The following is a 113747-nucleotide window of genomic DNA, read 5'->3' as shown; positions in this document are numbered from 1 at the left end:
CGTGCGGCACCCCGTGCAGCAGCTTCGCGACGTGGCCGGCGAGGTTGGCGTACCAGGTGTGGCTGTGCACCAGGTCGGTGCCGGCACAGCCGGCGGCCATCGCCAGGTCGACGCCCATGGTCCGCAGGGCGGCGTTGCTGCCGGCCAACTCCGCCGGTTCCGGGTACGCGGTCACCCCCGGCGGGTCGTCCGGCCCGGTACGGGGCGCCCCGAAGCAGTGCACCCGCAGGTCCGCGAGGGGCCGCAGGTCCCGGGCGAGGTACTCGACGTGCACCCCGGCCCCGCCGTACACCTCCGGTGGGTATTCGCGCGTCAGCAGGTCGATCCGGAGTTGCCGGTCGTCCGGTGCGGTTTCAGCCACGTTCCGCACACTAGTCGAGCATGTTGCCCGGTACGACTGGTGCGAACGGCCGGGTGTGGTTAGCGTCGGTGCATGTCGCCCAAGGTCCTCGCCATCGTCCTGGCCGGCGGCGAGGGCAAGCGCCTGATGCCGCTCACCACGGACCGCGCCAAACCGGCCGTGCCGTTCGGCGGCATGTACCGCATGATCGACTTCGTCCTGTCGAACCTGGCCAACGGCGGCTACCTCAAGATCGTCGTATTGACCCAGTACAAGTCACACTCGCTGGACCGGCACGTGACCAAGACCTGGCGGATGTCGAACCTGCTCGGCAACTACGTCGCCCCGGTCCCCGCCCAGCAGCGCCGGGGCCCGTGGTGGTTCGCCGGCTCGGCCGACGCGATCTACCAGAGCTTCAACCTGATCAACGACGAGAAGCCGGACCACGTGATCGTGTTCGGCGCCGACCACATCTACCGGATGGACCCCCGGCAGATGGTCGAGGACCACATCGCCTCCGGTGCCGGCGTCACCGTCGCCGGGATCCGCCAGCCACTGAGCCAGGCGGACCAGTTCGGGGTGATCGAGGTGGCCGCCGACGGGCGCCGGATCCAGGCGTTCCGGGAGAAGCCCACCGACGCGCGCGGGCTGCCCGACGCGCCGGGCGAGATCTACGCCTCGATGGGCAACTACGTCTTCACCACCGACGCGCTCTGCGAGGCGGTCGAGCGCGACGCGGCCGACAAGGCCAGCCGGCACGACATGGGCGGCAGCATCATCCCGATGCTGGTCGAGCGGGGCGAGGCGAACGTCTACGACTTCCGCGACAACGAGGTGCCCGGCAGCACCGAACGCGACCAGGGCTACTGGCGCGACGTCGGGACGCTGGACTCGTTCTACGAGGCGCACATGGACCTGATCGCCATCCACCCGGTGTTCAACCTCTACAACTCGGCCTGGCCGATCTACACCGACCACCCGCCGTGGCCGCCGGCCAAGTTCGTGCACGGCTGGCAGGAGCGGGTCGGCCGGGCGATCGGCTCGATGATCTCGCCCGGCGTGATCGTCTCCGGTGCGCTGGTGGAGAACTCGGTGGTGTCGCCGAACGTGCGGGTCAACTCCTGGGCGCACGTCGAGGGCTCGGTGCTGATGGAGGGCGTCGACATCGGCCGGCACGCGGTGGTCCGCAACGCGATCCTGGACAAGAACGTGGTGGTGCCGGAGGGGGCCGAGATCGGCGTCGACCTGGAACTCGACCGGACCCGCTACACCGTTTCCGACGCCGGGATCGTCGTCATCGGCAAGGGCCAACGGGTCGAGCCGTAAGGTCAGCCTGTACGTACAGCCCGTGCCACATCCAGGAGGAGAATCGCCGATGTCGGTCCACGCCCGTGCCGGCCAGCCCGCCGACCCCGCCGACCTGATCGACGTAGCGCACCTCGTCACCGCGTACTACGCCGAGCATCCCGACCCGGCCGATCCCGGCCAGCAGGTCGCGTTCGGCACCTCCGGGCACCGCGGGTCGAGCCTGAACACCGCCTTCAACGACGACCACATCGCCGCGATCACGCAGGCGACCTGCGAGTACCGCCGGGACCAGGGCGTCGACGGTCCGCTGTTCCTGGCCCGGGACACGCACGCGCTCTCCGAGCCGGCGCTGGTCACCGCGCTGGAGGTGCTGGCCGCCAACGAGGTCACCGTGCTGATCGACAGCCGGGACGGCTACACCCCGACCCCGGCGCTGTCGCACGCCATCCTCACCCACAACCGGGGGCGCGGCAGCGGCCTGGCCGACGGCATCGTGGTCACCCCGTCGCACAACCCGCCGTCGGACGGCGGGTTCAAGTACAACCCCACCAACGGCGGGCCGGCCGACACCGACGCCACGAAGTGGATCCAGGACCGGGCCAACCAACTGCTGGCAGACGGGCTCGCCGGGGTCCGGCGGATCCCGTACGCGCGGGCCCGGGCGGCGGGCACCACCGACCGGTACGACTTCCTCGGCGCGTACGTCGACGACCTGCCCTCGGTGGTCGACCTGGCGGCGGTACGCGACGCCGGCGTGCGCATCGGCGCGGACCCGCTGGGCGGGGCGAGCGTCGGCTACTGGGGCGAGATCGCCGACCGGCACGGGTTGGACCTGACCGTGGTGAACCCGGCCGTCGACCCGACCTGGCGGTTCATGACCCTGGACTGGGACGGCAAGATCCGGATGGACTGCTCGTCGCCGTACGCGATGGCGTCCTTGATCGCCGCCCGCGCCGACTACCAGGTCGCCACCGGCAACGACGCCGACGCCGACCGGCACGGCATCGTCACGCCGGACGGCGGCCTGATGAACCCGAACCACTACCTGACGGTGGCGATCGCGCACCTGTTCCGGACCCGGACCGACTGGTCGGCGCGGGCGGCGATCGGCAAGACGCTGGTCTCGTCCTCGATGATCGACCGGGTCGCCGCCGACCTCGGCCGTACGTTGGTCGAGGTGCCGGTGGGCTTCAAGTGGTTCGTGCCGGGGCTGCTGGACGGCTCGGTCGGCTTCGGCGGCGAGGAGAGCGCGGGCGCCTCCTTCCTGCGCCGGGACGGTTCGGTCTGGACCACCGACAAGGACGGCATCGTGCTCTGCTTGCTCGCCGCCGAGATCCAGGCGAGCACGGGCAGGTCGCCGAGCCAGCACTACGCCGACCTGGTCGCCCGGTTCGGTGACCCGGCGTACGCCCGGATCGACGCGCCGGCCAGCCGGGCGGAGAAGGCGGCGCTGGGCAAGCTCTCGCCGGAGCAGGTGACCGCGACCGAGTTGGCCGGTGAGCCGATCACCGCGACGCTGACCAACGCGCCGGGCAACGGGGCGGCGATCGGCGGGTTGAAGGTGACCACCGAGTCGGGCTGGTTCGCCGCCCGCCCGTCCGGCACCGAGGACGTCTACAAGATCTACGCGGAGTCGTTCCGGGGGCCGGAGCACCTGACCCGGATCCAGGAGGAGGCCCGCGCCCTGGTCACCGAGGTGCTGGCCAAGGCGTGACCCGGCTCACTCCGGTGGCCCGAACGTGATCTTTCCTTTTGTGATCTTCGTACCGCTGGTGGGTAAACCCGCCCAGTTGATCCGAGATCGCCCGACCGGTACGTGAAGCACGCGTACCGGTCGGAGGGGAAGGAAAAGTGGCAGGATGAGATTCACCCGTTGGGGCACCGCACTGGGGGCGGTGACCCTGCTCGCGCTCACCTTCGCGCAACCCGGGTACGCGCACGCCGCCGCCGCGGACACCTGGACCGGCACCTGGGCCGCGTCCCCGCAGAGCGGCGGCACCAGCTTCAACCAGCAGACGATCCGGCAGATCGTCCGCACCAGCATCGGCGGAACCGCCGCCCGGATCCAGCTGTCGAACGCCTTCGGTGACCGGCCGCTGGTGGTCGGCGAGGTGCACGTCGCCCGGCGTACCTCGGGCTCCTCGGTCGACACCGGCACCGACCGGCGGGTCACCTTCGGCGGCCAGCAGAGCGTGACCGTCCCGGTCGGCGGCCTGGTCGCCAGCGACGCGGTGGCGTTCACCGTGCCGGCCGGCGCCGACGTGGTGGTCAGCCTCTACCTGCCCCAGCCGACCGGGCCGGCGACCTACCACCAGAGCGGGTTGCAGAACAACTACGTCACCGCCGGCAACCAGAGCGGCAACGCCACCCTGACCGGCGCGCAGACCAACGGCAGTTACTACTTCCTGGCCAACCTCGACGTGCAGAACCCGGCCGCCGAGGGGGCGGTGGTGACGCTCGGCGCCTCGATCACCGACGGGATCGGCTCCAACTTCGACGCCAACCGCCGCTGGCCGAACCACCTGGCCCGCAACCTGGCCTCGACCGGGCGCACGATCGGCGTACTCAACCAGGGGATCAGCGGCAACAAGCTGCTCCAGGACGGGGCCGGGCAGAGCGCGCTGAAGCGGTTCGACCGGGACGTGCTCAACCAGCCGGGCGTCCGTTGGGTGATCTTCGCCGACGACCCGATCAACGACCTCGGCGCGGGCAGCGGCCGGCCGGGCGCCGACCAGCTCATCGCCGGACTCCGGCAGCTCATCGACCGGGCGCACCAGCGCGGGGTGAAGTTCCTCTGCTCGACCCTGACCCCGTTCCAGGGCTCCGGCGGCTGGTCCGCCGAGGGCGAGCAGTCCCGGGCGGCGATCAACGCCTTCGTCCGCAGCACCGCCAGTGGTTGCGACGGCCTCGTCGACCAGGACAACGCCACCCACGACCCGGCCCGACCGACGTGGTTCCTGCCCGCGTACGACACCGGTGACCACCTGCACCCGAACGAGGCCGGGCTCCAGGCGATCGCCACCGCGGTCAACCCGAACCTGTTCACCGCTGGCGGCACCCCGCCGATCGGCGCCCCCACCGCCTGCGGCCGGCTGTTGCCCGGTCAGGGGCTGACCAGCGGCCAGACCCTCACCTCGTGCGACGGGCGGTTCCAACTGCGGCTCCAGGGTGACGGCAACCTGGTGCTCCAGCAGGGCGCCACCGCCCTCTGGTCGACCGGCACGGCCGGCCGCCCGGTCACCCAGGCCGCGCTGCGGACCGACGGCGACCTCACCCTGACCGGTTCCGGCGGCGAGACGATCTGGCGTACGGCCACCGCCGGCCAACCGGACACCGTGTTCTACGTCCAGGGCGACGGCAATATGGTGATCTATTCTGCGGGTCGACCAGTGTGGAGTTCCGGCACCGTCGTTCGCTGATACCGCGCGTCGGAGCGCTGCCCGGTGACGCGCCCCGGATCAGCGCAGGAAGTCCGCCACCAGGCGGGTGAAGGTGTCGGCGTCGTCCAGCCACGGGTAGTGCGCGGCCCCCGGCTGGACGACGCTCTCACCCTTGGGGAAGAGGGCGGCTCCTTCCCGGGCCGTCGTCGGCCTCGGGCCGGTGTCCAGTTCTCCGGCGAGGATCAGCACCGGGGCGCCGAGCGCGGTGATGGCCGTCCGGGTGCCGACCGGGTCGGCCGCCTCCACCGCGTAGTAACGGTCGGCCGCCTCGGGGTTGCGCTGCCCGGCACCGGCCGCGGCGTGCGCCTGTGCGGCGGCGTCCCACCGGCCGTAGGTGAACGGGATGATCCCCCGCCAGTCCTCGTCGGTCGGGTTGCCGGCGGCGATGTTGCCGAACGCGGCCGCCGCGTCCGCGAACCACGGCTCGGCCGCGCGCAGGGCGACCCCCTCCTGCCGTAGTTCGGCGGTGAAGTCGATGCCGAGCGTGAAGAGGGCCGGTGTGATCAGCAGCAGCCGGCTGATCCGGTCCGGATGGCTGGCCGCGTACAGGGTGGCGAGGTCGCCGCCGGCCGAGTGGGCGAGCAGGTCGAACCGGTGCAGGCCCAGGTGCTCGCGGAGCGCCTCCACGTCGGCCACCTGCCGGTCGCAGCGGTACGTCGCCGGGTCGGCCGGGGTGCCGGAGTCGCCGGTGCCGCGCAGGTCCAGCCGGTAGAGGGTCCGGTACGCCCCGAGCCCGCCCAGGTCACCGAGGTACGCCGAGGTCCGCATCGGCCCGCCGGGCAGGACGAGCAGCGGCTCACCGGTTCCGGTGACGTGGTAGGCGAGGGTGGTCCCGTCGACGCTGGTGAAGGTTGGCATGGGCCGATTCTTCCCCATGCCGTCGACGGCACCGCGATGGGTTTGTCCGCGGAACGGGGCGGCCGGCTCGCGCCGACCGCCCCGCCGTGCTGCGTTGGTGCCGTTACGACAGCGGCTTCTTGGCGCCACTGCCGAGCAGGTGCGTGAGCGACTTGGCGACCAGGTCGTCACGGGCGGCCGGGGCGAGCCCCTCCAGACCGAAGCCGAGGTAGACGGTGTCCGGGGTGGTCACCACGGAACCCTCCTCGAAGGCGGTCCGGCTGCGTGCCCAGTCGTTCGAACCGGGGGGAGAACCGGCCGGCGCGCCGGCCACCGTCCAGCCACCCAGGTCGGACTCGAACGAGGTCTCCGCGACGGTGACGCCGTCCCTGATGACCTTGGTGTCGTCGACGAAGACACCGAGGCCCTGGGTGGCCCAGTCGGACGCGTACGTGATGGAGAGCTCGACCTGCTTGCCGGCGTACGCCGACAGGTCGACCGACCACTCCTGCCAGCCGCCGGACGGGCCGGTGGAGGCGTTCCACGTACCGGTGGTGCCGGTCGGCGAGCAGTCCTCGCCGATGTAGTGGGCGAGCTGCGGGTGCAGCGTCTCCGCCCAGCCGGACGCGCAGCTCTCGCCGGTGCCGGTGGCGGTGTGCCCGTTGGCGTCCGGCAGCGTCGTCCAGTTGTCGGTGCCCACCTCGTGCGCCTCGACGAACACGTAGTCCCAGTCCGCCTCCACCTCCTGCGAGATGAAGAAGTTCAGCGAACCGCTGGTCGCCCCGGTCAGGTCGACGGTCCGGGTCAGCCGCTTGTACGTGGAGTCCGCCTGGCTGCTGAACAGGTACCAGTCACCGGTGCGCGGGTCGAACGGTGCTCCGCCCGGCCGGCCCCAGCCGACCGGTGCCGTGCTGGTGAACTGCGGGAACTGGTCCGGCGGCAGGAAGCTCGACGTGGTCAGGAACGACGCCGTGTGGTCCTGGTTGTCCGCCGAGCCCGGCGCGTTGAGCACCCCGTTGAAGCCGGCGAACACACCGTCGTTGCCGACCACCGGGTACGGGTTCTCGTCGCCGTCCTGGCCGCCACCACTGACGTACGTGTGCGCGCCCAGGTAGTACTGCTGGAAGTCGTTCAGGATCGGCAGGCAGGCGCCGCCCGGTGCCGGACACTCCGGCGGTGCGCCCGGCGAGTAGTAGTACCCGCCGTCCGCCGACTGCGCCAGCAGCGCGTTCTTGCCGCTGACCAGGAGCTTGCCGCCCTCGTTGAGATAGTCCCGGACCGCGAACTCGGTTTCGATCGCGGCCTTGGCCGTGGTGCCGGGCACCTGGCCGGGCGCCCGCAGGATGGTGTCGTCGCCGGTCTCCCAGACCACCGCGTCGTAGTGCGAGAGCACGCCGAGCGGGTGCGGCGCCTTGCGACCACGGGTGTCGAAGTCGTAGACGTCACTGGTCTTGCCGGCAGCGGTCAGCGCGGCGGCCACCTCGTCGGCGTACTTGGCGCTGGTGCCGGTCTGGGTCGGGCTGAGCCCGGTCACGTCCTCGACGGCCAGCACCAGGACGTCGCCACCGATGTCGGTGCTGACCTGGTACGTGAAGTGCTCACTGGCGGTGGGTCCGCCGCCCTGGGGTTTGGTGCCGGTGAACCAGACCTCCACCCGGTCACCGGCCTTGGCGCCGGTCACCGTGCCGCGTACCTCGGCGTAGTAGTCGTCGTGGGTGTCGCCGTACCGTTCGCCGCCGCGCCATTCCTTGACCGCGACGGACTTCGGCTTGCCGCCGTTGATGACGTAGTGCATCTGGACGTTCTTCAGCGAACGCCGGGCGATGGTCGCGACCGGCTGGCGGGTGCCGTACGAGGTCTCGAACTTGTCGACCTCGAAGTCCGGGGTGGTCCGGCCGAGCACCGACACCGGGTTGTCCGGGGTGGCGGCGGACTTGGCCACGGAGAGCGCGAACGGAATGTTCTTCGCCACCTCGGCGGCGATCAACTCCTCGTCGTCCGGGAAGTTGAAGCCGCTGGCGCAGTCCTCGACCAGCCACTCGTCGTTGGGGTCGGCGGCCGACACGGTCTCGCAGGTGGTCATCTCGGGGGTGAAGCCGAGCGTGCCGTAGCGGACGGTGGCGTGGGTGTCGGTGTCACCGTTGGTGGTGTACAACTCGGCCGAGATGTCCGGGTCGTAGCCCGGGATGGCCGGGTGGGCGTCGTCACCGGCCAACGCCTCGTAGATCACGTCGTCCGGGGTCCGGGTGTCCACCTGCCATCCGACGCCGTAGAGCAGCAGCTCGGCGGCGGAGTGGTAGTTGATGTAGTACTCGAACCCGACCCGCCGGAACAGGCCGTCCAGCGCCCTGGTCTCCGGCTCGGAGTTCGGGTCGGGGCCGCGGTAGGTCTCGCTCGACGGGTCCGCGGACGAGCCCTCGTTGTCGTAGCCCCACTTGTAGGAGAAGTTCCGGTTCAGGTCGACGCCGTCACCGCTGGTGATCTGACCGTCGCCGTTGTTGTCGCGCAGGTTCTTGCGCCACAGCCGGTTGCCCTCGGTGAAGGTGAAGTCGTACCCGTCCGGGTTCGACACCGGCAGGAACCACAGTTCGGTGGTGTCGACCAGCCGGGTGATCTCCGGGTCGGTGCCGTAGTTGTCGAGTACGTGGTGCAGCAGCCGCCGGGTCATCTCCGGGGTGATCCACTCACGGGCGTGCTGGGCGGCGCCGTAGAGCACGGCCGGGCGCTTGCCGTCCTCGATCGACTTCGCGTTCTTGGTGACCTTGACCGCCAGGATCGGCTTGCCCTGGTGGGTCCGGCCGAGCGTCTCGACCTTGGTCAGCTTCGGGAACCGGGCCGCGGTCGAGGTGATCTCGTCCCGGATACCGCCGGGCTCGCTGTACGACCGGAACGCCGACCATCCGTTGGCGGACTGCTCGCGCAGCGCCCGGGAGGCATCCTTGCCGCGTACCTTCTTGACCGACAGCTTGACGCCCTTGGTGGCGACGCGGGCGGCCTGCTCCTTGGTCAACACGACCTGGATCGCGGAGTTGCCGGCCTTGTCGGCGCCGCCGACCGCGTGTCCCACGTCGACACCGCTATCTCGGAGTACGTCGAGCTGTTTGGCATCGGCTGAGCCGACGTACACCTCAAGATTGCTGTTGTTGCCGTTCGGTGTGGTCGGTGGCTTCGCACTGACCGGTGTGGTCAGCACCATGACGCCGACCATCGTGAACACGCCGGCGATCGCCAGCCGTGTTTTGCGCATTGCGCCCCCTCGTTCGAAAGATCTCTACGGGGGAGCATTCTGTGCCAGCTCAGACGTGTCAATGATTCGATCGGTTGCTCTGGGGCGCTCGGTGACCAGGTGATGACCCACTGCTCTGCCGTGTCCCGGCGGCCTCCGGTCGGGGTACCGTGTCGCAGCCCTGATGTCGCCGTCTGTTGTGGAGGCTCCCGTGCCGGCCGACCTCGACGAAGCGCTGGCCACCGACCAGCGGACCGGCATCGTGCCGCACCTGGTGCCGCTGGTCGAGGGGGAGTGGGCGCTCTGGCGGTCGGTCTGCCTGCGCGGCACCGGCTTCGCGTTCGACCTGCTCGACGAGCTGGCCGACCCCGCTCTCGCCGCCGCCGCCGACCGGTTGGTCGCCGGGGGCGGGCCGGACGCCCCGGAGGCGGTCGAGGCGGTCGAGGCGTACCGGGAACGGTTCCGGCTGGCCGGTCGCCGGCTGGCGGCGGCGTTGCACCGGGTGGCGGCCGAGCCGCGCTTCCGGGAGGCGGTCACCTGGCAGAACCCGCACGCCGTACGGACCGGTCTGGACACCCTGTTGCGCCGCGACCCGGACACCGTCGTACGGACCGGCCGGCACCGCCGGTACGAGGCGCTGGTCACCAACTACCTGCACCGGTACTGCGCCAAGAACGACACGATCGGCTTCTTCGGCCCGGTCGGCTGGGCCGCGATCGTCCCGGACCAGGTCACGCCGTTGCGGCACGCCCGAACGCCGGATCCGGTCGACGCCCGGACGATCTACTTCGAGCACTGGGCGGTGGCGGCGGTCGCGGCGGTCCACGCCCCGGCCCTGCGCCGCTGGCTGGCACCCCGCCGGATGCCGCTGGTCGACGTGGTCGACGGTCGGCTGCGGGTGCCGCTGGCCGACCCGATCCGGTTGGACCCGTGCGCGGCGGCCGTTCTGCGCGCCTGTGACGGCGTACGGCTGCCGGCGGCGATCGTGGCCGAGGTGCTGGCCGACCCGACCGCCGGCACCACCGACCCGGCCGAGGTGTTCGCCGCGCTCGGCCGCCTGCACGCCGCCAAATGGATCACCTGGGAGTGGGAGGCCCCGGCCGACGACCTCCGGTCGGAGATCACCCTGCGCCGGCTCCTGGACCGGGTGGACGACCCGGCGGCCCGCGCCCCGGCGGTCGCCGCGCTGACCGAGCTGACCTCGGCCCGCGACGCGGTCGCGGCGGCGGCCGGCGACGCGGGGTTGCTGCTGCCGGCCCTCGACCGGCTCGACGCCACCTTCACCCGGCTCACCGACCGGGCCGCCCAGCGCGAGGGCGGTCAGACGTACGCGGGCCGGACGGTGCTGTTCGAGGAGTGCCGGCGGGCCGACGAGGTGACCCTGGGCCCGGCGCTGCTGGATCCGCTCCGGACCCCGCTCGGGCTGGTGCTGCACAGCGCCCGCTGGTACACCTCGGCCGGCGCGGCCCTCTACCGCCGGGCGTTCCGCGACCTCTACCGCCAACTCGCCGGTCCGGGTGCCGGCCCGGTGCCGCTGGCCGACTTCTGGCTGCTCGCCCACGACCTGCTGGTCCAACAGGTGGATACGCTGGTCCGGCCGCTGACCCGAGCCCTACAGGCCCGCTGGGCGCAGCTTCTGGCGCTACCCGGCGCCGACGCCGACGGTGCCCCGCGCCGGGTGCACCGGGACGGCGCGGCACTGCGGGCAGCGGTCCGGGCCGCTTTCCCGGCCAACCGGCCCGGCTGGGTCGGGGCGGTGCAGCACAGCCCGGACCTGATGCTCGCCGCCGCCGACCCGGCCGCCGTCGAGGCCGGCGACTTCCGGTGGGTCCTCGGCGAACTGCACCCCGGTGCGAACACCATGCGGTACGCGAGCTGGTTCGCCTACCACCCGGATCCGGAGCAGATGCGGGCGGCGATGGCCGCCGACCTGGCGCCGGGGGTGGTGCTGATGGGGGCGACCGGGGCACAGGGCGGCACCCCGGTCCGGATCGCCCCGGAACTGGCCGGGCCGGCCGACGTACGGCTGGTCTTCGCCCCGGACACCTGCGGTTACGACCCGGACCGGGACCTGCTGGTCGGCGCCTGCGAGCTGTTCGAGGCCGATGGTCGACTGGTCGTCCGTCGTCGTTCCGGCGGCCCGGAGTACGAGCTGCTGGAGGTCGTCGCCGAGTTGGTCGCGGGCAGCCTGTTGCAGCAGTTCCGGCTGCTGCCGCCGGCCCCGCACACGCCCAGGGTGCAGCTCGACCGGCTGGTGGTGCAGCGCGAGTCGTGGACCTTCGGGCTCGGCGACCTGGCCCTGCTCGCCGAGCCGGACGAGGCCGACCGTTTCCTGGCCGTACGCCGCTGGGTCGCCCGGCACCACCTGCCCCGGTACGTCTTCGTCCGGGTCACCGGGGAGCGCAAGCCAATCCACCTGGACCTGACGAGTCTCGCCTCGGTGGACGTGCTGGCGCGGGCGGTCCGCCGGGCCACCCGGCTCGATTCGGCCGGCGGCCGGGTGACCGTGACCGAGATGCTGCCCGGCCCGGACCAGCTCTGGCTCGCCGACACCGCCGGCCGCCGCTACTGCGCCGAGTTCCGGTTCGTCGCCGTGGACCGGTGCGTCGCGTCGCCGCCCGACTGACCCGGCGGAAGCCCCGGCGTGCCGACCGGGTGGTTCGGTGGCACCTGTGTCACGTCGGGTCGTACGGTGCCGATCACGTACACCAGGTGCATGGTGTAGGTCTCCCACTCCGACAGGTGCGTGGTCGAGATGCCGAACAGCGCCATCGCCTTCTGCTCCGGCAGCGGCAGGACCACCTGCATCTGGTGGACACCGTCCCAGTGGTGGCCGATGGCCAGCAACCGCCCGAAACGGCTGTCGAGGTCGTGTACCTCGGCGTGCGGGCGCCACGCGTCGGCGAGCGGGGTCAACGCGTCGGCGATGTCGACGCGGTGCAGGCTGACCGTGAACAGACCGGTCGTGGGCACGGCCGGCTCCAGGACCGTCGCGGCGTACCGCACACCGTTGGACCGTAACCCTTCGATCAGCAGTTCCTGCCCCGCGGTGATCGCGTCCCGCTGTTCCTCGGTGCTGTCCGGCCACACCTCCGATATTCGCCGGGTGGTCCGTTCGATCCGGTCCTCCCGCGTCGCGGTCAGGTCCAGCGGGGTGAACTGCGCGGGCACGTCGAACCGGAACGGCAGCCTCATCGCAGAATCCGCAGTGTTTCCAGGGCCGGCTCCGGTACGAGCTTCGCGCCGTTGATCGCGACCTTGGCCCAGCTCGCCTCGTCCTTGGCGGCCTGCGCGTCGATGTCACCCGGATGCATCCAGGTCATGACGGTCGGCACCTGTGAGGCGGCCGTGGCGACGACCTGCAACGCCACCCCGCCCTCGAACCTGCTCACCGGGTTGGTCGTCGCGAGACCGGCAAGGTCCCCGAAGACCCGCGCGGGGCTGGACGGGGTGCTGCTGCCCTTCAGCAGTCCGGCGAGGTTGTCCGCGTTCTGCGCCGCCTTCACCAGGTTGCCGCCGAAGCCGAGCAGATCGCTGGTGAGGGTCACACTGGTGCTGGAGGCCTGGTCGCCGTTGATCGCCATGTCCAGACCGTGGGCGCCGAGCGCCACGGCGTTGCCGACCAACGCCAGCGGTACGGCCACGGCGGTGGCGCCGGGAATGAACGCGGCCAGGCTCGCCACGGACGAGAACACCGAGGCGGCGTCCCCGATCGTGCCCAGCACCGTGGGTTCCTTCGGCAGCGGCGGTGGCGCGAACGGCGGCGGCGTCGGCCCCTGCCCGGCCAGGGAGTCGAGCATCTCCTGGATCCAGGCGGCGATGTCGGTGACGAACCGTTCCTGCGCCGCGGCCGAGACCGCCGGGTCGAGTTGCAGGGTCAGCGCGAACGCCGGCAGGTTGCGCACGATGGTGTCGACGATCGCCTGCTTGGCGGCCACGACGGTGTCGGCGAACGAGGTGGTCAACGCCTCCAGGTCCCGCATCCCCGTACCGACGCTCTGGGTCGCGGTGAAGAGGCCGAACATGCTGCGACGGAAGGCGTCACCGGCCTGGTCGGACCAGCCGACGAGATCGGCCATGTCGAGCTGGCGCAGGGTGTCCGCGTGCCCGGCGGCCTCGCCCCAGGAGGCGGCGAGCGCCCGTACCCGGTCCTCGTCGGTGTCGGGCCACTCGACCAGGGCGTTCACCCGTGGCCACAGTCCCAGGTCGGTCGGCGGTGGTGCGATCGGCATGGTGTCGTCCCGTCCCCTCAGCCGCCGGCGCCACGGGTGGAGAGGTCCCCGGTGAGACCGAACCCGGTCGCCCCGATCCGGTCCGCGGCCAGGTAGTCCTCGACCGACTGCCGCCCGACGGTGGCCCGGCCCAGGAAGGCGTCGGACAGCTCGTCGGCGGTGCTGATCACCGGACCCGGCTGGTACCTGGGCAGGAACGCCCGAGCCAGCTGCCCGGAGCCGATGCCGGCCTCGTCGGCGGCGATCCGGCCCTTGAGACCGCTCCACGCGTCGCCGAAGGCCCGCCCGGCCGCCTCGATCCCGTCCATCGCGGCTGCGGTGGACGCGGTCTCCATCTGGACGAAGGTCACCGCCTGGCCCTCGCCATCCGGTCGAGGTCGGCCAGCAGCGGATCGAAGCTCGGATCGGTCGCCTCCGGCGGCATCAGGTGTCGGGTCAGGGCGACCACCTCGGCGCGGGCGAGGTCGGCCGCCTCCCTGACGGTGTCGAGGATGCGCCGGCTGAGCGCCCGCGCGTCGTGCTCCCGGTAGATGCGCGGATCGAGTGCCAACTCCAGGAGCTCGCCACGGCCGCCGACGGTGACGGTGATCAGGCCGTCCGATGATTCGGCGCCCGCCCGTACCTCGGCCATTCCCCGCTGTACGGCGCGGAGGTCCTCGGCGAAGCGTCCGTACGCTGCTGCGTCCATGCCCCCAGTGTCGGCGGGCGCGGCCGGTCCCCGGTCCCGCTGACCGGTTCCGGCCACGTCGGCACCCGGTCAGCGGGACCGGGCGAAGACCGCTCAGCGGAGCAGGTAGCCGACGCCGCGCAGGGTGTGCAGGACCGGCGGGGTGCCGAGCTTGCGCCGCAGCCCCGCGACGAGAACGTCCAGCACGTTCGAGTTCGGCGCGACCAGCTCGTCCCAGGCGACCGCGATCAGCTCGCTGCGGCGGACCGGCTCGCCCCGGGCGGTCACCAGCCGTTCCAGCACCACGAACTCCTTGGCGGTCAACGAGAGCGGCCTCCCACCGCGACGGGCCGTGTACCTACCGGTGTCCAGCTCCAGGTCACCATGGCGCAGCACCGGGGCCGGCCCGGTGTCACCGCGCCGGCAGAGGCTGCGGACCCGGACGACCAGTTCGGGAACCGCGAACGGTTTGCCCAGGTAGTCGTCACCCCAGGCCAGTCCCTCGACCCGGTCGTCCGGCGTGTTCCGCCCGGTCAGGAAGAGCACCGGTACCGGCCAGCCGGTACGGCGCCGGTCCGCCACGTACCGCAGCGCGTCGCCGCCCGGCAGGATCCGGTCGAACACGGCGCAGTCGTAGACGTTGACGCTCAGCGCCTCGTCCGCCTGCGGCAGGTCGACCGCGGTGTCCACGGCGAACCCCGCACCCCGCAGGGACGCGTCGACGGCCACCCGGAGATCCTCGTCGTCCTCGGTGACCAGTACCCGCACGACACATACGGTAGCCGGCGCGGCAGCGTTGTGCGATCAGGGCGGGCGTCGACCGCTACCCCAGCCAACCACGGTCGGCGGCCTTCAATCCGGCCTGGAACCGGCTGCGCGCGCCGAGGCGGTTCATGATGGCGGACATCATCCGGCGTACGGTCCGCACCGAGATGCCCAGGCGGGCCGCCGCGGACTCGTCGGTGCAGCCCGCCGAGAGCAGTGCGAGCAGTTCTCGCTCGCGTTCGCCGAGCCCGGTGCCCTCCGTCACGTCGGCGGCGGTGAGCGGCACCGCGGCCGGCCAGAGCCGTTCGAACAGTTCGGTGACCGCGTTAACCACGCTCGGCAGCCGGAACATCGCCACGTCGCCCGGCCGGCCGTCCCGGCGGTCGCTGGGAAGCATCGCCAGGGCCTCGTCGACCACCGTCGCGTCGGCCGCCACGCTCGGCAGCGTGCGTATCTCGGCCCCGGCCGGGCCGAGCCCGCCGAGTCGCATGGCCAGTACCGGAACGTCCCGGACGTGGTCCGGCAGGAGCACCCGGTAGCGCACCCCGCGCCGCAGGTTCTCCTGGTCGGCGCGGCGCAGCGGGTCGACCGGTTCGCCCGGGTGCGCGCGCAGCGTACGGATGACGAGCACCTCGCGGGTCGCGGTGGCCAGGGTGGCGTCGATGCCGGCGTGGGTGGACAGCACTGTCGGGTGCACGATCCGTGGGCTCGGCACCGGGTGCCACGTGGGACGTACCGGGGCCTGTCGGTCCCGCGCGGCGGGCAGGGATTGGACGGTCATCAGAGCGTTCCTCCGATCGGCAGTGAGGCCGTGACGGCCGGTCCGTGCAGACCGTCCAGTCGTTCCAGGTGGACACCGAGGTCCGGGCCGAGCGAGGTGAGCATCCCGGCTGCGGCCTGCGCCGCCTGCGGTGTCGCGGCGGCGATCCGCAGTACGCCGCTCAGCTCCGGGTCCCCGACGACCACCGCGACGGTGACCGCGACGTCCCGTACGCCGCCGAGCAACTGTTCCAGCACCTCGGACGACCCGGGTGCCGGTGACCCGACGATGGCCAGGCGCATCCCGATCTGGGTGATCGGGCCGGCCCGCCAGTGGTGCCAGTGCTCGCGGATCGCCTCCCGCCCCGGACCGGTGTGGGTCAACGAGGTCAATGTGGCGAGCAGTTCCCGCTCCGACACCAGGACGAGATCGAGGCCGGTACGCCGCAGCCGACGGCGTAGCCGGCGTACGGCGTTGCCGAGCGCGATCCGCAGCACCGCGTCCTCGGCGGCGTCCACGTCGCGCAGCACCCGCACGGCGAGCCACGCGCGCGGGGCCACCTGCTGCGGGCCTCGGTGCAGCACGAGGTGCAGCCCGAGCCGAGGGGCGTCGGGATCCCCGTCGGCCGACACCGCCCCGGCGAGTACGGCGCGGACGAATGCCTCCGAGTCAGGTCGTACCGGTCGTAGCACGGCCACCAGTTCGTCGGCCCGGCTGACGATCCCGGCCTGCTCGCCGCCGATCTCCGCCGGGTCGATCCGGGCACCGGGCAGCAGCAGCGCCAACAGGGCAGCGGGACCCTCGACGGCCGGTAGGTCGTGTGCCCGTCGGCGCAGCAGCAGTCGTGACCGCCGGCCGAGCAGGGTGGACAGCCACGTCCCCCGGACCCGGATCGCGGTCACCGCGAGCAGCGCTGCGGCGGCTGCGCCGAGCGCGACGGCAACCGGCCAGTCACGTCCGACGGCGCCGACACCCAGCACCAGGGCCAGTTGCCAGCACACGATCCGCGCCACCGGGGGGAGGGTGAGGCGTCGAGCGCGGCCCGCCGGACGCCCGGCCCCGGCCGAGTCGGTACGGGCACGGTTTCCGGCCGAGTCCGCACGGGCACGGTTCCCGGCCGAGTCGGCACGGGCACGGTTCCCGGCCGAGTCGGCACCGGCACGGTTCCCGGCGGAGTCGGTACCGGCACGGCCTCTGGTCGTGGCGGCGGTGGCGGCGGCCGGGTCGGCGGCGGGGACGGCCACCGGTGCCGGTGGGGCGGGTACTGGCCGGGCACCCGGCAACAGGACCGGCTGGCCACCGAGACGGGCGGCGGCGACCACGGTACGGGTCCGGCGCGTGGCGGTACCCGGAGCATCCGGTGCGGCTGCCGGTGCCAGTGGTGGCGGTGGCGGTGGCGTTTCGGGCTGCCGGTCGCTTTCCGTCCGGGCGGTCGTTGCCATGCTCGTTCCCCTCATGTGACCCTGCGTCGATCGCGGTGGTCGTCCCGAGGCAGCCGCCCCGCTGACGTGACGCAGCCGGCCAGGTGCCGTACCAGCACATGGCTGCGGTAGCGCTCCGGTGAGCTGGCCGCCAACAGTCCCTGGTCGACCAGCCGTTCCAGCACCGGCCGGGCAGCCGTCGTCGTCAAACCCAGCGCACGTGCCGCGACGGTGGCCTCGAACTCGCCGGGCAGGTCACCGAGGGCGTGCCAGGCGGCCACCTCCGGACTGTCGAGCCGGGAGCGGGCGGCGGAGATCGAACGTCGGAGGGCGTCGGAGAGCACCCGGCACGGCTCGTCGTCCAGTTCCTCGGCCAGCCGTCGTACCGTCCAGTGTGGTCGGGTCCGCAGCCGGGCGGCGGCTTCGCGCAGCGCGGCCGGCAACCCACCGCAGTGGCCGACGACAGCGGCGACGGACGCGTGGTCCGCGCCGGTCCGCCGGCCGCCGGCCGCCGCCATGAAGAGCGCGGCGGCGGCCCTGTCGCCGAGCGGCTCCAGCCCGATCCGTACCGCGCCGTCCAGATGCCAACCCCGGTTGCCCGTCGTAACCAGGGTCAGGCATCCGGGTGCCGCCGGCAGCAGCGGCGCCACCTGCTCGCCGTCGGCCACGTCGTCCAGAACCAGCAACACCCGTCGCCGGGCCAGCTCCGAGCGCCACAGCGCGGACCGCTCGTCGAGATCGGACGGCATCTCCGTCGCGGCCGTGCCGATGCCGCGCAGCAGCCTCCCCAGCACGTCCGACGCGGTCAGCGCCGAACGCGGGTCGGAACCCCGCAGGTTGACGAAGAAGTGGCCATCCGGGTAGCCCGGTGCCAGGCGGTGCGCGGTGTGTACGGCCAGGGCGGTCTTACCGACGCCCGCCATGCCGTCCACCAGCACCACCGGCGCGACGGCGGTCGCGGCCCGCCGTACGGCTGCCACCTCGGCGCTGCGTTCGACGAGTGGAACGTCCCGGGGAAGTTCCCTGCGGGTCCGGACCGGCTCCCCGTCGCCCAGCACCAACCGCTGCGCCTGCGCGAGTACGGGCCCCGGCTCCACCCCGAGTTCGGTGGAGAGCAGTTCCCCGGCCCGCCGGCACGCGACAAGCGCCTCGGCCCGCATGCCGCCCTCGTGCAGGGTACGGATGAGCTGCGCCCACGCGCCCTCGCGCAGCGGGGCGTCCGCGGTGACGGCGCGCAGCGTGGCCACCGCGTCCTGACCATGGCCCAGGACCAGTTGCAACTCCGCGAGATGTTCCCGCAGTCGCAGGTGGAGTTCGTCGAACCGGGCCACCACAGCGGCACAGACCGCCGCCTCGACACCCTCGAAGGGACGTCCCCGCCACAACCGCAACGCCTCCTGGACCAGGGTGAGCGCGGCTTTCGGGTTGTCGTCGGAAGCCGCCTGCCGGGCCTCGGCGGCGAGTTCGTCCGCCCGGTCGGAGTCCAGGTCACCCGCCCCGACCCGGATCCGGTACGCGCCGGACCTGCCCTCGATCCGGGTGTGCCCGTCGTGCTCCGGCAGCAGGCGGCGCAACTGCCAGACGTACGTCTTCAGGTTGGCCTCCGCCGACGCCGGCACGGCCTGTTCCTGCCAGGTGGCCTCGACCAGGCGATCCACCGCCACCCAGGCGTTAGGCTGCAGCAGCAGGGCCGCCAGCACCGTCGCGGGCTTGCTCGTGCCGAACCGGTGCACGGTCGTGTCGTGCACCTCGAGCGGCCCGAGTACGTGGAACAGCACCGTGCCCTGCACCTCCTCGAAAGCCCTGACCGGTTGCGGTGATCCGGTGCACCCATACGATCGGTCCGCGCACATGAGGATCAGATGACACGCCATCGGGGAGGCCGGCCGTGCGAGTGATGGTGGTCGAGGACGACGACGACCTGCGGCTCGCGGTGACCACCGAACTCGCCGGTACCGGGCTGCGGGTCGACCAGGCGGGCGACATCGCGACGGCGCACGTCTCGTTGTCCACCGGGCACTACGACTGCGTGGTCTTCGACCGCATGCTGCCCGACGGTGACGCGATCACGTACGTGCACCGGCGCCGGCAGCAGGGCTGGGCCGTACCCGTGCTCTTCCTGACCGCCCGGGACCGTCTCGCCGACATCGTGGCCGGCTTCGAGCACGGCGGCGACGACTACCTGGTCAAGCCGTTCGCCGTGGCGGAGATGACCGCCCGGGTGCTGACCCTGGGGCGGCGTGCCGGCACCGGTCGCCCGTCGGTGTTGCGCCACGCCGACCTGGAGATGGACTGCGCCCGCCGGCAGGCGCGTCGAGCGGGTGTCCTGCTCGGGCTGACCGCGAAGGAGTTCGCCGTGCTCGAGTACCTGTTGTCCCGGTCGGAGCAGGCCGTCGGCCGGGACGAGCTGATCGAGCACTGCTGGGACAGCAGTACCGACCCGATGTCGAACGTGGTGGACGTGGTGGTCCGGCGGTTGCGGGTGAAGCTGCGCGAGCCGGAGCTGATCCACACCGTACGGGGGCGTGGTTACCGGCTCGCCGGCCCGGAGTCGGCGACGTGAGGGGATCGGCGGTAGGCGGACTGCGCCGGCTGCCCCGGTGGCTCACCGCGTTGTTCACCGCGATGAACGCGGTCGGGCTGATCGTCTTCGGCTGGCTGCTGGTGCAGGCCGACGCGCGCCAGGGTGAGCTGCGGATGGACGGCGAACTGCGCCGGGTCACGTCGAGCGTGGCCCGGTTGACGCAGTACGACGGCACCTTGGTCACCGCGTACGTCAGCGAGGACCCGATGAGCACCAGTTGCCCCGAGTTCGCGATCCTTCCCGGCCGGTCCGGGGAGTTCTCCGGTCACTTCAGCCAGCAGGACTGCGTGCCGGTGGACCCGGCGAAGCTCGCCGGTCTGGCGGTGGAGGGGGTGAGCAGCGGTCGTCTGCTCACGGGGTACGTCCGGGGCACCGGGGGTGAGCTGTTACGGGTCGGAGTCGAGCCGTTCGGCAACAACAGGGGGCAGTACATCGGAGCGGTCGTGGCGGTGATGGACGCCGAGGGTGAGCAGTCCCGGCACCGCCGGCTGGTCCTGCTGGTGATCGGTGGTTGCGTGTTGCTGGTCGCCGCCGTCGCGGCGGCCGGGCACCTGCTCTCCGTACGGGCGGTCCGTCCCGCGGTGGCCGCCCTCGAACAACAGGAGGTGCTGCTCGCCGACACCGCGCACGACCTGCGTACGCCGGTGGCGGCCCTGCGTGCGCTCGCCGAGACGGCGTTGCTCAATCCCGCCCAGCGAACCGAGCTGCTGCCGCGCACCGTGGAACTGGCCAAGCGGATGGGCACCATCATCGACGGGGTGCTGATGCGGGCGCGGCTGGCCGCCGGGGTCGAGCCGTTGGCCATCCAACCGGTCTGGTTGGACCAGTTGGTCAGCACGGTGGTGGAGGAGACCCCCACCGAGGGGGCACAGGTGACGGTGACCACCGCGCCGACCAAGGTGAACGCCGACCCGGCGCTGATCCAGCGGGTCGTCGGCAACCTGTTGGACAACGCGTTGCGGCACGGGCGCGTACCGGGCCGGGACGCCGTCGTGCACATCACCGTCGCCGGTGGACGGGTGATGGTGGCCGATCACGGGCCCGGCATCGACGCCTCGGTCGCCCGGGAGACCTTCGACCGGTTCAGGAGCGGCGGCGGGTCGAGCGGACTCGGGCTGGCGATCGTACGCTGGGTGGCGCAGGCCCACGGCGGCGAGCTGCGGGTGTATAACGCCGAAGAGGGCGGGGCGATCTTCGAACTGGTGTTGCCTCCGGGCGACCAGTGATCGGCTGTATCGGCAATGGACCAATCGTGTACCGCCTCTTCTATGCTCACGGGGTGACCAGGATGGGCCTTCCATGGCGCTTTGTTACCAGACGCGTTCGGGTCCGCAACCCGCTGCGCCGTGGTCGACTGCCCCTGGTGCTGCTCGTCGGCACCTGTCTCGTCGCCGTCACGGCGGCGATGTCCGGCGCGGTCACCGCACCACCGGGGCTGACGTTCGCGCAGGCCGGGCACTGGGTCGCGAACCCGTCCCTGGGCATGGTCTTCCACGTCAACGGCGCCACCCGCACGGTGGACGCCCAGGCCGCGATCACCGGCGTGGAGGCGGACAGCCAGGTCGTGCAGGGTGACACCAGCGGTTATGTGGTCGGCCGCTCCCGGATCATCGAGTTCGGCAAGTCGAACCTGTCGGTCGAGCAGACGCTGACCCCGCCGACCGGTGAACGCCCGGTCGCGGTCGAGGCGAAGGGCGGGCCCTACCTGGTCTACCGGGAGGCCGGCAGCGTGGTGCGACTGGGTGACACGCCCGCGACCATTCCGGCCGGTCGCCTTCTCGGTCAGCCGGTCACCACGCGCGACGGCACCCTCTGGTTGCACCGCACCGATTCCAACGTGCTCTGTCACCTGTCCCCCGAGGCCGACCGGGTCTCCTGTCCGGCGACCGCTCCCCGGGGGCACCCCGGGGCGCTGACCGTCGTGGGCAAGCAGGCCGTCTTCGTCGACACGGAAACCGACACGATGAGTCCCGTCGCCGACGACGGCCTCGGCCGGCCGACCCGGATCGGGGTGGACCTACCGCCCACCGCCCAGGTCGCGGGCGCCGACGTGAGCGGGCGGGTCGCCATCGTCGACCCCTCGACGCGACGGATGCACCTGGTCGACGCCACCGGCCTCGGCACCGACCGGGCCGCCGCAGCCCCGGTGACCGTCGCCCTGCCCGAGGGCACCTACTCGGCGCCGTCGGTCAGCAGAACCTCGGTGGTCCTGCTGGACTTGCAGCGCAACACGGTGCTCACCTACGACGGCGCGGGCCGGCAGCGGCAGGTCACCACGATGCCACCGGAGACCGGAGAGCCCCGGCTCATCCGTGGCGAGGACGAGCGGGTCTACGTCGAGGGCGCCGAGGGCCGGCACGTGATGGTCGTCGACCACGACGGCGGAATCGGCCTGGTGCCGGTGACCGGCAACGCGCAACCGACCCCCAACCCCACCCTGGTGGCACCGCCGACCGAGCCGAGCCCGGGGCCGGAGCAGCAGCCGGCCGGTCCGCGGCAGCCACCGCCGGGACCGGAGCGCAGGACGACTCCGGCGGACCAGCGACAGCCCGCGACGACGCGCGGCGCGGCCGTACCGAACCCACCGACGCCCGAGCGCAAACCGTTGCCGGCCACCCCACCGGGTATGCCGCCCGGTCTGAGGGCCACCGCCAACGGCGCGAACCTCGTGGTGAGCTGGAGCGCCGCCGCCGCCAACGGCGCGACGGTGAGCGCGTACCAGGTGGCGTGGGCGCCGACCTCGGGCAGCGGCGGCGGCTCGTCCACCCAGCCCGGCGAGGCGCGGTCGATGACGATCACCGGACTCACCCGGGGTACGGCGTACCGGATCACGGTCAGCGCGCAGAACTCGGCCGGCCGGGGCACTCCCGCCGCCGTCCAGGCGACGGTGCCGCTGCCACCCCGTTCGGTCACGGTGTCCCGGGGCCGCGCGACCACGTACGAGGACACCTGCCACGCCCCGGACTGCGCGTTCATGCGGGTGGTCATGACGGGGTTCCGGGCGAACACCAACTACTTCATCAAGCCGCACTCGGACGAGTGGCCCGACTACAACCCCGGCACCACCCTGCGCACCGACGGCAGGGGTAACCTCACGTTCCAGGACTTCCCGTTCGACGCCGTGGGACAGCACGTGTGGGTCACCGTGGACGGTCTCGAGTCCAACCACTTCCTCTGGAGGGCCGGGTGAGCAGCACCCGGGCGGCGAACGCCGCCACACTGATCGCGGAGAACGTGGAGCGGGTGATCCACGGCAAGCCGGAACTGGTGCGGCTGGCGATCGCCGGGTTGCTGGCCGAGGGACACCTGCTGATCGAGGACGTCCCCGGCCTGGGCAAGACGACCCTGGCGCGGTGCCTCGCCCGCAGCATCGGCGGGCAGTGGAGCCGGATCCAGTTCACCCCGGACCTGTTGCCCAGCGACATCACCGGGGTCACCGTCTACCACCAGCGCGACGAGCGGTTCACCTTCCACCCCGGCGCGGTGTTCGCGAACGTGGTCGTGGCCGACGAGATCAACCGAGGTACGCCGAAGACCCAGTCGGCGCTGCTTGAGGTGATGTCCGAACGCCGGGTGACCGTGGACGGCGAGACACACCAGGTGCCACTGCCGTTCCTGGTCGTCGCCACCCAGAACCCGATCGAGATGGAGGGCACCTACCGGCTGCCCGAGGCGCAACTCGACCGGTTCCTGATGCGGCTGTCGGTCGGCTACCCCGACCTCGACTCCGAGGTGCGGGTGATCATGGGTGACTCCGCCGGGGAGAGCGCCGACGACCTGCCTGCGGTGGTGGACATCGCGACGCTGCGGGAAGCGATCACCGAGGTACGCGCCCTGCACGTCGACCGGGCCGTGGCCGAGTACGCCGTCCGGCTGGCCGTGGCCAGCCGGGAGCATGCCGCCGTCCGGTTCGGGGCCAGTGTGCGGGGCAGCATCGCGCTGGTGCGTACGGCCAGGGCGTTCGCGGCGATCGACGGGCGCGCGTTCGTCACACCCGACGACATCAAGGACGTCGCCGTACCGGTGCTGGCGCACCGGCTGGTCCTCACCCCGGAGGCCGAACTGAACCAGCGCGGTACCGAGGAGATCGTCGCGGAGGTGCTCGCCTCGACTTCCGCGCCGATGGCGAGCGCGGGCCGCTAGAGGTGCCGCTGACCCGGCGCGGCTGCGCCGTGCTCGTCGTCGCCGTGCTGCTGGTGACCACCGGCGCGTGGGGGCACTACCCGTTGCTGAGCACCCTGGGCGTGATCCTGGTCGGTGCCGTCCTCGCCGCCGTCGGGCTCACCCTGCGCGGACTGCGGATCGACGTGCGGCGGTCGGTCTACCCGGACCGGGTCGAGCGGGGCCGACCGGCGCTGGCCCGGCTACAGGTGAGCAACCCCGGCAATCGCCGCCGGGCGGGGTTCCTGGCCACCGACACGGCGGGCAGCGTGACGCGTACCGTCCGGGTGCGCGGGCTGCTGCCCGGTGCCGAGGCGATCCACCACTACGAACTGCCGACCAGCGTCCGAGGTCGACTCACCATCGGCCCGCTGACCCTGCACCGGGTGGACCCGTTCGAGCTGGCCCGCAGCCGGCGGCCCACCGGCGAGACCGCGACCCTCTGGGTGCACCCTCGACAACTACCGGCGCGACCGCTGATCGGCGGCCATTCCCGGCACCACCACGAGGGCGCCGGCACCGACGACGCCCTGCGCGGTTCGGTGGACCTCCAGGACGTCCGGGAGTACGTCCCCGGAGACGAGGTGCGGCACCTGCACTGGAAGGCGACCGCCCGGACCGGCCGGTTGATGGTGCGCGACCTGGCCGACCCGCAGCAGCGCCGGTTCACCGTACTGCTGGACACCCGGACCCGGGGGCTGACCGACGACGGGTTCGAGGAGGCGGTGGACCTCGCCGCGTCCCTGCTCTGCGCGTCGGCTCGGGCCGGACAGCACACCCGCCTGGTCACCTCGGCCGGTCTGGAACTGCCCGTGTCCGGTGGGCCGCAGGCCGTCCGGCGACTGCTCGACGAGCTGAGCGAGCTGCGGCAGGACGCCGCGCCGGACGCCGAGGTGGTCCCCGTACGGCTCGCGGCGAACCGTACGGCCGGCGGCGGGCTGGTGGTGGTCACCGGCGGTGGGGCCGGACTCGGTTCGCTGGCCTGGTTGCGGTCACGATTCCCGACCATCTTCGTCATCGCGTTGACCGATCCGGAGGCCTCCGGCACCGTCGAGGTGGCGGGGGCACGGGTGCTCCGGGCCGGCGACGCCGAGGAGGCCGTACGCCGATGGAACGAGGCGATCAGGTGAGGACAGCCGCGCTGCGGGCCGTACCCACGGTGTGCCTGGTGCTCGCGGCTGCCCTGGCCGGAATGCTGTTCGCGCCGGTGTTCGGCGTACCCGCGTTGCTGCTCCCGGTCGGCGTGCCGGCGGCGGCGGTACTGCTGGTCGCGCTGCTCGGCACCGCTCGCGAGGCGGTGCGGGACTGGCGCGCACCGCTGGCGGCCCTGGCCGGTCTGCTCGCCGTCACCGAGACGGTGTTGTGGTCGACCACGACCGCCGGGCTGCCCACCGGTCGGACGGTGCGGGACCTGGCCGCCGGCTTCACCGAGTCGTGGCAACTGGCCCTGCAGTCGACCTGGCCGGCGAGACCGGATCCGGCGCTGCTGCTCTTCGTCCCGCTGCTGGTCGTCTTCGCGGCGGTGCTCGGCGTCGAGTTGCTGGACCGGGTGCGGGACCCGCTGGTGGCGCTCCTGCCCAGCTTCGCGGTCGTCATCCTGGCCCAGCTCTACGCGGCCCTGCCACCGGGCCCCGCCGCCGTCGCGGCGCTGGGCTACGCCACGATCGCCGGTACCCTGCTCGTGGCCGGCCGGACCGGCCGTGCGGACGAGCGGCGACCGGTGCCACGGCGACCCGTGCTGCCGGCCCTGGCCGGGATGGCGCCGCCGGTGGTGCTGGCCGTGCTGGGTGCGCTCCTGGCCGGGGCGTTCCTGCCGACCGCGCCGGCCAGGTACTCGCTTCGGGAGGGCCGGGCCGCACCGCTCACCGAGGCCGGGGTCACCAGCCCACTGGACGAGATCGCCCGTCGACTCACCCACCCGGGCACCGCCGTGTTCCGGGTCGGCGACGCGACCGACGTGGACCGCTGGCCCCTGGTGGTGCTCGACGAGTTCGACGGCGTGAACTGGACGCCGGGTGAGCGGTACCGGCGGTTCGGCGCCGAGCTGCGGCCGAGCCCGGCGGTGACCGTACAGGTGCGGTCGCGGACCGCGACGATCGACGCGGCCGACACCGGGGGCCCCTGGTTGCCGAGCCAGACCTGGCCCGCCGAGGTCCGGGGCGTCGACCCGCTGGTCGCGGAGCGGCACGGCACCCTGTTGTTGCCCGGATCGGACGGTACCGCCAGGTACGAGTTGCGCTGGTGGCAGCCGCAGCTCGACACGGCGACGTTGGCCGATGCCGCGATCGACCCGCTCGTCCCGCTCGGCGGTGTCGGCGTGGTGCCGGCCGGCGTGGCCGAGCTGGCCGGTCAGGCGGTGCGGGGGATGCGTCCGTCGTTCCAGACCGCGCTGGTGCTGGAAGGTTTCTTCCGGGACAACTACCGGTTGGCCGTCGGGCAGAACCTGCCGACCGGGCACGCCTGGCCCCAACTGACGGACTTCCTCCTGCGCGGCAAGCGGGGCACGAGCGAACAGTTCGCCGCCGCCTACGTGGCGCTGGCCCGGATTCGCGGCATCCCGGCCCGCCTGACGGTCGGGTTCCGGGCGCCGACCCAACGGGACCCGGACGGGTGGTACACGGTCCGCAACGGTGACGTGCTGGCCTGGCCGGAGGTCGCGGTGCAGGGAATCGGCTGGGTGCCGCTCGACCCCGGCGGTACGGCCTCGGCATCGGGTGCCGCGAACGGCGGCGGACTGGCCGCCCTGGCGGAGCGGGTACGCGCACAACTGCCCGCGCCGGCAGACCTCCGCGATCCGCCGGTCGCGTCCCGCCACCGGGCCGGGGCGGGCGGTTCGGACGGTGGCGGTGGCAGCCCCGTACCGTGGGCGGCCCTGCTCGCCGTCCCGGTGGCGCTGTTGGTGGGCTGGTCGCTGGGCGTGCCCGCGATCTGGTCGGTGCGGTCGTGGCGGCGCCGGCGCCGGCCGGGTACGGGCGCGGTGCTGGGCGCCTGGGAGGAGGTCCGGGACCGGCTGCGGGCGTACGGTGTCGCGGTGTCGCCCGGAATGACGGTCCGTGACCTGGGCGTCGGGGCGGGGACCGTGGCGGATCCGGCGACCGTCGCCGAGATCCGGAAACTGGGCGCCCTGGTGGATCAGGCGCTCTGGTCCGGGACGGTGCCGGGAGAGCAGCGTTCCGTACAGGCTTGGGCGGCGGTCCGCGCGGTCCGGCGTGGCCTGGCCCGACGCGGATGGCGGGTACGGCTACGCGCGGTGTTCGACCCGCGCGGGCTGCTGCCGCCCCGGTGAGCGGTGTTCACCTGCGGCAGGTGGCACCACGGATCGGCTTGGACGGACTGACGTAGAGCCCCTGCCCGTCGGTGGCCTGGATCTCGAAGCAGTACTTGCGCACCGGGTCCACCGGCACGCGGTAGCTGGTGCTGCGATGGGCGAGGATCGTCTTGGTCTGCTCTCCCTCACCGGCGACGATCACGGCGAAGTCGAACGGCTGGCTGCTCCGCCAGGAGAGTTCCACGAAGTTGCCACGGTCGGTCGGGTCGGTCAGCTCCAGCACGACGGCGGGCCCGGTCGGGGTCGGTGTGGTGCTCGGCGCCGCGACCGGTGCGGGCGCCGGCGGCACGTCGAGTTCGGCGGGCCGGTTCACCACGAGCAGCACGGCCAGCACGCCGACCAGCGCGAGCGCGCCCGCTCCGGCGAGCACCGCCGGGCGGCCGATCCACCGGGGCGGTCCCTTGGGTCCGAACACGACGATCGGTTCGCCCCGAGGACGCGGTGCGGGCGGCGACGGTTCGGCCGCCGCTGCCGGGGGAGCCGCGAAATCGTCGAAGTCCGGCTCCGACTCGCCAACGGGCTGTCCGGTGGGCGTGGGGTCCGGCTCATCGACGGGCTGTCCGGTGGGCGCGGGGTCCGGCTTGTCGACGGGTTGCCCGGTGGCCGTGGGGTCCGGCTTGTCGACGGGTTGCCCGGTGGGCGTGGGGTCCGGCGGTTCGGGGGGCGCGAGGGCCGCGTACAGGGCACCCAGTTTGCCGGCGACCGTGGCGGCCTCCGCCGGACGGTTCTCCGGTTCCTTCTCCAGCAGCCCGGTGACCAGCTCCGCGAGCCCCGATGGCAGGTCGGTACGGGGCAGCGGCGGCACCGGGGCGCCGAGCACCCGCAGCAGCCGCTCGCCCTCCTGTTCACCCGGTGCGCCCCGGTGTGGCGGATGACCGGACAGGGCCAGGTAGAGGATCGCGCCGAGACCGTAGAGATCGGAGCGCTCGTCCACCGAACCGTCCCGTACGGTCTCCGGTGCCAGGAAGTCCAGGGTCCGGGCCGGGTCGGCGGGGAACGCGTGGCGCAGCGTGAGCCCGAAGTCCGCCAGCACCGGCTCCCCCGAGGGACGGAAGAGCACATTGCCCGGGGCCATCCCGCCGTGCACGATCCCCACCCCGTGCGCCGCCGCCAGCGCCTCCGCGAGTGCGGTGCCCAGCGCGAGCGTGTCCGGCACCGACAGCGGCCCGAACGAGGCGAGCAGTTCCGGCAGCGACTGGGTGCAGAGTTCCATCCGTAGGGCCAGCCGGCCGTCCCCGAGCTCCTCCACCCGGTCGGCGACGAGGATCGGCGCCTGCGTCCGCAGCGCGGACAGCCGGCGCAGTTCGGCCTCCAGTTTCGCCCGGGTGCGCCGGTCGAGCCGGCCGGGAAGCACCTTCAGCGCGACCGCCGCACCGGTCGGGGTGTGTACGCCCGCCAGCACGGTCGTCACCGGACCGTCGCCCAGCGGAACCAGCTCGCCGTATTCCCGCTCGGTCGTCATGGTGTCGCTCATCCTCGTGCTCTCACGTCGGCTCCGCGCCTGAAGTCTGTCATCCCGGGACGGTGCGGTGCAGGGGCCGAGCCGGGCAATGCCGGGGTCCGGCACGTCGATGCGATGGCCGCACGCGATGGCCGCACGCGATGGCCGCACGGGATGGCCGGAGGTGATGGCCGCTAGCTGCCGCGCCCCTTCTGCCGCCCGGCCGGTTGCCCCATCGTAGGAACACGGGCCACGAGGCGGTGCGGGGCGGCAGGTTGCTGCCGCGGACCCGATCGGAGACGGGAAACGATGACGACCACGGGTGTGGTGCGGGTGACCATCGCCGCGCCACTGCGCCGGATCGACCTGGCGTTGCCGGAGCGCGCGCCGGTCGCCGAGATGCTGCCGGGGCTGCTCCGGCACGCGGGTGAGAACCTCGGCGACGAGGGGGTGGCCGCCGGTGGCTGGGTGTTGCGCCGCACCGACGGCACGGCCGTCGAGGGGTCCCGGACGCTCGGTTCGCAGCAGGTCCGCGACGGTGAGGTGCTGCACCTGGTACCCCGCCGGATGCAGTGGCCCGAGTTGGAGTACGACGACCTGGTCGACGCGATCGCCGGGGGCGCCGGACGTACCGGGCGGTTGTGGGGACCGCGGCACACCCGGCTCGCGGGGCTGACGACGGCGGTGGTCGCGGTGCTGCTCGCGCTCGTCGCGCTGCTGCGCGCCGGACCGCCGTGGCCGGCGCCGGGGTGGGCGGCTCTCGCTCTCGCGGTGGTCCTGCTGCTCGCCGGTACGGCGACCGCCCGCGCCCTCGGCGACGCCGGAACCGGAGCGGTGCTCGCGGCGTCGGCGCTGCCGGCCGCGTTCCTGGGCGGCGCACTGGTTCTCGCCGACTCGGCGCTGTTGACCGGTTTCGGCGCCCCGCAGATGGTCGCCGGCTGTGCCGCACTACTGGTGGCGGCGGTCTTCGGCCACCTGGGTGCGGTCGACCGGGCGGCCCTGTTCACCGCCGCCGCCACCGTGGGTCTGCTGGGCGGGCTGGCCGGGTCTGCGGTGAGCACCGGCGTGGTGGACGCGACCGGGGCGTCGGCGGTGCTGGCGGCCACGGTGTTCCTCTTCTCGCCGCTGTTCGGACCGCTGGCGGTACGGCTGGGGCGGGTGCCGATGCCGGTGCTCCCGCGTACGGCCACGGACCTGGTCCGCGACGACCCGCAGCCGCCCCGGCACGCCGTGTACGCGGCGGTGGTGCGTGCCGACAGCCTGCTCACCGGTCTGCTGGCCGGGGCCGCGCTGGCCGTTGGCGTCGCCCAGGTGTTGCTCGCCGGCGCGGGGGGTACCTGGGCGGTGGTCCTGCTCGTGTTGCTCTGCCTGGGGTTCTGTGTCCGGGCCCGGCTGTATCCGGCGATCCGGCAGCGGGTGCCGGTGCTCGGCGCCGGCCTGGCCGGGGCGGCGGCGCTGGCCGCCGGTCCCTTGATGGCCGACCCGGACCGGTTGGTCGGCCTCGTGGTGCCGGTGCTGGCGGGGGCCGGGGCAGTCGCGGTGCTGGTCGGCCTGGTTTACAGCAGACGCGCTCCGACGGCCTTCCTCGGCCGGTACGCCGAACTGCTGGAGGTGGTGCTGGTGCTGGCGTGTGTGCCGGTCGTGTGCGCGGTGCTGGGGCTGTACGGGCTGGTTCGCGGCTGGGGCGGCTGAGATGGCGTCCAAGCGCGACCAGTTGCAGGCCCAGCGGTTCATCGGCCAACGGGTGGTCTCCGCGTTGGTCACCAGGCAGACCGACCCGGAGCAGCCACCGTTTCGCCGCCCGTCGGGGGCGGCCGTCGGCAGCATCGCGATCGCCGTGATCGTGCTCGCCGCCGTGGGCGTCTACGGTGTCATCGTGCCCGGCGGCAACCGGGCCTGGCGGGCCGGTGACGCGGTGATCGTGGTGAAGGAGACCGGAACCCGGTACGTCTACGTCGACGGCCGGCTGCACCCGGTGCTCAACTACGCGTCGGCGCTGCTCGCGCTCGGGCGCAACGCGCAGACCCGTACGGTGTCCCGGGAGTCGTTGCTCGGCGTGCCACGCGGACCCCGGATCGGCATCCCGGACGCACCCGACGCGCTTCCGGGGGCCGACCGGATGCTCGGCGGTGGATGGACCCTCTGTTCCCGACCCGGTGCCGACGAGAGCGGGGCCAGGATCGACGAGTCGGCCCTGCTGGTGGGGACCGAGCCGACCGGCGGTCGTCCGCTGGACGACACGGCGCTGCTGGTCGAGGTGCCGGAGACCGGGGACCAGTACCTGATCTGGCGGGGACATCGGCACCGGATCCGGCAGCCGGACACGGTGACCGTGGGGCTGGCGCTGCGCGCCGAGCCGCGCGCCCGGGTCGGCCCGGCGGTGGTGGACATCCTGCCGGCCGGCGAGGCGATCGCGCCGATCGCGCTGCCGGACGTGGGCAAGCCGTCGAAGGCGGTGCCCCGCCGTCCGGACCTGCGCATCGGGCAGGTGCTGGTGGTGCAGACCTCCGGCGGGGGCGTGCAGCACTACCTCACCGAGGCCGACCGGCTCCGGTTGATCTCGGAACTCCAGTACGACATCCAGTTGGCGTACCGGGAGACGGCCGGGGCGTACCAGGGTGCCGAGCCGGTGGGCGTACCGCTGGGGCTGGTGGCGGCGGCGGAGGCCCGCCAGGAGGCGGGACCGACGGTACCGTCCGGGGCCGCCCCGGCACGTCGTCCGGAGTTCGCCGGTGCCGGCTCCGGGCCGGTGGCGGTGTGTGCGACGTACGACCCCGGCGGTGCGGTGCCCCGGCTACGGGTGGACGCGCGGCTGCCGTCGCCCGACTCGATGGTGGCTACCGGCGCGCGGACCGTGGAGGGACTGCCGTTGGCCGACCGGGTGTACGTGCCGCCGGGACGGGCCGCCCTGGTCGAGGTGATGCCGAGCGACGAGGCGCCGGTGGGCACCCTGGTGCTCGTCACCGACCAGGGGCGGGGATATCCGTTGGCCGGTCGCGAGGTGCCGGCCATCCTCGGCTACGACCGGGTCCACCCGGTACGCCTGCCGGCCGGGCTGGTTACCCGGGTGCCGATGGGCAGTGGCCTGGACCCGGTGACGGCCAGGGCAGCATGACCGAAACCGACCGACGACCGGAGGCACGAGAACGATGAATGACCAAACTGTCGCGGGCGCACCCCGTCCCATCACGGTGACCGTCGCGTCCATCCTGTGGATCGTCCTCGGCGCGCTGACGGCTCTCGCGGCGTCCACCATGGCCCTCCGGGCAGCCGGGAGCGGAACCTCCACCGAACTGATCGCCGCGCTGGCGGTCACCGCTCTCGGGATCTGTCTCTGGTTCCTCGGTGTGCGGCTTCGCCGGGGCAGGGACGTCCGGATCGTGTTGACCGTGCTGGGCCTGGCGTACAGCCTCGCCATCTGGCCCGCGATCTTCGCCGTGCCGGCCGTCGTACTCCAGTACCGGCCGAGCGGCAATCGGTGGCTGGCAATGCGGAGCGACGTTCCCGAGGCGGGCCCGAACGGCGGCGATCTGCGTTGACGTCGCCGTGGTTCGGCAGGGCCGGGCAAGGATTGCTTTGGCGGATCCGAAAGCGCCTACTCCATCGTATCCATCAGCGATTCGATCCCCACGAGCGCCTCCTCGATGTCGTCGGCCGAGGCGGTGGGTAGGGAGTCCAGTTCGTCACGGTCGAGCGCGACGGCATAGATCTGTTCGAGGGTCCACCAGTGTCCCCTGAAGTCGTCTCGCCATTCCGACGGCTCAAGGTCGTTCCACGCGAGGCTGAGTGCGTCCACGAGTTGACCGAGCGTTAGCTCACCCAGGCGGAATCCGGCCAGGCTACGGTTGATCGATTCACGCAGTCGGTGGTGCGGCACACGATCCTCGATCATTGCTTGATTCTCCCGTAATCCACTGTGACGACCCGACCGGTCGCCGTATCGGTGATGACCGTCAGATCGTTGGCCTCACTGTAGTAGGCCGTCGTGCCGGCGACCTTTCCCGGAATCGCCGGTCCCCTGATCGCGTCCTCGACCACCGAGGGAACAATCCCCTGCTCCTGCATCCGGTCCAGCGCGTGCCAGACGTAAACTCGACCACCGATCTCGGTATCGACATTCTGCGGACCCTCGCGAAAGGGCCTACCGCGGAATCCCATCGTCGTCGTGTTCCTATCGGCAGCACCGTCCCGGTCGGAGCCGTCACCGCCGGTGTTCGGGTCCGGGACGTTGCCCCGCGCGTCCGAAGACGACGGTGCGTTCCCCTCGGGATCGGGCGTGGGTACGTCATCGAGGTGGCCGAGCTTCCCCAGGCCCTTGCCGCCCACGGCCAGTTCGGCGGCGGAAACCAGACCACGGCCGATCGCCTCGCCCGGATTACCGTTCTTCCAGTCCTCGACGATCGGATCGGTCACGCTTTTCCAGGCGTCCCTGAATGCACCGCCCGGATCGTCCCGGAACCGCTGCACGATGTCGTCGATGTTGCCGGGGAGTTCGACCAGGCCCTGGGCGGTCTCGACAACCTGCTCGGCAATCCCCTTGAAGACGCCGCCGACGTCCTTGATGGCTTCGACGAGGTTGTAACCGCCCTGGCCCGAGTCCGAGATCCGACCGGCGGCGTCGGCGACGAGCGCGTTGACCTCACCGGCGACCTGTGCCACGAATGCCTGCTGCACCATCTCTCGTGCGCCCGGCAGCAGGAGCCCGGTCCTCGCGAAGGTCGCCAGGTTGGCATGGATCAGTTCCCGGATGCCGGTTTTCACCCGGCCGACCTCCCCGGCGAAGAACTCCGCCCGGTCGGCGAGCATTCCCATGCCTTCGCCGCTGCGGGTGGCCGCGTCGAGGCTGGCCCCGGCCCTGGCCGCGAAGGCCGCCCCGGCCCCGTCCGGCCAGGAGCCGGCCAGTCCGCCGATGTCGTACCGTCCGGCCCGGGTGAACTGCTCGCCGCCGGTGCGCCAGCTGCGGGCGAGGTCGCGCATGGCGACCTCGTCCGGCTCCGGCCACCCGGTCATCGCCTTCACCCGGGGCCAGAGGTCGAAGTCGCTCGACGGCTCGGGAATGGTCATCTCCGCCGCCTCAACCGGGCGGGGTGGAGAACGCGGACGCGCCACGGGCGTCCGCGTCCCGGTAGTCGGCGACGCACCGCTCACCGGCGGCGGCATCGGCGAGGATCGTGGACGGCAGCCGGTCACCCGCCTGCCGCATCGCGGCGCTGAGTTCGGTGTAGACGCTGCGGAACGCCTGACCCAGCAGATCCGCGCCGATGCCGGGCTCGCTGCCGGCTATCGCGGCCCGGCTGTCGCCCCACGCGGTGCCGAGCGTCCGTCCGTTCTCGGCCAGCCCCAGCACGATCGGCAGGACGGCACCTGTGTCCATGTGGGCGAACCCTCCGTTGGGTGCGGTCATGGCCGAGCTCCCTCCCGTCCGCCTCAGCGCGCCCGGCGCCGGTCGGTTACCGGTGCCGGTGCCTGCTCCACCTGCCACAGTTCCTCGTCGAGGAACTCCTCTGCCGCGCGATCCGGCTCGCTGTCGCGGCGGGCGGGCGGTCGCGCCGTCCCGCCGAGAACCGCCGGGGTGCCGGCGAGCGTCGCGGACCGGCCACGCAGCCGTGGCGGTACGCCCGGCACGGCCCGCAACGGGCGATTGCGGTGTCCGCCGTCCCGGTTGTCCGGCGTACCGGCTCTCGGGGTGATGCCGGCGCCGGCCGCACCGCCGAGCGGCGGCATCATCATCGGCGGCATCATCCGGCCCATCCCGGTGCCGGTGGACGTTCCCGCCGTGCCGGGGCCGTTCGCGGCCGGCGGCATCGGCGGCTGCGCGGCCGCGAGCGGCGCGACGCCACCGACCACCTTGCCCGCCCGAGGGATCGCGCCGCCGCCAGCGGCACCACCGGCACCGGCAAGCGGCGGGACACCCGCACCGAACCGGCCCGCCAGGTTCGGTCCGGCAGCGCCGGATCCGAGCGCACCGGTCGGAGGAACCAGTGGTGGCAGGGTCGGCATCGGCGGGGTCGAGACCGGCGGAATGGTCGGCAGATTGCCCGGTGTCAGGCCGACCGGGGCCGGTGTGGTGACGCCGGCCAGTCCGGGTGCGGCGCCGGCCCCGCCCGATCCGGTGGCTCCGCCGACCGCACTGCCCGCCGCGCCGCCCGTGCCCGCCGCGCCGCCCGTGCCCGCCGCGCCGCCCGTGCCCGCCGCGCCGCCCGTGCCCGCCGCGCCGCCCGTGCCCGCTGTGCTGCCCGTGTCGGCGGTGCTGCCCGTGCCGGCTGCCGCTTCGGCGGTTGCCGAGCCGGCCGTCTCGGCCGCCGTTGCCCCGGCGGCGCCGCCGGCCGCGCCGGCACCGGCCGTGCCTGCCTGGGCCGCCGCGGCGCCACCGGCCTGCGGACCGTCCCACGGCGTCCCGTTCGACGCGCCGCCGATCTGCTGTGCGGCCACCGCGAACGCCTGGTCCAACTGCTGGAGCAGCCGGGTTGCCTCCTCTACCAGGACCCGCAATTGCGCGATGATCGCCTCCACCGCCGCGGCCGCCGTCGGCCCGGCGGCCACCTCGCCCAACTGGACGACCAACGCGTCGAACTGCGTCTTCAGCTGGCTGACGCCGTCGAACGTGGTGTCGACCCCGTCCGCGAGCACGGTCAACGTCGGCCCGATGTTCGCCGAGGCCAGCGTCTGCTGCCAGGCTTGGACCGTCACCGAGCTGCGTTGCATGCGCTGCGAGTACAACTCTCCGGCCTCGTCCTGCCACTCGGGTCCGACCTCGCCGGCCCCGCGCCGCAGCAGGTCCCCGGTGTCGCGCAGTCCCACCTCGATCGCGGCCCACCCGACCTGGCTGCGCCGCAGCTGTTCGGCGTGCGGGAGCTGCGCCTGAGCCTGGCCGTACAGCAGGTACATCTGCTCGATCAACTGACCGATGTCCATTCGGTCACCTCCTCACCACCGGTGATGCGGGCGCTCATCGCCCGGATGCTGACTGTGGGGCGGCGGCCTGCGTGATCGCCGTACGCCCGGTTCCGTCGCCGGACACGTAGCCGGCGGCACTGTCCCGCGCGACCGACGCGTACGCCTGGATGCCCTGCTCGACCTCGGTGCAGAAAGCGATGATCTCGTCGGTGACCCGGGTGACCGTCGCGTTGAACTGCTGGCATCCGGGCAGTGGGTCGCCGCAGTCGCTGGCCGTGCCCCGCACCTCGGTGGCCGCGGTCCTGGCGGCGGTGGCGGCCGACGGGTCCAGTTGGTCGGCGAACTGTCGCAGGAAGCCGGTGTTGGCATGAATGGATCCCGACGCGGTGGCCATGTTCCCTCCTGACGAACGAGGTCGTGTCCGGCGAGCCAACCAGAACGTCGGCCCGTGTTGGGTGGTGCGGCAGCTTCCGGCCACCGGCGGGTGGGGACTCCGGCGACGGCGGGGCCGGGCTACTCGGCGGGCGGTAGCCAGGCCAGTTGGAGGAGTTGCGGTGCCTGCCCGCGTACCACCAGCCGTCCCCGGCCGGCCGGTAGCGCCTCGGGTTTGAGACCACCGAGCAGCGGCCCCTCGCCCCGGTCCCCGGAGAGCAGCAGTCCGGGGGATCCGACGTCGCGCAGCCGGGCGAGGAACGGCTCGAACAGGGCCCGTCCGGCCCCGCCCGTACGCCGGGTGACGACCACGTGCAGGCCGAGTTCGCGGCCCTGCGGCAGGTACTCCAGCAGTGGCTGCAACGGGTTGTCCATCGGGCTCGCGACCAGGTCGTAGTCGTCCACCAGGACGAACAGTTCGGGACCACGCCACCAACTGCGCCGGCGGAGCTGTTCCGGCGTGACGTCGGCACCCGGCGCCCGTTCGACCATGCCCCGGGCCGCCTCGGCGACGAGTCGCCGGGTGCTGACCGGGTCGGTACCGTGGCCGAGCAGGTGTTCGGTGGTGATGTCGCCGAGCAGGCTCCGGCGGTGGTCGATCAGCACGATCCGCGCCTGGCTCGGCTGGTAGCTGTCCACGATCCGCCGGGCCAGCACCCGGAGGAAACCGGTCTTGCCGGAGCGGGAGTCGCCGAGCAGCAGGAGGTGCGGGTCGCCGGCGAAGTCCAGCCGCACCGGGGCCAGGTCCTGTTCGCCGATGCCCACGGTGATCCTCGGTCCGCCGTCGACGAACTCGTCGCGGGCCGGCAGGGCGTCGTACGGCACGGTCGACGGCAGCAGGCGTACGTGTGGCGCCGGCTCGCCCGGCCAGGCCGCCGCGATCGCCTCCACCAGCCCGGTCATGGCCTCCCGCAGCCCGCTGTCGGCCTGCACACCGTCGATCCTCGGCAACGCCAGCAGCATCTGGTGCTTCGACCCGGCGACGCCCCGCCCCGGCGCCCCCTGGGGTACGCGTTGCGCGGCGACCCGGTCGACCATGGTGTCGATCGGGTCGCCGAGCCGCAGCTCCACCCGGCTGCCGAACAGGTCCCGGACGGCCGGTCGCAGGTCGAACGGGCGGGCGCAGGCGGTGATCACGTGCACGCCGTAGGCGAGACCACGCGCGGCCAGGTCGCAGACGACCTCCTCCAGGTCCTCGAACTCCTTGCGGAGCGTCTGCCAGCCGTCCACGACCAGGAAGACGTCGCCGTACGGGTCGTCGGGGAACCCGCCCCGGGCGCGGGCCGCACGGTAGGCGGAGATCCCGTCCACGTCGTGCTCGGCGAACCGCCGTTCCCGTTCGGCGAGCACCCCGGCGACCTGGGCCACGGTGCGCCGCACCGCGCCGGTGTTCTGCCGTCCGGCCACCCCGCCGACGTGCGGCAGGCCGCGCAGCGCCGGCAGTGAGCCACCGCCGAAGTCCAGGCAGTAGAACTGCACCTCGCGTGGGGTGTGGGTCAGGGCGAGGCTGGTGACGACGGTACGCAGCGCGGTGCTCTTGCCGCTGCGCGGTCCGCCGACCACCAACAGGTGTCCGGCCTCGGCGGAGAGGTCGAACTCCAGCGGGTCACGTCGCTGCTCCAGCGGCCGGTCGACGATCCCGGCGAGCGCCCGCAGTCGTCCGGCGAGGTCCTGCCGGGTGCTGCGCAGTCCACGCCCCGGCTCGGCGGTGACCGGCCCGAGCAGCAGGTCCAGCGTGGGCGGTTCGGCCAGCGGCGGCAACCAGACCTGGTGGGCCGGGGTGCCCCGGTGGGCGAGCCGGTCGACCAGGATGTCGAGCAGGCTCTCCCCGGTGCCGTCGCCCTCGTCGGTGTCCTCGGCCGCCTCGGTGACCGGAGTCGCTGCGGCGGCGGGTGGGAGGTAACCGGTGGTGTACTCCAGCAGCTCCATGACGCCCTGCCCGGTCGGCTCGGCGTACGCCTCGGGTCGGCGGTGCACCCCGGAGACGTACGCGGAGCGGAACCGGACCAGCGGCTCGGTGCCGTACCTCAGGAAGCCGTGACCCGGGGCGCGGGGCAGCTCGAACGCGTCGGTGACGCCGAGCACGGTACGGCTCTCCATGGCGGAGAAGGTGCGCAACCCGATCCGGTACGACAGGTGTCCGTCCAGCCCGCGCAGCCGGCCCTCCTCCAGGCGCTGGCTGGCCAGCAGCAGGTGTACGTCGAGCGCCCGGCCGACCCGGCCGATCTGGACGAACGTGTCGATGAAGTCCGGTTTCGCGGAGAGCAGTTCGCTGAACTCGTCGCAGACGACCAGCAGGGTGGGTACCTCGGGCAGGGGCGCTCCGGCGGCCCTGGCCCGTTCGTAGTCGCGTACCGACGAGAAGTTGCCGGCGGCCCGGAGCAGTTCCTGGCGTCGGATCAGTTCGCCGGTGAGCGCGTCGGTCATCCGGTCCACCAGCGGCAGTTCGTCGGCGAGGTTGGTGATGACCGCGCTGGTGTGCGGCAGGGCGTCCATCCGGGTGAACGTGGCGCCGCCCTTGAAGTCGATCAGCACGAAGTTCAGCGAGTTCGGCGGGTGCGTCACGGCGAGTGCGAGCACCAGCGTACGGAGCAGTTCGCTCTTGCCGGATCCGGTCGCACCGATGAGCAGCCCGTGCGGCCCCATGCCGTCCTGCGCCGACTCCTTCAGGTCCACCTCGACCGGGGCGCCGTCGGACTGGATGCCGAACATCACCCGCAGCCGGTCGCGGTTGGGCCGTTGCTGCCAGGTCCGTTGCGGGTCGAAGAGGTACGGGTCCCCGAGGTCGAGCAGGTCGGCCAGGCCGAGGTCGCCGCTGAGCGCCGGTTCGCCTCGTCCGGAGCCGGTCAGCCGCAGCGGTGCCAGCTGGCGGGCGAGCGCTTCCGCGCCGACGGCGTCGAGCGAGTCGGCCCGGCCGAGTTCGCTGCTGCCCTCCAGGGTGGAGGCGGTGAGCGTGCCGTCGGTGTCGACGGCGAGCACGACGGTGGCCCGGTCCAGTGACCTGGACGGTACGGTGCTCAGGTCGACGACGGTCACGCCCTCGACCCCACCGCCGGTCATCAGGTGGTCCGACCCGGCCACGCTGCCGCCGTCGAGCACCACGACGAGTTGCGGGCCCGCCGTACGCCGGCCGTCCGGGTCGAACCGGGGGCGGGCGACGAGCAGCTCGTCGAGCATCGCCTCCACGCCCACCACTGTCGGGGCGACCAGCCGCAGTGGGCCGGCCGCGTCGGTGCGATCCGGGTGCAGGGCGTGCGGCAGCCACTTGATCCAGTCCCAGTCCGGCAGTTCGTCCGGGCCGGCGCAGACGGCGACGCGTACGTCGTCCGGGGCGTGCAGGGCGGCGAGCTGGGCGATCATCGCCCGGACCAGCGGCAGCGTACGGGCCCGGTCACCGCGTACGTGCAGTCGGCCGAACCCGGTGAGCGCGACCGCGAGCGGCAGGTCCGGGATGGTGCTGAACGTTTTCAGGAACCGGCGCAGGGCCAGCGCGGAGAGCGGTTCGAGCTGTTCCATCGGCTTGGTCTCGGGCGCGACCAGCGCGGTCGCCGGGCTCTGCGGCCCGACGCCCACCCGGGTCACCGCGAAGTCGGCGTCGTCGGTGCGCCGTTCCCACAGCCGGTAGCTGGCGACCAACGACCAGAGCTGGTCCGGTTCCGGGTGCAGGTACAGCAGCGAGTCCCGTTGCCGCCCGACGCTGCGGGTCAGCCGCAGCCGGTGCTGGGCCAACCGGCGCAGGTAGACGCGCCGGGCGTACCCCATCTCCTGACTGCTCGGGCCGCCGCCGCGCAGGAAGGCGACCAGCACCATGGCCAGCATCGCCACGCCGAACAGCCCGAACACCACCAGCCGCAGGGTGCCGGTGGTGGAGCCGGAGAACATCAGCAACACCGCCGCCATGATCACGAACATCGGCAGGATGGTGAGCACCTGCGTCCACTGCCGACCGGCCGGCGGCGGGATCTCCGGTGGCGCCTCCAGCACGAGTTCACCCGAGGGCATCTCCGGTGCCGGCCGGCGTACCGGCCGTTGCACCACTTTCGTCGCCACCGCGGTCCTCCTCGCTCTCGACGGGTCGATCCTCACCGACGCGACGGCCCGCCGGAGCCGGCTGGCAGGAAGGTGACGAGGGGCCCGCCGGTCCGGTCCGTGGACCTACGTTCGACTCGTTCCCCGTCCGACGGACGGGTCGACCGACAGCTGTCTCGGCGCGAACCGCCGGGCTGGAGAGGAGCGAGGTCATGGCGGCGGATCAGCTTCATGGTGTGACGGAGACGCTCGAACGGGCGGCCGGAATGGCGGGCACCGTCTCGGGCAACATCGAGGGGCACCGGGCGTCCCTGCGGCCGACGGTGGATGCCCTCAAGGGGCAGTGGGAGGGCACCGCGCGGCCGGCGTTCGACGCGGCACACGAGCAGTGGGAGCAGGGCATGACCCGGCTCGTCGCGGCCCTGAACAGCCTGGGGGAGAACACCCGGTTCTCCTCCAACACCTACCTGCAGGCCGACGAGGCCGGACGGGCGAGTGTGAACCAGGCGCAGGGCACGGGCGCCTTCGGCGGGGCGCTACGGGCCTGAGCGGGACGACGGAGGGGAGCAGAGAGATGTTGATCAAGGGTAACTTCGGACAGCTCGACGGTCTGGCCGAGCAGATCGTCGCCACGGTCGGACGGGTGCAGCAGGAGATGGACACCTGGCAGAGCACCTCGGGTGCGACCACGGCCGACTGGATGGACCGCGCGGGCGGGGAGTTCGAGGAGATCAGCCGGGCGTGGCAGCAGGTGTCCGCCGCGCAACAGGCGATGCTCGAAGCGCTGCGGGGCGGCGTCCAGACCGCCAACAACGAGTTGCAGCAGGCACTGGCGTCCTCGGTGGCGCGGGTGGGCAGCACCTCGATCTGACCACCGTCGGGCGGCTTCCCGTCGCCGGCACCGAAGGCGGGGCGTGGGGTGAGGGGGGAACGGCCGACCGGCCGTTCCCCCCTCGGTGGTTCCGGCTCACCGTCCGGGCTGCGGCGAGAACAGGAACACCTCGTCCGGCGGCTCGGTCGAGGCCGGCTGTTCCGGCAGCGGTCGAGCCGGCCGGGCCCGCCAGCGGCCGCGCCGGCCCCGCCCGAGCACCAGGGCGGCGAGCAGGCCCAGGGCGACGGCGACACCGGCCGCACCCAACGACCATCGGGCCGTACGGGCGGTTGCCTCCCAGCGTGCCGCCGCTCGCGCCCGTTCGGGATCCTCCGGCGTCAGGGTCATCGCGGCCAACCCGGCCGGTGCTGCGGTCACCAGCCCGTCGGTGACCGCCCGGTACGGGTTGACCAGGCCGGCACCGTACGCGGGGCTGCCCCGGCCGCCCGGAGCGGGGGTGGCGGTGGCCAGGATCCGTTCGGCGACCTGGTCGGCGGTGAGCGTGGGCCAGGCGGCGCGAACCAGGGCGGCGGTGGCCGACACGAACGGTGTGGCGAAACTGGTGCCCTGCCAGTACTGGTGGCCGCCGGCCCGGGTCGCGCCGAGCACCGCACCGCCCGGCGCGACCAGGTCGACGTGCGGGCCGACCTGCGAAGTCGGCAGCCGGGTGCCGGTCTGGTCCACGGCGCCGACCCCGAGCACCCCCTCGTAACCGGCGGGAAAGAGCGTCCGCTGGGTGGTGCCCTGCTGCCCGTTGCCGGCGCCGGCAACCACGAGCACATCCTTCCCCCGCGCGTACGCGACGGCGTCGCGTACGTACCGGTCGTCGGCGGTGCCGGCCAGCGACAGGTTGATCACCTTGGCGCCCTGGTCGGCGGCGTACCGGATGCCTCGGGCGAGCACCGCCGGATCGATTCCCGCCACCTGTCCGGTGTCGGTGACGTCCCGGTCGGTCACCCGTACCGGCAGGATGCGGGCGTCCGGCGCGAGGCCGGCGAAGCCGGTCCCGTCGACCGGGTCGGCCGCGATGATGCTCGCCACGGCGGTGCCGTGGGAGACGCAGTCGAAGTTGCCGGGCAGGTTCCCGACGAGGTGGAAGTCCCTGCCCCGCAGGACCGTTCCGGGGGCCCTGAGCTGTGGGTGGTCGGCGTCGACACCCGAGTCGACCACGGCCACCAGCACGCCCGCTCCGGTGCTGTGCGGCCAGACGGATCCGGGGTCCAGCATCTGCTGGGCCCACGGCTGTGCGGTCACCGGCGGCCGGGCCGGGTCGGGGTTGTGGCAGGCGCCCGGGGGCGGGGCCGCCGAGGCGCCGGGCGCGGTGATCGCGATGCCCACCACGATCACCGCCGTCGTCAGTACGCTGCCGATTGTTCGCATCATCGGACATCGTCACCGGACACCGGGCGCCGGTGACGACCGCTGACCGTAACCGGCCAGCGGCTCTCCTCCCCGTCGTCAGGGGGTCGGGATACCCTGCCTGCGGGGTCTCGGACGGTGACCGGAGGAGTCGATGCGGGGATGACGGCAGGGCGACCGATGCCGACACAGGACGACGTGCTCGGGTACTTCGACACGCTGTCGAACTGGGGACGGTGGGGCGACGAGGACGAGCGCGGGACGCTGAACCACATCACCGACGACGTCCGGTTGGCGGCGGCGCGGGCGGTGCGCCACGGCAGGAGCGTGTCGTGCGGGTGGGAGGTTGCCGTACCGGCGGACATGGAGCGATCGACCACGACGTGCCCGTGCGCCGCCGACATGCCGGGTGCCGAGAACATGCCGCGCGCCTTCCACGCCGACCGGCGCTGGGGCTTCTCGTCCGAGCGGCTGGGCATCACGTTCCACGGCAACACCCTCACCCACGTCGACTCGCCGTGCCATCTTTTCTGGGACGGCGCGATGTATAACGGGCGGTCGCACTCGTTGGTCGACGCCGCCACGGGATCGGCGTGGGCGGCCGTCACGGCGGCGGCGAACGGGATCATCACGCGTGGTGTCCTGCTGGACGTTGCGGGGGTCCGTGACGTGCCGTGGTTGGAGCCGGGGCAGGGTGTGTTCCCCGAGGATCTTGAGGAGGCCGAGCGTCGTCAGGGTGTGCGGGTGCGATCCGGCGATGCGGTACTCCTGCGGACCGGCTACGGCCGTTTCCGGCACGAAGGCGGTGTGGCCAGTGGTTTCACGCAGGCCGGCTGGCACGCGTCCTGTCTGCCGTGGCTGCATGAGCGCGGCGTCGCGCTGATCGGCGCCGACACCCCCCAGGACGTTCAGCCGTCGGGGTACGACGACGTGTTGATGCCGGTCCACGCGGTGGGTCTCGTCGCGATGGGTCTGTGGCTGCTCGACAACTGCGACCTGGAGGCGTGCGCGGCGACGGCTGTCGAGCTCGGCCAGTGGGACTTCCACCTCACGGTCGCGCCGGTCCGCTTCGCCGGTACGTCCGGCAGCCCGGTCAACCCGATCGCCACGTTCTGACCGAGGTTCACGGGATGGTGCAGGAGGCGGACGGGTCGGCCGGGTTGGCGGCGAGGATGTCCTCGTACACGCCGACCTTGTGGTTGATCAGGTCGAGGGACTGGGTGAGCTGGGCGATCTGGGCGTTGACCCGGTCGCGGTGTTCGAGCATGAGGGCGAGGCGTTCGGTTTCGTTGCCGGTGCCCTGCCGGACCATCTCGGTGTAGCGGCGGATCGTCGGCAGCGGCATGCCGGAGGCGCGCAGGATGATGCAGACCCGCAGCCAGGACACGTCGTACTCGGTGTAGACCCGGCGACCGCCGCCGTCGCGGCGTACGGCCTGTTCGAGGATGCCCTCACGCTCGTAGAAGCGCAGCGCGTGGACGCTCAGGCCGGTGCGCTCGGCGACCTGTCCGATGCTCAGGCCGGGGTGCTCCGTGGGGCGGCTCTCCATCCGGCCAAGGATACGAGCTTGACCTAGAGTCGACTCTAGGTCATAGGTTGCCGACCATGCGTTATCGAATTCTCGGCGGCACCGGCATCGAAGTCAGCGTCCACTGCCTCGGCACCATGATGTTCGGCTCCGTCGGCAACCCCGACCACGACGACAGCATCCGGATCATCCACGCCGCCCTCGACCGGGGGATCAACTTCGTCGACACGGCGGACATGTACTCGATGGGAGAGTCCGAGGAGATCGTCGGCAAGGCCCTGAAGGGCCGGCGGGACGAGGTGGTGCTCGCCACCAAGGTCCACTTCCACATGGGGGAGGGCCGCAACCGGGGCGGAAACTCCCGCCGCTGGATCCTCCGGGAGGTCGAGGAGAGCCTGAAGCGGTTGCAGACGGACTGGATCGACCTCTACCAGATCCACCGCCCCGACCACACCACCGACATCGAGGAGACCCTCTCGGTCCTGGACGACCTGGTACGCCAGGGCAAGATCCGTACGTTCGGCTGTTCGACCTTCCCGGCGGAGGAGATCGTCGAGGCGCACCACGCGGCCGACCGCCGGGCCATCGGACGGTTCCGGACCGAGCAGCCGCCGTACTCGATCCTGGCCCGGGGGATCGAGACGTCCGTGCTCCCGGTGACCCAGCGGTACGGCATGGGTGTGCTGGTTTGGAGCCCGCTCGCCTCCGGTTTCCTCTCCGGCCGCTACCGCCGGGACCAGTCCGTCGACCTGTCGGTCGGTCGTGCCCGGCTCACCCCGGCCCGCTTCGATCCGTCGCTGCCGCTGAACGTGACCAAACTGGAGATCGTCGAACAGCTCGTCGAACTCGCCGAGGGCATCGGCTGCACGCTGCCGGAGCTTGCCCTGGCCTTCACCGTCGCCCACCCCGGCGTCACCTCGACGATCATCGGCCCGCGCACGATGGAACACCTGGAAGCCGCGCTCAAGGGCGCCTCGCTCACCCTGGACGACGCCACCCTGGACCGGATCGACGAGATCGTCCCGCCGGGCACCAACGTCTACCAGCCCGACGGTGCCTGGCGCCCGGTGTCGCTGACCGACCCGGCCCGCCGTCGACGCCCGATCGCCGACCGCGCCGCCGCCTGACCCGGTAACCCTCGCGGCGACCCGAGCACCCATCCATGGTCGGTGTTCGGGTCGCCCGCTGCCGCTGCCGCTGCCGCTGCCGCTGCCGGCGGCCGGCGGCCGTCGCCGGCCAGATGACGCAGAGTTCTCCTACATCAAATTCGGCGTACGTACGCCGCTGGAGATGTACGTCCTCACCGCTTCGTCGGCCGGCGCAACGACGCGTCCAGTGTCCGCAGCAGTTCTCCCGCCCGGCCGCGACCCATTGGGGCGGCTGGGTAACGGGTCAGCACACTCACCACGACCGGGCCGGCCAGACCCCGTGACCGTGCGATGTGGTCAGCGCCGACGGTGCGATCGTCGCCGGCATCGAGTTCGAGGGCGCGAGCGGCGTGGGCGGCCGGTCCGAGGATGTGCAGGACCTGGGTCGCTTTCGCCAGGGGGTGGAGGAAGGCGGCACTGGCTGCGGCAACGGCCGCGCGCGCGGCCTCGCTCGCCGCGGCCTGTCCGACATCGCGGGTCTCCTGGTACGCGCGCTGTGCCGCCCACGCGCTGTCACGGATCGCCTTGGTCCGCCTGGCTCCGTCCGCGAACCCGGCAGCGGCGTCGATCGCGGCTCGGGGGCGTCGATCGTCAGGACGCGTACGTTCGAAGATCGCCAATGCGGGCTCCGCGCAGGCAACCGCGTAGGCCGCGATCCCGCGCAGTTCGGTGATGCTGAGTTCGATCGTCAGACTCTCGTCGGCCACCCGCATACCATCAACGATATCGTTGAACCACCGTGTTGAGACTTTCCAGCGATACTGCCAGGAGAGCGCGGCACAACCCTCAAAATGGTGCCGGCTGACCTCGCGCGGGGCGGTTCAGCGGGTGGCTGTTGCCAACTCCCGCAGCAGGTCGCCGTCGAGCCGCAGCACCTCGATATCGTCCAGACCACGGGCGTGCAGGCGGTCGTAGAACCGCAGCGCCGACTCGTTTTTCCGCAGCACCGGGGATGATCCGGGTCCGCCCATCAACGCGGGCGGGCCGGCGTACGGACGGCGGCGAAGGTGATCTCCGTGCGCACCTTGAAGCCCATCGACTCGTACAGTCGAATGGCGTTGGTGTTGAAGCCGGCGACGTGCAGGAACGGTGTCTCGCCGCGAGCGCGGATCCCGGCCACCAGCGCCTTGATCAGCCGGCTGGCCAGGCCCCGACCGCGATAGCCGGGGTCGGTGCAGACCGCGCTGATCTCGGTCAGGCCGGGCACCCGCAGCCGCTCACCCGCCATCGCGGCGAGCACACCGTCGCGGCGAATGCCCAGGTACGTTCCCAGCTCGATCGTGCGCGGGGCGAACGGCCCCGGCTCGGTACGCGCCACCAGGTCGAGCATCTCCGGTACGTCCTCGGCGGTGAGCCGCACGGCTTCCGTGTCCTCGGCGGCCTCCACCGCGGCGTCGACCAGTTGCAGACCCTCCCCGTGCCACACCACGTCCCAACCGGCGGGCAGGACGAGTCCGACACCGGCCACCGCGACCACGCTCTGCGGCCCGGCCAACTCCGCCAGGTCGGCCCAGGCGCCCTCGTCGGTCCAGTCGGTCACGGCGGCGAACGGTGAGATGTCCGGCTCGAACATCACGGCCCGGCCATGGGCGGTCGCGAAGCGGGCGTGCCGGCCGGTGAGCGAGGACCAGACGGGGTTAGCTGAGATGTCGAGTTCGTCCGGCTTGATGTTCATCGCTGCCACATTTCCCGGTCGGGGTCATCGTCCAACGCGCAAGGCTAGCCGCGCCTGCGCCGTACGACCCCGAGCATGATCAGGCGAAGTGCTGTGAGCCCCACCACGTTGCCGACACCGGCAGTCGTCCGGCTCAAGTTCTGATCAAGTTCCGTCCGGGGCTGCCGGTTTGGAGATCGACGGCTTCTACGGTTGGGTGCCAGTGTCCCGTCCCGCCGGCAAGAGGAAACCCGATGCCCACCGAAACGCCCGAGCCGACCAGAGCGTCCGCGCCGGAGACGCCGACCGGCGTCATCCCGAAGACGACCGCCGAGGCGGGAAGGGCGACAAACCCCAGCGGTACGGCGACCACCGGCGGCGGTACGCAAGGGCCGCACAAGACCCTCACGCACGGCGTGACCTTCGCGATCGGTGTCTCCGGCCGTACCCGGCGCCGGCCGAGGCCCTGACCAGCTTTCGCTGGGTCAGCGATGCCCCCGGCCGGGTCGGCGCGGGGGCGTCGCGTGGGATTGGATCAGCGGACCTTGACCGCGCCGACGAACGCACGCCAGGCGTCCGGCCCGAAGGTCAACGTCCCGCCATCACGGTCCTTGGTGTCCCGGACGAACACCCGTCCGGGTAGGTTGTCGGCCACCTCAACGCAGTCGCCGCCATTGGCGCTGCTGCGGGTGCTCTTACGCCAGTTCGCGCCGCTCAAATCCATTTCTCTGCCACCTTCAATATCAACTCGACCGACTGCTGGTGTGGAAGCGCGTCGCCGTGGATGGACTCCCAGGCTTCTCGCACCAACGACACGTCCTCCGCGCGATTGATGACCTGACCCTTGAGCTGGTTGTCCAGATAGGCGACGTCCTCCCCGCCCGGCAGGGTAGCGAGAACGAAGGCCCCGTTCAGTCCAAGGTACGCCCCGACCGATGAGGGCACGACATGTAGATGCACTCGGGGTCGTTCGGCCATCTTGGCAAGGTGAAGCAGTTGCTCGTGCATGACCTGCGCGTTGCCGATTGGGCGTTCAAGCACGGATTGATCGAGCACTGCCGTGAACTGTGGTGGCTTGTCTCGGTTGAGTACGGACTGCCGCGCCAGGCGGCCCACCACCCGCTGCTCGAACTCCTCCTCGGTCAGGACATTACCGCTCATGAACACTGCACGGGCGTATGGCTCGGTTTGAAGCAGCCCCGGCACGACCATGCTTTGGTACGACCGGAGCGCCAGGGCTTCGCGCTCGGCGCTCTCCCACTCCTGCATCCACTGCGGGGAGCCGAGTCGGTTCAGTAGGCGGACGAAGAGGCCGCCGGTGTTGAGCACCTTGTCCGCCAGATTCCAGAATCCGGGCGGTGGCTTGCGTCCACCGGTCTCGACCATCCCGATCGTGGAGGACGAGTAGTTCATCGCCCGCGCCAGATCCTCCTGGGTCATGCCCCGAGCGACTCGCGCGTGACGCAACTCTTCCAGGAGAAATCGCAACCGGTCATCCATCGGATCCCACACCGTCCTCACATCATTCGTCGCGTGTCTCACGCGCGGACCGTCGATTCGATACCAAACCACCGAGAGGCGTAACCGTCCCCGACAGTAGGCGGTTCCACAGCAGAGTGTCACTAGTGGGAACGCCCCGGGTTCGTCGGCAACGAACTCGACCGGGCGTGACTGCGGGGCCGCTCCGGCTTCCCTGGTCAGCGTCCGGGGCGGCCCCTTCCAACGACGAAAGGGAGAGCGATGTCCAACGAGGAACGCGAATCGCAAGTGACGCTCGGTTCGGATACCCCGGTGACCCCCGAAGAGGGGACAACAACCGCAGGCTCCCCGTCGGAGACGGAGAATCGCAAGCAACCCCGCAATCGCGGGAAGTTCGATACCCCGGCGGCAGCCATGCCGTACGAATTCTTTTCGATTGGGGTGTCCGGTCGGATCCGGCAGAACCCGACCGCCTGATGGACGAGTTGCCAATCGGGCGTCGGGTCGCCTACTGGCGCGGCCAGCGGAAGATGTCGCAGCAGGTGTTCGCCGATCGGATCGGCAGGTCGAAGAGCTGGGTCGACAAGATCGAACGGGGAGACCGCCGGCTGGACAAGTTCTCGTTGCTCTACCAGATCGCCGTTGTGCTCCAGATCGACGTGGCGATGCTGCTCAACCGGGACCTGGACCCGGCGCCGACCCCGCCGGGCAGCTACGACCAGCGGGAACTGGACGACCTCCGGCAGGCGTTGGAGCGGTCCGCGCCGGTTGCCGCCCTCGGCCGGGCGCCGGTGACGCCGCTGGCCGAGTTGAGCCAGTCGGTCAACCACGCCTGGCTCACCTACCAGTACGCCCGCTACGGCGTGCTGGTCCGTGGCTTGCCGGGACTGTTGCGCGACGCCCGGGCGGCGGACGCGTACCACCGGGGTGACGCCGGTCGGCAGGCGGCGAGCCTGCATGGGCAGGTCCTCCAGATCGCCTCCTCGGCGTTGCGCAAGTTCGGCGAGTCCGAGTTGGCGCGGCTGGCCGCCGACCGGGCGATCGGGACCGCCGTACGCGCCGAGGACGATCTGCTCGCCGCCATCGCGACCAGCAGGATGGCCAACGCCCTGCTGGCGATGGGTCGGGCCCGTCCGGCGTTCGAGACGAACATGGTGATGGTGCAGCGGCTCGCGCCGACCGGCGCGGCCAGCGCCGACCCGGCCCGACTCTCGGTGTACGGGTCACTGCTGCTCCAGGCCGCGATGGCGGCGGCCCGGCTCGGCGACAACGCGGGCGTCAACGAGCTGTTCCGGGAGGCCGACGAGGCGGCGAGGTTGCTCGGCGAGGACCGGAACGAGTACTGGACCAGCTTCGGCCCGACCAACGTGGATCTGCACCGGGCGGCGGCGGCGGTGGAGCTCGGCGAGGGGCGGCAGGCGATCGCCATCCACGAGAAGCAACTCAACCACCGGGCGCTCGCCGCCCTGCTGCCGGAGCGCCGGGCTCATCACCTGCTCGATCTCGCCCGTGGTTACCTGCTGGTCGGGGAGACCGGCTCCGCCGGTGACGCGCTGGTCGAGGCGGACCGGGTCGCGCCGTGGGAGATCCGGGGTCGCCCGGTCGCGCACGAGCTGATGGCGGACATCCTGCGGCGTACGAAGGGTGCGGCCCCCACGTTGGTCACCGACCTGGCGACGCAGATGGGGGCGCGGGTGTGACCGACGCGGACGAGGACGACCTGGTGGCCCCGCACCGGCCCGGTGCGGACTGGCTCTGCCGTGACGACGGGGGACCGTGGCCGTGCCCGGTCTTCCGGCGCCGGATGTTGGTGCTCTACCAGGAGGACCGGGACCGGCTGGTGACGTTCATGGTGCACTTCCGTGACCGGGCCGCCCCGGTCCTGCCGGAGCTGACCGCCGAGCAGGTGGAGGGCCGGTTCGTTGGCTGGACCAACGACCCGCCGATCCGCCGCCGGCTCAGATCGATCTGACCCGGCCGGACGAGGTCTACCTGACGGTGGCGTAGCTGATCACGGCTCGGGCGCCCTGGTAGAGCGAGCGGGCTACCTCGGCGGGGTCGCCGAGGTAGCCGCTGACCATCGCGCCGTCGCGGAGCAGGACCAGGTGGGCCGCCACGGCGGACCGGTCGTCGATGTCGACGGGGGCGAGCATCTCCTCGAAGGCGTCGTGGAACCAGCGGCGGTGCCGGTCCACGACCTGGCGGACGGGATGCGTGGGGTCGGCGTACTCGGCTGCGGCGTTGATGAACGGGCAGCCCCGGAAACCCGGACTGCAACTGGCCGCCCCGATGCCGTCGGCGATCAGCCGTAGCGCGGTGTCGGGGTCGCCGCCGGCCTGCTCGCGTGCCTGGGTGACGGCGTTGCGCTCCCATTGGGCCCGGCGTTCGAGGTACGCCACGATCAGGTCGTCCTTGCTCCGGAAGTGCCGGTAGAACGTGACCTTCGTGGTGCCGACCCGCTCGATGATCTTGTCGGCGCTGATCGCCCGGAGTCCTTCGGCATAGAAGAGGTCGCTGGCGGCCTCGACGATGCGCTCCCGCATGGCCACTTTCACGGCTTCCACGATACGGATCTCACATTCCCTTGCTGGCGGACGTCTCGGGGGCCATCATGGCCCAAGTAGAGTTACTAGTTAGTCTACCTGGAGGAATCGTGACTTCGGTCGTCTTCGTACACGGGCTGTGGATTCACTCGCTGGCCTGGCAGCCATGGCTCGACCTGTTCGCCGAGCGCGGCTACGCCCCGACCGCACCCGGCTGGCCCGGCGACGCCGACACCGTCGCCGGCACCCGTGCCCGCCCCGACGCGGTCGCCGGCCACGGACTGGACGACATCACGCGGCATTACGCCGAGATCATCGACCGGCTACCGGACAAACCGGTCGTCATCGGGCATTCCTTCGGCGGCCTGATCGCCCAGAAGCTCCTCGCCCAGGGGCGGGCCGCCGCTGCCGTGGCCATCGACCCCGCTCAGATCAAGGGCGTCAAGCCGGTCCCGTTCGCCCAGGTCCGCGCCGGGCTGCCGGTGCTGTCCCGGCCGGGAAACCGGCGGCGGGCGGTCACGCTGACCGAGAAGCAGTTCGCGTACGGGTTCGGCAACGCCCTCAGCCCGGCCGAATCGGCGTCGCTGCACCAGCGCTGGGCCATCCCCGGTCCCGGCCGACCGCTCTTCGAGGCCACGGCCGCCAACTTCAGCAGGACGTCACCGGCCGCCGTCGACACCGGCAGGGGCGACCGTGGGCCGCTGCTGCTCATCGCCGGTGGCCGGGACCACACCGTCCCCGAGGTCGTCGTGCGGGCGGCGTACAAGCTCTATGCCGGATCCGGCGCGACAACCGACTACCAGGTCTTCCCGGACCGTGGCCACTCCCTCGTCTTCGACCAGGGCTGGCGCCAGATCGCCGACTTCTCCCTCGCCTGGCTCGATCGCCAGACGTTCTGACCTCACCCTGCCGAGCAACACCCACCTCCGTCGAACAACACGAACCGAAGGAATGAACCATGCGCATCTCCCTCACCCGTCGGGCCGCGATCGTCGCGGCCGGCGTACTCGCCGTGACCGTCGCGGCCACGCTGCCGGCGCAGGCGACCAACCACCGGCCGGCCAAGCCCACCGTCGTGCTCGTGCACGGCGCGTTCGCCGACTCGTCCAGCTGGAACGGCGTCATCCAACGGTTGCGCCACGACGGCTACCCCGTCCGGGCGATCGCCGACCCGCTGCGCGGAGTCGCCGCCGACGCCGCGTACGTCAAGAGTTACCTGGCGACGATCGACGGCCCGGTGGTTCTGGTCGGCCACTCCTACGGCGGTGCGGTCATCGGCACCGCGGCGGCCGGCGACCCGGACGTCAAGTCGCTCGTCTACATCGCCGCCTTCGCCCCCGAGGCCGGCGAGAGCCTCGCCGACCTGAGCGCACGACAGGTCGCCCACCCGGTTCCCGCGTTGCCGCTGGTGGTGGTGCCGACCACCGGTCCGGGTGGCGCAACCGGTGCCGAGCTTTCGATCGACCCGGCCCAGTTCCGTTCGGTCTTCGCGGCTGATGTCGACGCCTCGCGGGCAGCGGACATGGCAACAACGCAGCGGCCACTCGACGCCGCCGCCTTCAGCGAGCCCAGCCCGGCCGCCGCGTGGCAGACCATTCCCTCCTGGTACCTGGTGCCCCGGCAGGACCGGGCGATCGGCGCGGATCTTGAGCGCTTCATGGCCCAGCGGATGGGCGCCCACACCGTCGAGACGAACGGCTCGCACGCCGTCATGGTCAGTCGCCCCGACGTGGTGACGAACGTGATCGAGCAGGCCGCCCGCTGACCACCTGACTGGGCACGTCCGCACGGGTCCCGGCTGCGGACGCGGGCAGGGGGTGTTGAAGATCGATCTCTGTGACCGGTCTCCGAACTCGTCCGCAGCCGGCCGGAGCCGAGCCGGCGATACTCGGCGGATGTCTGTTCCGCAGCGACGTCCCGGCCCGCAACGCGAGCGTCGGCTGATCATCGTCAACGGCGAGGAGGGCGCGGGCAAGTCCACCATCGTCCGCGCCCTGCTGCCACACACGCCCCACGGGGCCCGGATCGACGCGGAGGACATCGGACAGACCAATCCCTGCCCGATGGACGACCGGTTCTTCGGCCTGCTGCGCAGAAATGTCGGGGGCCTGGTGGAGAACTTCTGGGAGGCGGGCTACGTCAACGTCATCGCCGGCAGCTTCCTCCGGCACTACCCCGACTATCTGGCCTTCCGTCGGTTGCTGACCTGGCCACCGGCGGTGTTCCTGGTGGAGTTGCTGGTCGCCAAGGACGTACGGGACCACCGCCGGACCACCCGGGCGAAGCGGACCACGCGGGAGTGGCGGGACATGGTCGACCTGATTCCGGAGGATTCGACCCTCCGGCAGGCGACCGACGCCGACTACCGCTACGTGGGCATCGACACGACCCGGCTGGACGTCGACAGCACCGTGCAACGGATCAGAGCCGCGATCCCCGAGGTCTACGCCGAATAGCTTGCGTACGGGGTTCGCGGTGCCCTACTCTCGCCCTCGGGTAGCCCGTGACCAGATCGTCAGATCTGGTCACGGGGTCACGAGAGGGGATCCGGGTGGACCAGACCGAACGACAGAGCGCCGGCCCGGTCGACGTCGAGCGCGGCCTGCGGGCTGACCGGATCCTCGACGCCGCCGGTCGCCTGGTGGTCAGCTGGGGCTACCAGCGGATCACCATCGGTGAGGTCGCCCGCCGGGCCGGCGTCGGCAAGGGCACCGTCTACCTGCACTTCCCCACCAAGGAAGCGCTGTTCCTGGCCGTGCTGACCCGGTCGGCGGTGGTGCTGGTCGACGCGCTGCTGCGGGAGATCGACGAGGACCCGGCCGCGATGGTGCCGGGCCGGGTGGCCCGGTTCGGCTACCGCTGGCTGCGCGAGGACCCGATCAGCCGGGCTCTGTTCACCGGCGACACCGACACGCTGGGCGCGCTCGCGCACAGCCCCGACCTCGCCGACGTACCGCAGCAGCGGGACCGGATCATCGGCGACTACCTCACCATCCTGCGCGAGCACGGCATCGCCCGTACGGACGCCGACCCCGCCCAGCAGCGGCACGGATTCGTCGCGCTGCTGACCGGTTACCTGGCCACCGAGGCGGGGGCGCCGGACGCCGAGTCCACCGCCGACTTCGTCGGCGGGATCGCGGGCGCGGCCTTCGAGGCCCCGGCCGCCGGCCGGTCATCCGACCCGGCCGCCCAACAGGTACGCGCCCTGCTGCACCGCACCCTCGACCAGCTGCACCGGCAGCTCAGTCGGCAGTTCGCCTTCTGACCACCGTGAGAGACCTTCCGAGCACCGTGGGAGAGAAGCCATGACCGCGACCCGGCCCGACGCTGCCGAGAGCACCTTCGACCTGATGGCCGAGCGGCTGTTGCGCGACCCGTTCACCGGATACTCCCTGATCCGGGAGCAGACCCCGATCACCCGCGCCACGATCCCCGGCATCGAACCGCCGTGGGTCGTCACCCGCCACGAAGACGTCCGGGCGGTCCTGGCCGACCCGCGTTTCGTCACCAACCCCGCCAACGTGCCGGGCGGCACCGGGCCCAACCTCGCCGAGCTGGTGCTCCGGTCCCGTGGCGTCGCCGAGGAACACATCCGCCACCTGCTGGCCAACATCCTCGAATTCGACGGCGCCGACCACGCCCGACTGCGCCGGCTGGTGTCCGGCGCGTTCACCGCCCGCCGGGTCGAACGGTTGCGGCCGAGGATCGAGGAGATCGCGGAGGACCTGCTCGACCGGCTGCCGTACGCGGTCGAGGACGGTGTCGTCGACCTGCTCCGGCACTTCGCGTACCCGCTGCCGGTGATCGTGATCTGCGAACTGGTCGGCATCCCGGTGGCGGACCGCCCGGTCTGGCAGCGGGCCAGTGCCGCGCTGGTCGAGCCGTCCGGCGCGGGAATGGCCGAGGCCCTGCGGGAGCTGGTCGACTCGACCGAGCGCCTGATCGGCGTACGCCGGGCCGAACCGGCCGACGACCTGGTCTCCGCGCTGATCCGCGCCCGCGACGAGGACGGGGACCGGCTCAGCGGGACCGAGCTGATCGCCATGGTGCTGACCCTGCTGATCGCCGGCCACGAGACCACCGCGCACCTGATCGCCAACGGCACCGCCGCCCTGCTCACCCACCCCGACCAGCTCGCCCGGCTGCGCGCCGAGCCCGAGCTGCTGCCCGCCGCGGTCCACGAGCTGCTGCGCTGGTGCGGCCCGGCGACGGCGACCCGGATCCGGTACGCGACCGAGGACGTCCCGGTCGGGGACGTGCTCGTCCGCCGGGGCGAGGCGGTGCTGCCGATCCTCGTCGCGGCGAACTTCGACCCGCGCGCGTTCGACGATCCGGATCGGCTGGACCTGGGCCGGGACCGGGACGGGCGGCGGGAACGGCACGTCGCCTTCGCCCACGGGCTGCACTACTGCCTCGGTGCGCCCCTGGCCCGGCTGGAGGGGGAGGTGGCGTTCGGGGCGCTGCTGCGCCGGTTCCCGAACCTGACGCTGGCCGTACCGGCGGACGAACTGGAACGCGAGCTGGTGCCGGGTGCGTGGCGGTTGCGCGTCCTGCCGGTACGCCCCGTCGGTCAGGGGATCGGGTAGCCGTCCTCCAGGTACCGGGTGCCGCCGTCGCGTACCGCCTGGCGGGCGGCGGCGACCCGGCGGGCGAGCACCGGCAGCAGGCGCGCGTCGGCCTGCTCCGGCGTCGACCACGCCCAGCCGCGCAACTCCCCGTCCGGCAGCACGATCCCGGCGGCGGTCGCCGGATCGAGCGTGCCGCCGTCGTAGACGAACATGATCCCCTCGGTACGACCGTCGCGCGGCGCGACCCAGTCCACCACCAGCAGCCGTCCGGGGGCGATGACCAGGCCCAACTCCTCGGTCAGCTCCCGAGCGGCGGCGGCGTACGGCGACTCGTCGGCCTCGACCACCCCGCCGGGCACCTCCCAGCGGTCCTTGTACGTCGGCTCCACCAGCAGCACCCGGTCATCGTCGGCGTGCCGGATCAGCACCCCAGCACCCATCCGCTTGCGTGGCAGCGTCGTGGTGAAGTCAACGGTGGACACCGCCAGCACCCTATGCCCACCCGTCACCGTGGGCTATTCAGACGTCGGAGTCGGACAGCAGTGGGCCCTTGCTCCGGGCCGGCCGGTTGGGGAGCAGCAGGACCGGCGGGGCGAAGGTGGCCGGCTGGCCGCAGAGCCAGGCCAGCCGCTCGATCACCCTGGCCGGATTGTCGAACGGGTCCAGCGCGCTGGCCTCGATCGGGTCGAGCGGCGGCACGCTCACGTGCGAGATCAGCGGGTGCAGCGGCCGCAGGTCGGTCTCGCCGGCACCGATCAGGTCCTCGTGCAGCTTCTCGCCGGGACGCAGGCCGGTGTAGACGATCTGCGGGGCGCCGGGGGCCTGCGCGGCGAGTTGCCGGGCGATGTCGTCGATGCGTACGGGATCGCCCATGTCCAGCACCAGCGCCTCGCCGTCGCGGCCGATCGCCGACGCCTGGAGCACCAGTTGCACCGCCTCCTGCACGGTCATCAGGTAGCGGGTCACCTCCGGGTGGGTGACGGTGATCGGCAGTCCGGCGTCGATCTGGGCCTGGAACGCGCCGATCACCGACCCCCGGCTCGCCAGGACGTTGCCGAAGCGCACGCTGAGGAAGGTGCCGTCGGTGGCGGCGGCGGTGTGCGCGGTCAGCCGCTCGGTGATCCGCTTCGAGTAACCGAGCACGCTGATCGGGTTCGCCGCCTTGTCGGTGGAGATGTTGACGAACCGGGCCACGTCCCGGCAGGCGCTGAGCACCGCGAGGGTGCCCCACACGTTGGTCTTGATCGCCTCGCCGGGGTGCCGTTGCAGCAGCGTGAGGTGCTTGAGCGCGGCGGCGTGGAAGACGATGTCCGGCTTGCGTTCGGCGACCACGCGGGCGATCCCCTCGGCGTCGCGTACGTCGGCGAGGATGAGTTCCGGGCCGTCGAGCAGGGCCCGGCCGGTCAGCGACAGTTGCAGGGCGTGCAGCGCCGACTCGTCCCGGTCGAGCATCATCAGCTCGCCGGGGTTGGCGCGCATCAGCTGCCGGCAGAGTTCCGAGCCGATCGAGCCGCCGGCACCGGTGACCAGCACCCGCCGGCCGGTCACCTCCGCACCCCGGGCGCCGAGGTCGGCGACGGCGTGCGGGCGGCCCAGCAGGTCGGTGATCTTCAGGTCGCGTACGTCGGCGACGCTGATCCGGTGGTCGACGAGTTCGCGTACCGGGGGGAGCACCTTGAACTCGGCGCCGGCCTCCAGGGTGGTCGCCCGGACCTGGCGGATCAGCTCCGGCTCGGCGCTGGCGATCGCCAGGATCAGGGTGTTCGCCCTGGTCAGGTTGATCGCGGTGGTGATCTCCGGGCGTCCGCCGAGGACCGGCACGCCGTCCAGGCGCAGGTGCCGCTTCTCCGGGTCGTCGTCGAGCAGCCCGACCGGCAGGTACTTCCCCCGAGGGTCGCTGACCATGGCCTTGAGCAGGGACTGGCCGGCCGAACCGAGACCGAACAACAGCACCGGTACGGCCGAGCCGGTGGTGGGGCGCAGTGAGCGGCTGCGCCGGTGCCGGTGCACCGACCGGACGGCGAGCATGAGCAGCAGGGCGATCGCTCCGCCGACCGGGGGTGTGCTGGCCGGGATCGGGTGGGTGGTCAGCGGCAGCACGCCGAGCACGATCAGGGTGGCGGTGGCGGCGACCGTCACCGCCAGCGCACGTGCCTCCAGCAGGCTGCCCAGCGGGTGTCTTCCCTGGTAGACGCGGTGCACGGTGGTCAGGGCGGTGAAGATCGCGCTGGCGACCAGGCCGGCGACCAGTACCCGGCTGACCACGTGGGCGCTCAGGTCGAACTCGTACCGGGTCCAGGCGGCGGTGAGGAAACCGGCGACCCAGGCGGCGGTGTCGACGCCGAGCAGCGCCACCGTGCGACGCCGGGCTCCCGGCCGGCGTACGGGCTGTGGGTGGGAGGCGGGGACTGCGGCGAGTGGCATGGGACAAAGACTTAGTCGTTCCTTTCGCCTCGGGTGGGGTGTTTCACTTTATTTCGACGCTTCATTCACTTTATTCGGGTGCTCGGGCTATTTGCGTGACTCGGCGGTGGTGCCGTCGTTGACGACAGAGGACCGGTCCCGGCAGGTGGGAAGGAGCGTGGGGGACGAGATGCACGTGGTGATCATGGCCGGTGGCAAGGGAGTTCGGCTGCGTCCGTACACCACGTCGCTGCCGAAGCCGCTGGTGCCGATCGGGGACAGCCACGCGATCCTGGAGATCGTCCTGCTCCAACTGGCCGAATGCGGGTTCACCCACGCCACCCTGGCGATCAACCACATGGGATCGCTGATCCGCGCCTTCGTCGGCGACGGATCCCGGTACGGTCTGCGGGTGGACTACGCGGAGGAACGCGTACCGCTGTCCACCGTCGGCCCGCTGTTCGGACTCCGTGACCGGCTGCCCGAGCACTTCCTGGTGATGAACGGCGACATCCTCACCGACATCAACTACGCCGACCTGCTGGCCGCGCACAGCGGCTCGGGCGCACCGCTGACCGTGGCGACCTTCCGGCGCAGCGTGAAAATCGACTTCGGGGTGCTGGTCAGCCGGGGCGACCGGGTGGTCGAGTTCGTCGAGAAGCCCACCCTCGACTACGAGGTCAGCATGGGCCTCTACGGGCTGTCCCGGGACACCATCGCGGCGTACCCGGTCGGACTGCCGTTCGGCTTCGACCAGCTCATGATCGACCTGCTCCGCTCGGGACGGCAGCCGGCCAGCTACCCGTTCGACGGCTACTGGCTCGACATCGGCCGCCCCGAGGACTACGACGAGGCGAACCGGACCTTCGACGACGTCCGCGCGGCCCTGCTCCCCGCCGGGGTACGGGAGCCGGTGTGAGCCGGGTCCTGCTCTTCGGCGCGTCCGGCTTCCTCGGCGCGCGGGTCCGGGCCGTACTCGAACCCGACACGGAGCTGATCTGCCCCGGTCGGGCCGAGTGCGACCTGCTCGCCACCGAGGTCGCGGAACTGACCGAGCTCGTCCACGCGGCCCGCCCGGACGCCGTGGTCAACTGCACCGGACAGCTCACCGGCGACGGGCCGGCGATGGTGCACGCGCACACCCTGGTCACCGCCAAACTCGTCGAGGCGGTCGCGACCGGCGCCCCCCGGGCCCGACTGGTCCGGCTCGGCTCGGCCGGCGAGTACGGCGTCGTCGGATTCGGTACGCCGATCGCCGAGGACGAACCCGCCGCCCCGGTCAGCGCGTACGGACTCAGCCACCTGGCCGGCACCCGACTGGTCGAACTGGCCCGGTCCACCGGCCGGATCGACGCGGTGGTGCTGCGGGTGTTCAACCCGATCGGCCCCGGACTGTCCACCGAGAACGTGCTCGGCCGGGCGGCGGCACTGCTGCTGGCGGCCGCCGAGACCGGGGAACCGGAGATCGGACTGGGCCCGCTCGGGGCGTACCGGGATTTTGTCGACGTCCGCGACGTGGCGCTCGCGGTCCGGGCCGTCATCGGCGTGCCCGAGCCGCCCCAGCCCGTCTTCAACATCTCCAGCGGGCACGCCGTCGCCACCCGGCACGCGGTCCGGCTGCTCGCCCGGACGGCCGGGTTCAACGGCACCATCCGCGAGGAGGACCCGGCCGCCTCGGCGGCCCGAACGGCGAACGTGCCCTGGATGTGCGGGGACAACTCGCTCGCGCTGCGGGTGCTCGGCTGGGCACCCGGCCACGACCTGGTCGATTCGGTCCGGGACCTGTGGGACGCGGCGGTCGCCGCCGCCACCGGCATCGGTCCCGACTCCGCCACCGCCACCGGTGGCGCCACCGTTGTCGCCACCGGTGGCGGTCCCACCCGGACACCACTGACCAGCGGGGCCACCGCCTGATCGGCGGCGGCGTGCGCCTTTCCCGACGCATTCTCACCAAGGAGGCCGGAGTTGTACGGAAAGATCGGGGTCGTCGGACTCGGCTATGTCGGCCTGACCCTGGCGGCCGCGCTCGCCCGCAAGGGTTACGAGGTACACGGGGTGGACACCTCCCCGGCGGTCCGGGAGGCACTGCGCGCCGGCCGGGTCCACCTCTTCGAACCCGGTATCGAGGAGGTGTTCGCCGAAACCGTCGGCACCAGCGTCTTCGTCCGCACCGAACTGCCGGCCGACGTCGACGTGGCGGTCATCTCCGTCTCCACCCCGGTGGACGACCGCACCCGGCAACCCGACCTGACCAACCTCGCCGCCGCCGCCGAACAGGTCGCCGAGTGGTGCGGGCCGGACACGCTCGTGGTGGTCCGCAGCACCGTACCGGTCGGAACCAGTCGCCGGGTGGTGCTGCCCGCGCTGCTCGCCGCCTGGGGCCGGGCCAAGCTGGTGATGGCACCCGAGCGGACCATCCAGGGCCAGGCGCTGCGGGAACTCGTCGAGCTGCCGCAGGTCGTCGGCGGGCTCGACGACGACTCGCTGCGGGCCGGCATCGACTTCTTCGGCGGGCTCGCCACCCAGGTCGTACCGGTGTCCAGCCTGGAGGCGGCCGAACTGGTCAAGCTCTCCAACAACTGCCACACCGACCTGATCTACTCGTTCGGCAACGAGCTGGCGCTGATCGCCGAACGGCACGGGCTCGACCCGCTGGAGGTGATCGGAGCCGCCAACCTGGACTACCCCCGGCCGGACCTGAGCAAGCCGGGGTACGTCGGCGGCGGCTGCCTCTCCAAGGACCCGTACATCATGATCAACAGTGCCGGTGGCGAGCCCGGCCCGTTCCTGGTCGGCGCCGCCCGGCGACTCAACGAGTACCTGCCCGTACACGTCGCCCACCGGGTCGTCGACCTGCTCCGCCAGGTACGCGGCGGCACGGTCGGTGCCCGGCTGGCCGTACTCGGGTGGGCCTACAAGGGCTGGCCGCCCACCGACGACATGCGCGGCACCCCGATCGCCACCATGATGCCGGTGTTCCGGTCCGCCGGACTGACCGTCGTCGGCCACGACCCGATGGTCCCGGACGAGGTGATCCACCGCTACGGCGGCGAGCCGACCAGCATCGACAAGGCGTTCAGCGACGCCGACGCGGTCCTGCTCGTCAACGACCACCCCGACTACCGGGCGATCCGGATCGAGACCCTGCTCGGCGGGGGCAGCCAGCGACCGGCCCTGATCTACGACTCCTGGCGGATCCTGGACGAGGCCGCGATCACCGCCGCCGGCATCCGCTACGCCGGCATCGGCTACCTGCCGTATCCGCGTAGGGCCACACCGGCACCGGTCTCGGCGGACTCACCCGTGCCCATCCCGGCGAGAGGTGCCTGATGCGCGCGCTGATCCTCGGCGGAGCCGGTTTCGTCGGCCTGCACCTCGCCGACCGGCTGGTCGCCGACGGGCACACGGTCACCATCGTCGACGACTTCTCCCGGGGCCGCGACGACGAGCGGATCGCCGCGCTGCGCACGCATCCCGCCGTCGACGTCCGCTCCGCCGACCTCACCAGCGCGCGGGCCTGGGCCGAACTGCCCCGAGGCTACGACCAGATCTACCTGCTCGCCGCCGTCGTCGGCGTACGCAACGTCGAAGCCGACCCGTCCCGGGTGATCCGGGTCAACACGCTCACCGCCCTGCACCTGCTGGACTGGGTCAGCCCCGGCGAGCGGATCTTCTTCAGCTCCACCAGCGAGGTGTACGCCGGAGGCGTCGACGCCGGCATCGTGGCCGTACCCACCGCCGAGGACGTGCCGGTGATGGTGGCCGACGTGACCTCGCCCCGGTTCGCGTACGCGATCAGCAAGCTGCTCGGCGAGGCGGCCTTCATCCACGGTGCCGCCGTCAGGGACTGCACCGCCGTCGTCGGCCGGTTCCACAACGTCTACGGCCCGAGGATGGGCACCGACCACGTCATCCCGGAGATGGCCCTGCGGGCGATGCGCGGCGAGGACCCGTTCCGGGTCTGGGGCGCCGACCAGTACCGCGCCTTCTGTTACGTCGACGACGCCGTCGAGGCGATGCTGCGGCTGATGGCCCGCCCGGACGTGACCGGCGAGATCGTGCACATCGGCGACGACAGCGCCGAGACCAACATCGCCGACCTGGCCTACCTGGTGCTGGACCTGGCCGGGGTCAGCCCGACCATCCAACGGCTGCCGGCGCCACCCGGCTCGGTCACCCGGCGCAGCCCCGACCTGGGCAAACTGCGTCGACTCACCGGCTTCGAACCGACCGTGCCACTGGCCGACGGCGTACGCCGCACCTTCGAGTGGTACCGCGAGTGGCTGAACCGCACCGACACCGCCACCACCACCGGGCCCGAGGGGATCGAGGCCGTGCCCCGGCAGCCGGCCCCGCTGGTCAGCCCGGCTCACTGAGCCGCCCGGCCCACCGCCGAGCAGGAAGAACGGAACCAAGACCATGCCGACCAGCCTCCGGAAACGGCTCTTCGACACCCTGGACGAGCGGGTCGACCGGCGGGTCGTCGCCGGCCTCGGCTCGCTGTTCCTGTCCGCCCGCTCCCAGTCCCGCTGCCGGGTCCGCTACGCCGAAGGCCACTGGGTACACCGCTACCCGACCGGCGTCGTGGTCAACACCACCCTCGGCGGCCCGACGGCCCGCGCCCAGGACCAGGCCACCCAGGACGTCTTCCTCTTCGACTACCAGCCACAACCCGGCGACACCGTCTTCGACGTCGGAGCCGGGGTCGGCAGCGAGGTCCGGCTGCTGTCCCGACTGGTCGGGCTCGCCGGCCGGGTGGTCAGCATCGAGGCGCACCCCCGGACCTTCGCCTGCCTGCGCCGTACGGTCGAGCTGAACAACCTGTCGAACGTGACCGCGCTGGAGTGCGCCGTGGTCGGCGACCCCGGCGCGGTGCACCTCGACGACGACCGGGTCGACCACATCCGCAACGGGCTGACCGGCGAGGGCACCGGCGGGATCGAGGTCGTCGGCCGTACGCTCGGCGAGATCGTACGCAAGCTCGGGGTGGACCGGATCGACCTGCTCAAGATGAACATCGAGGGCGCCGAACTGCCGGTGCTGGAGAAGTCGCTGGACCAGCTCGCGATCGTGGAGAACCTGGTCGTCTCCTGCCACGACTTCCTGTCCGAACCCCCGTACGACGACGGCACGGACCGGTCCTGGCAACGGACCTTCGGCCCGGTCACCGACCTGCTGCGGACCGCCGGCTACACCATCCGGACCCGCCCGCACGACCCCCGGCCCTGGGTCCGCTACTACGTCTACGCCTCCCGCCCCTGACCCCGCCGCACCGCCCCGATCCCGAACGGCTCAGTCCCCGGCGAGCGAGCGGAACCGGTCCCACCGTACGCGGGGCCGGGCGAGGCCGCGACGCTCCAGATAGGACCGGGCGGCCCGGCGGGTGACGCGCAGCGTACGCAGCGCGGACCGGACGTCGTTGCCGGGCGAGGGCTCCACCACCCGGGAGGGCACCAGCAGCCAACCGTCGGCGCGGTACTCCAGCCGGCCACGGACGAGCGCGTTGTCGAGGTTGGCGAGCCTGTCGTCGTGCCGGTGCACCAGCAGGCTCGCCGGCCCCGGTGTGACGTCGGCGTCGGCGGGAACCTGCACGGCGTACCCGTCGGCGCGAGGAACCGGGCGGGTACGCAACAGCACCGGCGTGCCGTCGGCGGCACGGGCGCCGAGCACCGCGCTAGGGAAGCGGGCGACCAGCTCGGCACCGGGGAGCCGGTCGGCTCCGTCCACCGGCCCGTCCGTCGTCGTCGGCGGCGGCAGTGGGTCGCGGGTACGGACGCTGTCCGGCGTGACCGTGATGAGCAGCCGCAGGTAGTACCAGTCCATCAGCCACCGTACCGGCGCGCGGAGGTAGATCCGGCTGTCCGGCTGCCGCTCGAACATGGTCGCCCAGTACGCCTCCAACCCCTCCGGGCCGGTCACGATCTCGTCCGGGCAGCTCGCGGTCCCGGTGACCAGCACCTGCGGCGGATCGGTGAGGCCGCTTCCGGTCGGGTCGGAGAAGAGCAGGGCGACGCGCCCGTCCCGGCGTACGTTCAACGCCTTCTGCGGGAACCCGAGCGACGTGGTGATCAGCAGTGTCCCGTCCGGACGGCGGTGCACCGCCGTGGGCCAGGTGATCGGGGTGCCGTCGCGGGCGAGCGTGGCGAACTCACAGGTCCGGTACGCGTCGATGATGCCGGCCAGGGAGTGATCGATGACTGCCACGGGCAGGCATCCTAACCGGGACATCCGGGACGGGCGAACCGCCGCCCGCCCTCCCTCACCAACCCGACGAGGACCGTCCGATCCGGATCGGTGGTGAGACCGTCTCACGTGGACGGGGTGCGACGTTGCCGTGGCCGAGCCGGCGGCGCAGCAGCCGCCAGGAGGCGACCGACAGCCCGGCGTACGTGACGATGCAGGCGATGGCGGCGCCGTACCCGCCCCAGAGCGGGATGGCGAGCACGAACAGGATCAGCGCGGCGACACTGCCGCCCGCGCCGAGCAGCCCGGCGGTGGTCATCCAGCCGCCACCCAGCAGGGCCCGGCTGGCCACCGCGAACGGCGCGAAGGCGATCTCGGCGACCAGCAGCACCAGCAGCAGCGGGCGGGCGTCGGCGAACTCCGGGCCGAACACCGGGACGACCAGGAACCAGCCGCCGACCGCCACCACCAGGCCCGCGAGCGTCGCCGCCAGCAGGGCGGTACGCCGGGCCCGGACCACCCGGGACAGTCCGCCGCCGAGCGCCACCTCCCGGTTGACGAGCTGTCCCAGGGCGGCCGGCACCACCCGGGGACCCTCGCTCAGGGTGGCGGCGACCGAGTAGATGCCGACCGTGGCGGCGCCGGCCACCGCGCCGAGCACGTACCGGTCGGCGCGCAGGGCCAGTGCCAGTCCCATGGTCAGCCCGAGCGCCCGGAGGCCGTGCCGGAGCAGGTCGACCAGTTCGGCCGGGCCGGGGGAGCGCAGCGGGACCAGCCCGACCAGCCGCAGCCGGGCGCACTGGAGCGCCGCGCCCGCCACCATGCCGAGCCCCTGGGCCAGCAGCAGGACCCAGGCGGTGCGGTCGAGCAGGGCCCCGGCCAGCAGGCCGAGCAGCCCACCGGCGGCGACGACGGCCGCCCAGCCGCTGCCGGCGCGGAACCGGCCGGCGGCGTACCAGACGTCGGGGAACTGGGTCAGTGCCACGTAGCCGACCGTGACCACTCCGACGGCGACCAGGAACGGCGGCTCGGCGAGTCCGGGATCGATCAGCGGGGCGGAGAGGATCGACAGCGCCACGGCCAGCCCGCCCCCGGTCACCGCCGAGACGATCGACCACCAGGTGTACGAGGCGAGCAGGCGCCGCCCGGCCGGCGTACCGGTGACGGTGGGCAGGCGGGAGCGCAGGGCGGAGCCGGTGCCGAGTCCGGAGAGCAGGCCGGCGATGCTGCCGGTGGTGATGCCCAGCACCATCAGCCCGCGCTGGTGCGGCCCGAGCAACGCGCTGGCCAGTACGGCAGCCAGCGCGTAGCTGGCCGACTGGGCGAGGCTGGACCCGGTCAGGAAGGCCACCGGAGATCGTCGGCGCTGGCCCGCGACCTGTCTGCCCGTTCCCGCGTTCTCCATGCTGTACCGCCTTGTCCGGGCAGACCTGTCAATTCGACCAGAATAGCCAAAACGCGCCCTTGTACGCGGCTCGAACTGATACAAACCCTTTGGATACTTTGGGAGCGTTTGGGGTCGGAGGCTGTGCCTGTGAAGCTTCGTCCTGGCAACTCCGGGCGGCGTGCTGCCGTCCCCGACCGGGCGCCAGCACGATGACCGGCCGGGTGCACCTGTCCCCGCCCGACGTCGGCGCGCTGGAGGAGTCATACCTGGTCCGGGCGCTGCGCTCGGGCTGGGTGGCACCGGTCGGCCCGGAGGTCGACGCGTTCGAGCGCGAGGTCGCCGACCGGGTCGGCGCCGCCCACGCGGTCGCGGTCAGCTCCGGCACCGCCGCCCTGCACCTCGCCCTGCTCGCCCTCGGCGCCGGCCCCGGCGAGGTGGTGGTGGTGCCCACGCTCACCTTCGTCGCCACGGCCAACGCCGTGGTCTACACCGGTGCCGAACCGGTCTTCGTGGACTGCGAACCGGCCACCGGAAACATCGACGTCAACCTCCTCGCCGACCTGCTGCACCGGCTGCGCGCCGCCGGCCGCCGGGTCGCCGCGGTCGTGCCGGTGGACATGTTCGGCGCCTGCGCCGACTACGACGAACTCCTGCCGGTCTGCGCCGCCGCCCGGGTACCGGTGCTGGTCGACGCGGCCGAGTCACTGGGAGCGACGTACCGGGGCCGGCCGGCCGGGTCGTTCGGGCGGATCACCGCGTTCTCGTTCAACGGCAACAAGATCATCACCACCTCGGGTGGCGGCATGCTCGTCTCCGACGACGCCGGACTCATCGCCCGCAGCCGGCACCTCGCCACCCAGGCCCGGCAACCCGTCCCGCACTACGAACACCACGACGTCGGCTACAACTACCGGCTCAGCAACCTGCTCGCCGCCCTCGGCCGGGCCCAGCTCAGCCGGCTGGACGAGATGCTCACCCGCCGCCGCGAACTGCGCGAACGGTACGCCAAACTCTTCGCCGCCGTCCCCGGCGTACGGCTGCTCGGTGAGGGCGACGACCACCGGCCCGGCGGCGACGGTCGACCGGCCGGGGTCCGGATCGCGGCCGACGGGGCCGGCGCGCGCGGCGCCAACTGCTGGCTCACCACGATCGTCGTGGACCCCGACCGGGCCGGCTGGCGGGCCGATCAGCTCGGCGCCCACCTCGCCGAGCACGACATCGAATCCCGTCCGGTGTGGAAACCCATGCACCTGCAACCGGTCTTCAACCAGTCCCGTGCGGTGCTCACCGGCGCCGCCCAGCGCCTCTTCGAGGACGGGCTCACCCTGCCCAGCGGTTCGGCGCTGGACGAGACCCAGACGGGCCGGGTCTTCCACGCCGTCGAGCAGTTCCTGGCCCGGCGGTGAGCACCGACCTGGCGCCGGTCACCGGCGACACCGACGGAACCGGGTACGAGGCGAACTGCCCGGACGTCTACTACACCGCCGGCTACGGGCGGGCCGCCGCCGGCACCGAGCCCGGCAGCTGGCAACTCGTCCACCGGGCCGACCGGATCCTGCTGCCGTACGTGCTGCGCCGACTCGACGACACCACCTCCGACGGCGTCAGCCCGTACGGCTACTCCGGAATCCACGTCGACCCCGGCTGCACCCCGGCCGAACTGGCCAGGTTCTGGACCGGCGCGGTCGAGCACTGGCGCGACCTCGGCCTGGTCACCCTCTTCCTCCGGTTCTCCCCGCTGGACCCGGCCTCGGTCGTCGCCGTACAACGGCTGGGCACGGTCGAGCTGACCCGCCGCGCCGACACCATCACCGTGCCGGTGAACCGGGGCGGCACCGCGATCTGGGCCGGGATGGAGGGACGGTCCCGGACCGCTGTCCGCAAGGCCCGCAACGCCGGCCTCGGCGGGACCATCCGGGCCGCCGGCCCCGACGACGTGACCGCCGGCTCGCCCTTTCGACAGCTGTACGAGCAGACGATGCTCCGGGTCGGCAGCGCCCCCGGATACCTGTTCGCCGAGGACTACTACCGGGCCCTGGTCGACGGCCTCGGCAAGGCACTGCTGATCGCCGAGGTACGCGACCCCGGCGGCACCGTCGTCGCCGCCGCCCTCGTCCTGCGCCACCGGGACCGGGCGCACTACCACCTCGCCGGCTCCGACCCGAGGACCGTCCGCGACGGTGCCAACAACCTGCTGCTCTGGACCATCCTGGAATGGGCCGCCGAAAGCGGCTGCGCCCTGGTCCACCTCGGCGGCGGAGTCCGCGCCGACGACGGTCTGTTCCAGTTCAAACGCGCCTTCGGTGGCCGCCGGACCCCGTTCTGGACCGGCTCGGTGGTGCTCGACGAGCAGCGGTACGCCGACCTGCTCGCCGACCACGCCCGTACGCTCGGCCGCACCGTCGAGGACCTGCGCGGCTCGGGATACTTCCCGGGTTACCGGCTGGATCGGGGCTGAGCCGATGGTCGACGATCGCCGTGACCCCGGCACCGCCCTGCTCGGGCCGCGCTGGGAGGTCGGTTCCAGCTTCCCGCTGCACCTGCCCGCCGAACCCGACTGGGCCGGTACGCCGGCACACCCCGACCCGCCCCCCGCCGCCGGTGCGTACGGCGAACTGTTCGGCTCCGGCCGTCAGGCCCTGCGCGCCCTGGTCGAGTTCGGCCGGCGCGAGTACGGCTGGACCGCGCTGCACCTGCCCGCGTACTACTGCGACGACGTGGTCGACGCGATGCTCGGCGTACTGCCGGTCCGGCGCTACCCGGTCGGGCCGACCGGTGGGGCGCCCCCGGCGGCCGAGCCGACCGACGCGGTGGTGGCGGTGTCGTACTTCGGTGCGCCGCCGGTGGTGCCGGCGGCGTCCGGTGCGACGCTGGTGGTCGACGCCACCCACGATCCGCGCGCGCCCTGGCTCGCCTCGGTCCGCGCCGACTACGTCTTCGCCTCGCTGCGCAAGACGCTGCCGGTGCCCGACGGCGGGGCGCTCTGGTCCGACACCGGCCGCCCGGTGCCGCCCGCCGGTCCGCCGACCGCCCGGCACCTGGGCCTGGTCGACCGGGTCCTGTCCGCGATGTACCTGAAGGCGGCCTACCTGGCCGGCGGGCCGGTGGACAAGGAGCAGTACCTGGCCCGGTACGCGGCCGGCGAGGACCTGTTCCGGGACAGCGGCGTCAGCGGCATCTCGGAGTTCTCCCGGCAGGTGCTGCGGGTGCTGCCGGTCGACCGGCTGCGCCGCCGCCGGATCGAGAACGCCGCCCTGCTCGCCGCCGGCCTGTCCGGGCTCTCCGGGCTCCGGGCCCGCGCGCACACCCTCGGGGTGGTGCTGGAGTTCGACTCGCACCGGCGCCGCGAAGCCGTCCGGCACGCGCTGGTCGACCGGCGGGTCTACCCGGCGGTGCTCTGGCGGCTCGACCCCGACCCGGCACCGGTCGATCGGGCACCGGTCGATCGGGCACCGGTCGAGTTGACCACGAACGAGTGGGTCGGTTTCTCCCGCCGGATGCTCTTCCTGCACACCGACTACCGCTGCACCGGCTCCGACCTGGCCCAGGTCGCCGAACTGGTGCGCGAGATCCACCCGACAACCGCGTCGAGCCCCGTTGCGGCGAGAGGAGAACCATGTTGACCGGCCGACTGGTCGGACTGCGCCCGATGCAGGCCGACGACCTCGACTTCCTCACCGACCTGGCGAACGCGCCGCAGGTGCGCGGCAACGTGGTGGGCTGGGACTGGCCGGTGGCGCGCGACGCCCAGCGGGAGTGGTTCCAGGGTGCGTCCCGCGACCCGCGCAACCGCCGGCTGACCGTCGTCGACCGGACCACCGGGCAACCGGTCGGTCTGACCGGCCTCTGGGAGGTCGACTGGCACAACCGGTCCGCCCTCACCGCGGTCAAGCTCATGCCCGGTACGACACCCAGGGGCGCCGGCTCCGACTCGATCATGCTGACCATGGCCTGGGCGTTCTACGACGTCGGGCTGCGCCGGCTGCACAGCACCATCCTCGACTTCAACGCCGCCAGCTTCGGCGCCTACGTACGGCGGTGTGGCTGGCGGGTCGAGGGCACCGACCGGGAGGCGGTCTTCCGCCGGGGCGACTGGCACGACCTGACCCGGGTGGCGATCCTGCGGGCCGAGTTCGAGGCCCTGCCCGACGCCCCGGAGTACGTCGAGCGCGCCTGCGGCCAGACCCCGGTGCCGGTCCAACCGGTCCCGGAGCACCCGGCCCGACACCTCGACCCGGCCACCCGCGTCTGACGACCGTACGACCCTTCATCCGAAAGGACCGACCGTGGCGGGACTGCGCGTGGCCATCCTGTACAAGCACCGGCAGAGCGGCCGTTGGCTCCTGCCACAGGTGGAGGAACTCCGCCGCCGGGGCCACCAGGTGCTGGTGGTGCTGCCACCGGGCCCCGGACCGCTGCCGGCCGAACTGACCCGGCGCGGATTCGAGGTGGTCGAGTCGCCGTTCGACTTCCGCTTCCGGCCCCGCCCGGCGACACTGCGCGACCTGTGGCGGCTGCGCCGGCTCCTGCGCGACCTGCGGCTCGACATCCTCAAATACCACCTGTACGCGTCCGCCCTCGCCGCCCGGTTCGTCTCGGTCGGGCTCCGGCTCGGTCGGGTGCACGTGGTCGTCGGCCCGCTCTTCCTCGAATCCCGGATCATCCGGCTGGTCGAACGCTGGCTGTGGCGGGCGGACGACGTCATCATCTGCGGCACCGAGTACACCTCCCGCCGCTACGCCGCCCTCGGCGCCCCGCCGGAACACCGCCCGTCGACCACCCCCGGCATCGACACCGGCCACTTCAGTCGGGAGCGCTTCGTCGCCGAGCAGCGCGCCGCGGCCGGACCGGCGGCGGCGAACCGGCAGCCGGTGGTGGCCCAGCGGCGCTCCGCCGGGCAGCGCCCGACCGGCTCCGGCGGGCCGACCGCCGCCGAACTCCGGGCCAAGATCCGGGCCGAACTCGGTCTCGACCAGGATGCGTTCGTCGTGGTCATGGTCGCCTACGTGTACGCACCCAAGCGGCTGACGTACCACGGGCGGGGGATCAAGGGGCACGACATCGTGCTCCCCGCGTGGCAGGCGTTCCACGCCCGACACCCCCGCTCCCACCTGCTGCTGATCGGCGGCGGCTTCTCCCCGGTCGGCGAGCGGCACCGCCACGAACTCGTCGCGCGCTTCGGGGTGGACGCCGACCCGAGCATCACCTGGCTCGAATCGGTGACCGAGGTCCGGCCGTACTACAACGCGTCCGACCTGAGCGTCAGCCCGTCGCTGTCCGACGGGCACGGTGCACCGGTCGAGGCGGGCGCGATGAGCCTGCCGAGCATCGTCAGCGACGCCGGAGGGCTGCCCGAGGTGGTCGACGAGGCCAGTGGCTGGGTCGTACCGGCCGGCGAGGTCGAGCCGCTCGCGGCGGCGCTGGCGGCGGCGTACCGGGAGTTCGACGCCGGGGTACTGGCCCGCCGGGGTGACGCCGCCCGCGAGCGGATGGTGAAGTTCTTCGACCACGGACCGGCGGCCGAGGCGATCGCGGACATCGTGGAGCGGACCGCGGATGGGGTGCGGTCCCGATGAGAGTGGTGGTGACCACCGAGACCCGGTTCTCCCGTACGCCGGACGGCTCGGTCTGGACCCAGGACGGTCCCGCGTACCCGTTCTTCAGCCGCTACCTGGCGGCGTTCGACACCGTCCGGGTGGTGGCCCGGATCCGGCAGGTCGACGCGCCGGCCGGCGGATCACACCGGGTCGACGGTCCGGGGGTCGAACTCTGGCCGGTCCCGCACTACGTCGGCCCGCGCCAGTACCTGGCCCGGTGGCGGGTGATCCGACGGTCGGTCCGCGCCTCCGCCCAGCCTGGCGACGCGGTGATCCTGCGGGTACCGTCACCGACCGGGTCGATTCTGGCCGGCTGGCGGGAACGGCAACGGCTGCCGTACGCGGTGGAGGTCGTCGGCGACCCGTACGACGTGTTCGCCCCCGGTGTGGTGGACCACCCGCTGCGCCCGTTCCTGCGGCACTGGGGCACCACCCGCCTGCGCCACCTGTGCCGGTCCGCCGGCGCGGTCGCGTACGTCACCGAGCGCCACCTCCAGTCCCGTTACCCGACCCGACCCGGTACGGTCAGCGCCGCCTACTCCAGCGTGGACCTGCCCGCCGACGCCTTCGTGTCCGGCCCCCGGCAGGTCGAACACCCGCCGCGGCCGGGCATCCTGATCTCGATCGGTTCACTGGACCAGCTCTACAAGGGCATCGACACCGTGATCGAGGCGCTCGCCCAACTCACCGGCACCGGCGTGGACGCCCGGCTGGTGCACCTCGGCGACGGCCGGTTCCGCCCCCGGCTCGAACAGCTCGCCGCCGGGCTCGGGGTGGCCGACCGGGTCACCTTCGCCGGCACCGTACCGGCCGGCGCGGCGGTCCGCGCCCACCTGGACGCGGCCGACCTGGTGGTGATGCCGTCCCGGACCGAGGGCCTGCCCCGGGCGTTGATCGAGGCGATGGCCCGTGGCCTGCCCGCCGTCGGCTCCACCGCCGGTGGCATCCCCGAACTGCTCGCCGACGCCGACCTGGTGCCACCGGACGACCCGGCCGCCCTGGCCGAGGCGATCCGGCGGTTCCTCACCCAGCCGGGGCGGCTGGGCGCCGCCTCCGCCCGCAACCTGAACCGGGCCCGCGACTACTCGCTCGCCTCGCTGCGCCCGCGCCGGGACCTGTTCTACCGGTCGGTGCGGGACGCGACCGCGCACCGGACCCCGGTCGGTGGTCGGGCATGACCAGCTCACCCACCCGCCAGGGCCAGCGCACGCAACCGGTCACCGACCGGGCGGTACGGGTCGCGCACGTGATCGGCTGGCTGGACCGGGGCGGGGCGGAGACCGTCTCGCTGGACCTGTGCCGGGCGATCCCTTCGGCCGACGTGCGGCAGACCTTCATCACCCTCAACGGGCGCGAGGGCACCCTGGCCGACGACTTCCGGGCCACCGGCGCCGAGGTGACCCAGTGCCCGGTCACCCCGCTGCGCACGTTCGGGCCCCGGCTCTGGCGCTGCCTGCGGGCGATGCGACCGGACGTGGTCGTCTCCCACGTCAGCCTGACCAGCGCGGTGATCCTGCTCGTCGCCCGCCTCGCCGGGGTGCCGGTACGGATCGCCCGGATGTGGAGCGAGGGCGACGGCCGCCCCGACACCCGTACCCGCCGGCTGCGCCGCGCCCTGCTGCGCCGGCTGCTGCGCCGGGTCGCCACCGACGTGCTCGGGGTGACGACGGCGGCACTCGCGCTCGCCGGCCCGCCGACCGGGGACCGCCGCTACCGGGTGCTCTACAACAGTGTCGACCCGAGCCGGGTGGGCGGTTGGGAACGCGCGGCGGCCCGCTCCCGCTGGCAGCTGCCGACCGACGTGCCGGTGCTGGCGTACCTGGGCCGGTCGGCACCGGAGAAGAACCGGCCGTTCCTGATCGAGGTGCACCGGGCCGTACGCGCCCGCTGGCCCGACGCCCGACTGTTCGTCGTCGGTCCGGGCGGCGCCGACGACCTGCTCGGGGCGTACCCGGAGATCGTCGACGACCCGTCGGTGGTGCTCGCCGGGGAGACCGACGAGATCGCCTCCGTGCTGGCCGCCACCGACGTGCTGCTGCTGCCGTCGCGGCGGGAGGGGCTGCCGGGCGTGGTGCTGGAGGCACTGGCCGCCGGGGTCCCGGTGCTTGCCACCGACCTGCCGTGCCTGCGCGAGGTCGAACCCCGCGTACGCGGACTCGCCCTGCTGCCGCTCGCCGACGGCCCGTACCGGTGGGCGGACGCGGCGGTGGCCCAGATCCAGCTCGGTCCGGTGGCCCGCGAGGAGATCCGCCGGAGCCTGCACTCGTCGCCGTTCCTGCTGGCGAACGCCGTCGCACAGTGGCGGACACTCTGGACGGTCGGCTGCCGATGAGAGCCGGCCGCACCATCGACGCACCCCACCTGCCGGTCCGGGGCGGACCGGCAGGTGGCAACCGGCCGGCGGCGGGCCCCGGCGGGTCCACGGGTCGCGGCCGACGGCCCGGCCGGAAGGGGCCGGAGACCGTCAACTGGGCGCTGGCCGGCGGGCTGGTGTCGGCGGTCAGCCTGATGCTGGCCATCCTCGACGCCCGGTTGCAGCACTGGTTCCTGTTCCCGGTCACCGCCTGCGGGGCGCTGATCGCCCTCGACGTGGTCCGCTGGGTCCGCCGGCAGCTCGACATCTTCGACCCGCAGGCCCTGCTCGGCCTGCTCGGGCTGCACTTCTTCTACCTGGCCCCGGTCCTGCACGTGACCCTCGACCACTGGGGACTGTTCGTCAGCCCGCCACAGGAGTGGCGCGACGCGCTCGGCGCGATGGCGATCCTGAACCTCACCGGCCTGCTGATCTACCGGTGGTTGCTGTCGTACCCGGTCCGGGGTCGGCACACGGCGTGGGGCGCGCGACTCAACGTGTCCCGGTTCTACCTGGTCGGCTGCCTCGCGGTGGCCGCCGGGGTGGTCGCGTTCGGCTTCGAGATCGTCGTCTTCGGCGGGCTGAGCGGCTTCCTGGCCGTGATGACCCAGGACCGCGAGGCGCTCAGCGGCATGGGCTGGCTGCTGATGCTGGCCGAGTCGTTCCCGCTGATCGGCTTCGCCCTGGTCCTGGTCCGGTGGCGGGAGATGCTGGCCCGACGGCGTTCCCTGGTGGTGTGGCTGCTGATCGGTCTGGCCCTGGTCCAGTTCATGGTCGGTGGTCTGCGCGGCAGCCGGAGCAACACCGTGTGGCCGATGCTGCTCGCCCTGATCCTGGTCCACCTGATCGTCTTCACCATCTCCCGCAAGGCGCTGCTGGTCTGTGGCCTGATCTTCGTGCTGTTCATGTACCTGTACGGCCTCTACAAGAGCGCCGGGGTCGAGGTGGTCGACGTCGTACGCGGTGACCGCAGCATCGAGGAGATCTCCTCGGAAACCGGGCGGGACCTGCCGAAAGTGCTCCTCAACGACCTCGCCCGCGCCGACATGCAGGCGGTGCTGCTGGAACGCAAGCGGCACGGTGACGGCGACCTGGGGTACGGCGTCACGTACCTCGGAGCGGTCACGCTGATGCTGCCGGGTTGGGTGCTGCCGGAGCGCCCGACCACCAAGCTGGTCATCGGCACCGAGGTCCTGCTCGGGCCGGGCAGCTACGACCGGGACAACGGCCAGTGGGCCACCCGCATCTACGGCATCGCAGGCGAGGCGATGCTCAACTTCGGTCCGGCCGGGGCGGTGTTGTCGTTCGTCCCGCTCGCGCTGCTGGTCCGCTGGTCCCGGCGGCTGTACCGGCGGGCCCGGGACCAACCGGACCTGGTGCCGAAACTGCTCGCCCCGTCGCTCGGCATCGCCAGCGTGCTGGTGCTCAGCAGCGACCTGGACAACATCGTGGTCTTCCTGCTCGGCCGGTTCGTGCCGCTGGCGGTGGTGGTGCTGCTCGCCTTCACGGTGCCGGGGCGGGCGGCCGGCACCGGATCGAAGCGGAGTTCCGGCCGGGCGGCACATGCCAGGGTCGACCTGCGGGTGCTCCACTAGCTAGGACGCACCCCCGGTCGCCCGTTTCGCTCGGGCGAGCACGGCGGCGGGCAGGTCACCACCGATCCTGCCGGCCGGCCCGGCGGCGCGCGCCGGGGTACGACGACCGGGAGCGTACGTCCGCAGCACCTTGCCGGACAGGTGCAGCACCCCGTAGAGCACGGCGCCGTACACCAGCGTCTTCACCAGGGCGAAGCTTTCGCCCCGGAAGTTATACATCCAGGTGACCGTGAACAGCACGCTCGCGTACGTGTAGAAGCCGCCCCGGACGGCCCGGTTGACGAGGAGGCGTTGCACGGCGGTCAACGCGGCGAAGACGACCGGGATGCCGACCAGGCCGAAGTTGAGGTACGCCTCCGCGGTGAGCGAGAAGCCGTAGCCGCCGGGGGAGCCGGGGGCGTACGAGTCGACCAGCCACTGGGCGAGTGCGTACTGGGGGCCGATGGGCAGCACACCCTGCACCGCGTCCCAGTACGTCCCGCCGTGCGCGAACGGCAACTGGTGGGGCACCAGGCTCATCACGTACGTGTCCGGGAACATCACCGTTCCCTCGTTCAGCGCCCGGGTGGTGCCGATCCCGACGCCGGGGCTGCGGATGCTGGCCAGGAAGGTGGCGAGGACGACGCCGGCGACACCGATCAGCGCCAGGCGCAGCGACATGGCGCGGCGGCGGAACAGTTGGACGTGCAGCAGGACGCTGAACAGCGCGAAGAGGAAGTCCCGCTCGTTCGTGGCCAGGCAGTAGCCGACGTAGCAGGCGACGTTCACCGCGTACGCGACGGTGCCGAGCCGGGTCGAGCGGGCGGCGAAGTAGAGCGAACAGGCCATGGTCTGCAACAGCAGATAGTCGTAGTGCCAGGGGCCGGCGAGGGTGATGCGGTCCAGCTTGTTGCCCGCGAGCATCGCCGGACCGTGCAGGGCCACGATCGTCAGCGCGTACAGCGCCAGCGCGAGCAGGAACGGCACGAGCAGCGGGAGGCGGTGCTCGGGTTGGTCGATCCGGGTCCGGTCCAGCGCCTCCCCGCGTACCGGAACGACGACGCCCACCACGAGCATGCCGAGGAAGGCGAGCAGCAGACCGAACGACGCGGCGCCGATCTTGTCGATCGCGATGCCCTGGTAGATCTCCCGACCGAGTACGTGGTTGAGCGCCGGGCCGAGGCCGAAGAAGGCGAAGTAGCCGGCCAGGTACGGCAGCACGTCCCGGCGCCCGGATCGCAGCAGCAGCAGGACGGGAACCGCCACGGCTCCCGCGACACAGGCCCAGATCACCGTGGTGCTGTTCAGGTCCACGGCCGTCCTTTCAGGGCACGGCGCAGCATCAGCGCCTTGAGCGTGCCGTCGCCGGCCACCGTCAGTACCACGGTCCAGGCGGCACCGTCGAGCCCGTAGCGGGGAATCAGGAGGTACGCGGCGAGCACGGTCAGCAGCAGGGTGGCGACGCTCGCGGTGAACTGGTTGCCGAACCGGTGCAGCGCCGACAGGGCGGTGCCGACGACGAAGACCGCCCCGCTGAGCGCGGCCACCACGGTGAGCAGGGTCAGCACCGACGCGTGTCGTGCGTACTCGGCGCCGTAGACCAGGTTCAGGGCGGGGCGACCGAGCGTCGCGGTCGTACCGACGGCGAGTCCGCCGATGCCCAGCGTGGCCAGGACCAGTCGCTTGACGAGCCGGGTGAGCGCGGTGACCTGGCCGTCCGCGTACAGGTTGGACATCCGGGGCAACATGGTCTGGGCTACCGCGGCGAAGATGGCGTTGGCGGCGAGTACGACGTACCCGATCGCGGCGAAGATGCCCAGCGCGGCCGTCCCCAGTTCGTGCCCGACCAGGTAGCGCGGCAGGTTGATGGTGAACGAGGCGAGGCCGGAGGCGATGCCGAGGGGAAGGGCGAGCGCAGCCAGGCTCACCAGCCGCCCGCCCGGCCCTCGCTCGGGGGCACTGTCTGCGGCCGGGTCGGCGCTGCGGCGCAGCGGGCGCGCGGTGACCACGCAGTAGCCGACCGCGCCGAGCGCGGATCCGGCGACCGAGCCCAGCACCGCCCACGCCACACTGCCGGTGAGCAGGAGCAGTGTCGTCACGGCGAGCACCGTGGCGACCCCGTTGAGGATCATCGAGAGGCTGATGCCGCGCATCCGGCCGTGCCGCTGGAAGAGGCCGAGGTAGATGTCCCCGATGCCGTCCAGTGCCTTGGCGATGCCGACCAGCACCACCACGGCACCGCCCGAGCCGACGAAGGCGGCGACGATCGCGATCACCACGGTGGCCACGACCATGCCGAGGACGCGCAGCCGCAGGTAGTCGTCGAAGCCGAAGCGCGAGCGCGCGTCGGTCACCTGCACTGTCCGCAGGGCGAGGCTGGCGACCAGGAGGATCGGTGCCGCCACGGCCAGGCCGAGTGCGTACTGGCCGACCATGGCCGGGTTGCCGTACCTGGCCAGGACAACGATCACCACCCACTGCGCCAGGGAGGCGACCAGGATGCCCAGCAGGCTCCAACTGATCTGCCCGGCGACGGCACCGGAACGCGCAGCGACCGGGCCGGCATGGCTGGTGACGGGCGGGGCGCTGGCGGGAGTCGCGGTGCTGGCCGCGGGGCCGTCGAGGATCATCCGGGCTGTACGCCGGTGGCCCAGATGTTCGCCGACCACGGCCAGCCGTCCGGCAGCAGTCCACTGCAGGCGTTCCAGGTGCGGGCGGCGAACCGGTACGAACTGCCGGACAGGTCCGGCCGGACCCGGGAGTTCGGCATCGTCGGTCCGCCGCTCACCCCGGTCACGATATCGACCAGCCCCGCGCTCGCGAACGCTGTACGAAGCGAGTCCTCCGACATCACCCGCAGGTTGTGGGTGGCGAGCGTCTCCGGGCTGAACCGGCGCAGGAGCGCGACCAGTGCGGGGTGCGCGTAGTTGGGGACCGTCACCGCGGCGACCCCGCCGGGGCGGAGGAAACGCCGGTGGTGCGCCATGATCTCGGCGGGATCGTCGAAGTGTTCGACCAGGCCGAAGGAGAGGACGAGGTCGACCGGCGGCAGTTCGGCCGTACGGACGTCGCCGAGTCGCAGGTTCGCCGGTACGCCGGCCGAGTGCAGGAGCCGTCGCGCGGTCTTCAGGCCCTCGGGAGCGAAGTCGAGCCCGTGGTAGGTGTGCATCGGCCGCAGTTGGTGCAGTCGCAGCAGCATGCTGCCGGGGGCGCAGCCCAGTTCGAGTACGTCGACAGGGCCCTCCCGGCCGGTGCTGTCGAGCAGGTCGGCCAGCAACTGGTGCCAGGTCCGGGTGGCCTTGAGTCGCTGCTTGACCCGGCTCGCCACTCCGCCCGACCTGGGCTGGGTCCACAGTTGGTCCCAGGATTCGGTGCTGGTCAGATCCGTCGAACTCTTCATCGCCGCCCCCCTTCCGGCGGTCGCCCCGGCCGGATGTTCGGATCCGTGTTCCGATCACACAACCGGTCGAAAGCGCATCAAATCGCTACAGAGGGTTTTACCACCCATTAGCGAGGGAGGGATCCTTTTCGGTCATCGGGGACGAGTGGGGAGGGCAGAACGATCCGGAAGGTCGTACCGGCGCCCAGTTCGCTGGTGACCTCGATGGTGCCGCCGTGGTCGGTCACGATCTGCCGGGTGATGGCAAGCCCGAGCCCACTGCCGCCGGTGCCGCGCCCGCGGGCCGAGTCCGCCCGCCAGAACCTGTCGAACACGTGCGGGAGCGCGTCCGGGGCGATCCCGGAACCGTCGTCGGCCACCCGTACCAGGGCAGCCGCCGTACCGGTCCGGGCGCAGTGCAGAGTGACGTTGCCGCCGGCGGTGGTGGCCCGCAGCGCGTTCGTGATCAGGTTGCCCACCACCTGGCGCAACCGGTCGGGGTCGGCGTGGACGAGCACCGGCTCGGCGACCACCCGCAGCGTGATCCCGGCCGCCTCGGCCAGCGCCAGGTGCGCCGTACGGCAGGTCTCCAGCAACTCGGCCAGGTCGACCTGAACCCTGTGGTACGCCAGCGTGCCCGCCTCGGCCAGCGCCAACTCCTGGAGGTCGTCGACGATCCGTTGCTGGAGCACCGCCTCCTCGTGCAACGAGGCGAACAGCTCCGGATCCGGGCTGATCACCCCGTCCTTGAGCGCCTCCAGGTAACCGCGCAGGTTCGCCAGTGGGCTGCGCAACTCGTGCGCGACGTCGGCCACCAGCCGCCGTTGCCGCTCCTCACCGCGTTGCAGCGAGTCGGCCATCTGGTTGAACGACCGGCCCAGTTCGGCCAGCTCGTCCCGGCCCTCGACCGGCACCCGGCCCCCGAGGTCGCCCCGGCCGAGCCGCTGCGCGGCCGCGGTGAGCCGGCCGATCGGGCGCAGTACCCGGTGACTCAGCAGCGCGGTGCAGAGGATCGCGATCCCGGCCACCCCGGCCACCCCGGCCACCATCGGCCCGCTGGTCAGCGCGGCACCCGGATCGCTGCGCGCACCCAGGTAGAGCCGTGCCGGCAGCGGCGCGACGTCGTCGACCTGCACGTCGAAGACCTGTGTCAGGCAGTTCACCGCGTCCTCGACGGCCGTCGTGCCGGTGGCGCCGGTCGGTTGGGGCTGCGCGGACTCCGGCACGCCGCGCCCGGATGTCCGGGACGCTCCGTCGATCTCGGGTGACAGCGGTCTCCCGGCCGCGGTGACGCAGTTACCGGTCCGGGTCAGGTCGGCATCGATGTCCCGTCCCGCCTGGGCGGTGCCGACGCGGCAGTTCTGGACCGCGTTCGGCTCGTCGTACGGGCGGCTGGGGCCGGGCTCGAACACGGGCACCCCGAGCGCGCCCGGCGTACTGGTCACCGGGATTCCCCGACGGGTGAGGCAGGCCGCGAGCAGGACCCCGGAGCGGTAGTTCCCGATCGCGTCGACCGTACGCGCGGCCAGCTGGTCGGTGGGCACGCCGGTCAGCGACAGAGTCGGTCGCGGGTTCACCACGGCGCTGAGCGGGCCGACCGGTCGAGTGGCCTTGTTCGGGTTGTCCAGGGTGTCGGAGTCCACCAGCACCGTCAGGTCGGTCTCCAGGCGGATCCGCTGCCCGGTGTCGTGGTGCAACTGCTGCACCACGTTCGGCACCCCCTCCCAGGTGCCCTGCCGGCTGGCGTACGCCTTGAGCTGTGAGCCGATCATGTCGATCTGCGCCTGGTCCGCGCTGGCGGACGCGGTGAGCTGCTGCCGCGCCTGCCGCAGGGTCAGCCAGGCGGTCGCGCCGCTCGCACTGAGCGCGACGAGCATGAGCAGCCCCAGCACCCGGAACCGGAAACTCACGGCGCGGCGGCTGCCCGAACACCCGCGTCCTCGGAGAGCCGGTAGCCACGGCCGAACACGGTCTGCACGTACCGGGGCTCGGTGGCGTCGGCCTCGATCTTGCGGCGGAGGTTCATCACGTGCACGTCGACCGTGCGCTCCAGCACGTAGTGGTCGAACCCGAACGCCCGGTCGATGATCTGGGCCCGGGTGAACGCCCGACCCGGTTCGCTGGCCAGCACCTCCAGGATGCCGAACTCCTTGGCGGTCAGGGTGATCGGCCGACCGGAGATCCGTACCTCGAACCGTCCGGCGTCGATCTCCAGGTCGCCGACCCGCAGCACCGCCTGACCGCCCGCGCTGACCACACCGGCCCGGCGCAGCAGCGCCCGCACCCGGGCCGCCAGCTCACGCGGGCTGTACGGCTTGGTCAGGTAGTCGTCGGCGCCGAGATCGAGGCCGAGCAGGATGTCGTCCTCGGTGGTACGGGCGGTCAGCAGCAGGATCGGCAGGTCGGATTCGGCCCGCAGCACCCGGCACACGTCCAGCCCGTCGACCACCGGCATCATCACGTCGAGCACCACCAGATCGGGCCGGCGGGCCCGTACCTGGTCGAGCGCGGCCCGGCCGTCGCCGACCAGCAGGACGCTGTGTCCCTCCCGTTCGAGGTAGATCCGAACAAGATTCGCCTGCTTACGATCGTCCTCGGCAACCAGGATCCGTGCGCCCATGACTCCCCATCCTGACGGGTAACGGTCGGACGGATTCAACCGGTGACCCGTGAAGTATTCGTGAAGGCGGGATGCGGAAGCCGTATGGGACCGGACGTCCGGTTCGACGCACGGTGAGGCAACCGCTTCTTGATCGGTTCTTCACACCCGGCCGCCTACGGTAGCCCGCATGTCGGTACGTCAGCCACAGGGCGGCTCGCTCGGAGGTCACCTGACCAGCCATGATGCGCGTTTGCGGCGGGAGGCCCGGCGCCGGATCAGGGTAACCCTGGCGGTCCGCCGCGCCGAAGCGGCCACCGGCCGCCCTCCCGTCCCCGACGGGGGTCCCCATGATCACGGGGGAGTGCCGGTCGCGGTCAGGTGAGGGCGGCGTGCCCGAGGTACAGCTGCGCCAGCAGTGCCGCCGAGAGCAGCAGCGGACCGCGTAGCACCTGCTGGACGAGGTCGGCGGGAATGACGCCGAACGGGGTGTCGATGTACGCGCCGGTCCAGACCAGGGCGGGCATCGTGGCCCGCCGGTAGACCACCGCCACGGCCGCCACCACCGCGATCGCGGCCACCGGCCAGGAGAGGCCGGCCACCCCGGTTCCGGCACAGATGCCGACGAAGGCAATGGCAGCGACGGTGGGCACCACCAGGTGGACGAGGTGTATCCGGCCGTCGCCGAGTCCGAGCGCATGCCTCAGCGAGGTGGACCGGCACACCTCACGCAGGCCCCGGGCCAGTCGCCCGGTAGCGATGGTGGCGACGATGGTCGCCAAGGTCATCGGCGGTAGCCCGGTCAGGTCCAGGGCGGCGGCCAGGTGCGGTACGAGCAGCAGGACGCACCACCACAGCAGCCCGGACGGTTTACGGGCCTGGCGCAGCAGGTCGGCCCGGAGCATCGTCCCGAGCCCGGTGCCGCCGAGTCGCCGGGACCGTACCCGGCCGATCCGGCGCCAGCGTCGGGTGTCGAGCACGCTCGCCAGACTGCCCGGATCCATCATCGCGATCGCCGCGCCGGCCGCGTTGACCAGGTCGATCTGCCCCAACGCCTCCCGCGTCAGGCGGTCGAGCCGACCGACGGCCGCGACGGTGGTCAGCACGGCCAGCGCGAGGGCGGCCAGGCCGGCGGTCGTGCCGTTCCACGGGGGCGTGGTGAGCCGTGCACCGTGACGTCCGGCGACGACCAGGGCGACGACCGTGAGCGTCGTCAGGACCAGCAGCGTGTTCGCCCACCGCCGCCCGGCCCGTGCTCCCGACCCGCTCGCCTGGGCCAACGTGGCGGACGAGTGGGCCGTGACGGCGAGGCCGAGCGCGAGCAGGGTCGGCCGGGCCGGGTGGACGCCCAGCAGCATCCCGACCCACCAGCCGCAGACGGCTCCGACGGTCGCGCTGACCAGGGTCTGCCCGAGCAGCCGGGGCAGGAGCAGGCCACGCTGCTGCACCGGCGTGGCGAGCAGCCAGAACTGGACCGCCTGGCCGACGACGACGGGGCCGAGGTCGCCGAGCAGACGTACGCCGCCGGCCGCGGCGAGGACGGTCAACGCCACGACCAGCCACTGACCGACGCCGGGTAGGTCCAGCGCCGTCGGCAGGTCGGTGGCCCGCAACGACTCGTACGACGTCGACACCACCACCGCACCCAGAACCAGTACGCCCAACAGTGCGACGTACAGGTCGAGTGCCGTACCGGCGAACGGGCGCCGGTAACGCATTCGGCGCTTTCGCCGGATCAGGGCGCGCAGCTCCCGTGGTGACGGGTACACCGCCGTGGCGATGCTCATCCGCGCAATTCCAGTTGCTCGTCGGCGAGCGCGTCGATGAACTCTCGGTCGTGGGTGGCCATGACCAGGGCACAGCCGTCGGCTTTCTCCTTTCGTAACCGGGAAATGAGACTGGCCCGGCCGGCGGAATCCAGGCGCTGCTCCGGCTCGTCGAGTACGAGCAGACGGCGCGGCCGGACCAGACAGGCCACCAGCATCAGACGTCGCCGCTGACCGCTGGAGAGGGTCACCGGCAGTTGGTCGGCCTGCTCCTCGAAGTCGAATTCCGCGAGTACGGCCGATATCGCGTCACCGGGATCGGCATTGCCGTGGGCGCGGGCGAACAGGTCGAGGTGCTCGCGTACGGACAGGTCGGGGAAGAAGGCGCTTTCGTCGAGCACGTACGCGACCTGCCTGCGGGCCAGCGTCGACGTGTCGACCAGCGGTTGCCCGGCGAGACGGATGGTCCCACCCAGCGGCCGCATCAGGCCGACGAGGATGCGCAGCAGGGTCGTCTTGCCGGCGCCGTTGCGGCCGGTGACGGCCACGGCCGCGCCCGGTGCGACGGCCATGTCCAGCCCCTCGAAGAGCATCCTGTTCCCGAACCCGTGCCGGAGACCGCGCGTCTCCAGGGCGGCGACGGGCACCTGGCTGATCACCCGGGCACCGCCGCGCCCTCGCCCGAGGCGGTCGCGGCGAGCAGGCGCGGACTGACGCTGGTGCCACGCGCCAGATCCCCGATTCTCATCTGGTGTGATCTCCCTCATCCGCGCTTGAAGCTCACATGAGTGTCAGATCCTACGTTGTCGATATGACCTCCTTCGTGGTGCAACGCAATGGTCGGGCGGTAGATGTCGCGGAGCTGGCACCGCTCGCCTTCGCCGGTTACGCCCACTTCACCGCCATGCGGGTCCGGGGTGGCCGGGGTCCGGGGCCTCGACCTCGACCTCCACCTGGACCGGCTGCGGGCGGCGTCGGTGCAGATGTTCGGTCGGGCGGTGCCCGATGATCGGGTCCGGTCCCACCTGCGTACGGCGATCGAGGCGGGGCCGGCGGACCTCTCGCTGACTGCCACGGTGTACTCACCGGTCGGCGAGTTCACACCGGACGAGGGTGGGGCGGAGCCCGAGGTGCTGGTCCCTACCGGACCGGCCGCGTCCGGCCCGCCGGGTCCGCTGGCGACCGTCGAGCACGAACGGTTCCAGCCGTAGCCCAACGACATTGACGCAGGTCGGCGTGCCGGTGGGCCACAGAATTCATGAGTTGTTCCGTTTATGGTGGGTTAACTGATGTTTCGTCGTCTGCGCTGCCGGGGTGGTTCCGCCCATTCCGTATAGGTGGGCCAGACCCCCTTATTCATTTGTGCGCTACGGGACCGGTGGCGCCCCATCGTGGCATACCATCGAATTTTCGATGGGAGGGGTAGGGCGTTGCGCGAATACGCATTGACCGAGAAGCGTGGATCCCGTGGCGGACCGGAGACGATCGGCGAGGAGGTGCAGCGACAGCGGTCGAACTTCATCAACCTTGTCTCGAAGCTCGAACCGGCGGACTGGAACGCGAAGTCCCGTTGCCCGGACTGGTCGGTGCACGACGTGGTCCTACACGTGATCAACCTTACCGAGCTGCACGTCGTCGGACTGAGCGGCAGCCCGGAGGGCGAGCGTTTCATGCGGCACAGCCCGTTCGACCCGACCATCACACCCGGCAAGTGGCTGGCGGACTCGCCCCGACTGGCACCGGAGGCGGCGATCCGACGACTGCGGAGCCTGGCGGAGGAGGAGCGGGAGCAGTTCGCGACGCATCCCGGCGTACCGGCCGACGGCATGGTGCGGGTACCGACCGGCCGTGAGGTGCACTGGTCCACCCGGTCCCTGCACATCAGCTGGGACTCCTGGATCCACGAGCGGGACGTGGCACTGGCGGTCGGGCTGGAGCCCGAGTCCCGACCCGACGACTTCCCCCTGCTCACCATGTACGGGCTCCTGATCGCCGCCGGTGTCGCCGCCGGCGAGGGCAAGCCGGTGTCCGGGACGTTCGAACTCCGCGACGGCGGCGAGTCGCGGTACGAACTCGGCATCGACGGCGACGACGCGTACGTCACCCTGGGCAGCGACGCCGACCCGATCGGGTACGGCGTGACGACCGAGGTGCTGGAGAGCCTCACCGGACGGGAGCCCGGCCTGGCCCGAGCCCTACGGGCGCCGGAGTCCGTCGTCGCCGCGCTCGGCATGCTTCCCACCATGATGGCGCACGGTCATCACGGCGACGCGAACTGAACGTTGCCCGGGTCGACCGCCCACCATGCCGAGCGAGTGCCGGTGGGCGGGCCCGGGTCACGGCCAGCGGGGCCCGGCCTCAAGACGACGATCCAGCAGCTGGCGCAGCGGCATCGACTCGCCGTCGCGTCCACCCTCGCCGACGACGAGCTTCGGCTCCCGTGGCCGCACCGTCACCCCGGTCAGCCGGGCCCGCCAACTCACCGGCACGGACAACAGGTAGAAGTCGCCCGTCGTGCTGACCGCCCTGGTCAGGTTCACGTCGACGTACCAGCCGGTCAGCCCGGTCCGGTAGCGGGCACCGGACGGGGCGACGGCGGTCAACGCCACCACCGGCAGGCCGCGCTGTCCGGCCTCCCGGACGAACCCGGCCACCAGTTCCCGCGCCCGTTCGGTCTCCGCCGCCCGGCGCGCACTCTCCGCCTCGGCGCGTACCCGCACCGCGCGGCGGTGCTCCTCCCGCCAGGCGGCCCGCCCGTCCCGCACCATCAGCAGACCGTACGCCAGGGGTCGCGGACGACACCGCCCGCCGCGACGGAAGATCGTCGCGGCGGGCGGTGCGGCCGTCGTCGTCCGGTCAGCGGCCGGACTTGCCGAGCCCCTTGTCGAGGCCGGCGCGGCGCAGCGCGTCGGCCATCGCCCCACCGGCGGCGGGGGCCGGGGACGAACCCCGTCCCTGCCGGGGCTGACCACCGCCGCCGCCCCCGCGCTGTCCGCCCCGATCGGCGCCGCCCCGGTCCCGGCGGTCGCCGCCCGCCGGGCGGTCGCGACGTTCACCACCGCCACCGGTACGCGGAGCGCCCGGCGTCGCCTCGTCGTCCAGCCGCAGGGTGAGCGAGATCCGCTTGCGCGGTACGTCCACGTCGAGCACCTTCACCCGCACCACGTCACCGGACTTGACCACGTCGCGCGGGTCCTTGACGAAGGTGTTCGACATCGCCGACACGTGCACCAGCCCGTCCTGGTGCACCCCGACGTCGACGAACGCGCCGAACGCGGCGACGTTGGTGACCACACCCTCCAGCAGCATGCCCGGCGTCAGGTCGCCGATCTTCTCGACGCCCTCGGCGAAGGTCGCGGTACGGAACGCCGGGCGCGGGTCCCGCCCCGGCTTCTCCAACTCGCCGATGATGTCGGTGACGGTCGGCAGGCCGAACGTGTCGTCCACGAAGTCCGTCGGCCGCAGCGACCGCAACAGTGCGCTCTTGCCGATCAGCGAACCCAGGTCGGTCCCGGTGCTGGCGAGGATGCGCCGCACCACCGGGTACGACTCCGGGTGCACGGCGGAGGCGTCCAGCGGGTCCTCGCCGCCGGGGATGCGCAGGAAGCCGGCGCACTGCTCGAACGCCTTCGGCCCCAACCGGGGGACCTCCTTCAACGCCCGGCGGGTACGGAACGGACCGTGCGTGTCCCGGTGCATGACGATGTTCTCCGCCAGCCCGGCACCGATCCCGGACACCCGGGTCAGCAGCGGCGCGGAGGCGGTGTTGACGTCCACGCCGACACCGTTCACGCAGTCCTCGACCACCGCGTCGAGCGAACGGGAGAGCTTCGCCTCGGAGAGGTCGTGCTGGTACTGGCCGACCCCGATCGAGCGCGGCTCGATCTTGACCAGCTCGGCCAGCGGATCCTGCAACCGCCGGGCGATCGAGACCGCGCCGCGCAGCGACACGTCCATTCCGGGCAGTTCCTGCGAGGCGTACGCCGACGCGGAGTAGACCGACGCGCCGGCCTCGGAGACCACCACCTTGGTCAGGTTCAGGTCCGGGTGCAGCCGGATCAGGTCACCGGCGAGCTTGTCGGTCTCCCGCGAGGCGGTGCCGTTGCCGATCGCTATCAGGTCGACCGAGTGGGTGCGGGCCAGTCGGGACAACGTGTCGATCGACTGGTCCCACTGTCGGCGCGGCTCGTGCGGGTAGATCGTGTCGGTCGCCAGCACCTTGCCGGTCGCGTCGACCACGGCCACCTTCACCCCCGTACGCAGACCGGGGTCCAGGCCCATCGTCGTCCGGCTGCCGGCCGGGGCGGCGAGCAGCAGGTCGCGCAGGTTCATCGCGAAGACGCGTACGGACTCGTCCTCGGCCGCCTGCCACAGTCGCATCCGCAGGTCCGCGCCGAGGTGGATGAGGATCCGGGTCCGCCACGCCCAGCGCACCGTGTCGGTCAGCCAGCGGTCCGCCGGCCGCCCCCGGTCGTAGACGCCGAACCGGGCACCGATCTCCCGCTCGTACCGGGTCGGGCCGACCGGGCCGGACTCGTCCTCGGGCGCCTCCTCGGGCTCCATGGTGAGGTCGAGCACGCCCTCCTTCTCGCCACGGAACATGGCCAGCACCCGGTGCGAGGCGAGCCGGGTGTACGGCTCGCTGAAGTCGAAGTAGTCGGAGAACTTGGCGCCGGCGTCCCGCTGGCCGTCGCGTACCCGGGCGGCGAGCCGGCCCCGCGACCACATCTGCTCGCGCAGCGACCCGATCAGGTCCGCGTCCTCGGCGAACCGTTCGACCAGGATCGCCCGCGCGCCGTCGAGCGCCGCCGTCGGATCCGCCACGCCCTTTTCCGGGTCGACGAACGCGGTCGCGGCCGTACGCGGGTCGAGGCCCGGATCGGCCAGCAGCTGATCGGCCAGCGGCTCCAGCCCCGCCTCGCGGGCGATCTGCGCCTTCGTCCGCCGCTTCGGCTTGTACGGCAGGTAGATGTCCTCCAGCCGGGCCTTCGAGTCGGCCGCCATGATCTGCGCTTCGAGCGCGTCGTCCAGCTTGCCCTGACTCCGGATGGACTCCAGGATCGCCGCCCGCCGCTCCTCCAACTCCCGCAGGTAGCGCAGCCGCTCCTCGAGCGTGCGCAGTTGCGCGTCGTCGAGCATGCCGGTGACTTCCTTGCGGTAACGGGCGATGAAGGGCACGGTGGCCCCGCCGTCGAGCAGCTCGACGGCGGCCGTTACCTGCCGCTCGCGTACGCCGAGCTCCTCGGCGATCCGCTGATGAACAGACGTCGTCACGATCCTGGTCCGCCTTTTCGGGGTGGGTTACGTACGCATTCTGCCGTCCGCCGCCCGTCCGCGTCGCGCCGCCCGGCCGGGCGGCTGTCGGTCGCGGTATCCGTCGGGGGCTCAGCGGCGGATGGTGAGGGTGGCGGCGGCCACCGTGGCGTCGACCGCGTTCAGCAGGTCGGCCAGGGCCGGCGGCAGCAGCCGGCGGGCGGCCGTGATCCGCTGGGCCACCGCGTGGTCGGGCAGGCCGAGCACCCGGATCATGCCGCCGGCCAGGACCAGTGCGGCCAGCGTGGCGTTGCGGATGTCCAGCGGCTGGTCGGAGCGTTCCAGTACGGCGGCGAGCCGGACCCGGGGCGCGGCGGCCCGGTTCGGGTCCCGGCCGGGCCAGCGGACGGTCACCCGCAGGCTCAGCCCGCGCCTGCTCTCCCGGCGCAGCGCGCCCGCGCTGACCAGCCGGTCACCGACCTGCTCACGGGCCTGCGGCCGGATGAACTCCAGCCAGGTGCGGGCGTCGTGCCCGTTGCCGCGCCGGACGATCTCGCCCAGCGCCCGGTCCGCGACCGGATCCTGCCAGGCCCGGTTGTCGGCGACGAACACGTCACCACGGTTGATCGTGATCCGCCCGGCCAGGGCCAGCTCGGCGAGGATCGCACCGGCCAGGGCCGGATCGAGCAGGTTCGGCGCGGCCAGCGGGCGGCCGTTGTAGTCGTCGTGCCCGATGAGGAACAGCTCATCGGCGAGTCGTTCGGTATCGCCCAGGAAGTTGTTCATGGCTCTCCGGCCCCGCCCGGTACCGTCGTGACGCTTCGATTGCTCCGCGTGTTGATGCAGGACGCTACGGCAAGGAATCACGTCGCTCAACCCGTTCGGCGTCCTTATGTCGGGCAATGGACTTGAGCGGGACGAAACTGTCGGATCCCCGTACGAACTTGTCGGCTGCCGGATTCGGCCATAACCTCTCCTGATTGTCGATCGACAATGTTTTGACCGGTCAGGAGCGACCGCAGATGCCAACTGAGCCGTCCGCCCCCGGTATCCCGCTGCGCCCCGGTCGATTCGGCACCGGACGGCTCGCCCTCTTCGTCGTCGCGACCGCCGCCCCGCTCACCGCCGTCGGCGGGGCCATCCCGATCATGTACGCGGTCAGCGGCAACGTCGGCGCCGCGTTCTGCTTCCTGGTGCTGACGATCGTGCTCGGCGTCTTCGCCGTCGGCTACGCCGCCATGGGTCGGTACGTGCCGAACCCCGGCTCGGTCCACTCGTACGTCGCGAATGGGCTCGGGCGGGCCGGAGCGGTCGGCGCCGCTTTCGCCGCACTGGTCGCCTACAACGCGATCCAGATCAGCCTCTACGGACTGATCGGCGCGATTGTCGGCGGGTTCGCCGGGGACGAAATTTCCATCGAACTCGACTGGTGGATCTGGGCCCTGCTCGCCTGGGCGGTGGTCGGTCTGTTCGGCGTACTCCAGGTGGACCTCGCCGGGCCCGTACTCATCGGGTTGCTCGTCCTGGAACTGCTGGCGCTGACCGTCCTGGTGGTGCTCGCGCTCGACAATCCGGCCGGCGGCCGGGTCGACGCCGCCGGGCTCCACCCGGCGAACCTTCCGGTGGCCGGGCTCGGTGCCGTGCTGGCCCTGGCCACCGTCGCCTTCGTCGGGGTGGAGTCGGGCCCGGCGTACCGGGGACAGGCCAGGGACCCGAGGCGGACCGTGGGCCGGGCCAGCTACCTCGCCATCGCCGGCACCGGCGTCTGCTACGCGTTCGGCGCCTGGGCGCTGACCGTCGCCACCGGGCCGGAGAACACCGCGACGGTGGCCGCCGTCGCCGGTCCCCAACTGGTCGCCGACGTCCTCGCCCGGCACGGCGGGGCCGCGCTCGGGATCGCCGCCCAGGTCCTGCTCGCCACGGCGGTGCTCGCCGCACTGCTCGGCGGGCACAACGCGGTGGCCCGGCAGTTCTACGCGCTGGGTTTCGAACGGGTGCTGCCCGCCCGGCTCGGCCGGGTCGGCGTACGCACCGGCGCCCCGGTCGCCGGCTCGCTGGTGCAGACCGGGCTCGCGCTGGCGCTGCTCCTCGGCTTCGCCGCTGCCGGCCTCGACCCGCTGACCGACCTGTTCACCTGGCTCAGCGGCGTCGGCGCGGTCGGCGTACTGGTGCTGTTGACGCTGACCTCGGTCTCCGTGGTCGGGTTCTTCAACGGCCGTACGGTCACCGTCGAGTCCCGCTGGCAGCGGTTGATCGCGCCGACGCTGGCCACCATGGCGCTGAGCGTGCTCCTGGTGGTCCTGCTGGCCGACTTCGGCACGTTGCTCGCCCCCGGCACCCCGACCTACCTGCGCGCCCTGCTACCGGCCCTGCCGGTGCTCGCCGTACTGCTCGGACTGCTGCGCGGGTTCGCGCTGCGGGCCATGCGACCGGAGGTCTACGCCCGGATCGGGGGCGGCACCCGCGAACCCGTGCCGACGCCGCAGCCGGCCGGTGCCGCACCCGGCGCCGAGGTGCGGGCGTGAGTGATCGGGGCTGGGCACACCCGCCGGGCCCGGCTGGGCTAGCGTCTGATCATGGAGTCTTCGGCGGATCCACGGGCCAGGCGGCTCTTCGGCGGCCACGCCGGTGCCCTCGGTGACCTCGCCGGGAGCCCGTTCCGGGCCGACCGGGACCGGATCGTCAGCTCACCGTTCTTCGCCCGGCTCGGCGGCGTCACCCAGGTGATCTCTCCGGGCGGCTCCGGGCTGCTCGTCCACAACCGGTTGACGCACAGCCTCAAGGTCGCCCAGGTGGGGCGGGCGGTCGCCGAGCGGCTGGCCGCCGACAAACGCCACCGCGACCTGCTCGACGCGCTCGGCGGCTGCGACCCGGACGTGGTCGAGGCGGCGGCGCTCGCGCACGACCTGGGCCACCCACCGTTCGGGCACCTCGGTGAGCAGGTGCTCGACCGGATCGCCCGGCAGCGGCTCGGGCTGCCGGACGGGTTCGAGGGCAACGCCCAGTCGTACCGGATCGTCACCAGCACCGAGATCCGGGGCATGGCGACCATCGGGCTCGACCTGACCGCCGCCGTCCGCGCCGCGATCCTGAAATACCCGTGGACCCGGTCCGGTTACCCGGATCCGCACCCCCGGCAGTTCGACCCGCCGCCGCGCGGGGCGACCGCGCCGCCGGACGACCCGCACAGCGGCTCGGCGAAGTTCGGCGCGTACGGCACCGAGGTGGAGGACGTGCGGCAGGCGCGGGCACCGTTCGCCGGGCGGATCGCCGACTGGCAGCAGACCGTCGAGGCGTCGATCATGGACACCGCCGACGACATCGCGTACGCCATCCACGACGTGGAGGACTTCCACCGGGTCGGCGTGCTGCGCCAGGGCGCCGTCGCGGCCGAACTGCTGGCCTGGCAGCGCGACAGCGACCGGTTCCGGGTGATGACCGACGCGATCCTCGACCACGGGCTGCGCCGCCCCGGCGCCTCGATCGAGCGGCTGCGCCGGCAACTGCACCGCAAGGACGCCTGGATCAGCGACGACACGGCCTTCGCCGCCGCCGTAGAACACGTACGGCTGGAGCTGGTCGACGGGCTGCTGGCCGCACCGTTCGACGGGTCGATCGAGGCGGAGCAGGGCGTCTCCGGCTTCTCCGCCCGGTGGACCCGTCGGCTGGTCGACGCGATCACGGTGGTGGCCGACCCGCCGGTCCGCTCCGGGCACGTGCTGCTCGCCCCGGCCCAGTGGCACGAGGTGCAGGTGCTCAAGTTCGTCCACCACCAGTTCGTGCTCGCCCGGCCCGACCTGGCGCTGCACCAGCGGGGCCAGGCCCGGCTGTTGGACACCCTGGTCCAGGCCCTGCTCGACTGGATCCTCGATCCCCGCGAGGAGGCCCGGCTGCCGCGCCGGCTGCACGACCTGATCGACCTCGCCGAGGCGGAACTGCATCCCCGTACGCCGGACCGGGCGGCCAGGGCGCGCGGCCGGGCGATCATCGACTTCGTGGCCTCGCTGACCGACGGTCAGGCGGTCGCGTTGCTTGACGCCCTCTCCGGCCGCTCCGGGCAGCTCTGGACCGACGCGTTCGTGCTCTGACTCCGGCCCCGCACCGGGTCAGACGATCGCCTGCCACCAGCCGTCGACCGGTGGCGGCGCGTCGACGACCACCCGCTCACCGGGACGCGGTACGGCCAACCGCACGTCACGGGCCTTCGCCTCCCGCCACAGCCGGTCGATCGGCTCGGCCCACGGGTGCACGGCCAGGTTGAACGTCGCCCAGTGCACCGGAATCAGCAGCTCCCCGCGCAGGTCCAGGTGGGCGGTGACCGCCTCCTCCGGGAACATGTGGATCTCCGGCCAGGCGGGCGCGTACGCCCCGACCTGGATCAGGGTGACGTCGAACGGGCCGTGCCGGCGGCCGATCCCGGCGTACCCGGCGAAGTAGCCGGAGTCGCCGGAGTAGAACACCCGACGGGTCCGGCCGGTGATCACCCAGGAGCCCCAGAGGGTGCCGTTGCGGGTGAAGCCGCGCCCGGAGAAGTGCTGCGCCTCGGTCGCGGTGAACCGCAGCCCGGCCACGTCGGCGCCCTCGTCCCAGTCCAGCTCGATGATCCGTGCCTCCGGCACACCCCACCGGGCCAGGTGAGCGCCGACGCCGAGCGGCACCAGGAACGGCGCCGACTGGGTCCGCAGCAGCCCCCGTACGGTGGCCAGGTCCAGGTGGTCGTAGTGGTCGTGCGAGATCAGGATCGCGTTGACCGGGGGCAACTGCTCCAACGACACGGGCGGTGGGTGCAACCGGCGCGGCCCGACCAGGCGGGACGGCGAGCACCGGTCGCTCCACATCGGATCGATCAGCACCCGCCGGCCCTCGATCTCGACCAGCAGCGACGCGTGCCCGTACCAGATCACGTTCAGTTCGTCGGCGGGCGCCGAGGCCGGGTCGGCGCAGCCGGGGTCGACCAGCGGGACCGGGTCGGCGGGCTTGCGCCGGTGCCCGCCGAACAGGAACTCCAGCAGCACGTTGCGGCCGGTTTCGGCCATCACCGTCCGGGTGCTGGCCTGGTTGCGGAAGCCGTCGCCGGCGAACTGGGGGGAGGAGCGCAGCCTGGCCGCCCGCTCCCCGGCCGCCCGCGCGCCCATCGCCACCGTGACGTCCCGGACGGCCCAGGCGGCGGTGGCGACGGCGGCCAGGGCGAGCAGACCCCCGGCCCGGCGGCGCCAACGGCGGCCCGCCCGCGACCGGTCGCCCGTGCCCCGACTCAATCCGCCCACCGCCCCCCGGCTACCCATCCGTCCATCCTTCCCGGTCCGGGGAGCCGGCGGGTAGCCGGCCCCCGGATCGAGCACGGATTCGTCAGCCGCCGTTGCTCGGCCGGTATCCCGGACCGGTCCGGCGGGTGGCCGAGGCCGACGTCGGGTCGGTGACCGCCGCCAGGAACTTCCGGCCCATCACCGACCGGGCCCGGGTGGCCGGGTGGGTCGGGCCGAAGTTGTCCGGGTCGGCCTGACCGTCGGCGAAGATCGCGTACGTCAGTCGGGGCGTGCCGTCGGTCCCGAACATCACCCCGGCCTCGTTACGGCCACCGTTGAACCAGCCGGCCTTGGTCGCCACCCGCTGCCGTTCGTCCGACGACATGTCGTGCCGGATGCCGTCCGGGTACGCGATCGGCGAGCGGAGCGCGGCCAGCAGGAACGCGGTCGAGGCGGCGGAGAGCAGGGTGCCCCCGACCAGGGCCCGCAGCAGGTCGTGGGTCTCCCGGGGCGTGGTGGTGCCGAGGAAGAACCGGTTGGGGTTGGCGACCGGCACGACCTGCGTGTTCGGGAAGCCCTTGGCGACCAGGATCTGGTTGATCTCCAGCGCCGGGCAGACCAGGCCGCTGAGCCGTACGGCGGTGTCGTCCGAGACGGTGAGCAGCGCGGCGAGTGCGTGGCCGACCGTCACCGTGCTCGGGTACGCCCCGTCCAGCCGGAAGATGCCGTCACCGTCGGGGATCACGATCGCGGCGGTCACCTCGACGGTCTGGCTCAGCGAGAGCAGTCCCCGGTCGACCTTGTCCAGCACCGCGACGGCGACCGCCACCTTGTTCACGCTGTACGCCTCGACCGTGTCGTCGATGCCCTGTTCGACCGCCGGCACGACGCTGCCGTCGGCGGCGGTGACGCTGATCCGGGCCCGCCAGGTCCCACCGGCCTCGGTCGACTCCCGCTGGTAGATCTTTCCCACCCGCTGCTGTGGGGACCCGCTGGCGCCCGTCCGGTCGCCCGTGGTCGCGGCGGAGGCACCGGTACCGGTACCGAACACCAGGCCGGCCGTTGCCGCCGTGCCCATGCCCAGTGCTGTCCTGCGGTTCACCGTGCTCGACAAATCACTTCTCCGATCGGAGCCGAGACGAACCCCCCGTGGGCTCGATCCGGTCACACGATAGAGCACCGCAAATCGGTCTGTGTACCCGTGATCGTCCGGACTCGGGCACCCGGATTCCGCTTCCGCTGTTCGGGGTAGTTGTCGTGGCAGGTGAGGCACGTTATGGCACTCATCCGATCGGCTCACGAAGTCGAGTCGATCATCCACAGCACGTCGGATGATCCGGTTGGTAGCGTGGTGCGCCTGCTGGTCGTCAGAAGACGGAAGGTTCGCTGGGGGCGATCTCGATGCGACGCTCGACCCCGGTCGACCGGGCCTCCGCGTCCGGCTCGGTGGCATTCCTCGCCACCGGGGTCCTCGGAGCGCTGCTGTACGCCGTACATCTCTCCGACGCGCTCGGCGCCCTGCTCTTCGCCGCCGTGGGCGTCGGCGCCGCCACGGTCCTGGTCATCGGCCCTCGATGGCACCGGGCCACCCCGCGACACCCCTGGTACCTGCTCAGCGCGGCCAGCACGTTGTTCCTGGTCGGAGCGCTGGTCCGGCCCTGGGCGGCGGACCGCACCGGAATCTCCGCCCTGGCCGGCGACGCGTTCACGGTCCCCGGCTACCTGCTGATGATTCTCGGCGTCGGTGGACTGCTCCGGGCCAGGGGAGGGCTCGAACGGCACGCCGTCATCGACGGGCTCATCGTCTGCCTCGGTGCCGCCTGTGTCTCGCTGCTACTGCTGGCCGTGCCGGCGGCGTCGATCCAGGGCCGTTCGGTGATGGTGTCGGCGCTCGCCGGCACGTACCCGGTCTTCGACGTGGTGCTGCTCCTGCTCCTGGTCAACCTCGCCTTCACCACCGCCGCCCGGCGACCGAGCTACTGGCTGCTGGTCGCCATGATGACGTCGCTGCTCCTCGGCGACCTGGCGTACGCGATCGTCGGGCTCTTCGGCACCCTCTCCGGATCACCCATCCTGGACCTGCCCTTCCTGCTCGGCTTCGCCATGGTCGGTGCCGCCGCGCTGCACCCGTCGGTGGTCTACCTCGGCCGGGCCATGCCGCTGCCGGTGCAGGCCTGGTCCTGGCCGAGACTACTGCTGATCTGCCCGGCGCTGGCGGCGCCGTTCGTGCTGATCGGCGTACTGCACCAGCCGACGCTGGTCGAGCGGCTGGTGCCGGCGCTGGCCGGGGCGACCATGGTGGCGTTGCTGCTGGTCCGGGCGGTGTCGGCGGTGCAGGGTTACGCAGGGGCGCAACGGCGCTACGAGCACCACGCCACCCACGATCCGCTGACCGGCCTGCCCAACCGGCGGGCGCTGTCGCGGGAGGTCGGCCGGCTGCTGCGCCGCTCGGCGGCCGTACCGACCGGGATCTGGGTGTACTTCCTCGACCTCGACGGCTTCAAGATGGTCAACGACTCGTGGGGTCACGACACCGGCGACCAACTCATCGTCGAGGTCGGGCAGCGGTTGCGGGCGCTGGTGCCGTCGTCGGCGGTGGTGGCCCGGGTCGGCGGGGACGAGTTCGTGGTCGTGTTGAGCGGAACCTACGACGAGGCGGTCGAACTCGCCGAGGGAATCCTCGGGTCGTTCGCCGCACCGTTGCAGGTCGGCGGGATCGAGGTGGTGGTGAGCACCTCCGTCGGCCTGGTCGGCACCACCGTGGTCCCGACCGGCGAGCTCACCGGCACCCGCGACGGGCTGACGTACGACGTCGACGAGCCGACCGGCAGCTCCGGCGGGTGGGGCGGCCTGCCGACGGCGGCGGCGGCCGAACAGCACGACGCGGCACCGGTGACCGCCGAGTCGTTGATGCGCGACGCGGACATCGCGATGTACCACGCCAAGGCCGAGGGGCCGGGCAAGTGGGCCCTGTTCGACACCTCCATGCGCGACCGGGTACGCGACCGGGTGGAGATCGAGTTCGCCCTCCGGCACGCCCTCGCCAAGGACCAGTTGCACCTGGTCTACCAGCCGATCGTCGAACTGCGCGGCGGGCGCCTGGTCGGGGCGGAGGCGCTGCTGCGCTGGGACCACCCGGTCCGGGGCGCGGTGTCACCGCTGGACTTCATCTCCATCGCCGAGGACACCGGTCTGATCGCCGCGATCGGCCGGTGGGTGCTCGACGAGGCGCTGCGGCAGCTCGCCCAGTGGCGCGACGACGGTGTGGTGGACGACGAGTTCTGGATCTCGGTCAACGTCTCGCCCCGGCAACTGCGCGACCCCAACCTGCCGGACAGCATCGCCGAGGCGCTGCTGCGACACGACGTACCGACCGGGGTGGTGGTTCTGGAGATCACCGAATCGGTGATGGTGGACCCGTCCGCCGGCACCGACCAGGTCCTCTCCGAGCTGCGCCGGATGGGCGTACGGGTCGTGGTGGACGACTTCGGCACCGGCTACTCCGCGCTGGGCTACCTGCGCCGGCACCCGGTCACCGGGGTCAAGGTCGACCAGGCGTTCGTCGGCGGCCTCGGCGGCAACCCGGAGGACGAGGAGATCGTCCGGGCGGTGGTCGCGATGAGCAGCGCGCTGCGGCTGACGGTGGTCGCGGAGGGGGTCGAGACGCCGACCCAGCGCGCGGTGCTGGAGACGCTCGGGGTGCTGCTCGGCCAGGGCCGGCTCTGGGGCGGCCCGGTACGCCCGCACCTGTTCGCGCAACGCTGGTCCGGCCTGGCGGTCGGCCCGGACGGATCCGCCCTGGCGGTCGGCCCGGATACCGGTCAGGCCGACGCGGGCGGCTCGAACAGCCAGTAGACCTGCTCGTCCAGCGGGGTGGTCCGGACCCCGGCGGTGAGCTGGTCCAGGGTCTGGTGGATCGCCTTCGGCAGGCCGATGTCGTTGTTGCGGCGGCAGATGTCCAGGGCCGCGATACCTCCGCTGGCCAGCACCCGCTGCCACATCCGCCCGATCACCGTCTCGAACACCCCGTCGCCCCGGACCTGCGGGGCGATCGCGAAGAAGCCGATGTACCAGATCCGCCGCTCGGCGTAGAGCACCGGCCAGCGGCGCGCGAAGTAGTCCGGCGAGATCAGGGGTACGGCGTCCAGGTCGTTGGTGAACGTCGCCAGCGCCAGCACCTCGCCCGGCCGGTCCGGGTCGAGCCCGAGGTACTTGGTCACCCGCTGGTCGGCGACGACGGTGTCGAACTCCTCCCGGACCATGACGTGCCGTTGCACGGCGGCGGCCCGCAACTCCTCGAACGCGTCGTTGTAGAGCCGCCAGGTGGCCTCGGTGAGGTGTTCCGGCACCACCTGTTCCGCCGTGATGAGCATGTCGCCGCCCCCGCCGTCACGTCATGATCGCCTGACTCGCGGGGTCAGACTACCGATTCCCGTCCACCCCCGTCGAACCTCGTGTCGGGCGGCGTACCAGGGCAATCAGTCCGTGCCCGGCGCACCACCGCGCGTGCTCGCGGCCTTGAGGAAGTCGCGGTTGAGTCGCCCGATCGTCGACAGTGGAATGACCTTCGGGCAGACCGCGGTGCACTCGCCCATGTTGGTGCAGCCGCCGAATCCCTCGGCGTCCTGCTGCGCGACCATGTCGAGCACCCGCCCGGCCCGCTCCGGCTGCCCCTGCGGCAACATGCTCAGGTGGGTGACCTTCGCGGCGGTGAACAGCATCGACGACCCGTTCGGGCAGGCCGCGACGCAGGCCCCGCAGCCGATGCAGGCGGCCGACTCGAAGGCCGCGTCGGCGTCGACCTTCGGCACCGGTTGCGCGTGCGCGTCCGGGGCGCTGCCGGTCGGCACCGAGATGTAACCACCGGCGGCGATGATCCGGTCGAACGCGCTGCGGTTCACGACCAGGTCCTTCATCACCGGGAAGGCCCGCGCCCGCCACGGCTCGATGTCGATGGTCTGCCCGTCGGAGAAGTGCCGCATGTGCAGCTGGCAGATGGTGGTCGCCCGCTCCGGACCGTGCGGTACGCCGTTGACCACCATGCCGCAGGCGCCGCAGATCCCCTCCCGGCAGTCGTGGTCGAACGCCACCGGGTCGTCGCCGTCGAGGATCAGCCGCTCGTTGAGCACGTCGAGCATCTCCAGGAACGACATGTCCGGGGAGACGTCGGTGACCGGGTAGGTGACCATCCGGCCGGCGTCGGCCGGACCGGACTGCCGCCAGATGCGCAGGGTCAGATTCACTTGTAACTCCGCTGGCTGGGGTGGACGTACTCGAAGTGCAGGTCTTCCTTGTGCAGCACCGGCGGGTGGTCGGCCCCGGCGAACTCCCACGCCGCGACGTAGCTGAAGTGCTCGTCGTCGCGCTGCGCCTCACCCTCCGGGGTCTGGCTCTCGGCCCGGAAGTGCCCGCCGCACGACTCGGTACGGTGCAGCGCGTCGACGCACATCAGCTCGGCCAGCTCGAAGAAGTCGGCGACCCGACCGGCCTTCTCCAACGACTGGTTGATGCCCTCGGCGTCGCCGGACACCTTCACCCGGCGCCAGTACTGCTCCCGCAGGGCACGGATCTGTTCGATCGCCTTGCGCAGCCCGGCGTCACTGCGTTCCATCCCGCAGTGCTCCCACATGATCTGACCCAGCTCGCGGTGGAACGAGTCGACCGTACGGTCGCCGTTGACCGCCAGCAGCCGGGCCAGCCGGTCCTCGACGTCGGCGCGGGCGGCGACGACCTCGGGGTGGTTGTCGTCGATCGGGCCGAACGGACCGGCGGCGAGGTAGTTCGCGATCGTGTTCGGCAGCACGAAGTAGCCGTCGGCCAGCCCCTGCATCAGCGCCGAGGCGCCGAGCCGGTTGGCGCCGTGGTCGGAGAAGTTCGCCTCGCCGATGACGAACAGGCCGGGGATGGTGGCCTGGAGGTCGTAGTCGACCCAGAGTCCGCCCATCGTGTAGTGCACCGCCGGGTAGATCCGCATCGGCACCCGGTACGGGTCCTCACCGGTGATCCGCTCGTACATCTCGAAGAGGTTGCCGTAGCGCTCCTCGACCGTGTGCCGGCCGAGCCGGTTGATCGCGTCGGCGAAGTCGAGGTAGACCCCGAGCCCGGTCGGCCCGACCCCGTGTCCCGAGTCGCAGACGTTCTTCGCGGCGCGGGAGGCGATGTCGCGCGGGACCAGGTTGCCGAAGGCCGGGTACATCCGCTCCAGGAAGTAGTCCCGCTCGTCGTCCGGGATGTCGGCCGGGTTGCGGTCGTCGCCGGCCCGCTTCGGCACCCAGACCCGGCCGTCGTTGCGCAGCGACTCGCTCATTAGGGTCAGCTTCGACTGGTGGTCGCCGGAGACCGGGATGCAGGTCGGGTGGATCTGGGTGTAGCACGGGTTGGCGAAGTACGCGCCCTTGCGGTGCGCCCGCCAGGTGGCCGTGACGTTGCAGCCCTTGGCGTTGGTGGACAGGTAGAACACGTTGCCGTACCCGCCGGAGGCGAGCACCACGGCGTCGGCGTACTCGGTGGTGATCTGGCCGGTGACCAGGTCACGGACCACGATGCCGCGGGCCCGGCCGTCGACCACTATCAGCTCCAGCATCTCGTGCCGGGTGTGCATCTCGACCCGGCCGAGCGCGATCTGTCGCTCCAACGCCTGGTACGCCCCGAGCAGCAACTGCTGACCGGTCTGTCCGCGTGCGTAGAAGGTCCGCTGCACCTGCGCGCCACCGAACGAGCGGGTGTCGAGCAGCCCGCCGTACTCGCGGGCGAACGGCACCCCCTGGGCTACCGCCTGGTCGATGATGTTGACCGAGACCTCGGCGAGCCGGTGCACGTTCGACTCGCGGGCGCGGAAGTCGCCGCCCTTGACCGTGTCGTAGAACAACCGGTGTACGGAGTCGCCGTCGTTGCGGTAGTTCTTCGCCGCGTTGATGCCGCCCTGGGCGGCGATCGAGTGCGCCCGGCGCGGGCTGTCCTGGTAGCAGTACGACTTCACCCGGTAGCCCTGCTCGGCGAGGGTCGCGGCGGCCGAACCGCCGGCCAGCCCGGTGCCGACCACCAGCACGGTCAGCTTGCGGCGGTTGGCCGGGTTGACCAGCTTGGCGTCGAACCGGCGCCGGTCCCAGCGGGTCTCGATCGGCCCGTCCGGTGCCTTGGTGTCGGCGATCGGCTCGCCGTAGCGGAACATCTCCATGGTCATGACACCCATCCGGCTAGTACGGCGAAGGGGACCAGCAGGTAGCCGCCGCATAGCACGACGGCGAAGAGGAGGGCGGCGGCGCGGGCCCGGCGCTCGCCGCGCGGCGACTGCTGGCCGAGGCTGCGGAACGCGCTGAACATGCCGTGCCGCAGGTGGAAGCCGAGCGCGACGATGGCCAGGGTGTAGAACAGGGTCACGTACCAGCGTTCCGGGGCGAAGTCGGCCACCACGTTGGCGTGTGGCCGGCGCGGGTCGCCGATCGGGTTGAGCGTGCCGGTGGTCAGGTCGAGCAGGTGGTAGACCACGAAGAGCAGGATGATCACCCCGCCCCAGCGCATCGTCCGGGCCGCGTAACTGGCCTGGACGGGCTTGCGGTGGACGTACCGGACCGGGCGGGCCCTGCGGGCGGCCACGGCGAGCGCGGTCGCCGCCCAGATGTGCAGCAGCAGGGCGATTGTCAGCGCGCCGCGCTGGAGCCAGAGGTACCAGACCTCGGGCAGCACCGGGGTACCGATCGTCCGCAGCCAGTGCGCGTAGTGGTCGAAGGACGCCGCACCGAAGAAGATCTTGAGGTTGCCGATCATGTGCGCGATGAGGAAGAGCACCAGGAGGATGCCCGTCACCGCCATCACTGCCTTCTTGCCGACCGACGAGCGGACCGGCGACCGCGTCTCTACTGCCACCCGAACGACGCTAGGAGGAGCTGTGATTAGTCGTCCAATGCATCGGGGGCGCAGTCTCGATAGTCGTAGGCTATGCAGGTGCAGTTCCATCAGTTGAGGTACTTCGTAGCGGTAGCCGAAACCCGGCATTTCACTCATGCGGCCGACAATGTCGGCATCACCCAACCCTCGTTGAGTAAGCAAATTCACGCCCTCGAAGTCGACCTCGGGGCCCCGCTGTTCGACCGGATCCGGGGAAACATCACCCTCACCGCCGCCGGAGAGGTCCTGCTGCCCCTGGCCAAACGGATCCTGGCCGACGTCGAGACCGCCGGGCGCGAGGTGCAGGAGCTGGTCGGCGTACGCCGGGGTCGGGTCCGCCTCGGCGCGACGCCGAGCCTGGTCACCTCGCTGGCCCCGCAGGTGCTGCGCCGGTTCCGCGACGCCCACCCGGGCGTCGACCTCGCAGTCCACGAGGGCGGCTCCCAAGATCTCGTACGCGACCTGCTGCGCGGCGAACTAGACCTGGCGCTCATCATCCAACCGGCACCCGGACCCGATCCCGCCCTGCGGGTCGAACCGATCCTGCGGGAGAGCCTGGTCGTCGCCTCCCTCGACCCGCTGCCGGCGGCCACCCCGATGGGCACCCTGCGCCTGGTCGACCTGCGCGACCAACCGTTGGTGATGTTCCGCGAGGGCTACGACCTGCGCGACGTCACCCTGGCGGCGTGCCGGGACGCCGGCTTCGAACCCACCCTGGCAGTCGACGGCGGCGAGATGGACGCCGTGCTCAGCTTCGTCGAGGCGGGACTCGGCGTGGCCCTGGTGCCGGGCATCGTCGTCGCCCGACGGCCCAGGATCCGGGTCACCCAGCTGGCCCCGCCCGGCGTACGGCGCACGATCGCGCTGGCCCGGCGCCGGGAGGCCGTACCGACCCACGCCGCACGGGCACTGCGCGGAATCCTGCTCAACTACGTGCGGACGGCAGCCGAACAGGGTGCGCTGCCGCCCGGCGTCGAGCCGCTGTAGTGCCCGCGGTCGGCTGCCCGCCGGCCACGTCCCGGCCGGCATCGCGGTGCTGGCCAGTGTTTCTCCTGTTCAGTCGGGGTATGAATCAGATACGCTCCGAGTATGACCCAGCGGGTGACCGTCAGCCTCCCGGACGACGTCGCGGCACGCCTCGCAGCCGAACCGAACGCCTCCGCGTTCGTGGCCGAGGCTGTCCGGGAACGCATGCACCGCGAGCAGACAACCACCATGCTCGCCGCCCACGGCTTCCACCTCAGCGAGGAGGGCCGCCGTGAGGCTCGGCAGCGGTTGGACACTGCCCGAGGCAGAATGACCGCCTCGGGATGGGACAAGGTGCGCGGGGTAGGCCGGACAACGCCGTGACCGGGGCGATCCGCCTGGTCCTGGACACCTCGGCCATCCTCGCCTACGCCCGTACCTCGATCGCGGTCGGTGAAACCATCGCCGAGGTGGTCGACGAAGGCGGACGGTTCGCCATCCCCGCCGTGTGTCTGGCCGAGGCCAGTCGCCTCGCCGACGACGACCAGACACCGCGACTGCTGCTTCTCACCCAACACGTCTGCGCCACCGTCACCACCACCCCCGAAGACGAGTGGCGCGTTCTCGCCGAATGGACCCGGATCCTCGGCCGCGTCGACCTCGCCGCAGCCATGGCAGACGCCGCTGCGCACACCGCCTACGTCCTGACCGGGGAGCCGAAGGCGTACGGAGACGACGAGGACCAGCTTCCCGTCATCCCCATCTGAGCCGTATTGCTTTCGGAGCAGTGTCAGGACTCGCGGCGCATCACTGCCGATGCCTGATAGGTGCCAATATCAGGCATGTACCGCAGGTGAAGATCACCGTTGGGTTGCGCCGTCAGGATGACCGTCGAGGGGTTGTCGCAGAACCGCCGGGCATTCGTGATCTGCTCTCTCGTCTGTAATGTTGACCCACTCACCACCGCCACCGACCAGATGCCGGTGCAGAACCCGGGATATTCGACAACCGCCTCGCGGATACCCGCCGTGATTCTTGCGCGGATGAGCCAGGATCGGCCGGGGGCTCCCGTCTCCTGGAGAATCCCTTCCCAGGAGCCCGCAAAACTGGCGGGAAACACCGGTGTGGGCGCCTGCGCGACGCCCGTCGTGGGCATCGCCTGGGGCGTCGGGTTTGCCGTCTGCGAGGGAGGCTGGCTGCCTGGTTGACCCTGCACGGCTGACGAAGCCACTCCGGTTGCGGGCATCGGCTGACCCTGACGATCCGCTTGATACTTGATTGCCAGGAAACTGAGAAGCCCGGAGACAACCACCGCCAGCGCGGAGATCAGCGCCGCCGCGATGGTCCTGTCCCTGTTCGCGGCCCGCAGATCCTGCTCCTGGGTAGCCACCTGGCCGCCTTCCTCGTACCGGTCAACGATTGGTCAGCCCGAACCTAGTCCATTTTCGCTCGTCCGAAGTAGACGATGAACCACCGTGTCGCCGTGCCATGATCACTGTCGAGGTTGCGCCACAGTTGTAGAGAAAGAGTGGCAATCCGCGAGGGGATAGCCACGCTTTCTCTACAACTGTGTCTTGCGGTTCACGCTGGGAAATCGGCTGATGGTAATGATCACCTGGGTGGGAATGGTGGCGCTGTTGGAGTCGGTCACCGTCAGCCGGACGGCAGGGCTGGCGGTACCTCCGCTGGTAGTAGTGGTGTAGTCGGCGGGCTCGGTCCGGTCGTGGAACCCGAGAGTCGGCTGCGGCCATGAATGGATGTGATGACGCACCAGGAAACACCGCCGGCGGTCGACGCCGGTCAGTTGTTCGCCGAGCATGCGACACACCTGTTGCGGTACTGCCGCGGCCGGGTCGACGCTGCTGACGCCGAGGACGTCGTCGCGCAGGTGTTCCTGGTCGCGCACCGGCAGCGCGATCGGTACGAGCACACCGGCCCCGGTGTCCGGGCGTGGCTGTTCGGGATCGCGACCAATCTGCTGCGGGAGCACCGTCGCGCCGAGATCCGCCGGCTACGGGCGCTGGCCCGGCTACCCGCCAACGTGACGTCCACCGAGGACCACGCTGACCGGGCGGTCGAGCGGGTCGACCAGTCGGCGCGCGGCCGTCGGGTTCTGGGTGCGCTGGCTGGACTGTCCCGGCGCCAGCGCGACGTGCTGCTGCTGTACGCCGTCGCCGAGCTGACCTACGAGGAGATCGCCCACGCGGCCGGGATGCCGGTGGGTTCGGTTCGTTCGACGCTGCACCGGGCCAGGGCCAAGGTCCGTGCGGCGCTGGCCACCCAGGACAGGAGCATCGATGCCTGAGTACGACGACGAGGACCTGCGAGTCCTGCGCTCCCTGCTGACCGTCGAGCCCGGCGAACTCGACGAGTCGCGACGCCGTACCCAGGCCGCGTTGCACACCCGACTCGCCCGACCGACCCGGAACCCCGTGCGGCGGCAGCCCACGGCGCGGCGGTGGGTACCGGCGCTCGCCGCCGCGCTGATCCTGGTCGTCGTGCTGGGCACGGTCTCGTACCTGCGCCGCCCGGTCGCCGAACAGGCCGCCTCCGCGCCGACCATCGACGTTGCCGCGGCGTTCGACGCGCTCGCCACCGCAGCCGCCGACCAGGTTCCGCTCACTCTCGGCCCCGGTCAGGTGTTCTACGTGCGCGCCGACGGTGTCACCGCCAACTTCGAGCACAGCCCGGTGATCAAGCTCCACTACCGGCACGAGATCTGGCAGGATCCGGAGGGCATGGTGCCGCTGCGGGTGCGCGGGTACGAGACCCGGATGGACGTCCCGATCCAGGACCTGCGTCGGGCTGACCTGGCCGCCGGTCACATCCCCCCACCGGACACGGACCTGACCTCGGCCACCCCTGCCTGGATCGCCCGGTTGCCGACCGATCCGGACGCGATGCGCGCTGCGCTGGTGTCCGGCAGCGTCTCCGTACGCGGTGACTGGTCCGTCGACAAGGGCATATGGGAGGCCGTTCGCCAATTCCTCCCGACCGCCGACCCGCTGCTGCCACCGGCGGTCCGCACCGCGCTGTACCGCGCGCTCGCTGGGCTCAGCGGGCTCACCGCCGTGCAGATCGAGATCGCCGGTCGCCCGGTCGTCTCCCTTCGGCGTGTCGAGCGCGAGCAGGTCACCGAGTTGCTCTTCGACGAGCGCACCGGCCGGTTCGTGGGAGAGGGCGGCGGTGCTCTCGATCTGCCGCTGGTGACCAGGGCCCCGTCGCCGGTGCCCGACGTCCCGCTGGAACGCACGATCACCAGCCGACTCCTCATCACCTGCACGCTCGTCCCCCAAAGTCACATCCCAACCTGACGCCCATTCATCCCTGGAAGAACCGGCCGCACTTGTAGAGAAAGAGTGGCTATCCAAGGTGGGATAGCCACTCTTTCTCTACATTTGTGCCCTGCTGTTGACCTCGTAGAGGGTTAGGTGACGGTGATGATGACCTGGGCGGAGGTGGTGGCGCCGCTGGAGTCGGTCACCGTGAGGCGGGCGGTGTACGTGCCCCGCCGGCTGAACGTGTGAGTGGTGTTGGCGCTGTGTACGACCGCGGCGTTGTTGCCGAAGTCCCACGAGTAGTCGGTGATGGTCCGCCCCGGTGCGACCACCGCGTTACTGGTGAAGGTGACCGTCCGTGGTGCCGTACCACTTGTCGGGGTGGCGGTGATGCTCACCGTCGTACCGCTCTCCTGTTTGACGCCGGTGCCGTTGAACCGCAACCAGTCCACGGACATCAGGTCCGGCGTGCCGCCGACCTGCGCCGGGTTGACGAAGACGGCGTAGAGGGTGATGGTCCCGCCGGGGTTGGTCAGGTTGGCGGTGGGGGAGATGACGTTGTCCCAGCCGCCGCTGCTCGGTACGGCCACCGTGCCGAGCAGCGGTCCGGTCGGCGAGCTGGACCGGAACTCGACCGTGCCGCCGCTGCTGCCGGAGCTGGCCCCGACGGTCACCGAGCTGATCCCCTGGAGGTTCACCGGGCCGAAGTTGACCCACTCGTTGTGGTCGATGTCGCCGAGGCGTTTGCCGGCCTTGGCGGTGGTCCGGTCGAGCACCTGGATACCGGTGTGGGCGGCGTCGAAGTGTTCGGCCTCCTTCGGCTTCACCTGCAACTCGACCAGGGTCGAGCCGACCAGTGCCGGCACCCCGCCGGTCGCACCGCTGTCGGTGTACTGGGCGGTGAGCAGGGTGAACAGGTTCTGGCCCGGTCCGTGCCCGTCACCGGCGCTGCTGTCGGTGACCGCCACCCCGGAGCAGCCGGTGTAGTTGTCCAGCGGGTGGGCGTGCGAGTCGTGACCGAGTTGGGTCTGCACGATCACCCGCGAGCAGTCGATCGTGCCCTCCTCCGGGTCGGTGACCGTCACCGTGTACGGCACCCGGTCGCCGAACTCGAAGAAGCCGCCGTTCGGCACGCTCAGGGTGACCACCGGCCGGGTGTTGCCGGCGATGACCTCGGTGGTCGCCACCGCGCTCTGCCCACCGGTCCCGGTCACCGTCAGCCGGGCGGTGAACCGACCCCGGTTGGTGTACGTGTACGTCGGGTTCGCGGCGGTGGAGTCGGTGCTGCCGTTGCCGTCGAAATCCCAGGCGTAGCTGATCGGGTTGCCGTCACCGGAGGCCGAACCGGCGCTGGAGAAGGTCACGGTCAGCGGGGTGGGGCCGCTGTCCCGGTTGGCGCTGGCCTTCGCGACCGGCGGTCGGCCGGTGGCGACGTAGTCGATCCGGTAGATGCCGGCGCCCTCGTTGGTGCCGCCCCGGCCGCTGCCGGTGCCGGCACCGAAGTCGATCACGTACAGCGATCCGTCCGGACCGAACTCCGCCTCGAACGGCTGGATCCAGGAGAAGTCGTTGAGCACGCCGTTGATCGACTGGAGGTCGCCGACGGCCGTCGGGCCGAACCGGGCGTTGGTGAACGTCTGCGCGGTGCTGTGCGTGGAGATCGTCTTGAACCACTTGCGGGTCAGCTCGTAGACGATCCACTTGCCCTCGTAGTACTGGGGGAACTTCGTGGTCCGGGTGTTGGCCGGGTCGAAGTCGTACGACGGGCCGCCCATCGGGCCACCGCCGCCGGTGCCGACCTCGGGGAACTGGGCCGAGGCACCGTAGCCGTACCAGACCAGCGCGGAGCGGGCGGCCGGCAGGTTGGTCAGGCCGGTGTTGTTCGGCGAGTTGTTGACCAACGCCCCGCAGTTGAACTTCGCCCCGGAGGTCGAGGTCGCGAAGTTGTAGTCGTTGTACGGGATGTTGTTGCCGACGCAGTACGGCCAGCCGTAGTTGCCGGCGGTGGTGATCCGGTTGAACTCGACGATCCCGTCCGGTCCCCGGTTCGGGTTCGCGGCGGTGGCATCGGGTCCGTAGTCGGCGACCAGCACCGCGTTCGTGATCGGGTCGACGGTGATCCGGAACGGGTTGCGCATGCCCATCGCGTAGATCTCCGGGCGGGTCAACGCGGTGCCGGGGGCGAACAGGTTGCCGGCCGGCACGGTGTACGTACCGTCGGTCTGCGGCCTGATGCGCAGGATCTTGCCCCGCAGGTCGTTGGTGTTGCCGGAGGTGGCCTGCGCGTCCCAGGCCCGGCGGCCGGCGCGCTCGTCGATCGGGGTGAAGCCGCTGGAGTCGAACGGGTCGGTGTTGTCGCCGATGGCCGCGTACAGGTTGCCCTGCCTGTCCATGGCGAGCGAGCCGCCCATGTGCGAGTTGGCGCGACCTTCACCTCGCCAGGTGGGGATGGTGAGCAGCCGTCGCTCGCTGGTCAGCGCGATCGAGTTGCCGGTGACCGTGAACCGGGACAGGTTCAACTGGTTGAGTGTCTTGTCCGACCACAGTAGGTAGATCCAGTTGTTGGTGGCGAAGTTGTTGTCCAGGGTCATGCCGATCAACCCGTCGGACTGGCTGGTCTGGGCCGGGGTGTAGGCGAAGTCGACCAGGGTGGTGACGCCGAGCGTGCTCTGGTTGATCACCTGCACCGCCCCGGTGCGCTGGATGTAGAAGACCCGCCGGTCGGCCGCCACGGCCAGTTCGAACGGGTCGGCCAGGTCCGCGCTGACCAGCGGCACCCGCTGGAAGTTGCTGCTCTTGGTGGCGGCGCAGTCGCCGGGGATCGCGCCGGCCGCCCATTCGATGCCGCCGCGCAGGTGGTTGAGGAAGTGCGGCTCGCTGAACGACGACGAGGCGTGCCCGCCGGCGGTGTACCAGGATCGACCGCCGTCATAGTTCTGGCACCAGGAATAGGCGTGGTCGACGCCTTCGTCGAGGCCGTTGATCCCGTCGCGGACCTTGATCTGCGCGAGGGTGTGCACCTTGTTCGTGGGGTTGGTCTTCCAGTTGTACCATTCCTCGCTGCGCTCCCAGAGTTCCGGCAGGCCCTGGGTGGACGGGTGGGCCTTGTCCAGCACCTTGATCCGGCCGGGGAAGACGCCGCCGGTGGAGCCGAAGTCCGGGTGGTAGTCGAAGATGGTGCCGACCAGGCCCTCGTACCAGACCCAGTCGCGCTCGCTGGCGGTCGCGGCGTGCAGCCCGACCCAGCCGCCGCCGGAGCGGATGAAGTTCTGGAAGGCGGTGCGCTGGGCGGCGTTGAGCAGGTCGCCGGCGGCCGGGGTGGAGTTGGTGTTGTTGAACACCAGGGCGTCGAACCGGGCCAGGTTGGCGTCGGTGAACGCGGTCGCGTCGGTGGTGGCCTCGACCTCGAAGTCGTGGGTGAGCCCGAGCTGCTGGATCGCGGCGACGCCGGCCGGGATCGAGTCGTGGTAGAAGTTCGTCGTCTTCGAGAAGACCAGTACCCGGAACCGGGCCGCTGCCGATGCGGGCGCCGGGGTTATGGTCAGGACGAGGGCGGTGATCGCGAGTAGCGCGATCGGGATGGATCGTAAGCGTCTCATGCAGGCGCTCCCGGTAATAGGGACGGATAATGGAAAGCGCTTTCCTGCCGCCGACGGATCAAGCCTACGTAACCAATCCGAAATGGTCAATGCGTGAAGGTCCGGCTCCGGGTGCGGGCGTTTTCGCGTACCGGCAAACAATCGGGAAAGCCTTTTCTGGCATTGCGGTAATCGATCATGCTGGCCGGGGTCGGTCGCGTCGCACGTGGACCGCCGTGGCCAGCGCCGCGATCGCCAGCCCGGTGACCGCCGCGACGGTCAGCCCGCCGGCGGTCAGCCCGGTCGCCACCAGGCCCGCCGGCAGCCAGGTCCAGACCGGCACGATCCTGGCCCGGTGCCCCCGCCGCCGCCGCCACGCCTCGGTCGCCATCGGCACGATCAGCGGCGGCAGCGTCGCGGCGAGCACCGCCAGCCAGGGCAGCAGCAGCCGATCGAACCGAGCGGCGGCGAGCACCGCGCCGGGCACCGCGACGATCAGCATCCCGGCCGTGGGGGAGAGCGCCGGCCAGCCGCCACGCAGCGCCAGAGCCCCGGAGTACGTCGTGGTCAGCGCCGGTGCGAACACCGCGGCGGTGACGAACAGATTGCCGTACGCGGCCAGCCCGGTGGTGCCGGCCAGCACCGCCACCACGTCGGTCGAACCGGTACGCAGCCACACCCCCGCCCCGGCCACCCCGACCGCCACCGCCGGTGCCACCAGCAGCAACACACACCAGCCCAGGTCCCGCCGGCCGGCCAGCCCCCGACTGAAGTCCGGGGCGCGCAGGGCGAACACGGAGACGTACCCGGTCATGGCGGCGATGTCGGCGGCGGTGGCCCAGCCGCCGGGGTCCAGGGTGACCGGCGCGGACGCCGGCCGCAGCTGGGCCACGCAGACCGCGACCAGGCCGAGGGCCGCCAGGGTGGTGGCCACCGCTATCCCGTTGCCGAGCCGGGGCGAGGCGTACGACACCGCCAGCACCGCCCCGGACAACAGCAGCGCCCCGAACGGTCCGGGCAACCGGAGCACCGTGGACAGCGACGCCCCGCCCAGCCCGACGTTGAAGCCGAACCAGCCGATCATGGCGACGCCGAGCACCACGCTCAGTACGGCCCGCCCGGCCGGCGGCAGGTAGCGGGGCGCCACCTCGGTCAGCGTGCCGCCGTCGCCGTACGGTGGCCGGACCCCGAGCGCGCCCTGCCCGAACAGCAGCAGCGCCATCAGCGCCGTCCCACCCACCAACGCCAGTACGGGCACCGCCCCGTGGTGCCGCTCGGCCATGCCCGCACCCAGGATCAGGGCGGCCGGGGCGGCGCCCAGCCCGAGCCAGGCCCCGGCGGCGGAGGTCCACCGTCGGGGCTGGTCGAGTCGGGCGGACTCCCCGCCCAGCGGCGCGATCAGTGGTTGGCTCCCGCCCCCAGCAGCTCCCGGATCTCGGTCGACAACCGGTCGAACCGGGGGTCGGACATCACCGCCGCGTAGTTGCGCTCGGCCGGCAGGTCGACCGGGAGCGTACGGACGATCCGGCCCGGCCGGGGACTCATCACCTCGACCCGGGTGCCGAGGAAGACCGCCTCGGCGATGGAGTGGGTGACCAGCAGGATGGTGGTGCCGGTCTCCCGCCAGATCCGGTTCAGTTCGGTGTTGAGCTGCTCGCGGGTGAGCGCGTCGAGCGCCCCGAACGGCTCGTCCATCAGCAGCACCCTGGGCTGGTGCAGCAGCGCCCGGCAGAGCGCCACCCGTTGCTGCATGCCGCCGGAGAGTTCGTGCGGCAGCGCGTCCTCGAAGCCGGTCAACCCGGTCAGCTCGATCAGCTCGTCGGCCCGGCGGGCGGACTCGCGGCGGTCCAGCCCGCGCATCTCGGCCTGGAGCAGGATGTTGCGGCGGGCGCCGCGCCACTCCAGCAGGGCCGCGCGCTGGAACACGAAGCCGATGTCGCGCTGCGGTTTGGTGACCGGCCGGCCGAGCAGCGACACCTGGCCGCTGGTCGGCCGGACCAACCCGGCCACGATCTTGAGCAGGGTGGACTTGCCGCAACCGGACGGGCCGACGATGGTGACGAACTCACCGGGCTCCGCCCGCAGGGTCACGTCCTCGACAGCGGTGGTCTGCGACCGCTTCGACCGGAACCGTACGGTCAGCCCGGTCAGTTCGACCGCCGTGCCGGTGGCGGTGGTGCTCGGGGCGCTGGTCATCGAAGGCTCATCCCTGGCTGGTGTAGCTGCTGTCCCAGTACTTCTCCGGCGCCCCGGCGTCCTTGAGTTCGGCGTACCGGGTCATCAGGTCGATCGTCTCGGTCCACTTGGCCGGCGGGTTCACCCCCGGTGCGCCCCCGGTCAGCTCCAGCAGCGGTACGGCCAACGTCAACTGCTTGACCAGTACGTCCTTGGCCGGCTCGTTCTCCGCCAGCTCGACCATCGCGTCGGTGGCCGCCGGGATGTCCTTCGCCGCCTCGGCCCACGACTTCTGGGTGGCCCGGACGAACGCCTTCACCAGCTCCGGGTCCCTGCCCAGGGTGGCGTCGTTGACCACCACACCGGTGCCGAGCATGTTCATGCCCCAGTCGGCGTAGAGCAGGTAGTCGACCTTCTTGCCGGTCTTCGCCTCGATCGTCGGGGCCTGGTCGTGGAAGAAGCCCTGGATGGCGTCGACCCGGCCCTCGGCGAGTGCGGCGACCTTGCCGGCGGCGTCCAGGTTGACCACCTTGACGTCGCTGTCGGAGAGCCCGTTCGCCTTCAGCCAGGCCGGGAAGGTGGCGTAGATGGCGTCGCCGGGGGTGCCGCCGACCGTCTTGCCCTTCAGGTCGGCCGGCTTGCTGATGCCCTTGTCGGCCAGGAACTCGATCGAGGTCGGTCCCTTCTGGAGGAACACCCCGACACTCTTCACCTTCATCCCGGTGGCGATCGCCTTGAGCAGCGGCGGGGTGTCGGCCCAGCCGAAGTCGGTCTGCTGCTGGGCGACCGCCTGGATGGTCTTGCCCGAGCCGCCGCCGGGCTTGATCTCCAGTTCGATCCCCTCGGCCTCGTAGAAGCCGTTCTTCAGCCCGTAGTAGAACGGCGCGTGCTCCCCGTACGGGACCCAGTTCAGGGTGAGCGTGACCTGCTTGCGGCCGTCGGCGGTGGTGGCTGGCTCGTCGGCGCCGCCGCAGGCGGCTACCGATCCGAGCAGCAGCAACGCGGTGGCGGTGGACGCGAGACGTCTCATGGTGGTGCGCCTCCTGTGCGGGTCGCGGGACGGTGCGGTGGTGGTGGGTGCAGCTGTGGGCCGGATTCAGGACGTGGTCAGCGGTACGGCGGAACGGCGGCTGGCGTGCCAGGGGATGAGCAGCGCCTCGGCGACCTCGACCAGGACGAACAGGACGATGCCGATCAGCGACATCAGGAACAGGTCGGCGAAGAGCAGGGCCGCGTCGAGGTTGCCGTTGGCCAGCAGCAGCACGTACCCGAGGCCCTCGTCGGCGCCGACGAACTCGCCGACCACCGCGCCGACCACGGCGAGGGTGACCGCCACCTTGAGGCCGGACATCAGGTGCGGCAGGGCGTTCGGGAACCGGATCCGGCGGAACGTCTTCCACGGCCCGGCGCCCATCGTCGCGGCGAGGTCGATCAGCTCCGGGTCGGTCGACCGCAGTCCCGCCACCCCGGAGATCACCACCGGGAAGAAGGCGATCAGTACGGCCAGCACGATCTTCGGGGTGAAGCCGACCCCGAACCAGACCACCAGCAGCGGTGCGATCGCGATCTTCGGGATGACCTGGGCGAACAGCACGATCGGGTAGAGCGCCTTCTCCAACGTCGGCGAGTACGCGATCAGGATCGCGGTGCCGAGCCCGAGCAGGGCGGCGAGCACGAAGCCGATGACCGTCTCGTAGAGCGTGACGTAGGTGTTGCGCAGCAGGAAGGACCACTGGTCGACCATCGTGGTCCAGACCTGGCCGGGTGTCGGCACCAGGTAGTTGGGCACGTACTCGCGGGCCGCGACGAACCACCAGACGGCGAAGAGCGCGGCGAGTAGGAGGGCGGGGCGCCAGAGCGCGTCGGCCAGCCGACCGAGGCGGCTGCCGAGGCTGCGGCTGGCACGCGGGCGGCGTACCGGCGACGAGTGGGTGCCGGTACGACCGGTGGGCCCGGCCGGGCGCTCGGCCGTCGTCGTCGGCTGGACCGGGGTGGCGACGTCGGTCCCGTTGTCGAGGGTGCGGTCGGACACGGGCACTCCTCCTCGGTGGTCGGGTGTCCCGGCAGGGTGGTCGGAAGGGCCGATGCGGGTACGGGCGCTCGGGGCGGGCAAGCGCTTTCTCGGGACAGTAGAAGCCCTGTACCGCTTTGGGCAAGGGCTTTCCCATAACGATCATCGATACGATCGTTATCGATTCCGGTGGTGTGGATCCCGTCGCCACGGATCGCCCGGCGTGGCGCCCACGTGACACTCCAATGTGGGGAATGCGACCGACCGACCGGCGGTTGGGGGCAGACATGACAACTGTTGGACTGATCGGCAGCGGAAACATCGGCGGGACCGTCGCGCGGCTGGCGGTCGCCGCCGGCTACGACGTGGTGCTGAGCAACTCGCGCGGTCCCGAGACGCTCCAGGCGCTCGTCGACGAACTCGGACCCGGGGCGCGCGCGGCGACACCGGCCGAGGCTGCCGAGGCCGGAGACCTGGTGGTGGTGACCATCCCGCTGAAGGCCTACCGCAGCGTGCCGGTGGAGCCGCTGGCGGGCAAGGTCGTGATCGACACGAACAACTACTACCCGGACCGCGACGGGCGGATCGCGGAACTCGACGACGACTCGACCACCAGCAGCGAGCTGCTGCAACAGCACCTGCCGTCGTCCAGGGTGGTCAAGGGCTTCAACAACATCTACTACGTCCACCTCCAGTCGCTGGCCCGACCGGTCGGTGCCGCCGACCGCAGCGCCCTGGCCATCGCCGGTGACGACCCGGCGGCCAAGGCGACCGTGACCGCGTTCTTCGACGCGATCGGCTACGACACCGTCGACGCCGGCCCGCTCGCCGAGGGCCGCCGCTTCGCGCCCGGCAGCAAGGCGTACGGCGACGCGTACGCCGGTGGCAAGCCCGACTTCTGGCAGGTGCCCGGCGTAACCGTCGACGCCGACGCGCTCCGCGCCCTGCTCGCCTGACTCCCTTCGCCTGACTCCGTCGTGGGGGGGGGGGGGGGGGGGGGGGGGGGGAGAGGGGGGGGGTGGGGGGGGGGGGGGGGGGGGGGGGGGAAGGGGGAGAAGGAAGCGGAAAGAGGAAAAGAAAAAAAAAAAGAGGGA

Annotated in this window: 102 protein-coding genes and 1 pseudogene (1 of these 103 only partly in view); 50 read left to right on the top strand and 53 right to left on the bottom strand. The window is 71.9% G+C overall.

The features are described from left to right. On the bottom strand, window positions 1-361 hold the 5' end (the start) of the coding sequence (gene glgA / locus ACZ6QQ_RS11970; RefSeq protein WP_465875978.1) for a glycogen synthase. Its footprint begins 872 nt before the window's first position; only the first 361 of its 1233 coding nucleotides appear in the window; the start codon lies at window positions 359-361; its stop codon lies beyond the left edge, outside the window. Window positions 362-433: 72 nt separating this feature from the next. On the opposite strand from glgA, the gene glgC reads away from it, so the two are divergent. The 3 genes from glgC to ACZ6QQ_RS11955 all read left to right on the top strand — a co-directional run bounded on the left by glgC (window position 434) and on the right by ACZ6QQ_RS11955 (window position 5067). Continuing rightward, complete coding sequence (gene glgC / locus ACZ6QQ_RS11965; protein WP_465875977.1) at window positions 434-1666, top strand: glucose-1-phosphate adenylyltransferase; 1233 nt, start codon at window positions 434-436, stop codon at window positions 1664-1666. Between the two features lie 49 nt (window positions 1667-1715). Then, window positions 1716-3362 (top strand): phosphoglucomutase (alpha-D-glucose-1,6-bisphosphate-dependent), encoded by a 1647-nt coding sequence (pgm, locus tag ACZ6QQ_RS11960; RefSeq protein ID WP_465875976.1) that lies wholly within the window; start codon window positions 1716-1718, stop codon window positions 3360-3362. A 145-nt stretch (window positions 3363-3507) separates the two neighbouring features. Beyond that, a complete protein-coding gene (locus tag ACZ6QQ_RS11955; protein WP_465875975.1) occupies window positions 3508-5067 on the top strand; it encodes a GDSL-type esterase/lipase family protein in 1560 nt (519 codons plus the stop codon). A gap of 39 nt (window positions 5068-5106) precedes the next feature. Here ACZ6QQ_RS11955 and ACZ6QQ_RS11950 read toward each other — a convergent pair whose 3' ends face one another. Beyond that, window positions 5107-5946: an alpha/beta fold hydrolase gene (locus tag ACZ6QQ_RS11950; protein WP_465875974.1), complete on the bottom strand. Its 840-nt coding sequence runs from the start codon at window positions 5944-5946 to the stop codon at window positions 5107-5109. A 103-nt stretch (window positions 5947-6049) separates the two neighbouring features. Beyond that, window positions 6050-9172: a M14 family metallopeptidase gene (locus ACZ6QQ_RS11945; RefSeq protein WP_465875973.1), complete on the bottom strand. Its 3123-nt coding sequence runs from the start codon at window positions 9170-9172 to the stop codon at window positions 6050-6052. A gap of 190 nt (window positions 9173-9362) precedes the next feature. On the opposite strand from ACZ6QQ_RS11945, the gene ACZ6QQ_RS11940 reads away from it, so the two are divergent. Next, complete coding sequence (locus ACZ6QQ_RS11940; protein WP_465875972.1) at window positions 9363-11777, top strand: lantibiotic dehydratase; 2415 nt, start codon at window positions 9363-9365, stop codon at window positions 11775-11777. On the opposite strand, the gene ACZ6QQ_RS11935 is transcribed toward ACZ6QQ_RS11940, so the two are convergent. From ACZ6QQ_RS11935 to ACZ6QQ_RS11900, 8 genes are all read right to left on the bottom strand, one after another. Continuing rightward, the gene (locus tag ACZ6QQ_RS11935; protein WP_465875971.1) at window positions 11717-12346 is read right to left on the bottom strand and encodes a hypothetical protein; all 630 of its coding nucleotides are present in this window, start codon (window positions 12344-12346) and stop codon (window positions 11717-11719) included. The two genes, ACZ6QQ_RS11940 and ACZ6QQ_RS11935, sit on opposite strands and share 61 nt — an antisense overlap. Continuing rightward, on the bottom strand, window positions 12343-13383 hold the full coding sequence (locus tag ACZ6QQ_RS11930) for a WXG100-like domain-containing protein (protein ID WP_465875970.1): 1041 nt from the start codon (window positions 13381-13383) through the stop codon (window positions 12343-12345). Before ACZ6QQ_RS11930 ends, ACZ6QQ_RS11935 begins: the two co-directional genes overlap by 4 nt. 17 nt (window positions 13384-13400) lie before the next feature. Next, window positions 13401-13718 (bottom strand): hypothetical protein, encoded by a 318-nt coding sequence (locus ACZ6QQ_RS11925; RefSeq protein WP_465875969.1) that lies wholly within the window; start codon window positions 13716-13718, stop codon window positions 13401-13403. An 11-nt stretch (window positions 13719-13729) separates the two neighbouring features. Next, the gene (locus tag ACZ6QQ_RS11920) at window positions 13730-14071 is read right to left on the bottom strand and encodes a YbaB/EbfC family nucleoid-associated protein (RefSeq protein ID WP_465875968.1); all 342 of its coding nucleotides are present in this window, start codon (window positions 14069-14071) and stop codon (window positions 13730-13732) included. A gap of 93 nt (window positions 14072-14164) precedes the next feature. Continuing rightward, the gene (locus tag ACZ6QQ_RS11915) at window positions 14165-14818 is read right to left on the bottom strand and encodes a response regulator transcription factor (RefSeq protein ID WP_465875967.1); all 654 of its coding nucleotides are present in this window, start codon (window positions 14816-14818) and stop codon (window positions 14165-14167) included. A 55-nt stretch (window positions 14819-14873) separates the two neighbouring features. Continuing rightward, the gene (locus ACZ6QQ_RS11910; RefSeq protein WP_465875966.1) at window positions 14874-15596 is read right to left on the bottom strand and encodes a helix-turn-helix transcriptional regulator; all 723 of its coding nucleotides are present in this window, start codon (window positions 15594-15596) and stop codon (window positions 14874-14876) included. Further along, the gene (locus ACZ6QQ_RS11905; RefSeq protein ID WP_465875965.1) at window positions 15596-17017 is read right to left on the bottom strand and encodes a type VII secretion protein EccE; all 1422 of its coding nucleotides are present in this window, start codon (window positions 17015-17017) and stop codon (window positions 15596-15598) included. The genes ACZ6QQ_RS11910 and ACZ6QQ_RS11905 overlap by 1 nt, the downstream gene beginning before the upstream one ends. An 11-nt stretch (window positions 17018-17028) precedes the next feature. Continuing rightward, window positions 17029-18786: an AfsR/SARP family transcriptional regulator gene (locus ACZ6QQ_RS11900; RefSeq protein WP_465875964.1), complete on the bottom strand. Its 1758-nt coding sequence runs from the start codon at window positions 18784-18786 to the stop codon at window positions 17029-17031. Window positions 18787-18893: 107 nt separating this feature from the next. Here ACZ6QQ_RS11900 and ACZ6QQ_RS11895 point away from each other — a divergent pair, with 107 nt between their 5' ends. The 6 genes from ACZ6QQ_RS11895 to ACZ6QQ_RS11870 all read left to right on the top strand — a co-directional run bounded on the left by ACZ6QQ_RS11895 (window position 18894) and on the right by ACZ6QQ_RS11870 (window position 27027). After that, window positions 18894-19559, top strand: a complete 666-nt coding sequence (locus ACZ6QQ_RS11895) for a winged helix-turn-helix domain-containing protein (RefSeq protein WP_465876280.1) — start codon at window positions 18894-18896, stop codon at window positions 19557-19559. Then, window positions 19556-20806: a sensor histidine kinase gene (locus tag ACZ6QQ_RS11890; RefSeq protein ID WP_465875963.1), complete on the top strand. Its 1251-nt coding sequence runs from the start codon at window positions 19556-19558 to the stop codon at window positions 20804-20806. Before ACZ6QQ_RS11895 ends, ACZ6QQ_RS11890 begins: the two co-directional genes overlap by 4 nt. 62 nt (window positions 20807-20868) lie before the next feature. Beyond that, window positions 20869-22770 (top strand): fibronectin type III domain-containing protein, encoded by a 1902-nt coding sequence (locus tag ACZ6QQ_RS11885; protein WP_465875962.1) that lies wholly within the window; start codon window positions 20869-20871, stop codon window positions 22768-22770. Then, window positions 22767-23723, top strand: coding sequence for an AAA family ATPase (locus ACZ6QQ_RS11880; RefSeq protein WP_465875961.1), 957 nt, complete (start codon window positions 22767-22769; stop codon window positions 23721-23723). Before ACZ6QQ_RS11885 ends, ACZ6QQ_RS11880 begins: the two co-directional genes overlap by 4 nt. A 2-nt stretch (window positions 23724-23725) precedes the next feature. Beyond that, entirely contained in the window at window positions 23726-24871 is a 1146-nt protein-coding gene (locus ACZ6QQ_RS11875) for a DUF58 domain-containing protein (protein ID WP_465875960.1), read from the top strand. Next, window positions 24868-27027 carry a transglutaminase TgpA family protein gene (locus ACZ6QQ_RS11870; RefSeq protein WP_465875959.1) on the top strand — a complete coding sequence of 720 codons (2160 nt, stop codon included), beginning with the start codon at window positions 24868-24870 and terminating at the stop codon, window positions 27025-27027. The genes ACZ6QQ_RS11875 and ACZ6QQ_RS11870 overlap by 4 nt, the downstream gene beginning before the upstream one ends. Before the next feature lie 7 nt (window positions 27028-27034). On the opposite strand, the gene ACZ6QQ_RS11865 is transcribed toward ACZ6QQ_RS11870, so the two are convergent. Beyond that, window positions 27035-28543: a serine/threonine protein kinase gene (locus tag ACZ6QQ_RS11865; RefSeq protein WP_465875958.1), complete on the bottom strand. Its 1509-nt coding sequence runs from the start codon at window positions 28541-28543 to the stop codon at window positions 27035-27037. A gap of 276 nt (window positions 28544-28819) precedes the next feature. On the opposite strand from ACZ6QQ_RS11865, the gene eccD reads away from it, so the two are divergent. From eccD to ACZ6QQ_RS11850, 3 genes are read left to right on the top strand one after another with little or no spacing between them, the layout of a single operon-like run. Then, window positions 28820-30202, top strand: coding sequence for a type VII secretion integral membrane protein EccD (gene eccD, locus ACZ6QQ_RS11860; RefSeq protein ID WP_465875957.1), 1383 nt, complete (start codon window positions 28820-28822; stop codon window positions 30200-30202). A gap of 1 nt (window position 30203) precedes the next feature. Beyond that, window positions 30204-31625: a type VII secretion protein EccB gene (eccB, locus tag ACZ6QQ_RS11855; protein ID WP_465875956.1), complete on the top strand. Its 1422-nt coding sequence runs from the start codon at window positions 30204-30206 to the stop codon at window positions 31623-31625. A gap of 34 nt (window positions 31626-31659) precedes the next feature. After that, window positions 31660-32049, top strand: a complete 390-nt coding sequence (locus ACZ6QQ_RS11850; RefSeq protein WP_465875955.1) for a hypothetical protein — start codon at window positions 31660-31662, stop codon at window positions 32047-32049. A 56-nt stretch (window positions 32050-32105) separates the two neighbouring features. On the opposite strand, the gene ACZ6QQ_RS11845 is transcribed toward ACZ6QQ_RS11850, so the two are convergent. From ACZ6QQ_RS11845 to eccCa, 6 genes are all read right to left on the bottom strand, one after another. Beyond that, window positions 32106-32402, bottom strand: coding sequence for a hypothetical protein (locus ACZ6QQ_RS11845; RefSeq protein ID WP_465875954.1), 297 nt, complete (start codon window positions 32400-32402; stop codon window positions 32106-32108). After that, window positions 32399-33574: a WXG100-like domain-containing protein gene (locus ACZ6QQ_RS11840; protein ID WP_465876278.1), complete on the bottom strand. Its 1176-nt coding sequence runs from the start codon at window positions 33572-33574 to the stop codon at window positions 32399-32401. The genes ACZ6QQ_RS11845 and ACZ6QQ_RS11840 overlap by 4 nt, the downstream gene beginning before the upstream one ends. Window positions 33575-33584: 10 nt before the next feature. Beyond that, window positions 33585-33914, bottom strand: coding sequence for a hypothetical protein (locus ACZ6QQ_RS11835; RefSeq protein WP_465875953.1), 330 nt, complete (start codon window positions 33912-33914; stop codon window positions 33585-33587). A 23-nt stretch (window positions 33915-33937) separates the two neighbouring features. Further along, window positions 33938-35425 (bottom strand): hypothetical protein, encoded by a 1488-nt coding sequence (locus tag ACZ6QQ_RS11830; protein ID WP_465875952.1) that lies wholly within the window; start codon window positions 35423-35425, stop codon window positions 33938-33940. Between the two features lie 34 nt (window positions 35426-35459). Then, window positions 35460-35801, bottom strand: coding sequence for a hypothetical protein (locus ACZ6QQ_RS11825; protein WP_465875951.1), 342 nt, complete (start codon window positions 35799-35801; stop codon window positions 35460-35462). Window positions 35802-35920: 119 nt separating this feature from the next. Beyond that, window positions 35921-39889, bottom strand: a complete 3969-nt coding sequence (gene eccCa, locus ACZ6QQ_RS11820) for a type VII secretion protein EccCa (protein WP_465875950.1) — start codon at window positions 39887-39889, stop codon at window positions 35921-35923. A gap of 191 nt (window positions 39890-40080) precedes the next feature. On the opposite strand from eccCa, the gene ACZ6QQ_RS11815 reads away from it, so the two are divergent. Further along, window positions 40081-40416: a WXG100 family type VII secretion target gene (locus ACZ6QQ_RS11815; RefSeq protein WP_465875949.1), complete on the top strand. Its 336-nt coding sequence runs from the start codon at window positions 40081-40083 to the stop codon at window positions 40414-40416. A 26-nt stretch (window positions 40417-40442) separates the two neighbouring features. Beyond that, the gene (locus ACZ6QQ_RS11810; RefSeq protein WP_465875948.1) at window positions 40443-40739 is read left to right on the top strand and encodes a WXG100 family type VII secretion target; all 297 of its coding nucleotides are present in this window, start codon (window positions 40443-40445) and stop codon (window positions 40737-40739) included. A gap of 96 nt (window positions 40740-40835) precedes the next feature. Here the strand turns inward: ACZ6QQ_RS11810 and mycP are convergent, their stop codons facing one another. After that, a complete protein-coding gene (mycP, locus tag ACZ6QQ_RS11805; protein WP_465875947.1) occupies window positions 40836-42122 on the bottom strand; it encodes a type VII secretion-associated serine protease mycosin in 1287 nt (428 codons plus the stop codon). 156 nt (window positions 42123-42278) lie between these two features. Here mycP and ACZ6QQ_RS11800 point away from each other — a divergent pair, with 156 nt between their 5' ends. Then, window positions 42279-43214 carry a cyclase family protein gene (locus ACZ6QQ_RS11800; protein ID WP_465875946.1) on the top strand — a complete coding sequence of 312 codons (936 nt, stop codon included), beginning with the start codon at window positions 42279-42281 and terminating at the stop codon, window positions 43212-43214. A 7-nt stretch (window positions 43215-43221) separates the two neighbouring features. Here ACZ6QQ_RS11800 and ACZ6QQ_RS11795 read toward each other — a convergent pair whose 3' ends face one another. Then, window positions 43222-43647 (bottom strand): MerR family transcriptional regulator, encoded by a 426-nt coding sequence (locus ACZ6QQ_RS11795; RefSeq protein WP_465875945.1) that lies wholly within the window; start codon window positions 43645-43647, stop codon window positions 43222-43224. A gap of 56 nt (window positions 43648-43703) precedes the next feature. Here ACZ6QQ_RS11795 and ACZ6QQ_RS11790 point away from each other — a divergent pair, with 56 nt between their 5' ends. Next, entirely contained in the window at window positions 43704-44753 is a 1050-nt protein-coding gene (locus ACZ6QQ_RS11790; protein WP_465875944.1) for an aldo/keto reductase, read from the top strand. Between the two features lie 173 nt (window positions 44754-44926). On the opposite strand, the gene ACZ6QQ_RS11785 is transcribed toward ACZ6QQ_RS11790, so the two are convergent. The 3 genes from ACZ6QQ_RS11785 to ACZ6QQ_RS11775 form a co-directional block, all read right to left on the bottom strand. After that, on the bottom strand, window positions 44927-45487 hold the full coding sequence (locus ACZ6QQ_RS11785) for a putative immunity protein (protein WP_465875943.1): 561 nt from the start codon (window positions 45485-45487) through the stop codon (window positions 44927-44929). Window positions 45488-45595: 108 nt separating this feature from the next. Continuing rightward, the gene (locus ACZ6QQ_RS11780) at window positions 45596-45721 is read right to left on the bottom strand and encodes a hypothetical protein (RefSeq protein WP_465875942.1); all 126 of its coding nucleotides are present in this window, start codon (window positions 45719-45721) and stop codon (window positions 45596-45598) included. Between the two features lie 23 nt (window positions 45722-45744). Beyond that, the gene (locus tag ACZ6QQ_RS11775) at window positions 45745-46449 is read right to left on the bottom strand and encodes a GNAT family N-acetyltransferase (protein ID WP_465875941.1); all 705 of its coding nucleotides are present in this window, start codon (window positions 46447-46449) and stop codon (window positions 45745-45747) included. 233 nt (window positions 46450-46682) lie between these two features. Between ACZ6QQ_RS11775 and ACZ6QQ_RS11770 the strand changes: the two genes are divergently transcribed. Continuing rightward, window positions 46683-46898, top strand: a complete 216-nt coding sequence (locus ACZ6QQ_RS11770; RefSeq protein ID WP_465875940.1) for a hypothetical protein — start codon at window positions 46683-46685, stop codon at window positions 46896-46898. Between the two features lie 65 nt (window positions 46899-46963). On the opposite strand, the gene ACZ6QQ_RS11765 is transcribed toward ACZ6QQ_RS11770, so the two are convergent. Continuing rightward, on the bottom strand, window positions 46964-47152 hold the full coding sequence (locus ACZ6QQ_RS11765) for a DUF397 domain-containing protein (RefSeq protein ID WP_465875939.1): 189 nt from the start codon (window positions 47150-47152) through the stop codon (window positions 46964-46966). Next, a complete protein-coding gene (locus tag ACZ6QQ_RS11760; protein WP_465875938.1) occupies window positions 47143-47928 on the bottom strand; it encodes a helix-turn-helix domain-containing protein in 786 nt (261 codons plus the stop codon). The genes ACZ6QQ_RS11765 and ACZ6QQ_RS11760 overlap by 10 nt, the downstream gene beginning before the upstream one ends. A 240-nt stretch (window positions 47929-48168) precedes the next feature. Here ACZ6QQ_RS11760 and ACZ6QQ_RS11755 point away from each other — a divergent pair, with 240 nt between their 5' ends. The 3 genes from ACZ6QQ_RS11755 to ACZ6QQ_RS11745 are packed head-to-tail and all read left to right on the top strand — an operon-like array spanning window position 48169 to window position 49879. Beyond that, window positions 48169-48384 carry a hypothetical protein gene (locus tag ACZ6QQ_RS11755; protein ID WP_465875937.1) on the top strand — a complete coding sequence of 72 codons (216 nt, stop codon included), beginning with the start codon at window positions 48169-48171 and terminating at the stop codon, window positions 48382-48384. Then, entirely contained in the window at window positions 48384-49607 is a 1224-nt protein-coding gene (locus ACZ6QQ_RS11750) for a helix-turn-helix domain-containing protein (RefSeq protein ID WP_465875936.1), read from the top strand. The genes ACZ6QQ_RS11755 and ACZ6QQ_RS11750 overlap by 1 nt, the downstream gene beginning before the upstream one ends. After that, entirely contained in the window at window positions 49604-49879 is a 276-nt protein-coding gene (locus ACZ6QQ_RS11745; protein ID WP_465875935.1) for a hypothetical protein, read from the top strand. The genes ACZ6QQ_RS11750 and ACZ6QQ_RS11745 overlap by 4 nt, the downstream gene beginning before the upstream one ends. Before the next feature lie 16 nt (window positions 49880-49895). Here ACZ6QQ_RS11745 and ACZ6QQ_RS11740 read toward each other — a convergent pair whose 3' ends face one another. Beyond that, the gene (locus ACZ6QQ_RS11740; RefSeq protein WP_465875934.1) at window positions 49896-50462 is read right to left on the bottom strand and encodes a TetR/AcrR family transcriptional regulator; all 567 of its coding nucleotides are present in this window, start codon (window positions 50460-50462) and stop codon (window positions 49896-49898) included. Between the two features lie 98 nt (window positions 50463-50560). Between ACZ6QQ_RS11740 and ACZ6QQ_RS11735 the strand changes: the two genes are divergently transcribed. From ACZ6QQ_RS11735 to ACZ6QQ_RS11715, 5 genes are all read left to right on the top strand, one after another. After that, the gene (locus tag ACZ6QQ_RS11735) at window positions 50561-51349 is read left to right on the top strand and encodes an alpha/beta hydrolase (protein ID WP_465875933.1); all 789 of its coding nucleotides are present in this window, start codon (window positions 50561-50563) and stop codon (window positions 51347-51349) included. A 59-nt stretch (window positions 51350-51408) separates the two neighbouring features. Next, window positions 51409-52215: an alpha/beta fold hydrolase gene (locus tag ACZ6QQ_RS11730; RefSeq protein WP_465875932.1), complete on the top strand. Its 807-nt coding sequence runs from the start codon at window positions 51409-51411 to the stop codon at window positions 52213-52215. 130 nt (window positions 52216-52345) lie between these two features. Beyond that, window positions 52346-52906 carry a hypothetical protein gene (locus ACZ6QQ_RS11725; protein ID WP_465875931.1) on the top strand — a complete coding sequence of 187 codons (561 nt, stop codon included), beginning with the start codon at window positions 52346-52348 and terminating at the stop codon, window positions 52904-52906. Window positions 52907-53001: 95 nt separating this feature from the next. Further along, window positions 53002-53715: a TetR/AcrR family transcriptional regulator gene (locus tag ACZ6QQ_RS11720; RefSeq protein ID WP_465875930.1), complete on the top strand. Its 714-nt coding sequence runs from the start codon at window positions 53002-53004 to the stop codon at window positions 53713-53715. Between the two features lie 40 nt (window positions 53716-53755). After that, window positions 53756-55036: a cytochrome P450 family protein gene (locus ACZ6QQ_RS11715; RefSeq protein WP_465875929.1), complete on the top strand. Its 1281-nt coding sequence runs from the start codon at window positions 53756-53758 to the stop codon at window positions 55034-55036. Here ACZ6QQ_RS11715 and ACZ6QQ_RS11710 read toward each other — a convergent pair. Together ACZ6QQ_RS11710 and ACZ6QQ_RS11705 are read right to left on the bottom strand one after the other, a co-directional pair. Continuing rightward, window positions 55021-55500 (bottom strand): NUDIX domain-containing protein, encoded by a 480-nt coding sequence (locus tag ACZ6QQ_RS11710; RefSeq protein WP_465875928.1) that lies wholly within the window; start codon window positions 55498-55500, stop codon window positions 55021-55023. The genes ACZ6QQ_RS11715 and ACZ6QQ_RS11710 overlap by 16 nt on opposite strands. Window positions 55501-55537: 37 nt before the next feature. Continuing rightward, entirely contained in the window at window positions 55538-57442 is a 1905-nt protein-coding gene (locus ACZ6QQ_RS11705) for a polysaccharide biosynthesis protein (RefSeq protein WP_465875927.1), read from the bottom strand. Window positions 57443-57560: 118 nt separating this feature from the next. Here ACZ6QQ_RS11705 and ACZ6QQ_RS11700 point away from each other — a divergent pair, with 118 nt between their 5' ends. The 5 genes from ACZ6QQ_RS11700 to ACZ6QQ_RS11680 are packed head-to-tail and all read left to right on the top strand — an operon-like array spanning window position 57561 to window position 62683. After that, on the top strand, window positions 57561-58340 hold the full coding sequence (locus tag ACZ6QQ_RS11700) for a sugar phosphate nucleotidyltransferase (RefSeq protein WP_465875926.1): 780 nt from the start codon (window positions 57561-57563) through the stop codon (window positions 58338-58340). Continuing rightward, window positions 58337-59335 carry an NAD-dependent epimerase/dehydratase family protein gene (locus ACZ6QQ_RS11695; protein WP_465875925.1) on the top strand — a complete coding sequence of 333 codons (999 nt, stop codon included), beginning with the start codon at window positions 58337-58339 and terminating at the stop codon, window positions 59333-59335. The genes ACZ6QQ_RS11700 and ACZ6QQ_RS11695 overlap by 4 nt, the downstream gene beginning before the upstream one ends. Before the next feature lie 51 nt (window positions 59336-59386). Then, entirely contained in the window at window positions 59387-60751 is a 1365-nt protein-coding gene (locus ACZ6QQ_RS11690) for a nucleotide sugar dehydrogenase (protein ID WP_465875924.1), read from the top strand. Next, window positions 60751-61797, top strand: coding sequence for an NAD-dependent epimerase/dehydratase family protein (locus tag ACZ6QQ_RS11685; protein WP_465875923.1), 1047 nt, complete (start codon window positions 60751-60753; stop codon window positions 61795-61797). The genes ACZ6QQ_RS11690 and ACZ6QQ_RS11685 overlap by 1 nt, the downstream gene beginning before the upstream one ends. Window positions 61798-61840: 43 nt before the next feature. Then, a complete protein-coding gene (locus tag ACZ6QQ_RS11680) occupies window positions 61841-62683 on the top strand; it encodes an FkbM family methyltransferase (protein ID WP_465875922.1) in 843 nt (280 codons plus the stop codon). Window positions 62684-62713: 30 nt separating this feature from the next. Here ACZ6QQ_RS11680 and ACZ6QQ_RS11675 read toward each other — a convergent pair whose 3' ends face one another. Both ACZ6QQ_RS11675 and ACZ6QQ_RS11670 read right to left on the bottom strand, forming a co-directional pair. Further along, a complete protein-coding gene (locus tag ACZ6QQ_RS11675; RefSeq protein WP_465875921.1) occupies window positions 62714-63625 on the bottom strand; it encodes a pyridoxamine 5'-phosphate oxidase family protein in 912 nt (303 codons plus the stop codon). A gap of 55 nt (window positions 63626-63680) precedes the next feature. Then, window positions 63681-64955, bottom strand: a complete 1275-nt coding sequence (locus ACZ6QQ_RS11670) for a lipopolysaccharide biosynthesis protein (protein WP_465875920.1) — start codon at window positions 64953-64955, stop codon at window positions 63681-63683. Window positions 64956-65200: 245 nt separating this feature from the next. On the opposite strand from ACZ6QQ_RS11670, the gene ACZ6QQ_RS11665 reads away from it, so the two are divergent. From ACZ6QQ_RS11665 to ACZ6QQ_RS11630, 8 genes are read left to right on the top strand one after another with little or no spacing between them, the layout of a single operon-like run. Further along, on the top strand, window positions 65201-66397 hold the full coding sequence (locus ACZ6QQ_RS11665) for an aminotransferase class I/II-fold pyridoxal phosphate-dependent enzyme (RefSeq protein WP_465875919.1): 1197 nt from the start codon (window positions 65201-65203) through the stop codon (window positions 66395-66397). After that, window positions 66394-67449, top strand: a complete 1056-nt coding sequence (locus ACZ6QQ_RS11660) for a GNAT family N-acetyltransferase (RefSeq protein ID WP_465875918.1) — start codon at window positions 66394-66396, stop codon at window positions 67447-67449. Before ACZ6QQ_RS11665 ends, ACZ6QQ_RS11660 begins: the two co-directional genes overlap by 4 nt. A 4-nt stretch (window positions 67450-67453) precedes the next feature. After that, window positions 67454-68614, top strand: a complete 1161-nt coding sequence (locus ACZ6QQ_RS11655) for a hypothetical protein (protein ID WP_465875917.1) — start codon at window positions 67454-67456, stop codon at window positions 68612-68614. Next, the gene (locus tag ACZ6QQ_RS11650; protein ID WP_465875916.1) at window positions 68608-69243 is read left to right on the top strand and encodes a GNAT family N-acetyltransferase; all 636 of its coding nucleotides are present in this window, start codon (window positions 68608-68610) and stop codon (window positions 69241-69243) included. Before ACZ6QQ_RS11655 ends, ACZ6QQ_RS11650 begins: the two co-directional genes overlap by 7 nt. Window positions 69244-69277: 34 nt before the next feature. Next, window positions 69278-70567 (top strand): glycosyltransferase, encoded by a 1290-nt coding sequence (locus tag ACZ6QQ_RS11645; protein WP_465875915.1) that lies wholly within the window; start codon window positions 69278-69280, stop codon window positions 70565-70567. Then, window positions 70564-71766 carry a glycosyltransferase family 4 protein gene (locus ACZ6QQ_RS11640; protein ID WP_465875914.1) on the top strand — a complete coding sequence of 401 codons (1203 nt, stop codon included), beginning with the start codon at window positions 70564-70566 and terminating at the stop codon, window positions 71764-71766. The genes ACZ6QQ_RS11645 and ACZ6QQ_RS11640 overlap by 4 nt, the downstream gene beginning before the upstream one ends. After that, on the top strand, window positions 71763-72920 hold the full coding sequence (locus tag ACZ6QQ_RS11635) for a glycosyltransferase family 4 protein (RefSeq protein WP_465875913.1): 1158 nt from the start codon (window positions 71763-71765) through the stop codon (window positions 72918-72920). The genes ACZ6QQ_RS11640 and ACZ6QQ_RS11635 overlap by 4 nt, the downstream gene beginning before the upstream one ends. Further along, the gene (locus ACZ6QQ_RS11630) at window positions 72887-74536 is read left to right on the top strand and encodes a hypothetical protein (RefSeq protein WP_465875912.1); all 1650 of its coding nucleotides are present in this window, start codon (window positions 72887-72889) and stop codon (window positions 74534-74536) included. The genes ACZ6QQ_RS11635 and ACZ6QQ_RS11630 overlap by 34 nt, the downstream gene beginning before the upstream one ends. Here the strand turns inward: ACZ6QQ_RS11630 and wzy are convergent, their stop codons facing one another. The 7 genes from wzy to ccmA all read right to left on the bottom strand — a co-directional run bounded on the left by wzy (window position 74537) and on the right by ccmA (window position 82918). Continuing rightward, entirely contained in the window at window positions 74537-75829 is a 1293-nt protein-coding gene (gene wzy / locus ACZ6QQ_RS11625; protein ID WP_465875911.1) for an O-antigen polysaccharide polymerase Wzy, read from the bottom strand. Continuing rightward, window positions 75820-77145, bottom strand: coding sequence for an oligosaccharide flippase family protein (locus ACZ6QQ_RS11620; protein ID WP_465875910.1), 1326 nt, complete (start codon window positions 77143-77145; stop codon window positions 75820-75822). The genes wzy and ACZ6QQ_RS11620 overlap by 10 nt, the downstream gene beginning before the upstream one ends. Continuing rightward, window positions 77142-77915 carry a class I SAM-dependent methyltransferase gene (locus tag ACZ6QQ_RS11615; RefSeq protein WP_465875909.1) on the bottom strand — a complete coding sequence of 258 codons (774 nt, stop codon included), beginning with the start codon at window positions 77913-77915 and terminating at the stop codon, window positions 77142-77144. Before ACZ6QQ_RS11615 ends, ACZ6QQ_RS11620 begins: the two co-directional genes overlap by 4 nt. Before the next feature lie 107 nt (window positions 77916-78022). Beyond that, a complete protein-coding gene (locus ACZ6QQ_RS11610) occupies window positions 78023-79804 on the bottom strand; it encodes a sensor histidine kinase (RefSeq protein WP_465875908.1) in 1782 nt (593 codons plus the stop codon). Then, window positions 79801-80514 (bottom strand): response regulator transcription factor, encoded by a 714-nt coding sequence (locus ACZ6QQ_RS11605; protein WP_465875907.1) that lies wholly within the window; start codon window positions 80512-80514, stop codon window positions 79801-79803. Before ACZ6QQ_RS11605 ends, ACZ6QQ_RS11610 begins: the two co-directional genes overlap by 4 nt. A gap of 356 nt (window positions 80515-80870) precedes the next feature. After that, entirely contained in the window at window positions 80871-82280 is a 1410-nt protein-coding gene (locus tag ACZ6QQ_RS11600; RefSeq protein ID WP_465875906.1) for a DUF6297 family protein, read from the bottom strand. Continuing rightward, window positions 82277-82918 carry a heme ABC exporter ATP-binding protein CcmA gene (ccmA, locus tag ACZ6QQ_RS11595; RefSeq protein ID WP_465875905.1) on the bottom strand — a complete coding sequence of 214 codons (642 nt, stop codon included), beginning with the start codon at window positions 82916-82918 and terminating at the stop codon, window positions 82277-82279. Before ccmA ends, ACZ6QQ_RS11600 begins: the two co-directional genes overlap by 4 nt. A gap of 258 nt (window positions 82919-83176) precedes the next feature. On the opposite strand from ccmA, the gene ACZ6QQ_RS11590 reads away from it, so the two are divergent. Further along, window positions 83177-83470, top strand: coding sequence for a hypothetical protein (locus ACZ6QQ_RS11590; RefSeq protein ID WP_465875904.1), 294 nt, complete (start codon window positions 83177-83179; stop codon window positions 83468-83470). 234 nt (window positions 83471-83704) lie between these two features. Continuing rightward, complete coding sequence (locus ACZ6QQ_RS11585; RefSeq protein ID WP_465875903.1) at window positions 83705-84538, top strand: maleylpyruvate isomerase family mycothiol-dependent enzyme; 834 nt, start codon at window positions 83705-83707, stop codon at window positions 84536-84538. A gap of 57 nt (window positions 84539-84595) precedes the next feature. On the opposite strand, the gene ACZ6QQ_RS11580 is transcribed toward ACZ6QQ_RS11585, so the two are convergent. From ACZ6QQ_RS11580 to ACZ6QQ_RS11570, 3 genes and pseudogenes are all read right to left on the bottom strand, one after another. After that, window positions 84596-85027 carry a hypothetical protein gene (locus ACZ6QQ_RS11580; protein ID WP_465875902.1) on the bottom strand — a complete coding sequence of 144 codons (432 nt, stop codon included), beginning with the start codon at window positions 85025-85027 and terminating at the stop codon, window positions 84596-84598. 88 nt (window positions 85028-85115) lie between these two features. Further along, a pseudogene (locus ACZ6QQ_RS11575) lies at window positions 85116-87633 on the bottom strand (Tex family protein). Window positions 87634-87644: 11 nt separating this feature from the next. Then, window positions 87645-88298 (bottom strand): GOLPH3/VPS74 family protein, encoded by a 654-nt coding sequence (locus ACZ6QQ_RS11570; protein ID WP_465875901.1) that lies wholly within the window; start codon window positions 88296-88298, stop codon window positions 87645-87647. 236 nt (window positions 88299-88534) lie between these two features. Between ACZ6QQ_RS11570 and ACZ6QQ_RS11565 the strand changes: the two genes are divergently transcribed. Together ACZ6QQ_RS11565 and ACZ6QQ_RS11560 are read left to right on the top strand one after the other, a co-directional pair. Beyond that, a complete protein-coding gene (locus ACZ6QQ_RS11565) occupies window positions 88535-90037 on the top strand; it encodes an APC family permease (protein ID WP_465875900.1) in 1503 nt (500 codons plus the stop codon). A gap of 51 nt (window positions 90038-90088) precedes the next feature. Next, entirely contained in the window at window positions 90089-91600 is a 1512-nt protein-coding gene (locus ACZ6QQ_RS11560; protein ID WP_465875899.1) for a deoxyguanosinetriphosphate triphosphohydrolase family protein, read from the top strand. 18 nt (window positions 91601-91618) lie between these two features. Here the strand turns inward: ACZ6QQ_RS11560 and ACZ6QQ_RS11555 are convergent, their stop codons facing one another. Together ACZ6QQ_RS11555 and ACZ6QQ_RS11550 are read right to left on the bottom strand one after the other, a co-directional pair. Further along, the gene (locus ACZ6QQ_RS11555) at window positions 91619-92647 is read right to left on the bottom strand and encodes an MBL fold metallo-hydrolase (RefSeq protein WP_465876276.1); all 1029 of its coding nucleotides are present in this window, start codon (window positions 92645-92647) and stop codon (window positions 91619-91621) included. Window positions 92648-92861: 214 nt separating this feature from the next. Beyond that, complete coding sequence (locus ACZ6QQ_RS11550; RefSeq protein WP_465875898.1) at window positions 92862-93860, bottom strand: serine hydrolase; 999 nt, start codon at window positions 93858-93860, stop codon at window positions 92862-92864. Between the two features lie 299 nt (window positions 93861-94159). Between ACZ6QQ_RS11550 and ACZ6QQ_RS11545 the strand changes: the two genes are divergently transcribed. Then, the gene (locus tag ACZ6QQ_RS11545; RefSeq protein ID WP_465875897.1) at window positions 94160-96613 is read left to right on the top strand and encodes a putative bifunctional diguanylate cyclase/phosphodiesterase; all 2454 of its coding nucleotides are present in this window, start codon (window positions 94160-94162) and stop codon (window positions 96611-96613) included. Here the strand turns inward: ACZ6QQ_RS11545 and ACZ6QQ_RS11540 are convergent. The 4 genes from ACZ6QQ_RS11540 to ACZ6QQ_RS11525 form a co-directional block, all read right to left on the bottom strand. Then, the gene (locus tag ACZ6QQ_RS11540) at window positions 96580-97131 is read right to left on the bottom strand and encodes a hypothetical protein (protein ID WP_465875896.1); all 552 of its coding nucleotides are present in this window, start codon (window positions 97129-97131) and stop codon (window positions 96580-96582) included. The genes ACZ6QQ_RS11545 and ACZ6QQ_RS11540 overlap by 34 nt on opposite strands. A 105-nt stretch (window positions 97132-97236) precedes the next feature. Further along, window positions 97237-98001 carry a succinate dehydrogenase/fumarate reductase iron-sulfur subunit gene (locus ACZ6QQ_RS11535; protein ID WP_465875895.1) on the bottom strand — a complete coding sequence of 255 codons (765 nt, stop codon included), beginning with the start codon at window positions 97999-98001 and terminating at the stop codon, window positions 97237-97239. After that, window positions 97998-99935: a fumarate reductase/succinate dehydrogenase flavoprotein subunit gene (locus tag ACZ6QQ_RS11530; RefSeq protein ID WP_465876274.1), complete on the bottom strand. Its 1938-nt coding sequence runs from the start codon at window positions 99933-99935 to the stop codon at window positions 97998-98000. The genes ACZ6QQ_RS11535 and ACZ6QQ_RS11530 overlap by 4 nt, the downstream gene beginning before the upstream one ends. A 2-nt stretch (window positions 99936-99937) precedes the next feature. Continuing rightward, window positions 99938-100624: a succinate dehydrogenase cytochrome b subunit gene (locus tag ACZ6QQ_RS11525; RefSeq protein WP_465875894.1), complete on the bottom strand. Its 687-nt coding sequence runs from the start codon at window positions 100622-100624 to the stop codon at window positions 99938-99940. A 72-nt stretch (window positions 100625-100696) separates the two neighbouring features. Between ACZ6QQ_RS11525 and ACZ6QQ_RS11520 the strand changes: the two genes are divergently transcribed. From ACZ6QQ_RS11520 to ACZ6QQ_RS11510, 3 genes are all read left to right on the top strand, one after another. Next, window positions 100697-101632, top strand: coding sequence for a LysR family transcriptional regulator (locus ACZ6QQ_RS11520; RefSeq protein ID WP_465875893.1), 936 nt, complete (start codon window positions 100697-100699; stop codon window positions 101630-101632). A 102-nt stretch (window positions 101633-101734) separates the two neighbouring features. Next, the gene (locus ACZ6QQ_RS11515) at window positions 101735-101995 is read left to right on the top strand and encodes a hypothetical protein (protein WP_465875892.1); all 261 of its coding nucleotides are present in this window, start codon (window positions 101735-101737) and stop codon (window positions 101993-101995) included. After that, complete coding sequence (locus ACZ6QQ_RS11510) at window positions 101992-102378, top strand: hypothetical protein (RefSeq protein ID WP_465875891.1); 387 nt, start codon at window positions 101992-101994, stop codon at window positions 102376-102378. The genes ACZ6QQ_RS11515 and ACZ6QQ_RS11510 overlap by 4 nt, the downstream gene beginning before the upstream one ends. Window positions 102379-102401: 23 nt before the next feature. Here the strand turns inward: ACZ6QQ_RS11510 and ACZ6QQ_RS11505 are convergent, their stop codons facing one another. Together ACZ6QQ_RS11505 and ACZ6QQ_RS11500 are read right to left on the bottom strand one after the other, a co-directional pair. Continuing rightward, window positions 102402-103001, bottom strand: a complete 600-nt coding sequence (locus tag ACZ6QQ_RS11505) for a hypothetical protein (RefSeq protein ID WP_465875890.1) — start codon at window positions 102999-103001, stop codon at window positions 102402-102404. A 171-nt stretch (window positions 103002-103172) separates the two neighbouring features. After that, window positions 103173-103430 carry a hypothetical protein gene (locus ACZ6QQ_RS11500; protein WP_465875889.1) on the bottom strand — a complete coding sequence of 86 codons (258 nt, stop codon included), beginning with the start codon at window positions 103428-103430 and terminating at the stop codon, window positions 103173-103175. Between the two features lie 12 nt (window positions 103431-103442). On the opposite strand from ACZ6QQ_RS11500, the gene ACZ6QQ_RS11495 reads away from it, so the two are divergent. Beyond that, window positions 103443-103916, top strand: coding sequence for an RNA polymerase sigma factor (locus ACZ6QQ_RS11495; protein WP_465875888.1), 474 nt, complete (start codon window positions 103443-103445; stop codon window positions 103914-103916). Beyond that, window positions 103909-104925 (top strand): CU044_5270 family protein, encoded by a 1017-nt coding sequence (locus ACZ6QQ_RS11490; RefSeq protein WP_465875887.1) that lies wholly within the window; start codon window positions 103909-103911, stop codon window positions 104923-104925. The genes ACZ6QQ_RS11495 and ACZ6QQ_RS11490 overlap by 8 nt, the downstream gene beginning before the upstream one ends. A gap of 113 nt (window positions 104926-105038) precedes the next feature. On the opposite strand, the gene ACZ6QQ_RS11485 is transcribed toward ACZ6QQ_RS11490, so the two are convergent. From ACZ6QQ_RS11485 to ACZ6QQ_RS11465, 5 genes are all read right to left on the bottom strand, one after another. Continuing rightward, on the bottom strand, window positions 105039-108488 hold the full coding sequence (locus ACZ6QQ_RS11485) for a ThuA domain-containing protein (protein ID WP_465875886.1): 3450 nt from the start codon (window positions 108486-108488) through the stop codon (window positions 105039-105041). A 175-nt stretch (window positions 108489-108663) separates the two neighbouring features. After that, window positions 108664-109749 carry a purine-cytosine permease family protein gene (locus ACZ6QQ_RS11480; RefSeq protein WP_465875885.1) on the bottom strand — a complete coding sequence of 362 codons (1086 nt, stop codon included), beginning with the start codon at window positions 109747-109749 and terminating at the stop codon, window positions 108664-108666. A gap of 116 nt (window positions 109750-109865) precedes the next feature. Then, a complete protein-coding gene (locus tag ACZ6QQ_RS11475; RefSeq protein WP_465875884.1) occupies window positions 109866-110663 on the bottom strand; it encodes an ABC transporter ATP-binding protein in 798 nt (265 codons plus the stop codon). Between the two features lie 7 nt (window positions 110664-110670). Then, on the bottom strand, window positions 110671-111672 hold the full coding sequence (locus ACZ6QQ_RS11470; RefSeq protein WP_465875883.1) for an ABC transporter substrate-binding protein: 1002 nt from the start codon (window positions 111670-111672) through the stop codon (window positions 110671-110673). Between the two features lie 66 nt (window positions 111673-111738). Then, window positions 111739-112674 (bottom strand): ABC transporter permease, encoded by a 936-nt coding sequence (locus ACZ6QQ_RS11465; protein ID WP_465875882.1) that lies wholly within the window; start codon window positions 112672-112674, stop codon window positions 111739-111741. A 266-nt stretch (window positions 112675-112940) separates the two neighbouring features. On the opposite strand from ACZ6QQ_RS11465, the gene ACZ6QQ_RS11460 reads away from it, so the two are divergent. Continuing rightward, window positions 112941-113609, top strand: a complete 669-nt coding sequence (locus ACZ6QQ_RS11460) for an NADPH-dependent F420 reductase (protein WP_465875881.1) — start codon at window positions 112941-112943, stop codon at window positions 113607-113609. The last annotated feature ends 138 nt before the right edge of the window (window positions 113610-113747 follow it).

The organism is Micromonospora sp. NPDC049529, assembly GCF_055586685.1.
The sequence above is the reverse complement of the archived record's forward strand: the minus strand, read 5'-3'. Positions and strand labels throughout refer to the sequence as shown.

Coding starts and splice junctions, on each gene's coding strand:
- ACZ6QQ_RS11680 (WP_465875922.1), top strand. CDS start 61,841: ATGCCGACCAGCCTCCGGAAACGGCTCTTCGACACCCTGGACGAGCGG.
- ACZ6QQ_RS11665 (WP_465875919.1), top strand. CDS start 65,201: ATGACCGGCCGGGTGCACCTGTCCCCGCCCGACGTCGGCGCGCTGGAG.
- ACZ6QQ_RS11480 (WP_465875885.1), bottom strand. CDS start 109,749: ATGGCCGAGCGGCACCACGGGGCGGTGCCCGTACTGGCGTTGGTGGGT.
- ACZ6QQ_RS11620 (WP_465875910.1), bottom strand. CDS start 77,145: ATGATCCTCGACGGCCCCGCGGCCAGCACCGCGACTCCCGCCAGCGCC.
- pgm (WP_465875976.1), top strand. CDS start 1,716: ATGTCGGTCCACGCCCGTGCCGGCCAGCCCGCCGACCCCGCCGACCTG.
- ACZ6QQ_RS11520 (WP_465875893.1), top strand. CDS start 100,697: ATGCAGGTGCAGTTCCATCAGTTGAGGTACTTCGTAGCGGTAGCCGAA.
- ACZ6QQ_RS11775 (WP_465875941.1), bottom strand. CDS start 46,449: ATGAACATCAAGCCGGACGAACTCGACATCTCAGCTAACCCCGTCTGG.
- ACZ6QQ_RS11715 (WP_465875929.1), top strand. CDS start 53,756: ATGACCGCGACCCGGCCCGACGCTGCCGAGAGCACCTTCGACCTGATG.
- ACZ6QQ_RS11895 (WP_465876280.1), top strand. CDS start 18,894: ATGGTGGTCGAGGACGACGACGACCTGCGGCTCGCGGTGACCACCGAA.
- ACZ6QQ_RS11785 (WP_465875943.1), bottom strand. CDS start 45,487: ATGCGGGTGGCCGACGAGAGTCTGACGATCGAACTCAGCATCACCGAA.
- ACZ6QQ_RS11955 (WP_465875975.1), top strand. CDS start 3,508: ATGAGATTCACCCGTTGGGGCACCGCACTGGGGGCGGTGACCCTGCTC.
- ACZ6QQ_RS11705 (WP_465875927.1), bottom strand. CDS start 57,442: ATGCCACTCGCCGCAGTCCCCGCCTCCCACCCACAGCCCGTACGCCGG.
- ACZ6QQ_RS11500 (WP_465875889.1), bottom strand. CDS start 103,430: ATGCTCGGCGAACAACTGACCGGCGTCGACCGCCGGCGGTGTTTCCTG.
- ACZ6QQ_RS11835 (WP_465875953.1), bottom strand. CDS start 33,914: ATGACCGCACCCAACGGAGGGTTCGCCCACATGGACACAGGTGCCGTC.
- ACZ6QQ_RS11825 (WP_465875951.1), bottom strand. CDS start 35,801: ATGGCCACCGCGTCGGGATCCATTCATGCCAACACCGGCTTCCTGCGA.
- ACZ6QQ_RS11540 (WP_465875896.1), bottom strand. CDS start 97,131: ATGCTCATCACGGCGGAACAGGTGGTGCCGGAACACCTCACCGAGGCC.
- ACZ6QQ_RS11845 (WP_465875954.1), bottom strand. CDS start 32,402: ATGATCGAGGATCGTGTGCCGCACCACCGACTGCGTGAATCGATCAAC.
- ACZ6QQ_RS11545 (WP_465875897.1), top strand. CDS start 94,160: ATGCGACGCTCGACCCCGGTCGACCGGGCCTCCGCGTCCGGCTCGGTG.
- ACZ6QQ_RS11765 (WP_465875939.1), bottom strand. CDS start 47,152: ATGGATTTGAGCGGCGCGAACTGGCGTAAGAGCACCCGCAGCAGCGCC.
- ACZ6QQ_RS11935 (WP_465875971.1), bottom strand. CDS start 12,346: ATGAGGCTGCCGTTCCGGTTCGACGTGCCCGCGCAGTTCACCCCGCTG.
- ACZ6QQ_RS11515 (WP_465875892.1), top strand. CDS start 101,735: ATGACCCAGCGGGTGACCGTCAGCCTCCCGGACGACGTCGCGGCACGC.
- ACZ6QQ_RS11840 (WP_465876278.1), bottom strand. CDS start 33,574: ATGACCATTCCCGAGCCGTCGAGCGACTTCGACCTCTGGCCCCGGGTG.
- ACZ6QQ_RS11815 (WP_465875949.1), top strand. CDS start 40,081: ATGGCGGCGGATCAGCTTCATGGTGTGACGGAGACGCTCGAACGGGCG.
- ACZ6QQ_RS11555 (WP_465876276.1), bottom strand. CDS start 92,647: ATGGGCGCGCGGGCGGCCGGGGAGCGGGCGGCCAGGCTGCGCTCCTCC.
- ACZ6QQ_RS11770 (WP_465875940.1), top strand. CDS start 46,683: ATGCCCACCGAAACGCCCGAGCCGACCAGAGCGTCCGCGCCGGAGACG.
- ACZ6QQ_RS11760 (WP_465875938.1), bottom strand. CDS start 47,928: ATGGATGACCGGTTGCGATTTCTCCTGGAAGAGTTGCGTCACGCGCGA.
- ACZ6QQ_RS11635 (WP_465875913.1), top strand. CDS start 71,763: ATGACCAGCTCACCCACCCGCCAGGGCCAGCGCACGCAACCGGTCACC.
- mycP (WP_465875947.1), bottom strand. CDS start 42,122: ATGATGCGAACAATCGGCAGCGTACTGACGACGGCGGTGATCGTGGTG.
- ACZ6QQ_RS11615 (WP_465875909.1), bottom strand. CDS start 77,915: ATGAAGAGTTCGACGGATCTGACCAGCACCGAATCCTGGGACCAACTG.
- eccB (WP_465875956.1), top strand. CDS start 30,204: ATGGCGTCCAAGCGCGACCAGTTGCAGGCCCAGCGGTTCATCGGCCAA.
- ACZ6QQ_RS11800 (WP_465875946.1), top strand. CDS start 42,279: ATGCCGACACAGGACGACGTGCTCGGGTACTTCGACACGCTGTCGAAC.
- ACZ6QQ_RS11475 (WP_465875884.1), bottom strand. CDS start 110,663: ATGACCAGCGCCCCGAGCACCACCGCCACCGGCACGGCGGTCGAACTG.
- ACZ6QQ_RS11790 (WP_465875944.1), top strand. CDS start 43,704: ATGCGTTATCGAATTCTCGGCGGCACCGGCATCGAAGTCAGCGTCCAC.
- ACZ6QQ_RS11755 (WP_465875937.1), top strand. CDS start 48,169: ATGTCCAACGAGGAACGCGAATCGCAAGTGACGCTCGGTTCGGATACC.
- ACZ6QQ_RS11910 (WP_465875966.1), bottom strand. CDS start 15,596: ATGACCGTCCAATCCCTGCCCGCCGCGCGGGACCGACAGGCCCCGGTA.
- ACZ6QQ_RS11795 (WP_465875945.1), bottom strand. CDS start 43,647: ATGGAGAGCCGCCCCACGGAGCACCCCGGCCTGAGCATCGGACAGGTC.
- ACZ6QQ_RS11925 (WP_465875969.1), bottom strand. CDS start 13,718: ATGGAGACCGCGTCCACCGCAGCCGCGATGGACGGGATCGAGGCGGCC.
- ACZ6QQ_RS11490 (WP_465875887.1), top strand. CDS start 103,909: ATGCCTGAGTACGACGACGAGGACCTGCGAGTCCTGCGCTCCCTGCTG.
- ACZ6QQ_RS11905 (WP_465875965.1), bottom strand. CDS start 17,017: ATGGCAACGACCGCCCGGACGGAAAGCGACCGGCAGCCCGAAACGCCA.
- ACZ6QQ_RS11530 (WP_465876274.1), bottom strand. CDS start 99,935: ATGGAGATGTTCCGCTACGGCGAGCCGATCGCCGACACCAAGGCACCG.
- ACZ6QQ_RS11945 (WP_465875973.1), bottom strand. CDS start 9,172: ATGCGCAAAACACGGCTGGCGATCGCCGGCGTGTTCACGATGGTCGGC.
- ACZ6QQ_RS11920 (WP_465875968.1), bottom strand. CDS start 14,071: ATGGACGCAGCAGCGTACGGACGCTTCGCCGAGGACCTCCGCGCCGTA.
- ACZ6QQ_RS11485 (WP_465875886.1), bottom strand. CDS start 108,488: ATGAGACGCTTACGATCCATCCCGATCGCGCTACTCGCGATCACCGCC.
- ACZ6QQ_RS11725 (WP_465875931.1), top strand. CDS start 52,346: ATGTCTGTTCCGCAGCGACGTCCCGGCCCGCAACGCGAGCGTCGGCTG.
- ACZ6QQ_RS11930 (WP_465875970.1), bottom strand. CDS start 13,383: ATGCCGATCGCACCACCGCCGACCGACCTGGGACTGTGGCCACGGGTG.
- ACZ6QQ_RS11950 (WP_465875974.1), bottom strand. CDS start 5,946: ATGCCAACCTTCACCAGCGTCGACGGGACCACCCTCGCCTACCACGTC.
- ACZ6QQ_RS11565 (WP_465875900.1), top strand. CDS start 88,535: ATGCCAACTGAGCCGTCCGCCCCCGGTATCCCGCTGCGCCCCGGTCGA.
- ACZ6QQ_RS11600 (WP_465875906.1), bottom strand. CDS start 82,280: ATGAGCATCGCCACGGCGGTGTACCCGTCACCACGGGAGCTGCGCGCC.
- ACZ6QQ_RS11570 (WP_465875901.1), bottom strand. CDS start 88,298: ATGAACAACTTCCTGGGCGATACCGAACGACTCGCCGATGAGCTGTTC.
- ACZ6QQ_RS11685 (WP_465875923.1), top strand. CDS start 60,751: ATGCGCGCGCTGATCCTCGGCGGAGCCGGTTTCGTCGGCCTGCACCTC.
- ACZ6QQ_RS11580 (WP_465875902.1), bottom strand. CDS start 85,027: ATGGTGCGGGACGGGCGGGCCGCCTGGCGGGAGGAGCACCGCCGCGCG.
- ACZ6QQ_RS11750 (WP_465875936.1), top strand. CDS start 48,384: ATGGACGAGTTGCCAATCGGGCGTCGGGTCGCCTACTGGCGCGGCCAG.
- ACZ6QQ_RS11460 (WP_465875881.1), top strand. CDS start 112,941: ATGACAACTGTTGGACTGATCGGCAGCGGAAACATCGGCGGGACCGTC.
- ACZ6QQ_RS11605 (WP_465875907.1), bottom strand. CDS start 80,514: ATGGGCGCACGGATCCTGGTTGCCGAGGACGATCGTAAGCAGGCGAAT.
- ACZ6QQ_RS11470 (WP_465875883.1), bottom strand. CDS start 111,672: ATGAGACGTCTCGCGTCCACCGCCACCGCGTTGCTGCTGCTCGGATCG.
- eccD (WP_465875957.1), top strand. CDS start 28,820: ATGACGACCACGGGTGTGGTGCGGGTGACCATCGCCGCGCCACTGCGC.
- ACZ6QQ_RS11560 (WP_465875899.1), top strand. CDS start 90,089: ATGGAGTCTTCGGCGGATCCACGGGCCAGGCGGCTCTTCGGCGGCCAC.
- ACZ6QQ_RS11640 (WP_465875914.1), top strand. CDS start 70,564: ATGAGAGTGGTGGTGACCACCGAGACCCGGTTCTCCCGTACGCCGGAC.
- ACZ6QQ_RS11830 (WP_465875952.1), bottom strand. CDS start 35,425: ATGGACATCGGTCAGTTGATCGAGCAGATGTACCTGCTGTACGGCCAG.
- ACZ6QQ_RS11810 (WP_465875948.1), top strand. CDS start 40,443: ATGTTGATCAAGGGTAACTTCGGACAGCTCGACGGTCTGGCCGAGCAG.
- ACZ6QQ_RS11865 (WP_465875958.1), bottom strand. CDS start 28,543: ATGAGCGACACCATGACGACCGAGCGGGAATACGGCGAGCTGGTTCCG.
- ACZ6QQ_RS11885 (WP_465875962.1), top strand. CDS start 20,869: ATGGGCCTTCCATGGCGCTTTGTTACCAGACGCGTTCGGGTCCGCAAC.
- ACZ6QQ_RS11730 (WP_465875932.1), top strand. CDS start 51,409: ATGCGCATCTCCCTCACCCGTCGGGCCGCGATCGTCGCGGCCGGCGTA.
- ACZ6QQ_RS11650 (WP_465875916.1), top strand. CDS start 68,608: ATGTTGACCGGCCGACTGGTCGGACTGCGCCCGATGCAGGCCGACGAC.
- glgC (WP_465875977.1), top strand. CDS start 434: ATGTCGCCCAAGGTCCTCGCCATCGTCCTGGCCGGCGGCGAGGGCAAG.
- ACZ6QQ_RS11655 (WP_465875917.1), top strand. CDS start 67,454: ATGGTCGACGATCGCCGTGACCCCGGCACCGCCCTGCTCGGGCCGCGC.
- ACZ6QQ_RS11850 (WP_465875955.1), top strand. CDS start 31,660: ATGAATGACCAAACTGTCGCGGGCGCACCCCGTCCCATCACGGTGACC.